Source organism: Streptomyces sp. DSM 116795, from assembly GCF_055792905.1.
In genome coordinates this window covers 4,867,672-4,980,335 of sequence record NZ_CM147707.1, presented here as the reverse complement: position 1 = coordinate 4,980,335, position 112,664 = coordinate 4,867,672, and the positions used below count along the sequence as shown (strand labels likewise).

Sequence of the window (112,664 nt, the reverse complement as noted above, 5' to 3'; positions counted from 1 at the left end):
CTGCCCAGTCCGTCGATCTCCAGCTCCACCACATCACCGGCACGCAGATACGGCTTCGGCTCCGGGAAGCCCATGGCGACACCCGCCGGCGTGCCCGTATTGATGACGTCGCCCGGGCGGAGGGTCATGAACTGGCTGAGATACCGCACCACTTCGGCGACCGGGAAGATCTGCTCGGCCGTCGTGCCGTCCTGCCTCAGCTCGCCGTTCACCCACAGCCGCAGCCCCAGAGCCTGCGGATCACCGGCCTCGTCCGCCGTCACCAGCCACGGGCCCAGCGGGTTGAACGTCTCGCAGTTCTTCCCCTTGTCCCACTGGCCACCGCGCTCCAGCTGGAAGGCGCGCTCGGAGACGTCGTTGGAGACCGCGTACCCGGCGACCGCCGCGAGAGCCTCCTCGTCCGAGGAGAGATAGCGGGCCGTACGGCCGATCACCACCGCCAGCTCCACCTCCCAGTCCGTCTTCTCACTGCCCCGCGGCACCAGCACCGTGTCGTACGGACCGACCACCGTGTCCGGAGCCTTCATGAAGAGGATCGGCTCCCCGGGAATCGCACCGCCCGTCTCCCGCGCGTGATCGTGGTAGTTGAGCCCGATGCAGACCACCTTGCCGATGCCGGCCAGAGGCGGACCGGTACGCAGCCCGTCCGCCTCCAGCGCAGGCAGCTCCCCCGGCGTGGACGCGGCGTCACGTACGCGACCCAGCGCCGCGTCGTCGGCGAGCAGCGCACCGTCCACGTCCGGCACCACACCCGCCAGGTCCCGCAGGACACCGGAATCGTCCAGCAAAGCCGGGCGCTCCGCCCCGACCGGTCCGACGCGCAGCAACTTCACGGCCTACTCCACTCCCGAGGTCCGGCTCGGCGGGACCCGGCCCAGCGGACCGGCCACCGAAATGTCTCAAACGGAATGGCCGATCCTCCAAGAGGGCGTTCAGATCCACAACCCTGTGTTCACGTAGTGGACCGCCGCCGCGACCTGGCCGAAGGAGCCGCCGAAGGAGCCGCCGAAGCGGCCGGCACAGCCGACGCCGGCACCGCCTCCGGGTGCCCCGCACGCAGCGCCGCACGCTCCACCGCCGTCCACGTCGTACTCGTCACCACATACAGCGCGGCAGCAAGCGGCATCACCGCCACCGTCACCAGCGTCCCGAACGACAACAGTGGCAGCATCCGCGCCATCGCCGCACCCCCGGGCGCCCCCGCGGCAGACACCGGAGCGGCCGCCATGAGCCTGCGCGTACGCAGATACGTCCACGTCGCCACCGCACCGACCAGCACGAACAACCCGCCATACACCAGACTGGGCCCACCGAGGACGCCGCCGTCCGCCAGCGCGCCGAACCAGCGCCCGCCCAGCGGCGCACCCAGCAACGTGTGCCCGAGCAGCGCCTCGTCGGTTGTGAACAGGTGGTACATCGCGAAGAACACCGGCAGTTGCAGCAGCATCGGCAGACACCCGGCCGCGGGCGAAGCACCCTCACGCGTCTGCAGCTTCCCCAACTCCCGCCGCAGCCGCGCCGGATCGGACCGGTGCTTACGCTGCAGCTCCGCGACGCCCGGAGCCATCCGGGCCCGTACGCGCTCACCCCGTACGGCGGCACGCGCCATCGGATGCAGCGCCAGACGCACGCCCAACGTGAACAAGACGATCGCCGCGGCCGTGGCCGAAGCACCGAAGAGCGGATCGAGAGCATCGGACAGCCGCGCCACAAAGGCGGCGAAAAAAGACATGGTTGAGCCCTCCACGGGTCTCGTCGTGCCGGATCGGAACACCGGAGGCATGCGCCCCGGTGCGGAGAGAAATCGGCGTGACGAGCCGCGCAGGCCCAGCTACAAGAAAGGAACGGAGTGGATCAGAGCGAGCGCTGCGCGGCCGTCGCAAACCCGCGGCCAGGCGCTCGCGGACGCGGACGCCCCGCGGCGTCCGGATCACGCTGCGGAAGAAAAGCCGTACGCAGCTCACGGTCCCGGAGCGCCGTACGGATACGGCCCCGCGGCACCTGCGGCACGGCCGCAGCGACGGCGGCGTCCACAGCCGCATGGCACACCAGCACCACCGCGGCGGACGCGGCGGCGGCAGTCAGCGCAGTGGTCAGGCCCGCCCCCGTGAGGAGCACGCCCGCGAAGGAGAGCAGGGGGAACAGGGGGAACAGCAACGCGGAGAGACGCACGCGGCAAGCTTCACCCGTACCGGAATCGATCACGCGCTCTGCCACCTCCCCGCTGTCCAGTCCGCCCGCGACCAGGGCCGGAAACCCTCCCCCGGCCGGTCGTTCCCTGCCTGTCGTTCCGTGCCCATGCGCGGCCGCAACTCGGCCCGCCCGTACGAGAATACCCCCGCCAACCACCGCCACCCCGTCGGGGACGAAGCAGCCGGTGGATAATCGGGCCCCATGAGCAGCAGCGCCCCCTCCCAGCCCAGCCACCTGGTCCTCGCCACACGCAACGCGCACAAGGTCACCGAGCTCCAGGCCATCCTCACCGACGCCGGCCTCGGCCTCGAACTCGTCGGCGCGGACGCCTACCCCGACATCCCCGATGTCGCAGAGACCGGCGTGACCTTCGCCGAGAACGCGCTCCTCAAGGCCCGCACACTCGCACAGGCCACCGGCCTGCCCGCCGTGGCCGACGACTCCGGCCTCTGCGTCGACGTCCTCGGCGGCGCCCCCGGCATCTTCTCCGCCCGCTGGGCCGGACAGCACGGCGACGACAAGGCCAACCTCGACCTGCTGCTCGCCCAGCTCGCCGACATCGACACCCCGCACCGTGCCGCCCACTTCGCCTGCGCGGCCGCGCTCGCCCTCCCCGACGGCACCGAACGCGTCGCCGAGGGGCAGCTGCGCGGGACCCTCCGGCACGCACCTTCCGGCACGGGCGGCTTCGGCTACGACCCGGTGCTCCAGCCGGACGGCGAATCCCGTACGTGCGCGGAACTCACGCCGGAGGAGAAGAACGCGATCAGCCACCGCGGCCGCGCGTTCCGCGCGCTGGCCGTGGAGGTCCGCGAACTGCTGGGGTGAAAAGGCCAGTCGGGAGGTCTGGCACAGCGTGGGCCCGGTGGGATTCGAACCCACGACACACCGGACCTAAACCGGCGCCCTCTCGCCGCTGGGGTACGGGCCCAACAGGGACACTCTACTGGTCGCCGCCTCCCCGATCAGATCGACTGGTGGCTCTCCTGGGAGACCGGGCGTACGTCGCCGTCTGGCTGTGGCAGGACGGACACAGATAGCGCAGATTGCCGAGGCGGTTGTCCCTGGGATCGCCGCTGACATGGTCGATCTCCAGAACGAGTCGCTGCCCCCGCCACACCGGCCCTGTGCCGCAGAGTCCACACTCATAGGCCACGCCCTTTTCTCCAAGAGCCCTGTGCAGCTGGTCCCGCTTGGTACGTGGCGCACCTTCGGGCAGGCGCCGGAGAATCTCATCGGCCGTCTTGCGGTGCGCCGACGCCCGTCCCCGACTGTGCCCCTGTCCGGTGAAATGGGCTGTCGATATCCCCTGATCCTTGATCAGCTGCTTCACGCGGGCCTGTGCGTAGCCCGAAGAGGAAAGGCCGAGCGCGCGGACAGCCCCGGCGATACTCTTGGATTCGGCAACGGCCCGCTTCAGCTCTGGTCGGTCCGCCACCGTGCGGAAGTGCGAGGTATCGATGCCGAAGTGCGTCAGCCGGCTCGCGAGATGACGGTAGGCGCTGCCGTACGGCACGACTCCCAGGTAGTCCATGATCTCCCTGAGAGAGCGCGAACGAGCTGCCGCCTCCTCAAGCGCCTCGCGTGGATAGCGCCTCCTCGGCCGCTTGGGCAACGTCTCATCCACAAAGTGACGCGTGTCAATGCCGTAGTGCGCAAGGCGCCGGCGCAGATAGTTGAGAGGCCCGCCGGCCAGCGGCTGACCCAGCCGCCCCAGCATGTCGACCAAGCCTGTTGATTCCGCGGCTGTTGATTCGAGGCGCTGCCGTGTGTAGCCGGGTCCTGTCACTGCCCGACACCCCTCACGTGGCCGACCGGCGCTTGCGGCCCCGGTAAGTGTCGGTGATGGCATGACAGTTCGGGCACAGCAGCCGGAGGTTGTCCTTGCGATTGTCCCACCAGCAGCCGTTGACGTGATCCACTTCGAGCCGCAACGGCTTGCCTTGCCACACCGGGCCCGTCCAGCACTCCGCGCAGCGCTCCGACACACCCACCCGGAACAGCGCGCGGCGCAAACGCTCCCCGGAAATCCGTCCATGCTCCGCTCTGCCCAGAGACAGCAACGGGGTGCTGGAACGAACGTTTCCAGGTTCGTTCCTTGAAGTGAAGTGCGAGGTTTCGACGCCCAGTTCGACGAGTCGTCGGCCGATGTGCGCCTGATTGCCGCCCACGGGGTTGAGCCCCAGGCGGCGTACCACATCAGCGACGCTCCGGGAGACGGCCGCGGCTTCGCGCAGCCTCTGTTCTGTATGGCGCACACCCGCGGACCGCAGGTGGTCGCTGTCGATGTTCCACCGCTTGAGGAGCTTCCGCAGGTACCCCCGCCTCCCCTTGGTTGGCTCCCTGCCGAGCCTGCGCATGACTTCCGGAAAGGTCTCCGAAGCCATGACGGCCTCCGCCAGCTGCTCTCTCGTGTACTTCTCCCCCACCGTGCCCTGCCCCCGTGTCGCCGTACCCCGCCCGTTCCCCGCCGAGCTCCGCCCGGACATCCGTTGCGGGCTCGTACAGATCAACGAACGGAACCGGCGGGGGTTACGCCGACCGGGCAGGGCCCGGGGCAGCGGCCGGGGCCGGGGTCGGTCAGGACTCCTGGGGCAGATCGAGGTCCTTGATCAGCTTGGCCACGTGGCCCGTGGCCTTGACGTTGTACAGGGCGTGCTCGACCTTGCCGTCGGCGCCGACGATCACGGTGGAGCGGATCACGCCGGTGACGGTCTTCCCGTACAGCTTCTTCTCGCCGAAGGCGCCGTACGTCTGCATGACCTCCTTGGACGGATCGCCGACGAGCGTCACCCGGAGGTTCTCCTTGTCGCGGAACTTGGCGAGCTTCTCCGGCTTGTCGGGCGAGACGCCGACGACGTCGTAGCCGGCGGCGGCGAGGAGATCGAGGTTGTCGGTGAAGTCGCAGGCCTGCTTGGTGCAGCCGGGCGTCATCGCTGCGGGGTAGAAGTACACGATGACCTTGCGGCCGTTGTAGCCGGCGAGCGAGACCTGCTTGCCGTCCGCGTCCGGAAGGGAGAAGTCGGGGGCGGTGTCGCCGGGCTGCAGTCGCTCACTCATCTGTGCTCGCTCCTCGGTGTCGCTGTCGTCCGTCCGAGAGTAGCCGCAGGGGTCCGCACCGGGGGTGCCGCGGGGGCGGCGGCCGGAGGGAGCTGACAGACTGTACGGCGGGCTGCCGCCTGGTTGCTGCATGCTTGCAGCGCCCGGGCGGTCCGCCGGTGCCGGTCCGTGCGGGGCGAGTTCGGCCTTGCCGGTTCGGGGAACGCGGAAGGACACGCGTGAGCGTGCCTCCCTCCCGGGCCGTCAGGTCCAGAGAGAGGCCGGCCGGAGCGGGCCGGGCCGTGCTCGGCCGGGGCGCCGGGTGAAAGACGCAGAGCGGCGTGTGACCTATCACGGCGTGACGTGACACGGCGTGTGACGTGACACGGCGTGTGACGTAACGACGTATGAGCGACGGATCGATCGACGGAGGCGGCGCGGTGCCGGAAGCCAGGACTCCCGCGGACATCGAGGCGGACATCATCAGCAGGCGGCGCGAACTCGCCGCGACGCTCGATGAGATCGCGGTGCGTGTGCACCCCAGGACGATGGCGGGGGACGCGAAGGCGAAAGCGGCCGCGGCCGTCGACCGGACCGTGGGCCGCGCGTACGTAGCGGCCAACCGCGCCGTGGCGGATGTGCGCTCGCAGTTCGTCGACGAGAAGGGCTCGCCCCGCCTGGAGCGGGTGATCCCGGTTGCCGTCGTCGCCGTGGCCGTCGTGGGCGGGCTGTTCGCGCTCTCGGCGCGGCGTCATCGCCGCTGATGCGCTGATATACGGTCTAGCCGTGAGTTCCGAAACCTCTACCGGTCGTGCGGCCCCCGGCGCGGAAGCCGGCGCGGGCTCGGGCATGGCGCACCATGACAAGCTGCCGATCCGGATGCTGCACGACCGTGTGCTGGTCCGTACGGACATCGAGGAGGGCGAGCGGCGTTCCTCGGGCGGGATCGTGATTCCCGCGACGGCGGCGGTGGGGCGCAGGCTGGCGTGGGCGGAGGTGGTGGCCGTCGGGCAGAACGTCCGTACGGTCGAGCCGGGTGACCGTGTGCTCTTCGATCCGGAGGACCGGGCGGAGGTCGAGGTGCGGGGCGTGGCGTACGTGCTGATGCGGGAGCGCGATCTGCACGCGGTGGCCTCGGAGCGGCTGCAGGGTTCGGACGACTCGACGGGGCTCTATCTGTGACTTCGGGCCTCTGAGAGACGGTCCGCCCAGTCGTCAACGCGCTTCACCTGTACGTCGGTTGACCGCGCCGCGCGGTATGCACGTCAGCCGCCGGTATCCACTTCGCGCTGTCCCGTCATGCGGGCGGCGGAGGCCGGCTGGCCGGTCGTGTTGCCGCCCGACCACCCATTGTTGCCTTCGACGTCGCCGCCCGACTCCCCGCCGGGGCCGCCGGGTCCGCCCGTGTCGCCGCCGATCTCGCCTCCCGTCGGCGGCGTCCCCGGGTCCGTGGGCGGCCCGGTGGGCGGAATGCTGGGTGTGCCGGGGTCGGTGGGCGGTGTCGTCGGCCCGGTGGTCGGGGGTTCCGAGGTGCCGGTGTCGCCGTCGGTGGGCGGTGCGCTGGGGGTGTCGCTGCCCGGCGGCCGGGTGCCGGGGATTTCGGCGTCGCCGTCGGTCTCCAGGTCGAAGTCGCGTACGGGCTCTCCTTCGAGCGCTGCCTTCGTGTAGTCGCCCCAGATCTCGGCGGGGAAGCCGCCGCCGTTGACGCGTTCCACTCCGGCGGCTCCGTAGAGGGGCTTCTGCACGCCGGTCTCCGAGTTCTGCCCCATCACGCTGATGACAGTGGCGAGTTCGGGGGTGTATCCGGCGAACCAGGCTGCCTTGTCCTCCTCCGCGGTGCCGGTCTTGCCCGCGGCGGGCCGCCCGGCGCTCTGTGCCGCGGTGCCGGTGCCGCCTTGAACGACCTTGCGCAGTACGGCTGTTGTGGAGTCGGCGGCGCTGCGTTCGACCTCTTCGGAGACGTCGCGGTCGGGCAGTTCGATGACTTCGCCGCCGTGTGTGGCCTTCTCTACGAGGCTGTAGTGGCCGCGTTTGCCGTGGTTGGCGAGTGTGGCGTAGGCCTCGGCCATGTCGGTGGTGGAGGCGGTGGCGACGCCGAGGGCGATGGAGCCGTCCTCGGGCATGTTGGGGGTCTTCTCGGGGAGGCCGAGGTCGATGGCGGTCTGCTTGACCTTCTTTGGGCCGACGTCGACGCCCATCTGCGCGAAGACGGAGTTGACGGACTTGTTCATGGCCTGGGAGACGGGGATCTGGCCGTAGGACTTCTTGTCCTCGTTCTCCGGGGCGTAGTCGGTGCCGTTGCCGTCGCTGACGACTTCCCGCTTGTTGGTGCCGTCGTAGACGGTGCTCGCGGTGATGCTGCGGCCGTCCTGCGTCTTGGCGTCGTTCGTGAGTGCGGAGGTGAAGATGAACGGCTTGAAGGTGGAGCCGACCTGGTAGTCGCGGCGGGTGGCGTTGTTCACGTACTGCTTGGTGTAGTCGATGCCGCCGTACATGGCGACGATCTTCCCGGTCTTCGGGTCGACCGAAGTGCCGCCCGCGCGCACGTACTTGTCGACTTTGCGGTCCTTGTCGAGCTTGGACATCAGCCGGTCGTCGACGGCTTCGCGCATGGCCTTCTGCCGCTTCGGTTCGAGCGTCGTGGTGATGCGGAAGCCTCCGGCGGCCAGCCGGCGCTCGTCGATGATCTCGTTGCTGATCAGGTAGTTCTTGACGGCTTCGACGAGGTAGCCGCGCTGGCCGGACATTCCGGTGGCGGGCTTGGCGCGGTCCGGCTCGGGGAACTTCATGCCGTCGCGCTCGGAGCGGGCGATCCAGCCCTTCTTGACCATTCCGTCGAGTACGTAGTGCCAGCGCGCCACAGCGCGTTGGCGGTTCTCGGGGTGTGCCTCGGTGTCGTAGGCGTTGGGCGAGTTGACGAGGGCGGCGAGGTAGGCGCCCTCGGAGGGGCTGATCTCGTCGACGTCCTTGCCGTAGTAGGCCTGGGCGGCGGCCTGTATGCCGTAGGCGTTGCGGCCGAAGTAGCTGGTGTTGAGGTATCCCTCGAGGATGTCGCTCTTGCTGACCTCGTTGTCCAGCTTCAGCGCGATGAAGAATTCCTTGGCCTTGCGGGTGAGGGTCTGGTCCTGGCTGAGGTAATAGTTCTTCACGTACTGCTGCGTGATCGTGGAGCCGGACTGTTTCCCGCCGCCGGTGACCATGTTCCAGCCGGCGCGGAGCATCGCCTTGGGGTCGATGGCCGATTCCTGGTAGAACTCGCGGTCCTCCGCCGCCAGTACGGCCTCCTGCACGCTCTTGGGGACCTGGGCGAGGGTGATGTTCTCCCTGTTGACCTCGCCGTCGCGGGCGATCTGGGAGCCGTCGGAGTAGAGGTAGACGTTGGTCTGGGCGGCGGCGGACGCGTTCGCCGGGGGGATGCTCACGAGGAGATAGCCGGCGACGAGTACGCCGCAGCCGAGGACGAGCACGATCATCGATCCGCCCAGCACCCACCGCCAGGTGGGGATCAGCCGGCGGAGCCCGGTCCTGCTCCCGCCGGCCTTCCCCGTGGCTTTCGGCTCGTCGCTCATCTCTCCTGGGACCCCTCGTCCGAATCCGGGCGACACGGTCATAACGCCCAACAATCGTCAGCGCGCCTGGCTCGATCGTCCTGCTCACCGGGGTCGGTCGTACGCGAGCGCGGCCCCGTCACTGTACGTGCCACGGACCTGTGGCCGTGCACGCGAATAATCGTTGGCTGCCCGCTTCCCCGGTGGGCTAGGCTCCCTCGTTTCCCAATCGTGAGAAAGCTACAAAGAAGCGCTACTGGGATAGACGGAGAAAGGCTTCAAAAGGATGCCCCTGCGAGGCGTCTATTTCGCCGTGGCGGCGGGCAGCTTCCGCCGCTACGCCACGTACCGTGTCGCCACCGCCGCGGGAGTGTTCACCAACACGGTCTTCGGCTTCATCCTCGCCTGCACCTTCACGGCGCTGTGGAGCGAGCGGCCGCATCTGGGCGGTTACGACGAGTCACAGGCGCTGACCTTCGTGTGGACGGGCCAGGCGATGCTCGCGGCCGCAGCGCTGATCGGCGGCGGCTTCCAGGAGGAGCTGCAGGAGCGGATACGTACGGGTGACGTGGCCGTCGATCTCTACCGGCCCGCCGATCTTCAACTGTGGTGGCTGGCGGCGGATCTTGGCCGCGCCGCCTTCCATCTGCTGGGCCGCGGGATCGCTCCGGTGGCCTTCGGCGCATTCTTCTTCGAACTCGCCCTGCCCGTCTCACCGTTGGCGTGGGCGGCGTTCCTGATCTCGGTCACGCTCGGCATCGTCACGGGCTTCGCGCTGCGCTATCTGTTCGCGCTGAGTGCGTTCTGGCTGCTGGACGGCAACGGGCTGAACATGCTGAGCACCCTGCTGAGCATGTTCTTCTCGGGGATGCTGCTCCCGCTGACCGTCTTCCCGGGCGCCTTCGGCGAGGTGGTGCGTCTGCTGCCGTGGGCGGCGACCATGCAGGTCCCGGCGGACGTGCTGCTCGGGGAGTACGAGGGGGCGGGGGTGCTGGCGGCCTTCGGCTTCCAGGCGGTGTGGGCGGTGGTGCTGCTGGCGGCGGGCAGGGCGCTTCAGTCGCTGGCGACGCGGAAGGTGGTGGTCCAGGGTGGGTGAGGCGACCGCTGCCGAGGGGCCGCTGGCCCGGCTGTCATGGGGAGTACGCGCGTACTGCTTCATCGCGGCGATGTGGGTGCGCTCGACCATGGTCTACAGGGCGTCGTTCGCGATGATGGTCATTGGCAGCTTCGCGACGTCGGCGCTCGACTTCGTCGCCATCATGATCATGTTCTCCCACGTGGACGTCCTCGCCGGGTTCTCGTTCCACGAGGTGGCCTTGCTCTACGGCCTGTCCGCGACGTCCCTGGGCATCGCCGACCTGCTGCTGGGCTCCTTCGACCGGATCGGCACCCGCGTACGCGACGGGACGATGGACACCATGCTGGTGCGGCCGGTCCCGGCCCTGGCGCAGGTCGCCGCGGACCGCTTCGCTCTGCGGCGCCTGGGGCGGATCGGGCAGAGCGTGCTGGTGCTGGGCTGGGCGCTGAGCGGTGTCCGGCTGGAGGGCGGGCCGTGGACGCCGCTGCTGCTGGTGATGACGCTGCTGAGCGGTGCGGCGATCTTCGGCGCGGTCTTCGTACTGGGCGGCGCGTTCCAGTTCGTGGCGCAGGACGCCGCCGAGGTGCAGAACTCCTTCACCTACGGGGGCGCGACGCTGCTCGAGTTCCCGCCGACGGTGTTCGCGAAGGACCTGGTGCGGGGGGTGACGTTCGTGGTCCCGCTCGCTTTCGTCAACTGGCTGCCCGCGCTGCGGCTGCTGGGCCGGGACGATCCGCTGCGGCTGCCGGGCTGGGTCGACTTCGCGGGCCCGGCGGTGGCCGCGGCGTGCTGTGCGCTGGCCGGTCTGGCGTGGCGGTCGGGGCTGCGGGCGTACCGGAGCACAGGCAGCTGAACGACGGCCGCGGGACGTGGCGCGGGCTGGCGGGCAGGGGGGGGGTGCGGCGCGCGTGACAGCGGGCGGAACGTGCGCGGCGCGCGTGACGTGAAGGGCAGGACGCGACGGGCAGGACGGACGATCCGGAGGGGAACGGCGGGAGATGACCGACGACTTCATCGTGCTGGAGAGCCTGGAGAAGGTCTTCCAAGTGCGCCGCAAGACGGGAAGGCTGCGGCGCGAGCGCCGGGAGGTGCGTGCCGTGGACGGGATCTCCTTCACGGTCCCGCGCGGCGAGATGGTCGGCTACATCGGCCCGAACGGCGCGGGCAAGTCGACCACGATCAAGATGCTCACCGGCATCCTGACGCCCAGCGGCGGACGGCTGCGCGTCGCCGGTATCGATCCGTCCCGTGAACGCACCAGACTGGCGCGCCGCATCGGCGTCGTCTTCGGCCAGCGCACGACGCTGTGGTGGGACCTGCCGCTGCGCGACTCCTACGCCCTCGTACGCCGCATGTACCGCATCCCCGAAGCACGCTTCCGCGCGAACCTGGAACGCTGCGTGGAGCTGCTGGACCTCGGTGACCTGCTCGAAGTCCCCGTGCGGCAGCTGTCGTTGGGGCAGCGGATGCGCGGCGACATCACCGCGGCACTGCTGCACGACCCGGACGTGCTGTATCTGGACGAGCCGACGATCGGCCTGGACGTCATCAGCAAGGCGACGGTGCGCGACTTCCTGAGCGGTCTCAACTCGGACGAAGGCACGACCGTGCTGCTGACGACGCACGATCTCACCGACATCGAGCAGCTGTGCAAGCGGGTGATGGTCATCGACCACGGGCGGCTGATGTACGACGGGGCGCTCGCGGGGCTGCACGAGGTGGGCGAGAGCGAGCGGACGCTGGTGGTGGATCTCGAACGCGAACTCCCCCCGATCGAGGGGATCGCGGGGGCGCGCACCGTCCGCACGGAGGGCCCGCGCCAGTGGCTGGCGTTCCCGGCGACCGCGAGCGCCGCCCCGCTCGTCTCGCAGATCGCGGACGGCTACCCGCTGGTGGACCTGTCCGTGCGGGAACCCGACATCGAGGACGTGGTGGCCCGCATGTACGGCGCGAGTTGACCGAAGGGGGCGCTTCGCACCCCCGTGCCTCCCGCCGCTCCGGTGCGGGCGCAGCGCCCGGGCTCCCCACGCGGCGCGTCTGCGCCGCGCGCCCCGCCGCCGGCCCGGCGGCCCGGCGGCCCGGCGGCCCGGTGGCCCGGTGGCCCGGTGGCCCGGTGGCCCGGACAGGCAACCAGAACGGGTGGGCGGGTGGGAGACGACCGCCGCGAAGCGGCGGCCGCAGCACCCTCGCCGGTGCCCGGCGTACCCGCGACCCGCGACCCGCGACCCGCGACCCGCGACCCGCGGTGAACGACCGCGACGGCAACGGCAACGGCAACGGCACAACCCGCGCCCGGCCGGCAAGGCCACCGCCCGGCCGGCAAGGCCTACGTATTGGCCGGCGAAGACCCCTTCAGCACCTTCAGATCGAGCGCTTCGGCCATCGCGCGGTAGCCGTTGTCGCTGGGGTGCAGGTGGTCGCCGGAGTCGTACGCGGGCCGCAGCCGGTTGGGGTCGGCAGGGTCGCGCAGCGCGGCGTCGAAATCGACGACCTCGTCGAAGACCTTGCCCGCACGGATCTCCTCGTTGACCTGCTGGCGGACCGCGTCCAGCCGCCGCTCGTAGCCGCGGTGTCCGCCGAACGGTGTGAGCGTGCCGCCGATGACTCGCAGACCGCGCGCGTGCGCGTAATCCACGAGCTGCCGCAGACCTTCGACGATTCTGCCGGGGTCGCGCTGTCGGGGTGACTTGATGATGTCGTTGAGGCCCATCTCGATGACGACGGCCTTCACACCGGAGCGGGAGAGCACGTCGCGCTGCATGCGAGTGAGGCCGCTGGGGCCGTTGTTGGGCGAGTAGCGGGGGCCGTCGACCAGGACGCGGTTACCGCTGATGCCGCCGTTGAGCACGCTGTAGCGGGGCGCGCTGCGTTCGGTGCGCAGACGTTCGGCGAGGAAGTCGGTCCAGCGCCGATTGGCGCCGGGGCTGGAGGAGATGCCGTCGGTGATGGAGTCGCCGAGTACGGCGACGGCGCCTTGCGTCTGGTTGCTCCACACGTCCACTGCGGTCAGGTAGCGCCAGTACGGGCTCTGTTGCGTGAAGGCAGTGCCCGAGGTCTCGTCCGCCTTGTCGCCCTCCGCCACGTAACTGGTCTGACGCGCGTAGGGGTGGTACGTCACGGGCCCGGACGGCTTCGGGGAGTAGGTGGTGACGAGGAGGTCCGCGGCGTGCGGGACGTTGAGCCGCACGGAGTCGCTGGTGGCCTTGCGTCCCGGGGGAATGGTCACCGTACGGGAGTTGCCGAAGGTCAGCCGGCGCATGGTGCCGGTCGCGGCGGTCGGGTTGCTGGGCGCCGCCGCGAGGGCAAGGGTCGCGTGCGAGATGGTGAGGGGCTTGGTGCCGTAGAGGTTGGAGAGGGTGATACGGGCTCCGGATCCGCCCACGGAGGTGTGGACGATGTTCCGTATCGACATCTTCGGGTAGCCGTCGCGGGTGTTGGGCTCGGCGGCCACGGCCGGTGCCGACCAGGTGCCGACCCAGTTGCCCGAGGAGGCGGGCGCCGCGTTGTCACGGGTCCCCTGCGTGATGCCGTCCAGACCGCCGTCGTCGCTGCCGACGCCGATGAAGACGGCTGTCGACACAAGCACGACGATCGCCGCCAGACCGGCCAGCAAGGCATAACCCATGTTTCTGGTCACGCTCGGTGTATCTCCTCGGGCAAGGCGGAGCCCGAGGCTCCGAGTGTTCGCGGTGAAATGATCCCACGATCGCGGCGAGGCCTTGTTCCGGGGCGGCCAGGCCGGGGGCGGCCCTCTGGCCGCCCGCAATGACAGACGCCGAATGTGCGGGCTTCGTTCCACCCGTCAGGCACCTTGGGACACTGTAGGGGGGACTGGCCGAACGGTGGAGTGGATGGATCAGGGAAAAGCGGGCGAGGTCGCTGCCGGAAAGCCCGGCGGAGTGAGAGCAATCACAGACGGCAAGGCGGCGGCACGGTCCGAGCCCCAGGGCCCGAACGGCCGTACCGGCACCGGGACTTCAGGCAAGAGCACACGCGAAGGCACGAGCGCGGGCGCCGGTGCGAGAGCGCGCACCGGCAGGCACGCGGACACCGGTACGGACGCGGACACCGGTACGGACGCTGGCAGCGCCCCTGGGGCTCCCGCCGCGGGCACCGGCACCGGCGGGGCCGGCGGCCGCCGGCGGCCCCCCAACCCCGGCCCCCTCGGCACCTTCACCGCCGCCGACGAGGAACGCAGCCGCGGCGTCCGCCGGATGAAGACCATCGCGACGGGCGCCCTGCTGCTGATGGCGACGGTCTTCGTACTGGCCAAGTGGGCGCAGCACGAGGGCGCGGGCACATGGAGCGGCTACGTCGCGGCCGCCGCCGAGGCCGGAATGGTGGGCGCGCTGGCGGACTGGTTCGCGGTGACGGCGCTGTTCCGGCATCCGCTGCGGCTGCCCATCCCGCATACCGCCATCATTCCCACCAAGAAGGACCAACTCGGGCATACTCTGGGGGAGTTCGTCGGCGAGAACTTCCTCTCCAGTGCGGTCGTACGCTCCCGGCTGCAGGCCGTGGGCATCGCCGGCCGCCTCGGTGCGTGGCTGGCGGAGCCGGAGCACGCGGACCGCGTCACCTCGGAACTGTCCACGGCGCTGCGGGGCGCGCTCGCCGTACTGCGCGACTCCGATGTGCAGGCCGTGGTGGGCGAGGCCATCACGCGCCGCGCGGACGCGCAGGAGATCGCGCCCGGTCTCGGTTCGATGCTGGAGCGGGTCGTCGCGGACCAGGGCCACCGGCGCGTGGTGGATCTGGTGTGCGCGCGGGCGGCGCAGTGGCTGGAGGCGCACAGCGACTCGGTGATGGAGGCCGTCACCGGCGGTGCGCCCGGGTGGACGCCCCGCTTCGTCGACCGTCGCGTCGGCGACCGCGTCTACCGGGAGTTGCTGCGCTTCGTGACGGAGATGCGGGACATGCCGGAGCACCCGGCGCGCGGCGCGATCGACCGTTTCCTGACGGACTTCGCGGCGGACCTGCGGTCGGATCCGCAGACGCGGGCGCGCGTGGAGCGGCTCAAGAGCGATGTGCTCGGCCGCGGTGAGGTGCAGGACCTGATCTCCTCGTCCTGGAACTCGGTGCGTTCGATGATCGTCGCCGCGGCGGAGGACGAGCGCAGCGAACTGCGCGTACGGGCAAGGGCGTCGCTGCTGTCGCTGGGGCAGCGGATGGCGTCGGACGGGCGGCTGCGGGGCAAGATCGACGGCTGGATCGAGGATGCCGCCGTCTACGTCGTCACCACGTACCGGGACGAGATCACGTCGCTCATCACGGAGACCGTCGCGGGCTGGGACGCCGAGCACACGTCGAAGAAGATCGAGGCGCACATCGGCCGGGACCTGCAGTTCATCCGCCTCAACGGCACAGTCGTCGGCTCACTGGCGGGACTTGTGATCTATGCGCTGGTGAACCTGGTCGCCGGCTGAGCGGCCCCCGGCAGCCGAACGGGCGGGGCCGGCAGCCCCGCCCGTTCCGGAAAGCCGGAAGACGTACGGACGACGGACGACGTCCCGAGGGCGTCAGCCCGTGCAGACCTTGGAGAGTTCGTCCGCCGCCTTGCCCACGGGACGGACATCCGGCTCGCGGCCCTCGTCGACGGCCTTGCTCGCGTCGTCGACGGCGGTGTTCATGTGGTCCACGGCCTTGTCGACGTCGGAGTCGCCCGTGCTCTCGTCTATCTTCTTCAGGTTCTTCTCGATGCGGTCTATCGACTCCTGCGCCTGCGCCGGGTCCTCGGAGGCGCCGGAGACGGCCTTCTGAAGATCGTCGGCCGCTTCGGCGACGGTCACGGCGGTGCTGGCGCAGCTGACCGCCTTGTCCACCGCGCTGCAGCCCGTCAGTACGGTACCTGCGAGTGCGGTGGTGCCGAGGACGGCGAGCACGAGGGAACGACGCACGGGAACCTCTTCTTCTTTCCTTGTGTCGGTGGACGGGCCGCACGGTATGACCCGCGCGGCCCGTACCTCTATTGACGCGTAAAGCGCACGCAAAGTTCCACGGCTCCAACTGCCCGCGGTGCGCTGCACGTTCACCCCCGTGCCTGGGCACTGCGCGTTCCGCTGTGCGCGGGCCCGCGCGTCCGCGCTCCGCTCAGCCGCCGAGCGCCTGCCGCTGCGCGCCGTCGAGCTGCGCGCAGCCCGCCACCGACAGGTCCAGGAGCTCGTCGAGCTTCTCCCGCGAGAACGGCTCGCCCTCGGCGGTGCCCTGGACCTCGACGAAGCGCCCGGTGCCGGTACAGACCACGTTCATGTCGGTCTCGGCCCGCACGTCCTCCTCGTAACACAGGTCCAGCAGCGGCACGTCGCCGACGATGCCGACGCTGACCGCCGCGACCGTGCCGGTCAGCGGCTGCGCCTTGCTCTTGATGAGCTTCTTCTCCTGCGCCCAGCCGACGGCGTCGGCCAGCGCGACGTATGCGCCCGTGATCGCCGCGGTGCGGGTGCCGCCGTCGGCCTGGAGGACGTCGCAGTCGAGCACGACCGTGTTCTCCCCGAGCGCCTTGTAGTCCACAACGGCCCGCAGGGAGCGCCCGATCAGGCGGGAGATCTCGTGTGTACGGCCGCCGATCCTGCCCCGTACCGACTCGCGGTCGCCGCGGGTGTTGGTGGACCGCGGCAGCATCGCGTACTCGGCGGTGACCCAGCCTTCGCCGCTTCCCTTGCGCCAGCGCGGCACCCCTTCGGTGACGCTGGCGGTGCACAGCACCCGGGTGTCGCCGAAGCAGATCAGAACGGATCCCTCGGCGTGCTTGCTCCAGCCGCGGTCGATGGTGATGGGACGCAACTGGTCAGCCGTACGGCCGTCGATACGAGTCATGGTGCGAGCCTAGTGCCTGAAGGGTGAACGCCCTTTCAGCGCAAGGGCCGTTCACGCCTCCGGGGACGCCTTGCGGGCGTCACATCATGTCCTCGATCTCCCCCGCGATCGGGTCGGCGTCGGTGCCGATGACGATCTGTATGGCCGACCCCATCTTCACGACGCCGTGCGCGCCCGCGGCACGCAGAGCGGCCTCGTCGACGAGGGCGGGATCCGCGACCTCGGTGCGGAGCCGGGTGATGCAGCCTTCGATCTCGGAGATGTTGTCGAGCCCGCCGAGCCCCGCGACGATCTTTTCTGCCTTGCTGTCCATGTCTCACTCCTGATCTCCCGCGCCGCCTCACCTGCCGCGCACCGACGCACTCGGCGGGACGAGGTCTACACCAGTATGGGTCAACCGGCGGCCCTCGCCTCCCCGGACCGGGCCGTGGGGGACTCCCGTCGCCGTGGTGGGCCCGCCCGGCGCAGACAGATGGAGAGACTCCCCATGCCGCCGGGTACATATGCGCCCTTACCGGAGCAAGCTGCGCTTTCCGCGCTGCTGCACTCGTGCTACAAGAGGTCTACACCATTAACGGGGTCTGCTCCGTACGGTCCGACCTCCCGCAGACCACTGGAGGAAGTTGATGACCACGGCTACCGAGGCCCGGAAAACGGGCCGGGGCTCGGGTGCGATGGCTGTCGCCCAGCGCATCGGCCGCAGCCTCATGCTCCCGATCGCCACCCTTCCCGCCGCGGCACTGATGGTCCGGCTCGGCCAGCCCGACATGCTCGGCCGGCCGGGCTTCCCGGACTCCCTCAACCGCATCGCCGAGTTCCTCGCCAAGGGCGGCGGCGCGCTCATCGACAACATGCCGCTGCTGTTCGCCGTCGGCATCGCAGTGGGATTCGCCCGCAAGTCGGACGGATCGACGGCTCTGGCGGCCGTCGTCGGCTATCTGGTCTTCAAGAACGTGCTCGGCGCCTTCAAGGACGGGAACCTGCCCCCGGTCGAGAAGGTGATCGACGGCAAGGTCGGCACGGCCGCCCCGCCGGTGGACGCCGGTGTGCTCGGCGGCGTCGTCATCGGCATCGTCGTCGCCCTGCTCTACCAGCGTTACTACCGCAAGAAGCTGCCCGACTGGCTGGGCTTCTTCGGCGGACGCCGCCTCGTGCCGATCCTCTCGGCCTTCGCCGGGCTGATCATCGGCGTGATCTTCGGCTACATCTGGCCCGTTCTGGGCACCGGGCTGCACGACTTCGGCGCGTGGCTCGTCGGGTCCGGAGCGGCGGGCGCGGGTGTCTACGGTGTCGCCAACCGGGCGCTGATCCCGATCGGCATGCACCACCTGCTCAACTCCTTCCCGTGGTTCCAGGCCGGCTCGTACAAGGGGCAGCACGGCGACATCGCACGCTTCCTGGCGGGCGACCCCAGCGCGGGGCAGTTCATGACCGGCTTCTTCCCGATCATGATGTTCGCGCTGCCCGCGGCCTGTCTCGCGATGTATCACTGCGCACGGCCCGAGCGGCGCAAGGTCGTCGGCGGGCTGATGATCTCCCTCGCGCTCACCGCCTTCATCACGGGCGTGACGGAGCCCATCGAGTTCACCTTCATGTTCATCGCGCCCGTTCTGTACGCGATCCACGCCGTGCTGACGGGCGTCTCGATGGCCCTGGTGTGGGCCCTGGGCATGAAGGACGGCTTCGGCTTCTCGGCCGGGGCGATCGACTTCGTGCTGAACCTTGGCATCGCCACGAACCCGTGGGGACTGATGCTCGTCGGCCTCGTCTTCGCCGTGATCTACTACACGGTCTTCCGCTTCGCGATCATCAAATTCGACCTGCCCACACCGGGCCGTGAGGCCCCGGAGCAGGACGAGGAGGAGCGGGAGCGGGAGCGGCCGGTGAACCAGGGCCAGATCGGCGACGGTGTCCCCGTCGTCGGTGTCGCCGTCGCGGACACCGTCAGCGACAAGGCCATGGACAAGCAGGAACGGCCCGACTCCGTGGAGAAGGCCGCGCGGAACACCCACAGCCCCGAGCCGACCGGTGCACGGCCGGGGAGCAGCCCGCAGCCGGCGGGCAGCCCCGGGAACGGCAGGGACGACGGAGACGACGGAGACGACGGGGACGACGACCAGGACAGGAGACGAGCCCGGCTCTGAACCCCGACGGCCCCGCCCCGCACACGGCTACCAGGGGCCGGCAACCGGCAACGAAGGCCTGCCGGCCCGAAGACCACAGCGTCCGCTGCCCGCCGGCTGCGGGCGCTGTGCCGTGCGGAGAAGGTGAGGCGATGCCGGGGGCCCTGCCCGCTCCGGCTTCGCAGCTCCGGGCCGCTAGAGCTCGTAGACGGCGCCCGGCCTGGCCAGCTCCACCGGGCCCTCGAAGACGTCCTTCGCGTCCCGCAGATTGACCTTCGCGTCGGTCCACGGCGGTACGTGCGTGAGGACCAGCCGCTCCACGCCCGCGTCCTGGGCGCACTCCCCCGCCTCGCGGCCGTTGAGATGCAGGCCGGGGATGTCTTCCTTGCCGTCCGTGAAGGACGCCTCACACAGGAAGAGGCCTGCGCCGCGGGCGAGCTCGGCGAGCGCTCCGCACGTCCCCGTGTCACCCGAGTAGACGAGAGCCTTGCCGCTTTCGCGGTGCGTCACCCGGAACGCATAGGACTCCACGGGATGCGAGACCTCTTCCGTACGGACGCTGAAGGGGCCCAGCTCGAAGGCGCCGCCCGCGGTGAGGGCGCGGAAGTCGAAGACCTCGCTCATGGCCGAGTCGGACGGGGTGTCCCCGTACGCGACGGTGAGCCGCCGCTCGGTGCCGCGCGGACCGTAGACGGGGATCGGCTCGCAGCGTCCGCCCTCGTGACGGTAGTAACGCGCCACGAAGTAACCGCACATGTCGATGCAGTGATCGGGGTGGAGGTGGCTGAGCGCGACCGCGTCCAGGTCGTAGAGGCCGCTGTAGCGCTGGAGCTCGCCGAGTGCGCCATTGCCCATGTCGAGGAGCAGCCGGTATCCGTCGGCCTCGACCAGATAGCTCGAACAGGCCGACTCCGCCGATGGGAACGACCCGGAGCAGCCGACGACGGTGAGCTTCATGAAGGGGGAACCTCCGTTGGCGGCTGTGGGGTTTTTCGAGCGTAAGCCGCTGGGTGCCGCGTTTGGACTCAAGAGCGTGCTGGTGTGGGCGGAATCACCAGCGCGGGGGGTACGGTCGGCAATCTGTGCGGTGCTGCCGCGCGCAGCCGTACGGAGGTCCGGGAGGCGAAGCGGACGTGGACACTTGGTGGTGGCTGGCGCTGGGTGCCGTCGTGGCGCTGTCACTTGTGGCGGCGCTTGTCGACGGGGGTGCGCGGCTGGGCCGACCCTTCTTCCGGCTCCGCGGCGGTGACCGGCGGAATGTACCGCTGCCCGACAGGGGCCCGCGCCCCGGGGAGATCTGGTGGACGCGTGAGCCGCTGATGGTCCTCGTGCTCGCGGTACGCATCGACAGTGCCCGCGTCGCACGGATCAGCGCGGAACGTCCGTACCGCGAGGGCGAGTACCGCCTGCCGGAGTCGTCCGGGGCGAAGCTGGCGCTGCCCCCGGGGACGGTCGCGGACGCACCGGGCCGCGTGACCGCGCTCTGTACGGACGAGGCGTGGGACGTGGCCCTGAGCGAATTCCGCAAGCGGGCCGGCGAGGTGGACCAGGACACCTGGGTGCAGGTGCGTCATCTCTCCGGCGACGAGTGACGCCGCACACACCGGCACTGTGCCCGTATCGGCCCTGTGCGGTTCCGGGTTGAGGTACGTCCGGCTCTGACTCTGCGGTCTCAGGACCTTGGGCCCTCAGTCCCTCAGGCCCAGAGCTGGCCCTGGAGGGCCTCGACCGCGGCCTCGGTGGACTCCGCCGTGTAGATGCCGGTGGAGAGGTACTTCCAGCCGCCGTCGGCGACGACGAAGACGATGTCGGCGCTCTCGTCCGCCCGTTGGGCCTTGCGTGCGACCCCGGCCGCGGCGTGCAGCGCCGCGCCCGACGAGACGCCCGCGAAGATGCCCTCCTCGGCGAGGAGTTCGCGGGTGCGGCGCACGGCGTCCTCGGAGCCGACGGAGAAGCGGCTAGTGAGAACGGACTCGTCGTACAGCTCGGGCACGAAGCCCTCGTCCAGGTTGCGCAGACCGTAGACCAGGTCGTCGTAGCGCGGTTCGGCGGCGATGATCTGGACGCCGGGGCGCTGTTCGCGCAGGAAGCGCCCGGCGCCCATCAGCGTGCCGGTGGTGCCCAGGCCCGCCACGAAGTGGGTCACGGACGGCAGGTCGGCGAGGATCTCGGGGCCGGTGGAGGCGTAGTGCGCGGCGGAGTTGGCGGGATTGCCGTACTGGTAGAGCATCACCCAGTCCGGGTTCTGCCCGGAGAGCTCCTTGGCGACGCGTACGGCTGTGTTCGAACCGCCGGCCGCCGGTGAGGAGATGATCTCGGCCCCCCACATGGCGAGCAACTGGCGCCGTTCCTCACTGGTGTTCTCCGGCATGACGCACACGATGCGGTAGCCCTTGAGCCGTGCCGCCATGGCGAGCGAGATGCCGGTGTTGCCGGAGGTCGGCTCCAGGATGGTGCAGCCGGGGGTCAACCGGCCTTCCTTCTCGGCCTGTTCGATCATGTACAGGGCCGGGCGGTCCTTGACGGAGCCCGTCGGGTTGCGGTCCTCCAGCTTCGCCCAGATGCGCACGTCCTCGGACGGCGAGAGGCGCGGGAGCCGTACCAGCGGGGTGTCGCCGACCGCGGTGAGCGGGGAGTCGTAGCGCATCAGCGCGTGCCCGCGCGTGCGTGGGTGCCGGCGCCGCCCGCGACGGCCGGGAGGATCGTGACGCTGTCGCCGTCGCTGAGCTTCGTGCTGATGCCGTCGAGGAAGCGGACGTCCTCGTCGTTGAGGTAGACGTTCACGAAGCGGCGCAGCTCACCGCCGTCGACGAGGCGGTCCTGGATGCCGGCGTGGCGGCTCTCCAGGTCGTCGAAGAGCTCCTTGAGCGTGCCGCCCTCCCCCGAGACGGCCTTCTCGCCGCCGGTGTAGGTGCGGAGGATGGTCGGGATGCGGACCTCGATGGCCATGGAAGCTCCTGTGGTCGGAGACGGGCAGGACGGTGTGTGCGGGCGGGGGCGAGGGCGCCTTCTCCTCGCGCGTACGGGCGGACGAGGGGCCGGCCCGGCGGCTGCGTCAGGCGCGGGCGTACGCGCGGCGCTCAGGGGCGCCCAGCGCGCTGGCGAGACGGCACAGATCGACGTGCAGGCGGCCGACGAGCAGCGCGCCCCGGGACTTCGGAGAAGCACTCACGTCGTGGACAACCATGGGCTCATCGTAACGATTCCCGGTGCGGTGACCGGACGGGAGTCCCAGGATGTGGACCGTACCGTCTCATATGCCATCGCACCCGGCCCGGCCTGTGGGAATGCGTCACCGTCGGGCGCCGGGGCTGCGAACCGTCCTGGGGGAATCAGGCGGACCCGTCCTGGTCCACGATCTCGACGTCCTCCTCGGTGACCTCGCCGTCCACGATGCGGAACGACCGGAAGGAGAAGGGACCTTCGTCGTTGCCGCACTCGGCGGTGGAGACGAGCACGTAGTGCGCGCCGGGTTCGTTGGCGTAGCTGATGTCGGTGCGCGAGGGATACGCCTCGGTCGCGGTGTGCGAGTGGTAGATGACGACCGGCTCCTCGTCCCTGTCGTCCATCTCACGGTAGAGACGCAGCAGATCGGCCGACTCGAACTCGTAGAACGTCGGCGAACGCGCCGCGTTCAGCATCGGGATGAAGCGCTCCGGGCGGCCCTGACCAGCGGGGCCGGCGATGACGCCGCACGCCTCGTCCGGGTGGTCCTTGCGGGCGTGGGCGACGATCTTGTCGTGCAGCTCCTGGGTGATGGTCAGCATGACGGGAAGGATATGCGGGCGGCCCCGGCCCTCCCCCTGGGCCCTCCGGGCCCGGGAGGTACCCCCACGGGGGCGTCGGACCAGGGCCCTTCCCGTGGGTCACAGCCCGCCGGTCACCGGCCGCCGGTCTCCTCCGTGGCCCCGGCCCCGCCGCGGTCGCGCCGGAAGGTGTCGGGATGGCGCGCCTTGAGCACGAAGTAGGCCACGGCGAGGCCGGCCGCCCAGGCCGGCGCCCCGTAGAGCGATACGCGGGAGTCGGTGTCGAAGCCCATCAGCACGACCACCGCGCCGATGAACGCCAGCGAGACCCAGCTCGCGTACGGGGCCAGCGGCGCCGGGAACGACGACTTCGGCAGCCGCCCGCGGTCGGCGGCACGGCGGTAGCGGATGTGCGCCGCCAGGATCATGACCCAGGCCCACATGCCCGAGATGGTGGCGAAGGAGACGACGTAGTCGAACGCCTTCGACGGCCACTCGTAGTTGATCCAGACGCCCACCGTCATGAACGCGGCCGAGACGCTCGTACCCAGCAGCGGAAGGCCGTTGCCCGTGAGCCTGGTGAACGGCTTCGGCCCCTGCCTGTTCAGCGCCAGGTCGCGCAGCATCCGGCCCGTGGAGTACATGCCGGAGTTGCAGGACGAGAGGGCGGCGGTGAGCACGACGAAGTTGACGATCGCCGCTCCCGCCGGCAGGCCGATCTTCCCGAAGGCAGCCACGAACGGGCTCGTGCCGGGCTCGAACGCCGTCCAGGACACCACGGAGAGGATCACGGTGAGGGCGCCGATGTAGAACAGCGCGATGCGCCACGGGACGGTGTTGACGGCGCGCGGCAGCGTCTTCCTCGGGTTCACCGACTCCCCCGCGGTCACGCCGACGAGTTCGACGGCGAGGAAGGAGAACATCACGATCTGCAGCGTCATCAGCGTCCCGCCGACTCCCTCGGGGAAGAAGCCGCCGTCCGCCCAGAGCAGGCTCACGGACGCGGTGGCGCCGGCGTCGGAGAAGCCGAGCGTGATCACGCCGACGCCGATGAGGATCATGCCGATGATCGCGGTGACCTTGATCATCGAGAACCAGAACTCCAGCTCGCCGAAGATCTTCACCGAGATCAGGTTCGCGCAGTAGAGGACGAGCGTGAAGACGAGCGCGGAGACCCACTGCGGGACGGCGGGCCACCAGTACTGCACGTACGTGGCTGCCGCGGTGACCTCGGTGATGCCGGTGACGACCCAGAAGAGCCAGTACGTCCAGCCGGTGGCGAAGCCGAAGAACGGCCCGAGGAACTCGCGCGCGTACTCGGAGAAGGAGCCGGAGACCGGGCGGTACATGAGCAGTTCGCCCAGCGCCCGCATGATGAAGTAGATGACGACGCCCGCCACGGCGTAGGCGAGGATCAGGCTCGGCCCGGCCTTGGTGATGGCCTTGCCCGCGCCGAGGAAGAGGCCGGTGCCGATCGCACCGCCGATGGCGATCATCTGGATCTGGCGGCTGCCGAGGCCGCGCCGGTAGCCCTCCTCGGGAGGGGCCACGGGGGCGCCGGGCGGTGTTTCCGTGATGCCGCCGCGCGGAGCGCCGCGGTCGTCGACCTGCTCGGAGGCCATGGGTGCGCCTTTCTCCGTGCCGGCGCGAGCGATTGGTATGCGCACCGGGACATGACGGATGTTCAGAACGTCATGGACGTTCAGCCTGTTTCAGGGCAGAGCAGTCATCATGTCGGCGCGGATGCGGCGGCCGGGGCACGGAAGTGCCGGGCGGGCGGATGCCATCCGTTCAGGGGACGGCGGGACGGCAGGACAGCGCCCGCGTACGGGCGGTGCGCAGGGACCGGAACGGCGGCCGGGGCGCACCGGCAGCACAGGGGGGCGCACCCGGTAAGGAACGACGGGTCGCCGCCGGTCGCCCCCTACGGAAGCAGCGTCTCGACGAGGGTCTCCTGCAGCCCGCCCAGCCAGAGATAGGCCATCACCATGGGCTTGCGCGGATCCTCGTCGGGCAGGGAGTACAGCTCGCTGCTGTCGTCGTCGTCCGTGACCTCGAGGCGCGTGCCGATGGCCAGCCGCAGGTCGTTCAGCGCACCGAGCCACTGCTTGGACTCCTCGGGCTTGAGCGTGAGCACCGCGCCCGCTGTGCCGTCGCCGCCGTTCGAAGGGTCGGGGGTCAGGGAGTCCAGCGCGCGGACGATCGCGAGCCCGTCCTCGCGCTTGCGGGCGCGCAGTTCGTTCTCCGTGAAGCGCCGGAACTCGGCGGAGGCGCGGCGCTCCGCCGCGTCCTCCTCGTCGGGCGGAGTGTCCGGACCGCTGCCGTAGGCGTCGGGGAACAGCCGCGCCAGGGCAGGATCGTCGGGCGGCTCGCTCGGGCCGTCGGTGAGGATGGCGGTCAGCGGGTCCTCCCCGTCGGCCGGCTCGTCGCCCGGGCCGATGAGCTCCAGCAGCTGGACGCTGAGGCTCCGCAGGATCGAGATCTCGACCTCGTCCAGGGCGATGGCCGCGCCTCCGTCGCCGGTGGCTTCGAAGTGGCCGGCCATCAGCGGTCCTGCTGCAGGGTGGCCCAGAGTCCGTAGCCGTGCATCGCCTGCACGTCGCGCTCCATCTCTTCGCGGCTGCCGGTGGACACGACAGCCCGGCCCTTGTGGTGGACGTCCATCATCAGCTTCTTCGCCTTGTCCTTCGGATAGCCGAAGTAGCTCTGGAAGACGTAGGTCACATAGCTCATGAGGTTGACCGGGTCGTTGTGCACGATCGTCGCCCACGGCACGTCGGGTTCGGGCACCTCGACGGGCGCCTCGGCGGATTCGGGGCGTTCGATCTCGGTCGGGGCAACACTCACGGGTCCCATGCTGCCACTCAGAGGTGTCGGGTGGCCAAACGGCCACAGCCGATATCGTCACACTGACGAAATCTGTTGTACCCTCGGACCCGCACCGCCCCTGCTCAACGGGGCTCGCCGAAGCAAGGAGTTCAAGTGACCGTGGCCGACAGGGGACTGCCGGTGGCCGTGCCGTCGACGGCGCTCTTCACCGATCAGTACGAACTCACCATGCTCCAGGCCGCGCTGCGCGCCGGTACCGCCGAACGCCGGTGCGCCTTCGAGGTGTTCGCGCGGCGGCTGCCCGAGGGCCGGCGCTACGGGGTCGTCGGCGGCACCGGCCGCGTACTGGACGCGGTGGAGAACTTCCGCTTCGACGACCAGGTGCTTCAGTACCTGCGCGAGCAGCACATAGTCGACGAGCCCACCCTCGAATGGCTCTCCGGCTACCGCTTCGGCGGCGACATCCTCGGCTATCCCGAGGGCGAGGTCTACTTCCCCGGCTCGCCCGTGATGCGCGTGGAAGGCAGCTTCGCGGAGTGCGTACTGCTGGAGACCGTCATCCTCTCGATCCTCAACCACGACTCGGCAGTCGCCGCGGCCGCCTCCCGCATGGCCGTCGCCGCGGGCGGGCGTCCCCTGATGGAGATGGGCGCCCGGCGCACCCACGAACTGTCCGCCGTGGCGGCGTCGCGCGCCGCCTACCTCGGGGGTTTCGCCTCCACCTCGGATCTCGCGGCCGGCTTCCGCTACGACATCCCCACCGTCGGGACCAGCGCGCACTCCTTCACGCTGCTGCACGACAGCGAGCGCGACGCCTTCACCGCCCAGGTGGACTCACTCGGAAGCGGTACGACCCTGCTCGTCGACACCTATGACGTCGCCGAGGCCGTGCGGAGCGCGGTCGAGATCGCCGGGCCCGAACTGGGCGCGGTGCGCATCGACTCCGGCGATCTGCTGCTGCTCGCCCACCGGGTCCGCCACCAGCTGGACGAACTGGGCGCGACCGGCACGCGGATCGTCGTCACGAGCGACCTCGACGAGTACGCCATCGCATCGCTCGCGGCGGCACCGGTCGACGCGTACGGGGTCGGCACCCAGCTCGTCACCGGCAGCGGCCACCCCACCTGCGCGATGGTCTACAAGCTCGTCGCGCGCGCCTCCTCCGCCGGAGCGGAGGCACCGCTGCACGCCGTGGCGAAGAAGTCGATGGGCGGCAAGTCCTCGGCCGGCGGCGCGAAATGGGCGGCGCGCCGCCCCGACGAGGACGGCGTCGCGGCGGCCGAGGTCGTCGGCACCGGAACGGTGCCCGCTGAGCTGCGGGAGCATCAGCTCCAGGTCCAGCTCGTACGCGGCGGCGAGACCGTCGCACGCGAGCCGCTGGACGCGGCACGGGACCGGCACAGGCGGGCGCTCGCCGAACTGCCGATGTCGGCGATGCAACTCTCACGCGGCGAACCGGTGTTGCCGACGGAGTACGTGTGACAGCTGTGCGTGGGACCTCCCACGACGGCGGCTGATTCCCTAGGGTCGTGCCGACCGCCCTTCACCGTCATCCCCCCACCCCCCCCGAAAGGCATTCGAATGCACCGGGCACTGATCGTCGTAGACGTGCAGAACGACTTCTGTGAAGGGGGAAGCCTCGGGGTCAAGGGGGGGTCGGACGTGGCCGCCGCCATCACCGATCTCATCGGCGACGCCTCCGCCGGATACAACCACGTCGTGGCCACGCGCGACCACCACATCGAGCCGGGCGACCACTTCGCCGAGAACCCCGACTTCGACCACTCCTGGCCGCCCCACTGCGTCGCCGGCACCGAAGGCATCGGCTTCCACCCGAACTTCGCGCCGGCGGTCGCCGCCGGTTCGATCGACGCGGTGTTCAGCAAAGGCTCGTACTCGGCGGCGTACAGCGGCTTCGAGGGCACGGACGAGAACGGCACTCCGCTCACGGACTGGCTGCGGCAGCGGGACGTGGGCGAGGTCGACGTCGTCGGCATCGCCACCGACCACTGCGTACGTGCGACCGCGCTCGACGCGGCCACGGAGGGTTTCCGCACGCAGGTCCTGCTGAACCTCACGGCGGGCGTCGCGCCCGTCACCACGCAGCACGCGCTCGACGAGATGCGCGACGCGGGCGTACGGCTGTCGGGCACGCCGGTCCTGCGGGAGGCGTAGCCGCGGGTCCGCTCGCCGCGGGGGCATGAGCCGACGGGCCTGCGGGGCTTCGGGGCTCGCCGCGGACGGGCTCGGCGCCGCGCGGCACGGCCGGGCGCGGCCCGGCACGGCTCGGCTCGGCGGTCCGCGGTCGCCGCACGCAGTCGGCCATGCTGCCTGACCCTTGTGCAGGGTGGTTCCGCGCCGCTGCGGCAGCTTTCAGCGCCGACTCACCTCCGCGCGGCGAAGACGCCCCCGCGCTCCGCGCCGGAAGTCACCGACCGCGGCCGGAGCCGATCCGCGGTGGCCGCGCGCAGTCCACCATGCTGCCGGACCCTCGCAGAGGGTGGTTCCGCGCCGTTGCGGCAGCTTTGGGCGGCAGGCTCAGGCCTTGCCCCAGAACCTCCGGCCTGGGAGGTGCCCAGCACCAGCGGGCCAGCACGCCCGCCGCCGACACGGCCGCCGATCCGCAGTCGCCGCACGCAGACGACCATGCTGCCGGACCCTCGCAGGGGGTGGTTCCGCGACGCTGCGGCAGCTTTCAGCGGCGACTCGCCGCCGCGCGGCGAAGACTCCTCCGCGCTCCGCGCCGGAGGTCACCGACCGCGGCCGGAGCCGATGCGCCATCGCCGCACGCAGCCGGCCATGCTGCCGGACCCTCACGGAGGGGGTCCGCACCGTTGCGGCAGCTTTGGGCGGCGGGCTCTGGTCCTGCCCCAGGTCCTCACGCCTGGGAACCCGGGCGGGGCCGCCTCCGGCGGATGGGTCTCCCCGCCGCAGGCAGGACCGGCCCCGCAGCAGGAAGACGGCCGCGGTCGGCGCGGCCGGGCGCGGGCGGCGGAGGCGCTAGCCCGTGCGGACGCGGTCCGAGGGGTGCAGGAGGGACTCGATCGGGTGCCACGACTCGCGGTCGTCGCCCGGAGTCGTCCGCCACACCAGCCCGTCGGGGTGGTGCAGCACGGCCGTGATCTCGTCGGCGGACGGCGGCTCCGCGTTGCCCCGCAGATAGACCGCCCGCATGCCCAGGTTCCGCAGCCGGGTCAGGGCGCGGGCCCGGTTGAGCGAGTGGACCAGCACGCGTACACGCGGCTCGTCGCCCTGCCACCTGGCACTGACGGCACGCACCGTGTGCGCCTCGTCCGCATGGGCGGACCAGGGCCGCCGCTCCGGCATGAGGCCGTCGTGCGGGCCGCCCCTGCGGCCCTGCCGTACGGGGCCCGGCTGCCGGCCTCCTGTGGCCGGCTCCGGGCCCGCGTCCGTGGTCGCCCCCGTATCCGGATCCGGGTGCCTGGCTGCACGCCGGTCCGGGACCGGAAGGGTGAGCGCGACGATAACGCTCCCGTCCGGCAGCTGGACGAATCCGCCTCCAGCCATGATCAACAACACCCCCGCGAGACTGTTCCGGTGGACCTCCGAGGAGGCCCGTCACAGGCATCTAAACGCGATCGGCCGCTGCCCGCCAGGGGGTCAACGGCCGATCATGTTTTGACCTGCAACGATGCAAATTAATTTGTGGAAGGTCTCACCTGGAGGGTGATCGTCTTACCCGAGCGGGGCTGCTTCACGATCTTGATCTGGGTGTTGGTGTCCGGAACCTTCACGCTCTGCGTCGGGTTCGACTCATACCAGTACGTCCCCTTGTGATCGTCGAAGACAGAAACGCCCTTCTTCGCCTTGATCTTGACCGCTTCGCCGTCGTTGTGAAGCTCGATCCCGTTCGTGGCGTATTTGCCGAAGGTGGAGTCGTAGGCCTGCATGCGGTTGCGCAGCGGCTTGCCGTCCGACCACTTCTCCGGTTTCGCGTGCGAGTCCACCGGCAGGATCAGGCCCCGGCCCGGGTGCGCCGAGACGTTGTTGTCCAGCTGAGAGGTGTCCCAGAGCCAGACGAGCAGTCCCTTCTCGTACGCGTAACGCTCGACCCAGTCGGGCTTCGTGGAGACCCAACCGAAGTTGTACGGGCCGTACTTCAGGGCCTTGTCGTACGAGACGTGGTTGCGGTTCTCGGCGATGTAGAACTGCGGATAGGGCTTTGTGAAGGACTCCCCGATGCGCGAGAAACCCTTCTTCCCCCAGCCGTTGTCGTCCTCGCCCTCGGCGCCGTCCTCGAAGACCTTCTCGCCGTCCGCGGTGATGCTCATCGCGTCCGCGGCGAAGCCCTTCTGGGCGACCCCACCATCCGTCAGATAACGGAAGCGAACATCAATCTTCTTCCCCGCGAACTCGTCGAGGGGGAAGGAGAGATCGCGGTAGGACTTCGACACCCCGGTGAGCCCCGGCTGGTCGCTGCCGTCGCGCGGGATGGGCTTGCCGTCGGCCGTGCCGTCGACCGGCCGCCAGTTCTCGCCGCCGTCCTCGGAGACCTCGGTGTAGAGGAAGTCGTAGTTCTCCTCGATGTCCCACCAGCCCTGAAGGTCCAGCGACGCCTTGGACTTGCCCGTCAGATCCACGCTGCGGGAGAGGGTGTTGCGCAGATCGTCGCCGCTTCCGCTCCACCACTGCTTCTCGCCCTCGGCGGGCTTGGTGATGGTGGTGGTGACGTCCTTCTCGGGCAACTCGACGATCAGGGCCTGCTTGTTCTTCGTCTGGTACGAGTGCGTGCCCAGCTTGTGCTGCGACTTGGTGGCCGCCTCGGCCTTGTCGTAGTCCAGCCAGCCGAGTTGGAGCTTGTCCCACGCGCTCATGTCTCCGGCGGAGTCGCCGATGGCGTCCTTGCCCTTGTTGAGCCAGGAGCCCACGGACATGATCGACCAGAAGCCGACGGAGTTCTCGCCCTCGCCGGTGGTGTCGTAGTGGTCGGGCAGACCCAGGTCGTGTCCGTACTCGTGGACGAAGACGCCCAGTCCGCCGTTCTCCGGCTGCGCCGTGTAGTCGCCGACCCAGATGCCGCTGTCGCCGATCTCGGTGCCGCCGGCCTTGTTCTCCTCGGGGCCGGTCCGGCCGGCGTCGCTGCCGTACGCGTACCAGCGGTGCGCCCAGATGGCGTCCTCGCCCTGGGCCCCGCCGCCGGCGGACTCGTCCTCACCGGCGTGCACGAACTGGAAGTGGTCGATGTAGCCGTCCGACTCGTTGAAGTCGCCGTCCTCGTCGAAGTCGTAGCGGTCCCACTTGTCGTACTCGGCTACCGCGGCGGCGATCTCCTCTTCGGTCTTTCCGGCGGCCTTCTGCTCCTCGACCCACTTCTCGACGCCGTCGCGGATCGCGTCCCACACGGTCGGGCAGTTGGAGTCGCCGCAGTAGTTGGAGCCGTAACGGGCCTCGTTGTAGTCGACCTTGACCCAGTCGGAGACGGCGCCGTCGACGGAGTAGCGGCCGGAGGACTGCTTCTCGTAGTAGCTCTTGACCGAGTCCTCGGTCCTGTCCGAGAAGTAGAGCTTCTGGAAGTGCTCCCTGTTGAAGTCCTTCTTCCAGAACGTGGAGTTGTCCTTCTTGCGGTCCGGCTCGGGGATCTTGTTGTGTACGGGGCCGGGGTCGCCGCCGTACTCCTCGTCGACCTTGTCGCCGAACTCGACGAGGATGGTGAAGATCTTGTCCGTCTTCTCCCGCGCCAGTTCGACGTACTTGCCGTTGTCGAGCTTGACGACCTCGGAGCCCTTGCGCTGGACCTTCTTGGCGTCACCCTGTGCCAACTGCTGCAGGGCCGCCTGGCGCTGCTTGTCCCGCTCCTTGTCGAACGGGCCCTGGAGGTTGTCCTCGCTGTGCCCCTGAGCGCCGCCGGGGGCGCCCGGCTGTGCCGTCGCGGACTGCGGTGCGGGGTGTGCCGACTTGGCCGCGGAAGCCTGTGCCTGCTGTGCCTGTGCCGCACTCGCGGGTATGAGTGCGGTCGCGCCGAGCGCAGCGACGGCTATCGTCAGCGCTCCTGCCCTCGATCTTTTGGATCTCCGTCTGCCGTTCACCTCTGAGGTGCCCCTCCCCTGTGGAGTGTGTGGACAGAGGTATTTGACAGCAGCGAAGTGAGAAAAGACAGACCCTGATACGCAGATTCGTGCTGCATACGCAACCGGCCGGGTGCGTCCCCCAGTTGGAACGATCAGCCGCTGTGCGTCCGTGCGCCCCCTGTGCGACTTCGACGTGTCCCGGCTCACGCTTACCGTGGTGTCCGTCCGGGAATCCCGGACCGTAGAGTCGTTCGACGGGCACTCCGTGCCTTCGAGCCGGCTCGACCGACGGCCCCACCCCCGACACGTCTCCCGAGGACGGATCACGCCATGCCGCGTCCGACCCCCGCACAGCTTGCCTACGGTTCGGCCACCGTCGTCTGCTCGACCCTCGCGATGCTGCTGCTCTCCCGTGTCCAGTCAGGGCCGGGAGTCGCGCTGATCGCCGTGGGCGCCCTCGCGGTCGGTGTGCTGGTGGCACTCACGGCTCCCGGAGTGCAGACGGCCCGTCGCGTACGTGACGACTCGCGTGCACGCGCGGGGTCGGTGCGGGCACGGACCGCCTCGCCCTCCCGCATCCACGCGCGGCACGACGGCGCCGCGGCGCGGGCCACGAGGCGCGTGGCGGAGCCCTCGCTGCGCTCCTGACCAGCGGCGCGTGGCGGTTCTGGCACTGGCACGGGGCGGTTCGCCTGCGAACCGGCACTCGGCGGTTCGTCCGCGGACCTGCACCTAGCGGTTCGTCCGCGCGCTCCGCTCCCGATTCCCTTCGCCGCGCGGCCCGTTCGTGCTCTGCCCGGTCAGTCGGCGGCGACGACCACGGTCTTGACCGCCTTGTCGTGCAGGCACTGCCGGTACGGCTTGTCCCAGGTGCAGAACAGCACGTTCGCGAGCCAGAAGATGAAGCCCACGCAGGGCACCAGCGGCGGCAAGTGGTAGACGAGCGAGCGGATCCAGGCCGGCGCTCCCCGCGGCACCGTGCCGTCGGCGAGCACGGCGACCCTGATCCGCATCACCTTCTTGCCCACCGTCTGCCCGGAGTTGCTGAGCATCAGCGCCTCGTAGACGAGATAGACGAGCGTGTAGACGGCCTGCTGGCCGTAGGTACGTCCACTGTCGTCCGTCGCCCAACTCCCTTGCGCGAACCCCATGATGAGACCGATGGGGATTCCGATCAGCAGCGCGTCGATGATCCGCGCCAGCAGCCGCTTGCCGCGGGAGGCGAGCGGCGCCATGCCGGCGAACGGGTCGGCGGCGCCGGCCATGTCTCCGTACGGGTTCGAGGCGTACGGACCGCTGCCGTAAGGGCCTCCCGCGCCGCCTGACGGGCCGCCTGACGGGCCGCCGCCGTACGGGTCCTCGCCCTGGCCGCCGGGCGGCGGGGGTGGAGTGCCGTACGGACCGGCGGAGTCGCCGTAGGAGGGCGGCTCCTTCCCCTCCCCGGACGGGCCCTGCTTGCGGAACGGGTCGTTGTTGGGCTGATCCGTACTCATGGGCCGAGTGGAACGCGGCCCGCGTCACCTCGCACCCGGCGGGCGTCATCGGGGTGACGACCGCCGGGCGGGTGCCCGTGCGTGGGCGGGTGCCCGTGCCTGCCGGAGGCAGTGGCTCCTCAGAGGCGGATCTGGCCCGAGTCCCTGGAGACGAAGGTGCCCGCCAGCTTGTCGTGCCAGCACTGGCGCCAGGGCCGGTCGAAGACGCACCACAGGACGTTGACCACGCCGATCACCAGGGCTGAGAGCACGCCGTAGGTCAGCCAGCGCAGCAGGGCGCTGCCGAAGCCCGGCTTGTCCTGCTGCTCCATGGTCAGCACCCGCAGCCCGAACAGCTTCTTGCCGAGCGTGCGGCCCCACCGTCCGGTCGGCAGCACCTCGTACAGCAGGCCGAAGAGGAGCAGGGCGCCGAGGACGATGGCGAGGTAGCCGCCGGTCGTGCCGTCGATCAGCCAGACCGTCTTGGTCTCCCCCGCGTCCCGGACGGCGTCGATCTTCGCCTGCACATGGTCGGCGGCCTTGCCCGCGAACGGGAAGGCGACGGCGACGGCCACTGCAGCGGTGAGCGCGCCGTCGACCAGACGGGCGCCGAACCGCTTGCCCAGGGCCGCGGGCCGCGCCTCCTGGGCCGCCTGGGAGAAGGGATCCGCGCCCGGCGGCGGGCGCCAGGGCATCACCGCGTCCGGGCCGGGAGCGCCGTGCGCGTCCTGGCTGCCTCCGGGGGCGCTTCCGCCGGCCAGGTCGTGGACCTGCTGCGCCCACGAGGGCTGCGCGGCCCCCGGGGCGGGCGCCGCGCCCTGCGGAGCGGCGGGCTGCTGCTGTGCCGGGGCACCCTGCTGCGGTACGGCGGGCGGTGCCTGGGGGAACGCATGTGCGGCGCCCCCGTCGGAGGCGCCCTGCGCGGGAGCCTGCGGCTGGGCCGGAGCCTGCGGCTGCGCGGGGCGGCCCTGGCCGGGCACCGCGGGGGCCGAGGGCCCCGAGGCGGACTGCGCCGACGCAGGCTGTCCGCCCGCGTCCGGCGGTGCCACGTCCGAGCGGCGCAGGCCGACGGTGTGCTCGGGCTGCTGCGCCCCGGGGGCGGTGCCGCCCGCGCCGCCCGCCTGCTGGGCGGCCTGCCTGAGCGCCTCGGGGCTCATCGCGCGCATCTGGAACGTGCCCTCATGGGGCGGTGAGCCGGGTGAACCCGCCGAGCCCGGTGAACCCGCGGCGGCAGCGGCCGCGCCGGCGTCCGCGCCCCCCTGAGCGCGCTCCTCCTCCGCCGGCCGTCCCCAGCCGCCGCGCGGGTCGGCCCCCGCCCCCGGGGCGGCAGCAGGGCCCTCCTGGCCCGTCTCGCCGCCGCTCTCGCCGCGGCCCCACGAGATCCGCTCCTCGCTCTGTCCGGCGAAGCCCGTCTGCCGTGAGGCGTCGGCCTGCCAGGCCGAGGCGGGTTCGGGGCTCTGCCCGTACAGCCTGCTCGGATCGTCCCAGTCGATGGGCCCGGCGGGAGCGACCTCGCCCCGCGGACGCACCTCGGGAAGCGAAGGGTCACCGCTGCGTGCGGCGGGGACCTGGGCCTCGGGGCCGGGTCCGCTCGCCACCTCCTCGTCGAGGAAGACCGGCCCGGTCTCCTCTGCCGGAGCGGGCTCTTCCCGGGTGGGCGGCGTGACCGCCGAGGACGCCGCGGCTGCGGACGGCGGCGTGGGCATCTCCTCGCCCTCTGCCGGCTCGGGGCGGCTGGTGCCGGGCACCCACGAGGAACCGTTCCAGTAGCGGATGTAGCCGGGGATGGACGGGTCCGGATAGAAGCCAGGGGCAGGGCTGCCGCCGGAGGATCCTGAGAGGGGCGCGCTCATAGTGTCCAGGTCCCGTATCTGTTCGACCGTTGTGTCGTCTTGTGGCTTACGTGCTCCACGGCACCGTACGGGCCCGCACGGCCGGCGGTGCACTCCCTCTGGGGAGCATCCGTGAATCGTAGTGTCCACATCTACCAGACAGGGCCGACAACTTGCCCACCCCACCGGCGCCCGCGGTTACTTCGGGGACGAAGAATGACGTGAAGACGCCCGCACCGCGTACCGGCCGGCGGCACGGACCGGCGGAGAGCGCGGCACGGACGGGTGGAATAGCGTGGAAAGCCCCTGTCCGCCGGGCGTCTTGGGCGAGCCCGGAACCGCGGATGCCGGGTGCCCGTCGCACCTCGCGTACGCCTCCCGTTCCGACTCCCGCTGAGCTACTCGGCAGTTGACCGGCGCGGTGCAACCGTGAGGCGTAGTGTCCACTTCTACCGGGCGGGACGCACGACTCACCCCCGGCCGGACTGGACGCACATCCCCTCTCCGGAGGGAGAATGACGCAATACGCGTAACCGGCCACGGCCTGGGCCCTCTTCAGTGCACGCCACCACAGGCTGCGCGACTGATCACGGGATCACGAAAGGGCGGTCCGATGAACCTCCTCGTCGAATGCGAGCTAGAGATCCGGCTTGTGCTCTCGCCCGAGCACAGCCTTCCCGTACAGGCCTGTCTCAATTACCGCGCAGACGATCCCTACGCCGTTCACATCGCTTTCCACGTCGGCCCGGGTGCGCCCGTCACCTGGACCTTCGCGCGTGAACTACTCGTCGAGGGCGTCTTCCGCCCGTGCGGCGAAGGGGACGTGCGGGTGTGGCCGGCGAAGGTGAGGGACCGCGACGTGATCTGCGTCGCGCTCTCGTCCCCGGACGGCGACGCCCTGCTGGAGACTCCGTCGGGTGCCGTCTCCGGCTGGCTGGAACGTACGCTGCGGGCCGTGCCCGCCGGTGCGGAGGGCGAAGTGCTGGGCATGGACGAGGCGTTGGCGGACCTGCTGAGCGCCGGCCGCGGCGAAGGGGGCGTCTGCCTCAGCGATCCCTCACACCCGGAAGAGGCGGGCGACGCCGAGGCGTCAGGCTGATTTTCCCTCCGCCTTTCACCCGATCCGGCGAATCTGCGTTGAGCGTGAACTTCCCCCGCACCGCGCCGAGTTGCGCGGCCGCCGCAGGTTCGCGGGCCACCGCGAGCCGCCACGGGCGGCGTACGGGGCTCCTCAGAAGAGCTTGCCCGGGTTCAACAGGCCCAGCGGATCGAAGACTTCCTTGATGCTGCGCTGCAACTCCAGCCCGACCGGACCGAGTTCGCGGGCCAGCCACTCCTTCTTGAGGACGCCCACACCGTGTTCGCCGGTGATGGTGCCGCCCAGTTCGAGGCCCAGCGCCATGATGGCGTCGAAGGCCTCACGGGCGCGGCGCGTCTCGTCCTCGTCGTCCGGGTCGAAGCAGACGGTGGGGTGGGTGTTGCCGTCGCCTGCGTGCGCGCAGACACCGATCGTCAGCCCGTACTTCTCGCTGATGGCCGCGGTGCCCTCCAGCATGTCGGCCAGTCTCGTGCGCGGCACGCACACGTCGTCGATCATCGTCGTGCCCGGCAGGGCCTCGAGGGCCCAGTGGACGCTGCGCCGGGCCTGGAGCAGCAGCTCCGACTCGGCCTTCGTCTCCGCCGGTACGACCTGGCTCGCACCGGCGGCCTCGCACAGCGCGCCCACGGCGGCGAGGTCGGCGCCGGGGTCGTCGGTGTCGAAGGCGGCGAGCAGCAGCGCCTCGGTGGACTCGGGCAGTCCCATGTCGTTGAGCGCGTTGACCGCGCGCAGCGTGGTGCGGTCCATCAGCTCCAGCAGGGACGGTACGTGGCCGCTCTCCATGATCCGGCTGACGGCGTCGCCGGCCGCGGCCGCTGAGGGGAACTCGGCGGCCAGGGCGAGCTGTTGCGGCGGCTGCGGCTTGAGCGCCAGCACGGCCCGTACGACGATGCCGAGGCTGCCCTCGGAGCCGGTGAACAGCCGCGTCAGGTCGTAACCCGCCACGCCCTTCGCCGTGCGGCGGCCGGTGGACATCAGCCGGCCGTCGGCCAGCACGACGTCGAGGCCGAGTACGTACTCGGCGGTGACCCCGTACTTCACGCAGCACAGACCGCCCGCCGCCGTGCCGATGTTGCCGCCGATCGTGCACTGCTCCCAGCTGCTGGGGTCGGGCGGGTAGTGCAGCCCGTACTCGTTCACGGCGCGGGAGAGCGTGGCGTTGACGACGCCCGGCTCGACGACGGCGATGCGGTCGGCGGGACTGATCTCGAGGATCTCGTCCATGCGGATCAGCGAGAGCACGATGCAGCCGTCGGAGGCGTTCGCGGCGCCCGACAGCCCGGTGCGGGCGCCCTGCGGCACGACGGGGACGCGCAGGGCGGTCGCCGTGCGCATCACGTGCTGCACCTCTTCCACGGTGCGCGGCAGCACGACGACGGCGGGGGTGCCGGCTTCGCAGAAATCGGCCATGTCGCGGGCGTAGGAGCCGGTCACGTCGGGGTCGGTGAGTACGGCGTTCCCGGGCAGACCGTCCCTGAGCCGCTGGATCAACTCGCTCATGAGCAAAGCGTCGCACCTGCCCGCACGGCCGGGAAGGCCGGGCGGATGCGAGGGCCGGCTGCCGCCGGAGGGTGAGACGCGCGCCGCCCTGCCGGCGGCGACGGCACCCAGCGCCGCGCCGGCCCCTCAAGGCGCGGCCCGCACCGAGGAGGTGTCCGCAAAGGAGCGGCCGCGTCCCCCTGGCGGAGGGCCGGCTGCCGCCGGAGGGCAAGTCCCCTGCCGCGGCCAGCGGGCGGTGAGCGGCGGGCGGCGCGGAACGCCGCCGCGCATCCGCCGCGGCGGGCTGCCGCCGGCGACGGCACCCAGCGCCGCGCCGAGCCCTCGGGGCGCGGCCCGCACCGAAGGGGTGTCCGCAAAAGGAGCGGCATCCCCCCTGGGCCGTCGGCCCAGGGGGGGATGCCGGGCGGCGCGGGTCAGAGGTTGCCGCGCTTGTCCTGCTCGCGCTCGATCGCCTCGAAGAGCGCCTTGAAGTTGCCCTTGCCGAAGCCCATGGAGCCGTGCCGCTCGATCATCTCGAAGAAGACGGTCGGACGGTCCTGGACCGGCTTGGTGAAGATCTGCAGCAGATAGCCGTCCTCGTCACGGTCGACGAGGATCTTCAGCTCGCGCAGCGTCTCCACGGGCACCCGCGTCTCACCGGCCCACTCGCCGAGGGTGTCGTAGTACGAGTCCGGGGTCTGGAGGAACTGCACGCCGGCGGCGCGCATCTCCCGTACCGTCGCGACGATGTCGTTCGTGGCGAGCGCGATGTGCTGGACGCCCGCGCCGCCGTAGAACTCCAGATACTCGTCGATCTGCGACTTCTTCTTGGCGATGGCGGGCTCGTTGATCGGGAACTTCACCTTCCGGTGGCCGTCGGCGACGACCTTCGACATCAGCGCGCTGTACTCCGTCGCGATGTCGTCGCCCACGAACTCCTTCATGTTCGTGAAGCCCATGACCTTGTTGTAGAAGGCCACCCACTCGTTCATCTTGCCGAGTTCGACGTTGCCCACGCAGTGGTCGATGGCCTGGAACCTGCGCCTGCCCGGCTCGACCATCGGCTCCGCCGCCACGTAACCGGGCAGGTACGCGCCCTTGTAGCCGGAGCGCTCGACGAGGGTGTGCCGGGTCTTGCCGTACGTGCCGATGGACGCCAGTACGACGGTGCCGTTCTCGTCCTTCTTCTCGTGCGGCTCGACGAGGCCGGTGGCGCCCTGCGCGACGGCGTACTCGTACGCGGCGCGCGCGTCCGGGACCTCGATGGACAGGTCGACGACTCCGTCGCCGTGAGCCGCGACGTGATCCGCCAGGAAGCGGCCCCAGTCGGTGGAGGGCCTGATGACGGAGGTGAGGACGAAGCGGGCACCGCCCGATTCGAGGACGTAACTCGCGGTCTCGCGGCTGCCGTTCTCCGGTCCGGAGTAGGCGACGAGCCTCATGCCGAACGCCGTGGAGTAGTAGTGGGCCGCCTGCTTGGCGTTGCCGACGGCGAAGACGACCGCGTCCATCCCCTTGACCGGGAAGGGGTCGGCTTCCCGGGCATCCTCGTGAGATGTCGCGCTGGGGGCTGCGTGGGTGGTCTCAGTCATGCTTCAAGACTCCCCCCGGTTCACAAGGTGCGCAATACTTTGCGTATTCGCTGGTCACCTTGCACAGTGAGATCGACGTTACGCCGGACGATCTGTACAAGGTGACCAGAAAATCGGTGGCTGAAAGGGAACCTGTGGGTATCGACCGGCTCGACGGACGACTGCTCGAACTGCTCGCGGACGAGCCGAGGATCGGCGTGCTGGAGGCGTCCCGCCGGCTCGGCGTCGCCCGCGGCACCGTCCAGGCCCGGCTGGAGCGGCTGAGGACGGCGGGAGTGATCCGCGGCTTCGGCCCCGATGTGGATCCGGCCGCGATCGGATATCCGGTCACGGCCTTCGCCACCCTGGAGATCAAACAGGGGCAAGGGGCGGACGTACGGGCCCACTTGGACTCCGTACCGGAGGTGCTGGAGCTGCATACGACGACGGGCCACGGGGATATGCTCTGCCGCCTCGTCGCACGGTCCAACGCGGATCTGCAGCGTGTGATCGACCGCGTGGTGGGCTTCGAGGGCATCGTGCGGGCCTCGACGGCCATCGTCATGGAGAACCCGGTGCCGCTGAGGATCGTCCCGCTGGTCCGGCAGGCCGCGGAAGCGGAGACGGAGGCGTCCGGCGGCGCTCCGCTGTTGTGAACTCGTGACGCGTCATTCCGCCGCCGGCGGGCACAAGAGCACGCGGCGCGGGTGAACGCGGGTGGCCCGTCGGGTCGTTGCCCGCGCGGCGAGGACGAGAAGGAACGGACGGGAGGGGCTTCGATGACGCGAGGGGTACCGGAGTGAGCTTCTGGGAGTATCTGGGCAACCGCCATACCCAGCTGCTGGCGGATTCCCTCCAGCATGCGAGCGCGGTGTTCCAGTGCATGGTGGCCGCGACCGTCATCGGCGTCGCTGTCGCCGTGCTGACCTACCGCAGCGAATGGGCCGGCGACCTTGCCACGACTGCCGGGGCGACGATCCTGACCGTGCCGTCGCTGGCGCTGATCGGTCTGCTGATCCCGCTCGTCGGCCTCGGAGTGGCGCCCACCGTCGTCGCGCTGACGCTGTACGGGCTGCTGCCCATCGTCCGCAACGCGATCGTCGGGCTGCGGGGCGTCGATCCGGCGCTTGTCGACGCCGCACGCGGCATCGGCATGTCACGCGGCAGGCGGCTGCTGAAGGTCGAACTGCCGCTGGCCTGGCCACCGATCCTCACCGGGATCCGGGTGTCGACACAGATGCTGATGGGCATCGCCGCGATCGCAGCGTTCGCCTCCGGGCCCGGCCTCGGCAACTCCATCTTCCGCGGCGTGGCCTCGCTCGGCAGCGCCAACGCCCTCAACCAAGTGCTCGCCGGGACTCTCGGCATCGTCGTGCTCGCTCTGCTCTTCGACGGCGCATACGTGGTCGTCGGACGCCTGACCACCCCGAGGGGGATACGTGCCTGAGACATCCGCAGCATCCGGCTCCGGGGCCACGCGGCCGACGGCGGAGGGGAGTTCCGGGACGCCCGCCCGGCAGCCCGGCGGTTCGACGGACGCGGACGCACCGGCCACCGCCGCAGGCGCGACCGGTTCGACGGACGCGACCGGTTCGGCGGGCGCGACCGGCGCCACCATCCGCCTTGAGGGCCTGACGAAGCGCTACTCCGGCTCCTCCGCAGCCGCCGTGGACGACGTCAGCCTGGAGATCAAGGCGGGCGAGACCGTCGTCCTCGTCGGCCCGTCCGGGTGCGGCAAGTCCACCCTGCTGAAGATGATCAACCGGCTCATCGAGCCCACCTCGGGCCGTATCCGCATCGACGACGAGGACGTCACCGGCATCGACGCGGTGAAGCTGCGCCGCAAGATCGGTTACGCGATCCAGTCGTCCGGGCTCTTCCCGCACATGACGGTCGCGCAGAACATCGCCCAGGTGCCGAAGATGCTCGGCTGGCCGAAGCCGAGGATCAAGTCGCGCGTCGAGGAGATGCTCGACCTCGTCGGCCTCGACCCCGCCGAGTTCCAGGGCCGCTACCCGCGCCGGCTCTCCGGCGGGCAGCAGCAACGCGTAGGCGTGGCACGGGCGTTGGCGGCCGATCCGCCGGTGCTGCTGATGGACGAGCCGTTCGGCGCCGTCGACCCCATCACGCGCGACCATCTGCAGGACGAACTGATCCGGCTGCAGCACGAGTTGCGCAAGACGATCGTCTTCGTCACGCACGACTTCGACGAGGCCATCAAGCTGGGCGACCGCATCGCCGTGCTGCGCGAGCAGTCGCACATCGCCCAGTTCGACACCCCGGAGGCCATTCTCACCAACCCCGCGGACGACTTCGTCTCGGGCTTCGTCGGCGCGGGCGCCGCGCTCAAGAGGCTCAACCTCACCCGCGTACGGGACGTGGAGATCGTCGGCGTCCCCACCGCCACCGTCGACGAACCGCTGGAGACGATCTCGGAGATGCTCGGCACCGGCACCACGAACGAGGTGCTGCTGCTCGACCCGAAGCAGCGCCCGTACAAGTGGCTGCGGCGCGGCGATCTCACGCACGCCAAGGGCTCGCTGGCCCGCGCGGGCACCCTCGTGCACGACACCGTCACGCGCGACGCGACGCTGCGCGACGCGCTGGAGGCAGTGCTCACCGACAGCGGAGGGCGCGTCGCGGTGACCGGCAGGCGCGGCGAGTACATCGGCGTCGTGGATCTGGAGACGCTGATGAACTGCGTGCACGAACTCCTCGACGCCGACCGGCTGGAGGCCATCGAGCACCGGCACAGCCTGGGCGAGTCGCAGGCCAGGCGCACGTACGCGGCGCAGGAGGGCCTCACATCGTGAGCGGGACGACCGACGGCACGACCAACGGCCCGGCCGACGCGCCGGCCGGGGACCCGTCCGGGGACACGGCCGGGACCGCCACCCTGGCGGAGGGGGACGGGCAGCGGCAGCATCCGGCGCCGCGGACAGGAACCGGGGCCGGGACCGAGACCGGGACCGGGACCGGGACCGGCGAGCAGGGGGCCACCGCCGCCCACGCCGGCGAACGGCTCCGCGACCGGCTCACCTGGCAGAAACTGACGATCCTGCCGGGCGTGCTCACGCTCCTACTGCTCGGCACCTGGCTGTGGTTCCAGGGCGCCGAACTCGACACGATCGCCCGCAATTCGCTCGCGGGCGGCAACGTCGCGCTGCGCGTGCGCCAGCACATCGAGATGACCGTGATCTCCACGTTCTTCGTGCTGATCATCGCGATACCGCTTGGCATCGCCCTCACCCGTCCGAAGCTGCGCAAGGCGACCCCGATCGCCATGGCGGCCGCGAACCTGGGGCAGGCGGTCCCCTCCCTCGGGCTGCTGGTGCTGCTGGTGTTCTGGCTGAACATCGGTCAGACCACCGCGATCGTGGGCATGGTCGTCTACGCGGTGCTGCCCGTGCTCGCCAACACCATCACCGGGCTGCGCAACATCGATCCCGGTCTGACGGAGGCCGCCAAGGGCATCGGGATGTCGTCACCCGGAGTGCTGGCGAAGGTCGAACTGCCGCTGGCCGTGCCGCTGATCCTCGCGGGCATCCGCAATGCCCTCGTCCTCAACGTGGGCACCGCCACGCTCGCCACCTTCATCGGAGGCGGCGGCCTCGGCGACCTGATCTCCTCCGGCATCACCAACCAGCGGATGCCGGTGCTGATGCTCGGCTCGATACTCACCGTCGCGCTGGCCCTGCTGGTCGACTGGCTCGCCTCACTCGTCGAACTGCTGCTGCGCCCGCGCGGCTTGGAGGGATCGTCCTGATGCGTGTGTTCGGGCGTACGTACGCACGAGGGCCTGTCCGGGCGTTGGCCGCCGGCACGACGGCCCTGGCGCTCACCGGCACGCTCAGCGGCTGCGGTCTGGTCAGCGGCAGCCCTCTGAGCGACAAGGTGAGCCCGGGAAAGGTGGGCGCCGGACAGCCCCTCAAGGGTGCCCAACTGACCGTCACCTCCAAGGAGTTCACCGAACAGATCATCCTTGGAAAGATCATGGGGCTGGTCTTCCGCGCGGCCGGCGCCGATGTCGTCGACCGCACCGCCGTCCAGGGCTCCATCGGCGCTCGCTCGGCCGTCGAGTCCGGCACGGCCGACGGCATGTACGAGTACACAGGCACCTCGTGGATCACCTACCTCGGCCACACCAAGCCCGTGACCGACCCCGTCGAGCAGTGGAAGGCCGTACGCAAGGAGGACCGGGCGAACGGCGTCGAGTGGCTGGCGCCCTCCGAACTCGACAACACCTACGCGCTCGTCATCAGCGACAAGCTGCAGAAGCGGTACGGCATCGAGACGCTCTCCGACGTCGCCGAACTGTCCCGCGAGAAGCCGAACGCGGCGAGCATCTGCGTCGAGAACGAGTTCGCCTCGCGGCAGGACGGGCTGAAGGGCATGGCGAAGAAGTACGGCATGCGCTTCCCCGAGGGGCAGGTGCACAAGATGGCCGGCGGCGTCGTGTACACCCAGACGGCCAAGGGCAAGCCGTGCGTTTTCGGCGCCATCGCCGCGACCGACGGCCGCATCCCCGCGCTGAAGCTGAAGATCCTCGAAGACGACAGGAAGTTCTTCCCGAACTACAACGTCGCTCCCGAGATGAACGGCGAGACGATGAAGGAGCACCCGGAGATCGCCGGACTGCTCGCACCCGTCACCAAGGCGCTGAACAACAAGATGGCGCAGAAGCTCAACGCCAAGGTCGACGTGGACGGACAGGACCCGCACGACGTCGCCAAGGACTGGCTGGTGCGGGAGGGCTTCATCAAGACGGGCTGAACGAACGGGCCGCGGCGGCACCTTCGGCCGGCGCGGCCCTTCAGAACCCCGCACCCTTCAGAACCCCGCACCCTTCAGAAGCCGGCAGCCTTCAGAGACCGGCGCCCATCAGCAACTCGGCACGCGGCCGCCGTCCTTGAGGGTCTTCAGCGCCTTCACTGCGCCCCCGAGCGTGTCGACCGGTACCAGGCGCAGGCCCTTCGGCCGCTCGGCCTGCGCGTCGGCGCACTCGGCGCGCGGCACGAGGAAGACGCTCGCACCGTCCCGCTTCGCCGCCTTCGTCTTCAGCGGCACACCGCCTACGGGACCCACGGTGCCGTCCGCCTTGATCGTGCCCGTACCCGCGATGACCCGGCCGCCTGTGAGGCCGCCGCCCCCCACGGTACCGGCACCGTCGCCGTCGCCACCGCCGTCGAGCTTGTCGATGATGCCGAGCGAGAAGAACAGGCCCGCGCTGGGGCCGCCCACATCGGCGAGGCGCAGCGAGACCTCCACGTCATCCGGTGACTTGTGCAGCTGCCGCAGGGCCGCCTCGACCGCCGCGTTCTGCGACTTCCGCATCTCGCCCTTGTTGTGCTTCTCGATCTCGCGGAGGGTGTCGCCCACCGGGTAGACGGCCTCGACCGGCATCGCCGCCCGGTCCGTACGGAACCAGCTCTCCACGACGTCCGGAAGGCGCACCGTCGCGCCCGGCGCCGTCGCGGCGATCGTCGTCATCAGCAGCTTGCCGTCGTCGCTGCCCGGCGCCCGCGCCTTCTCACCCGAGATCGTGATGACCGGCTTGTTCTTGCTGTCGCCGATCACGTTCGCCGTGAGGCCGGGCTGCGCGAGCGCGAACGGCAGCGGCGCGAGGGCGGCGACGGCGAACAGCGCGGCCACCGGCAGCGCGCACAGGAGAAGCGTGCGCTGCCGCGCGGAGAGCCGGCGCCGCGACGGGCGGAGCCTGGAGAGCAGCGAGGACCGGGGTGTGTTCACCCCGGCAACCTAACAATTCGCGCCTCAGCGCAGCGCGTCGGCCACTTCCTGAGCCGCACGCACCACGCGTTCCCCCACCTGCGGCGGAACCGAGTCCGTCAGCATCACCACACCCACACTGCCCTCGATGCCCGTGACGCCGAGGACGGGAGCCGCGGCGCCGCCCGCGCCCGCCTCCAACTCGCCGTGCGTGAGCACGAATCCGGGGCCCAGCTCGTGGTCGGGCCCGCGTCCCGCGAGGATGGCGCGGCCGGCGGCGCCCTTGTCGAGGGGGTGCCGGAAGCCGGTGCGGTACGCGACGTGGTAGTCCGTCCAGCTCGGCTCGACGACCGCCACGGCGAGCGCCTCCGTACCGTCGACGAGCGTCAGGTGCGCCGTCGCCCCGACCTCCTCGGCCAGCGAGCGCAGCGAGGGCAGCGCCGCCTCCCGTACGAGCGGATGCACCTGCCTGCCCAGCCGCAGCACCCCCAGCCCGACGCGGGCGCGGCCGCCCAAGTCCCGCCGTACGAGGGCGTGCTGCTCCAGCGTGGCGAGCAGCCGGTAGACGACGGTGCGGTTGACGCCGAGCTTGTTGGACAGCTCCGTCACGGTCAGGCCGTGATCGGTGTCGGCGAGCAGCTTGAGGACGCGCAGTCCACGGTCGAGCGTCTGAGAGGTCTCCGCAGTCACGACGCTCCTCTCCTCGGGTCAGTGGGGGGCGGCACCGGGTGGGGGCGTAGCGGTGGGGGGCGTAGCCGTGGCCGGGATCGCGTTGTGACCTTGCAATTTAGCGACCGGCTCCGCTGACCGGAAGAGTCTGTCCAGAATCCGGTCACGGGGAACGCTTCGCGTTCGGTTCGGCGGGATGCGCCTCCGGGCGTGCGTGGTGCCGGGGGCGTGCCGCTCCGGCGCCCCACCACACTCCGGCAAGGCCCACCGGATTGACGCCGTCCCCCCGGGTAGCCGGCCCGCGTCCCCTACAGCGCGCGACAAGGGAGCCACAGCCGTGTTCGTCGACACCCTGGAAGTGCGGGGCGTGGGCAATCACAGCCATCTGGCAGGCGGCCGTCAGACCGCGGTGGCCGTCGATCCGCCGCGCGACATCGACCGGGTGATCGCCGCCGCGGCCCGTCGCGGCGTACGCATCGCGTACGTGGCGGAGACCCATGTGCACAACGACTACGTCACCGGCGGCCTGGAGCTCGCACGCCTCACCGGCGCCCGCTACCTCGTGCCCGCCGGGGCTGGGGTCTTCTTCTCAGAACTACTTCCCCCAGTCGGTCCTGTCCGTGGCGTGGATGCAGTAGCGGTCCCAGTTCTCCGACCGGTCACGCTTGATCGTGGGCACTGCACAGACCTCTACGGAGAAGGGACGGCCGACCACGACCATCTTGGTGTACTGGTCGTGGTGGACTGTGATCAACCCTTCGCTCGCTCCCCCTCCCCGCGCCCGGATCGTGACCTTGTCCCCTACCTCACCGTCGAGGATGCGTCCCCACGCGGCCCCGCACCGCGGGCTGTATCTGACCTGGAGACCGGCCGCATTCTTCCGTTCGGGCTCGTAGGTGCGCGCGTCGACTGCGCAACCGTTCGCCTTCGGGCTCTTGCGTTCGCAACCGGCCCCAGGGCACGGCGCGGGCTCATCCTCAAACATTTCTGCGGCGGCGGGGGTCATCAGTGCCGTCAACAACGCCGCCACGACCGCCGGAATGAGCCCCAGCCAGAGGGGGTTCACGCTGATTTGCCGTAGCCGGCCCGCCGGACGCTCGCGTCTGTTCCGCGAAGTCGGCTGTGATCCGGCATCGGCCGCGGATTCGGGTGTGGGGCCGTCTGGTGTGTCATCAGCATCCATGGCATCTCCTGCCATCCCATCTTGCGATACGGACCCCACTGTAACTCCCCGCCACAGGACGGTTACCCAGGGGGGTCGCCGCCCCTCATGAGGTCATCATTTTCAACAGGCCCCATCCGGGGGGCCGTTGAAGAATGGGCAGGTCACCGGACATTCTCCGTCCGTATGCGCGCCTCGCACAGCGCCTGGCCTGACAGGGGTAGCTGTGGGACTTACCGCATTCGCGTCGCCCACTCCCGCACCTTCGCGATGCGCTGTTCGATCTGCCCCGCCGTCGCCTCCGCGCTCGGCGGCCCTCCGCACACCCGCCGCAGCTCGGTGTGGATCACCCCGTGCGGCTTTCCGCTCTGATGGACGTACGCCCCCACGAGTCCGTTCAACTGCTTGCGCAGCTCCAGCAGTTCCTTGTGGGTGACGACGGGACGCCGGTCCGCGGGCAGTTCCAGCAGGTCCGCCTCGGAGTCCGGCTTCTTCCTGCTGTGCGCGATCTGCCGCGCCTGCCGCTTCTGGAGGAGCGTCTGCACCTGGTCCGGCTCCAGCAGCCCCGGGATGCCGAGGTAGTCCTGCTCCTCGTCGCTGCCGGGGTGGGCCTGCATGCCGAACTCGGCGCCGTCGTACATGACCCGGTCGAAGACCGCGTCCGACTCCAGGGCCTCGAAGGGCAGTTCGTCCTGTTCGCCGGTGTCCTCGTCCTGCTCGCGTTCGGCCTCTTCGAGCAGATCGGCCTCTTCCGCGTACGGGTCGTCCTCGCCGTCCTTCTTCGGCTTGTCGAGGACGTGGTCGCGTTCGAGCTCCATCTCGTGCGCGAAGGTCATCAGCATCGGGATGGTCGGCAGGAAGACCGACGCCGTCTCACCGCGCCGCCGCGACCGTACGAAGCGGCCGACGGCCTGCGCGAAGAAGAGCGGTGTGGAGATCGTCGTGGCGTAGACGCCGACCGCGAGGCGCGGGACGTCCACGCCCTCGGAGACCATGCGGACTGCGACCATCCATCTCGCCTGCGAGCTGCGGAAGTCCTCGATGCGCTGCGAGGCGCCGGTGTCGTCGGACAGTACGAGCGTGGCTTCCGCCCCCGTGACCTCGCGGAGGAGCTTCGCGTACGCGCGTGCCGAGTCCTGGTCGCTGGCGATCACCAGGCCGCCCGCGTCCGGCACGGCCTTGCGCACCTCGCTCAGCCGCCGGTCGGCGGCGCCCAGCACGGACGGCATCCACTCGCCGTGCGGGTCGAGGGCCGTGCGCCACGCCTGGGAGACGGCGTCCTTGGTCATGGGCTCGCCGAGGCGGGCCTCGATCTCGTCGCCCGATTTGGTGCGCCAGCGCATGTTGCCGCTGTAGGTGAGGAATATGACGGGCCGCACGACGCCGTCGCCCAGCGCGTTGCCGTACCCGTAGGTGTAGTCGGCGACGGAACGGCGCACGCCGTCCGTGCTCCCGGGCGCTTCGGCGTATTCGACGAACGGGATGGGGTTGGTGTCGGAGCGGAACGGCGTGCCGGTGAGGGCGAGCCGCCGTGTGGCCGGTTCGAACGCCTCCTGGCAGGCCTCGCCCCAGGAGCGGCTGTCGCCGGCGTGGTGGATCTCGTCGAGGATGACGAGCGTCTTGCGCTGCTCGACGCGGTTGCGGTGCAGCATCGGCCGGACGCCGACGCCCGCGTACGTCACCGCGACACCGTGGTACTCCTTGCTGAGCGGGCCCGCGCTGTAGTCCGGGTCGAGCTTGATGCCGATCCGCGCCGCGGCCTCCGCCCACTGCTTCTTGAGGTGTTCGGTCGGCGCGACGACCGTCACCTGCTGCACGACGTGGTGGTGCAGGAGCCAGGAGGCGAGGGTGAGCGCGAAGGTCGTCTTGCCGGCGCCGGGGGTGGCGACGGCGAGGAAGTCCCGTGGCTGCCGCTGGAGATACGCGTCCATCGCCGCCTGCTGCCACGCGCGCAGCTTGCCGGCCGTGCCCCAGGGGGCGCGGCCGGGAAAGGCGGGCGACAGGTGGTGGCTGGTGGAGGAAGTGCTGGTAGTCACGGTCTCCGGAGGGGTCGGTGGCGTGGTCGTCCGCGTCGGCTGGAAGGGCTGCTTCAGCCTACCGGCGGGCGGTGACAAGCCTCTTGGGGAGTCCGGTTCCGGTGGATTCCCCCGGTGCGCGCGGAGAGCGGGTACGGGGCTTCGCTCGCGTACGTGGTCAAGTCGACGCCCAGGGTTGCGCACACCGGTCGCGCCCGAGGCCACCGCCCCGAGACTGCCGCCCCGAGGCCGCCGGCCGGGTCACGCCGTCAGCAGCACGCCCCCGTACGACACCCCGGCGATCACGATCCACGAGCACAGCCCGAGGGCGGCGACTCTGCTTCCCGTACGGGCGAGCGTCGGGAGGTGCACGGCGCTGCAGAGGCCGAAGAGGGCTGCCGCGAGGAGCAGTTCCTGCACGGTGGCCGCGAATCCCAGGGCCCCGGCCGGAATCCATCCGGTCGTGCGGACGGCGACCATGAGAAGGAAGCCGGCGACGAACAGCGGGACGAGGGGCGGGCGTCGGTCCCGCGCACCGGCGGTCGCCGCCGAGGCGGCTCCCCCATCGGGCGCACCGGCCGCGCGCCGCCCGCTCCGTGCCCGTACGGACAGCACAACGGCCGCCACCAGCGGCGCGAGCAGCGCGATACGCATCAGCTTCACGAGCACCGCCTGGCCCAGCGCGTGCTCCCCTGCGGTCTGCGCGGTGGCGACGACCTGGCCGACGTCGTGCACGCCCGCGCCGACCCACCGTCCGAACTGACCCGCGTCCAGGCCCAACGGCTGCTGCAGCAGCGGAAGTACGGCGATGGCGAGCGTGCCGCACAGCGTGACGAGGGCGACGGACGTGGCGACGTCGCGCTCCTCGCTCTCCCGCACCTCACTGACGGCGCAGATCGCGGAGGCTCCGCAGATCGAGTAGCCGGTGGCGACGAGGAGCGGCTGATCACCGGGGAGGCCCAGCCTCCTGCCGAGCCACACCGTCCCGGTGAAGGTCGCCGCGACGACCACGAACACCATGGCGACGGTCGTCCAGCCGAGCCCGATGATGTCGCCGGCGCTCAACTTCAGCCCGAGCAGCACCACTCCGAGGCGCATGAGCCGCTTGCCCGCGAAGGAGAGGCCCGGGCGGGCCAGGCCGCCCACGAGCGTTCGCGAGCCCGGGAGATGCGCGGCGAGGACGCCGAGGACGACGGCGGCCGTCAGCATCGGCACGGCGGGCAGTGCCAGATGTACGGCACCGGCCGCGACGACGCCCAGCGCGGCGAGCGCGAGCCCGGGCACCTTGCCGGTCGGAGGCGCCGGGCGGGCGGCGGCATGGGCGGACTTCGCGGGGGCCGCGGGGGTCGGGGGGATCGCGGGGGCCGCGGGGGTCGCGGGGGTCGCGCGGAGGCCTGGCGAGGTTCCGGCGGACGCCGGTGAGGCGGACGAGGACGAGACGGACGAAGGCAGGGCGGACGAAGGCACGGCGGACGCCGACGAAGCGGACGAAGACGAGGCCGCGGACGGCGGGCGCTCCCCCAGCAGCGCCATCAGCGGTCCGCCGGCAGCTCGTACACCCGCCGCACGCTGCTGCCCAGACGGGAGACGTCCGCGCCGTAGACGTGCAGCGAAACGGCCTTCTCCCGGCAGCCGTTCCACACCATGTGAATGTCGCCGGGGGGCGCGAAACCGCAGACCGCGCCGACGGGATTGATCACGTCCTCCGTCGCCACGAGCCGCGCGCTACCGCCCGCCTCCTCCGCGGGCAGCAGCCGGTAGCGGCGCTCGTGTTCCTCGCCCTGGTGCACTCCGGTGACGCACCAGGAGACGTGGTCGTGCACCGGCGTGCACTGGCCGGGCAGCCACACCAGCGCGACGAGGGAGAAGCTGCCGTCGGACTCGGCGTGCAGCAGATGCTGGCGGTAGCGCTCGGGGTCGCCTTCGTACTGCTCGGGTGTGAGGAGACCGTCCGCGCCGCCGGTGCCGCCACCCGCACCGAGGTGCGGCGCCAGCTTCTCTCCGACGAGGTAGGCCGTGACGTCCGGCGCCATCCCGCGCCTCACCACTTCGCGTATCTCCCCGACGAGGGCGTCGAGTTGCGCAGTCGTACGGGGCGTGCTGCGCTCGGCGGTCTCCGCGGTGGGGTGCTTCGTCGAAGTGGCCATGTACGCAGAGTGGGGCCGCGGATCCATCACGTCCAACGACGGTTGCTTGGCCGCACTCCAAGCTCCTCTTATGGAACGGGACTTCGGGAGCGGCTCCGCGGGCAGCGGGCCCTGCTAACACCCCACGCGGTTCGCGGCGGCCGTCCTCAACTCGTCCAGCACGAGCGCGGTCGCCGGGATGTCGAGATGCTCGCGCAGCACGTACGCGGAGACCTGGCGGCGCGATGCCGGGTCCAGGGCCCGCCCGGTGACCTTCCGGTGCACGAGGAAGGAGAGCACCAGTCCCGGCATCATCGCTATGCCGAGCCCTTCGGCGACGAGGCTCTGCACGACGAGGATGTCGTCGGTGGTGAAGGCGACGTCCGGAGCGAAGCCCAACTCGGCGCATTCGTGCAGGAAGTTGGCACGGCATCGCAGGCATCCGGCGATCCACCGCTCGTCCGAGAGCTCCGCGAGTCTGACCGCGCGGCGCCGTGCCATCGGATGCCCCGTGGGCAGCAGCACGGTCAACTGGTCCTCCATGAGCGGGATCTCGACCAGCTCTTCCGGGACCTGCTCATGCAGGCCGGGATAGGTGAAGGCGAGGGTGACGTCGCACTCGCCGTCGGCGACGCGCCGCATCGAGTCCGGCGGCTCGGCCTCCTGCAACTCGACCCGTATGCCCGGGTGACCGTCGGCCAGCCGCGCCAGCGCCTCCGGCACGATCGTGGCGCCGGCACTGGGGAACGCGCACATGCGCACCCGCCCGGCGCGCAGCCCGGTGATCGCCGACATCTGCTGCTGCGCCGCGGAGATCCGCTCGAGGATCACACCTGCGTGCCGCTCCAGCGCCTCCCCTGCCTCGGTGAGCCGCATCCGCCGCCCGACGCGTACGAACAAGGGCGTGCCGACGGACCGTTCGAGCGCCTTCATCTGCTGGGTGATCGCGGGCTGGGTGTAGCCGAGCGTCCGCGCGGCCGCCGAGTACGAACCGGCGCGCACCACTTCGTGGAACGTCCGTATGTGCCGCGAGTCGAACATGCCCGAACCATAAGCGGAATTTGGGCCCGGACAACATCCCGGCATCTGCGCTTAAGCATCGGCTCCGTTCACGGACGCCCCCGCAGCCGCCCCGCCACCCCCACGCCCGCCGCGCAGACCAGCGCCGCCACCGCGTAGACCGCGACGAACGCCAGGGGGCGGCCCTCGGCGGCCGCCGAGGCGTGGCCCCCGGCGCCGCCGCCCGCTCCCACGCTGACCGAGCCGCCGCCGCACAGCGCGAACGCCGTACCCGTCGCGGCCAGCAGCACCACGTTGGAGAGGCTGTCGGACATCTGCAGCGCGGCCGAGTTCTTCCCCGCCTCCTCCGGCGCGGAGAGCTGGAGCAGCAGCACGCTCGTGGACGAGATGACCAGGCCCATGCCGTAGCAGCCGACCGCCATCGCGACGGCCAGCGTCCACACCGGGACGCTCTGCACCAGCGCGACCGGCGAGTACGCGACCCCGCCCGTCACCAGCACCATTCCGCCCCGCGCCAGCCGTTCGCGGTACGGCGCGAGCCGGGCCCGCGACTGCGTGAAGGAGCCGAGCGCCCATGTCGCCCCGCCGGCCGCCAGGGCCAGTCCGGCCATCGTGACGGACAGCCCTCGCTGGCTGACCAGCATCAGCGGCACGAAGCTCTCGGCGACGACGAATCCGCCGGCCGCGATGCCGCGCAGCAGCACCACCGCGGGCAGGCCGCGCGCCGCACGGTACGTGCCGCGCGGCAGCAGCCGCAGCGCCGCCGGTACGAGCAGCGCCGCGCCCGCGGCGGCCGGGAGCGCCGCGAGGAGGTCCGGCTTCTGCCCGGCGTACTGCAGCAGCCCCGCGCCCGTCGCGAGCGCCAGCGCGTACTTCAGCCGCTTGCGGTCCACAGGCCCTTGCCCGGTGCCCGCCTTGCCCGGCGGCGGCCCCGACGCGGCGCGCCGCAACGCCGGCAGCATCACCACGAGCGGCACCACGACCAGCAGCGGAACGCCGAGGAACACCCAGCGCCAGCCCAGGTGCTGGGTGACCGAACCCGCGATCAGCGGCCCGACCACCGCCGGCACCACCCAGGCCGCGGCGAAGCACGCGAGAACCGTGGGCCGCAGCACCTCCGGATAGGCGCGGCTGACCGTGACGTACAGCGCGACGATGAGGAGCCCGACGCCGATGCCCTGCACCGCCCGGCCCAGTACGAAGATCCCCATCGTGGCGGCCGTGCCGGACAGCACCAGCCCCGCTCCGAACGATCCGATGCCCCACGCCAGCGGCGGCAGCGGCCCACGCCGGTCGGACCACTGGCCGGACACGACCATGCCCAGCAGGGAGGTGGTGAAGAGGGCGGAGAACGCGAAGGCGTAGACGGACACGCCGTCGAGTTCGTCGGCGGCAACGGGCATGGCCGTACCGACGGCGGTCGCCTCGAAGGCCACGAGGAAGACGACGGAGACGATGCCGAGCGTCAGCGCCCGGTATCCACGGCTGAGAACCGTCTCCTCCCGGGGACGGGGCAGCGGCGCCCCACCGTGCGCGGGCACCGTTACGGATTCCGGCACGGACTCCGTACCGGACTCCGGCGCAGGCACCGGAACCGGCGCGGGCGACGGCACCGGGGAGGCCGAACCACCCCTGCCCCGCCCGGGTTTGACCGCACCTCGCGGCGCGCCGCGCGAATCCCCCGTCCCGCCCGGCCCGTCCCCAGATGCAGTCATACGCGCACGCTATGGCCCCCGGCCTGCCACGGCACCCGACTTTCGACGCCCGCGGCGTCGGCCTTTCGACCTAAGGACCCCTGATAAGAGTGGTGGACATGACCCGTTCAGAGGTCGGTGCCGCGCACGAGGCCGCCGAGTAGGGGGACGCGGTCAGCCGCGTAATCGCACGCGATAAACCGGGCGACGTCGGCGATCAGCCCCGGGATACTCGTCGCCCATGGATGAGGTCGAAGTCGTCGTCGCCCATTCCGAGCGCGCGACTCTGCGCGTCGGCGACGTGTTCCTGAAGGTGGACGCCGATCAGGCGCGCATCGACGTCGAGGTCGAGGCGATGTCTCTCGCGCCGGTGCCGACCCCAAAGGTCCTGTGGCGCAAGCCGCCCGCGCTCGCGATCGCCGCACTCCCGGGGACGGTGCTCGGCCGTCTCGGTGAGCCGTCGACCGGGGCGTCGGCGGCGTGGGCCGCGGCGGGCGCCGCCATCCGGAAGCTGCACGAAGCGCCGTTGCCGCCCTGGGCCGGCCGGCGCCGCCGGAGTCCCGACGAGTTGGTGGCGGAACTCGACGGCGAGTGCGAGTTGCTCGTGACGAACGGCGTCCTGCCCGCCGACCTGGTCACCCGCAACCGCCAGGTCGCCGAAGCCGCGCTCCGGCCGTGGACTCCGGCGTTCACGCACGGCGACCTGCAGATCGATCACGTCTTCGTCGACGGCGACGAGGTCACGGGCATCATCGACTGGTCCGAGGCGGGCCGGGGTGATGCCCTGTTCGACCTCGCCACCTTGACGCTCGGACACGAGGAGCACCTCGACGACGTCATCGCCGGTTATGGCACCGACGTCGACCTCGACGTGATCCACGCGTGGTGGTCGTTGCGAAGCCTGCTGGGGGTTCGCTGGCTGGTCGAGCACGGCTTCGACCCGTTCGCGCCGGGCTGTGAGGTCGACGTGCTGAGATCCCGGATGTGAGACCGCGGGCCCGAGTGGCCACGTATGCGTTCTGACGCTTCGAGCAGTCCATCCCCTGGGGGCGCATCGCCTGGGAGGCCGATGCCCCCGCGGCCGGACCGGTCAGCGGGCGGTGAGCCCGGGGAGCAGGAGGGCGAGCCAGCGGGCACGGGCGGCGGGCGGCTGGTCGGCGGGGAAGGTGGAGAGCATCAAGTACAGGTCGTCGACGGTGTAGTCGGAGCGCAGGTCGCCCTGTGCTTGTGCGGTGTGGATGAGCTGGCCGAGGGCCCGGGTCGCGCGGGTCTCTACGTCCTGCATGGCGGAGTGGGCGGTGTGACCGGCGTTGAGGGCCCGAGCGGCCGTCTTGACGGCGTGGTTGTGCGCGACGACATCCATCAGGCGGGTGAGGAAACCGGTGAGCTCCACCATGGCGGGTGAGCCCTGCCCGGCCCGCTGCGCAAGGGAGCGGACCTGCTCCTCCCCCTGCTCACCCAGCCGGCCGCCATGGGCGCGCTGCCGACCCTGCTCGCGGCCACCGATCCCACTGCGGTCGGCGGCCAGTACTACGGCCCCGGCGGCATGGGAGATACCCGGGGACACCCCCGCGTGGCCGCCTCCAGCGACAAGTCCCACAACGTGGCCGTTCAGCAGCGTCTGTGGGCAGTGTCCGAACAGCTCACCAGCGTCACGTTCCCCATCTGACCCTCAGCGACCGGGCGGAGCAGCCAGCACTTCTAAGGCACCCTCAGTCCGGCGCGTCAGTCCGGCGCGACGGTGACGGCTGCGCGCCCCTCCTTGGGGCACGCTGAGGGGTATGCCGCACTTCTCCTCGTACGACGGCGCCAGGCTCGGCTACCGCCTCCTGGGCGCCTCTCCCCCCGGCCGGGAACGGCCGCCCGTGGTGTGTCTCGCCGGCGGTCCGGCCCGCGACGCGGCCTACCTGGGCGACCTCGGCGGTCTCGGCGCGTACCGGCAGCTCGTCGTGCCCGATGCCCGCGGCACCGGCCATTCACCGGCCGCGGCCGACCCGGACGAGTACGCCTTCCCGCGCCTCGCGGAGGATGTCGAGGCGCTCCGCCGCCACCTCGGCCTCGACCGTTTCGCGCTCCTCGCACACGACGCCGCGGCGGCAACGGCACAGACGTACGCGGCCGCGCACCCGGGCCGCCTCACGCACCTGGTGCTGCTCAACCCCGGCTCCCGCCTCCAGGGCGAACTCCCCGACGACGCACGGGACATCTTCAACTCCCGTGCGGAGGAGGGCGAATGGTGGGCGGAGGCGCACACCGCCGTCCAACTCCTGGAGCAGGCAACCGACTTCGACGAGATCCGCACACTGCTCCACCGCGCCGCTCGCATGGCCTACGCGCGCTGGGAGGCGCCGCAGCGCGCCCACGCGGCCGCCGAGGGCGACCAGCTCAACCCCGTCCCGCGGGCGGGCTTCTGGCAGGGCGTCGACGAAGCGTCACGCCGCTCCGTACTGGACGCGCTCCACCGCGTCGAAGCCCCCGTCCTCGTCGTCACCGGCGACCTCGACGCGGTCACGGGCATGCGCGCCGGCGAGGCGGTCGCCGAGTCCTTCCCGAACGCCCGCCTCCACACCCTCAAGGGCACGGGCCACTACCCCTGGGTCGACTCCCCGGGCTCCCTCACGCGCCTACTCCAGGACTTCCTCCGGGAGGAGACGTAGGGCCGCTCGTTTGGAACTTGCTGGGCTCGCGTGCCCCGGCACCGCGCCTCGCGGCGTTGTCGTCGGTCGCCGCCGGTCACGCTGCCGGCCTCATCTCTCCTCCGCGTCCAGCGGGAGCACGGTGAGCAGATCGCCGGGGGTGCATTCCAGCACGTCGCAGATGGCCGTCAGCGTGGAGAACCGGACCGCCTTGGCGCGTCCGTTCTTGAGCACCGACAGATTGACCAGGGTCACTCCCACCCGCTCTGCCAGCTCGGTGAGCGTCATGCTTCGCTCAGCGAGCAGCTTGTCGAGGTCGCAGGCGACGCGATGCTGATCCGCGGGGACCGCCATGTCAGACCAACCCGTCTGCGTCCCGGGCCAGTTCGGTGCCCCTGCGGAACGCCTCCGCCAGGGCGAGGAGCAGCAAGGCGATCAGCGTGGAACCCGCAGGGGTCGTGAAGGTGGTCGTCAACGGGCTGCCGGCGCCGTCCAGTCCGAGCCGTTCGAGTACGAGCCCGGCCGCGAGAGAGGGGGTCACAGCCGCACTGTACGACCCGACCGCGGTCAGTGCCGCGATGCCCGCGACCCTGGTGGCGTTGCCGCTACGGAACGGCTCGCCCTCCGCGATGGACAGCAACAGCCTGCGCAGCAGCAAGGCCCCCGCGCCGAGGCTGAGACCGAGCAGAGCGACGTCCGCCCGGCTCAGCAGCTGCTCGGCGACGGTGGACCCCCACGAACGCAGCTTCAGGGAACCCGCGTCCGCCTCAAGCCAGTTGCCCCGCTCGGTGCCCGGGACGTCCAGCCGGATCCCGTCCTCGCCGGGGCTGTCCGCGAGCGGGACCTGCGATGCGCCGCGCCCCGGGGCCGGCACCGTCAAACCGTCCGTGGTGCGCGCCTCGACCCGGACGGTCACCTGCGCCTGCGCCTGAGTTGCCCCGTTCACGGCGTACGCCACACCGCCTCCCGCCGAGAACACGCCCAGGAACAGCACCACACCGGCCAGCAGACGGATGACGCCGGTGCTTGCGAAACGACGCGGCTTCCTGATGCCCATTCTGTCGGCTATGCCCATGGCGGGGTCCTCGGCTCGGGCCGCGACGGCGAACGCGCGCAGCTTGGTCGGTCGGCGGGGGCGGCGCCGGCGGAGCAGCGGCGCAGGCTCGGCAACTTATCGTTTGTCGATGTTATCGGCAAGCGATAACCCGAGAACCGTGCGACCGTACCGGTCGGCTGACCGCCCCGTACACGGATGTTGCGTCGCCGGCCTCGCTCGTACCAGCGCCGCACCCTCACGGAAGGCACCCGGTAGCAAACACCCCGCAGTAGGGCACCCGTAGAAACACCTCGCAGTACGCACCCTTTGGCGGCACCGCCGAATGGCACCGCCGGACGGCACCCCCGGACGCCACCGCTCAAGAACGCAACCACAGGAAAGGAACTGTCCGTTGAAGCTCGCATCGGTCCGCACCGCCGACCGCCGCACCGAAGCCGTACGCGTCGCAGACGACGGCACCTGCACCGGGCTCGGATTCGCCGACGTCGGTGAACTCCTCGCAGAGGAGGGCTGGCTGGACACCGCGGCCACCGCCGCACCGCCCTCCGGCGCCGCGGCCAGTACCGGCGCCGCCGCGCACCCTCTCGGCACCGCCGACCTCGCCCCCGTGGTGCGCCGCCCCGGCAAGGTGATCTGCATCGGCCTCAACCACCGCAGCCACATCCTCGAAACGGGCCGCGAACTGCCCGGACACCCCACCCTGTTCGCCAAGTACGCGGACGCGCTCATAGGTCCCCGCGACCGCGTCGAACTCGCCGAGGAGTCCGAACAGACCGACTGGGAAGCCGAGTTGGCCGTCGTCATCGGAGCCGCGGTGCGACGGGCCGACGCCGTGGAGGCCGAGCGCGCGATCGCGGGATTCACCGTCCTCAACGACGTCACCATGCGCGACTGGCAGTACCGCACCGAGCAGTGGCTGCAAGGCAAGACCTTCGAGAACACCACACCCCTCGGACCTGTTCTGGTGACGCCGGACGAGCTGCCGGGCGGCACCGCGCCCGCGCTGACGATGACCTGCTCGGTGGACGACGAGACGATGCAGAAGGCCGACACGTCCGATCTGGTCTTCAGCCCGGTCGAGTTGGTCCGCTACATCTCGACCGTCCTCACCCTCCGCCCCGGCGACGTCATCGCCACGGGCACACCCGGCGGCGTCGGCCACGCGCAGAAGCCGCCGCGCTATCTCACCGAGGGCTCGCGCCTCGTCACCGAGATCAGCGGCATCGGCCGGCTGGACAACATCGCACGGCGGGCCGCCCCTTGACCCCGCCGGATGGGTCGTCGGCTGCGCTCGCCGCGGACCGTGTGCGCCGCTGGGCCACGGACCTCGCCCCGGAGACGCGGCGACGGCGAGTGCGCAGGGTGCGGCGACGGAAGGACGTCCAGGAGGTATGCGACGAGTGGCTCGGGAGGACGAGTGGCTCCGGAGGGGGGGAAGGATCGGCCGGCCCCGGCCGGTGACGCGACCCCGTCCGGCTCCCAGGATCAGATCCCGGGGTCGAAGTCGCTCACGAGCGCCCTCGCGCGCTCCGCCACCTCGTCCGGGAGCGGGCAGGAGCGCCGCGCCTCCGTGTCGAAGTGGACTCCCGTCAGCACCGTGATCGCCGCCACCTCGCCCGTCGCCGCGTTCTCCATCCGGTGGCAGAAGCGGATCACCTTCTCCCGCACCTCCAGCAGCGCGGAGCGCACCACAACGATGTCCCCGGCCAGCAACTCCCGCTGATAGGAGATCCGTTGGTCGACGGCGACCAGGCCGCGGCCGCTGTTGCGCAGATAGCCGGGGGTGACGCCGAAGCTCGCGAAGAGCTGCCAGGTGGCCTCGTCGAACTTCCCGACGTACCACATCACGTTCATGTGGCCCATCTGGTCGCAGTGCCAGGGATAGACCGTCCCGCGGTACATCACGTCCCAGCCGGCGGCGTCGGCGGTCTCAACGGTGTCGGCGGTCTCAACGGCGTCGGCGGCCATGTGTGTCGTCTCCCTCGCTCGGCTCTCCGTACCGGGCTCAGCACGTTAGTCAACGTTAACCGGCGCGAGCACGACAGACGCGAGGACTTCAGGGACCTTGTGGAGGGACTGGGCGGGCAGCGGGCCGCTCCTGGAGCCGGCGCTGCCGGTGCCTGATGCCGCAGGAATTGTCATCGGCGTGACCAGAGCGCTGGACACCACCGCCGACGGACGTATGTTGACCGCATGCAGCCTGTCAGTGGGACATACCGGGTCGGCTCGGGAACAGGGCACTTGAGGTTCAAGACGACCCGCACGGGGCTGGGTCGCAAGGCCGGTCACGACCTGACGATCGAAGTCACCCGATGGTCCGGGGACATCGAGGTCGACGCCGCCGATCCCGGACGGTCGTCGGTGGCCGTCACCGCCGAGGTCGATTCCCTGGAGGTCCTGGAGGGAGTCGGCGGGCTGAAGGCGCTCACGGACGCCGACCGGGCGGACATCAAGCAGACGATACGGAACAAGATCCTTCGCCCCGCCGAATACCCCACCATCACCTTCACATCGACAGGGGTCGCCGGCAGCCCGGAGTCCTTCACCGTGACCGGGGATCTCACGATCATGGGAACGACTCGTCCCATCACCGTCGAGGCACGCCGGGACGCCGACGGTCGCGTGCACGGCGCCGCGACGGTCGTACAGAGCACGTGGGGCATCAAGCCGTACTCGGCGCTCGCCGGCGCCCTGCGGCTGGCGGACGAGGTCCACGTTGAGTTCGACCTCGGCACCCTCGCCTGAGACCGCCGGAGCCCGGTCCTCCACACGCACCGCTGGGCGTCCCGCCGAACCGGTGGACGGCCTTCATCCGCTACGCCGCCGCCCTCCACCGGCCCGTGCCTGAAAACCCCTGGCAGGCCCCAACCCGCCGCGGCTAACGTCCCAGCTGCGACGTACGCGGCCCGGGAGGTTCCAGGTTGTTCAGGCACGACCGTCAGGCGCTCGTCTTCGACGCCGACGACACCCTGTGGGAGAACAACGTCCTCTTCGAGCGCGTCATCGAGGACTTCCTCGACTGGCTGGCGCATCCCACCCTCGACAGACTCCAACTCCGCGCCGTACTCGACGACATCGAGGCGGCGAACACCGTCACGCACGGCTACGGCACCCAGTCGCTCCTGCGCAGCCTCGCCGACTGCGTGGAGCGGCTGCGCCGCAGGCCCGCCACGGCCCAGGAGCACGACGAGATCAAGGAGCTGGCCGCGGCGCTCATCGACCAGCAGGTGGAGCTGATCCCGGGAGTGGCCGACACGCTCACCGCGCTCGGCGACCGCCACGACCTTCTGCTGCTCACCAAGGGCGACCCGGACGAGCAGCAGCGCAAGATCGACATGTCTCAACTGGCCCATCATTTCCGGGAGATCGGCATCGTCCCGGAGAAGAACCACGCCACGTACCGCCGGTTCACCGAGATGCACGGCCTCACGCCCGCCACGAGCTGGATGATCGGCAACTCCCCCAAGTCGGACATCCTCCCCGCACGCCAGGCCGGCATGAACGCCGTCTTCATACCCAACCCGCACACCTGGGTCCTGGAACACAGCGAACTCGACCACGCCGACGCCCAGGTCCTGCATCTGCAGAGCTTCCGCGAGCTGACGAACCACTTCTGAGCGGCAGACCGAGGGTCCGAGGGCGAGCGAGCGAGTCAGCGAAGGGAAACGACGACGATGAACGCTGCACCGCCACCCGCGTCTCCCCGTGACCGTGCGCTGACGGCGCCGACCGTCTCCTGCGTCTTCGTCTGCCACGATGGCGCGGGCCGCATTCTGCTGGCTCGTCGCAGCGCGGGCGCGCGGGACGAGCCGGGTACGTGGGACACCGGCGCGGGCGCCCTCGAACACGGCGAGACCTTCGAGGAGGCCGTCACCCGCGAGGTCCGCGAGGAGTACGGGGCGACTCCGCTCACGATCGAGACCCTCGGCGTACGGAACATCCTGCGCGGCCGGCCCGTCTCACACTGGGTCGCGCTCGTCTTCGCCGTCCAAGTCGACCCCGCCCGGGCCGAGATCGGCGAGCCGCACAAGTTCGACGCCCTCGACTGGTTCCCACCGGACGACCTGCCCCGCCCCCACCACTCCCAACTCCCGCAGACGCTGGCGCTGTTCGGCGCACGTACGGGCGCCGACTCACACTGACCGACCGTGGAGGAGCGGGACGAATGTACGCAGTATCCCTGGGCGACGACGGCGCCGAACTGCGCCCGCTCGAACCGTGGCAGGCGGAGGAGTTCCTGGCGCACATGGACCGGGGCCGGGAGTTCATCGGGCAGCACATCGGACTGGCGGACGCCGTCACCGATTTGGAGTCGAGCCGTTCGTTCCTGCAGTCGTACGCGGACAAGGCCGCGGCCGACGCCGGAAGGATCCACGGCATCTGGACGGCGGACGGCACGCTGGTCGGCGGAGTGTTGTTCCGGACGATGGACGTCCCCAACGGCACCGCCGAGGCGGGCTGTTGGCTGGAACCGGCGGCAGTGGGCAAGGGCCTGGTCACCAGGGCCTCGTGCGTGATCATCGACTGGGCGGTCGAAGAGCGCGGCATCCATCGCGTCGAATGGATGGTCTCGGCGGAGAACGCACCCAGCATCGCCGTGGCCCGCCGCCTCGGCATGACGAAGGAGGGCGTGCTGCGCGAAAGCTTCCCGCACAGGGGCAAGCGGGTCGACAGGGAGATCTGGTCGGTCCTCGCGCCGGAGTGGCGACGACGGCACAGGGGGCAGGCAAGCGACCCCGGGTGACGGCACCCCCGACCCGGCCCGGCGCCCGACGACCTAGCCTGTCGTCCATGGACGAGCCGCAGCAGACCCCACTCACCCGCGAGGAAATGCAGCGACACTGGCAATCGGCCTCCCCGAAGGAGCGCCGCGCCATGCTGCGTCGCGTCCTGGCCTCCGAGCGAGACACCCCGGAGGGTGCGGCAAGGGACCGACGACGGAAGACGATCGTCTACTCCGTCGTGGGGCTCGTCGTCCTCTGCGGGTTCGTCTATCAGCTGCTCACACGATAGGGAGAGCTCCGGAAGCTCTCCGCTTGCGACCTAGACCCTTAGGTCGGATTGCCGCCAGCAGGCCGCAAGCGCAGCGGCCCAAGCTGGCCCCATGACTGCATACACACCCCTTCCCATCCCTGCCTCCGCTCTCAAGGAACTCCGGCACACGGACGACGCAGGGCACCCCATGCGCCCGTACACAGCGCCGGAGGACGGCATGCCGCTCAACTGCGTGGGCAGTCCGCTGCGTTGCTGCCTGCGCGCCATCGAGCCCGGTGAGCGCGTCGCGCTCGTGTCGTACGCGCCTCTGCGGCGCTGGGCGGCGGCGACCGGCGCCGAGCCCGGTGCCTACGACGAGTCGGGCCCGGTGTTCGTGCACGCCGAGGAATGCCAAGGCCCTCCGGACGACGCCCCGGGCTATCCCTTCGCCCGGCCGGGGGCTCTGCGCACCATCCGCCGCTACAACGCCGCCTGCCACATCGTCGGCGGCAGCCTCTTCGAGATCCCCCAGGACGCCGAGCCCGGATTCGACCAAGCCTTGGGGGCGGCGTTCGCCTTGCCGGAAGTGGCCCTGGTGCACGTACGAGCCCTGGAGTACGGCTGCTTCCAGTTCGAGGTACGGAGGCCGTAGGGCAAGGGCACGCCTAGAGTGCCGCCGGCGGACCCGGTCGCACTACGCGTCGGCGGCGGACGGATGGCCGGCCGCCGCTGCGGATTCCTCCTTGCTCAGGGGGCCCTTGTCCCACGGTTCGCCCATGATCCCGTCGTGGCTGCAGTGCAGTGCCGTGAGCGCGGCGAGCATCCGCGGGTCCCAGTCCCCCGTCTTCGCGGTCAGATGGAAGTGGTCGTCCAGACCGCTCCCGTAGTCCAGCACCCGGGCCCCGCCGCTGCGGTAGCCGATCCGCCGGGGCATCCGGAACACGTCACCGCCTCCGATGATGCTCCCCACCGCGATCACGCACTGCACCGGGAAGATCAACCACCACACGCACCACCAGAACCACCGGCCCTTGTAACCCACGGCGGTAGGCCCGCCCGCCTCCTCCGCGGTCCAGCGGGTGCGGATGTGCCCGCCGGTGAAACTCCGCTCACGGGTCGCGCTTCCGACGAACTCCCCCGTCCCGCCGTACACCTCGTAGCGCATGGGCTCCCCCTCGCCTGCGGAGGCCGTGACGACACGAGCCCACAGGTGCCGCCGGTACGGGTCCGTCCAGATCGCGAAGGAGCGCACGCCACGCTTGCGGGCCGCCTTGTACTCCTCGCCTCCGCCGGGCGGCAGTTCGCGGTCGAGGTGGACCCGGTGGCCCTCGGCCTCCAGGGGCGCCCCCACGATCTCGTACCGGGCCCGGCCATCTTCGGCCGGCGCCGACTTCCGGCCCGCAGCGGCCTTGTTCCCCGACTTCCCTTCCTCGGCTGGAACTTCGGCGCGTCGCAGCGCGACGTTTCCACTCATGATCCGGTCCCCCAATGCCGTGCGCATCATCGACGAACGGCAACGTAACAGCGGCCGCGGCCTGTTCATGCAGAGGGGAGGCGGCGCCCGACACAGCGGGTCTCCGACTTCCGGCCCTAACGTCAGTGGCCCAGGCGCCAAGGGCCCTTGACCCTCTTCAAACTCCTTCATGTAGCGTCACGAGCAAGCCTCGACCACACCGACGGCAACAACGGGCAGAGCAAATGGTGAGTGGAGAGTTCCGGATAAACATCCCGCGCGTCGAAAAAAAGGTGGACAAACTCGGCGAGTCTACCGAGCGGATGCAGCAGGCGCGGACCCGTCTGAAGAAGGTCGGCCCCAAGACACTCGGCACCGACGGCCTTGACGAGGCATGCGACACCTTCCAGTCCGAGTGGGAGGACGGCATCACGCGCATCGAGGGCAGCGCCAAGGACATCAAGGACCACCTCCAGACGACCGTCGACGCCTACAAGGCGGGCGAGGAAAAGAACTCCAAGAGCTGGACAACCTGATCAAGTCGGTGGGCGAACGAGGAGGCGTCTGGGAGGGCGAAGCCGCGGAGAGATTCACCAAGAAGCTCGGGGAACTTCCCAAGTACCTTAAGCAGGGCACCGATTCCATGCACGACTGCGCCAAGGCGCTGCGCACGTGGCATGGGAAGCTGCAGGAATTTCAGCAGCGCGCTGAGCGCACGGAGTCGGACGCCGTGGAAGCGCGCAAGCAAGCCGAACGGGAAGACGCCGAATACTACGCCCTGTCGCAGAAGTACGCGGGCAAGGTGATGCCGGTCGAACAGGCCAAGCAGGTCAACGCTCAGATGGACAGCGCCCGGCAGGCTGCCGACCGGGCAAACGACCGTCTCGAGCAGCTCATTCGCGAGGGCGAGAAGATCCTCGCGAACTGGAAGAACCGGGCCGGTGAGGCCGAACGGGCCATCCTGAAGGCCTCCGAGAACCATCCACCGGACAAGCAGCGCAGGTCAACTACTCGGCGCGGTTCAGCCGCTCCAAGACTGGCGTGACGACATTTCTCGCGCTAACCGGCCATGCACCCCGGGTCGTGTATGTGCAGCGCCAGCGGGGCAGTCAGTTCAAGTGGTGAGACACCACGGCGCTGGGCTGGTCCTGCCCACTGTCCCAACTCATCTCGCTGCGCGAGCACCCCCTGCTGGGTCGAGGAGACTTCGAGTTCGGCTTTCCGGACGGCTCCTGGGCCACTCTCTCCATGCATCCCAGGGAATCCTTCCGGGAGCACTTCGCTAACCTGCTCGCTGCGGACGCCTGAACGCCACCAAGGGCAAGGCCACTCCCCAGCGAGCGCAGGGGCAGAACCTCGCAAACACGCTCCGCTGAGCCCTGAACGTCGACGACTTTGGCCATACCGCCGCAGCGGGGCAGGAAGCCCGATCAGTTGTACGGCGGCTGCTGAGGCGGCGCCGTCGGCTGCGGGGCGTACGGCCCCTGTTGCTGCGGGGGCTGCCCGTAGCCAGGAGCCTGGGCGGGCGGGTAGCCACCCGGGGCTCCTGGGCCGCCGGGGCCGTTGTTGCGGTTCCTCTTGCGGCGCCGCACGAGGACGATCGTGAGGACGATGCCGCCGACGAAGAGAAGCCCAATCACGCCTGTGATGATCCACAGGATGACGAATTCCTGGTCAGCCTGCTCCTGCAGGGCCTTCGACTCCTGCTCCTTCTCTGCGACCTTCTCTGCGACCCTCTCGTCCTGCTTGAGGGACTGCGGGACGGAGAGCGGCCCGTACTTGGAGCCCTTGGGGATGTCCTCCTGAAGCGCCGCCAGCGGGCGGATGGAGCCATAGCCGTACTTCTCGTCCGGCAGCTTTGCGCCCTTTTCGGAAGCGGGCATCTGGGCAGTCTTGGTCAAGCGATTGACGATCTGACCCGGGGTCAGATCGGGGTACTTCGCTTTGAGGAGCGCGGCAGCGGCAGAGACATACGCTGCGGAGTCAGAAGTTCCACTTCCTTGGCCGTAGCCATTCTGGCTACTTGATCCGCCAGCGCTGACGATCTCGACACCGGGAGCACTGAGCATGGTTCGGGGTCCATGGCTGGACTTGGGCCACAAAGTACCGCTTTCCCCAACAGCAGTTACAGCCACGGCCCCCGGATAGGCTGCCGGATACTCGACGGGACCCGCCGAGTTTCCCGGTGCCGCCACAACCAGGACATTCTTCTTGAGCGCGTACGCGACGGCTTCTGCTTCCGCCTTGGACGAGGCGGCCCTTCCCTGGGAGATATTGATGACCGACGCGCCTCGGTCAACGGCGTAACGGATGGATGAGGCACCGCCGTTGGACCCATCGTCCCGGATGGGGAGGATCTTGGCTTCAGGCGCAAGGCCCATGACACCGTTGGCATTGCCAGGGCCGTGGCCATGGCCCGCAATCATTGAGGCCATGGACGTTCCGTGGATGTCACCCGGCTCGGGGACTGCGGAGCCACCGTCCATGAAGTCTTTACCTTTGAGGACGTTGCCCTTGATGTCGGGGTGGTTTGCATTCACGCCGTCGTCGATGACTGCGACCGTTTGACCCTCGCCCTTGGTGATCTTCCAGATGGACTCGGCTTTAAGGGACTTCAGCACCCATTGATCGTCTCTGACCTGATCGGCTGCGGCGTTCGGTGCTGACGTAATGACCAGCGCCCCAGTTAGCACTGCGCCACTGATGAGGCGCAAGGTCCGCGTGATGCCCATCTGTCGAGTCCTCTTTTTTTCCGGCGGAGGGGTGCGGCCAAGGCCGCACCCCTGAGCTTGCTGCACCTCGTAGTGTGCCGGTACTCCGTCAGCCGATCGTGGGCGGGGCCACGTCCCGCCGCTTGGGCATCCAGGTCTCCTCGTCCTCGACAAGGTAGTCCGGACGCTCTCCCTGGCTGTTCTCATTCTGATTGCGTCGGCCGTTGTTGCCCGCGACGCCGCCACCCATGACGCCGTTGGCGCCGCGGCCGCGTTCGCCGGCCATGCTGCCGCCACGGCTGGAGTGCAGCCCCTGACCGCCCTGCCGGGCAGCGCCCTTGCCCTGCTGAGGGGTATCGAGAGTGCCGCCCCTCTGGCGTGCAAGCGGCCCACGCCCGGCAGCGGCTCCTACACCCTTGCCTCCGGCGCCGCCCGCTCCGCCTGCACCGGCACCTGCGCCGAGGCCGCCGGGAACTCGCCCGCCCACGCCCCTGCCCGCACCGGCTCCCGTGCCAGCGACGCCGCGGTTGCCAGATGCCTGGCCGACATAGCCCGGGCCGCCAGGAACACCGCCCGCACCGCCGCCTGCACCTGCAGCGGGCCCGCCGCCGGTAACACCGCCCGTGGGCACTCCCTGCGAACCGCCAGGGCGAGGACCTGTCGCAGTGCCCCCCGAAATGCCGTCCACCTTCGTTGCTGCGGCTGGTGTGCCTGCTGCGCCTGGCGAGGTCGACTTCGGGGCGCTCTTCCCGACCGGGCTACCAGCCCGGGACGCGCCAGGGCCTGCTGCCCCCGGCCCGCCCCCATCGGGAGTCACCGCCAGGGGTACGGGCGCCACTCCGCCGGGCTCGCCAGGATAGTCCCCACGATCCTCGTGCCTATTCCAGGGCGGCGGCTTCCTGTTCCAGGACCCCATCGTCTGCGCCTGCGACGTGTATGTGAGCGCCAGGGTTTCCATCAGCGCGGCGGTCTTGAGTTGCTCTTCCTTGCCCGCCGAGAGGTCGCCGCCGTGGCTGTCCAGGGCCTTCTGTGCACCCTGGTTGCCGCTGATCTCGCCCCTCCACTTGTTGTCGTCGCGAGAGAAGCCGTCACCGATCTTGTCCATGGCGCTGCCCACAGTGCCCGGCTTCTCGATCGCGTCGACCTTGGGCTTGATGTCGCTCAACTGCTGGCCGACGTTACGCATCACAGTGGACATGCGGCTGGCGTACGTGGAGCAGTCGGTGATCGACTTGCTGACCTTCCTCGCCTCCTTGGCGAACTCGTCAGCCGACTCGCCTTCCCAGTGCTGCAGCACGTGATCGACGGCCTTGTCGAAGTCGCTCTTGATGCTGCCGCCACCACTCACCAGGTGATCGTGGACGGCCATCCACCCATCGGCAACGTCGAGGACCTGATCCGGCCTGGCCCCGGCGAGCATGGCCTTCATCGAGTCGATGTCTTCGGCTGTTGCGAACGCGGTCTTGACCTCGCCCGGAAAGCACATGTTGCTGTCGGTGAAAGTGCTGAGCCCAGCCTCGTCACCCATGTCGTCCTCGCCCCCTGACCGTTAGTTCCCGGACCCTGAACGGCCGCCGTCCATGCCGTACTTCGCGTCATGCTCGGCGTTCTGGTACTTGCCGTGCGCCTTCTTGGTATTGGACCCGAAGTCCTCGATGACTCCGTTCAAGTACGTGACGATGTCCTCGATGTGGGACTTCATCTTCTCCTGCGCACCGTGGAGGTCGGTCTGCTCGGCGAAGCCTGCGCCGAGCGCCCCGCCGGGAAGGAACGTGTTGTACTTACTCTTCGTCACCGAGTCGCCCATGGCGCTCATCACGCGATTGAGCTTGCGTACGGTCTCCTCGAGTTCACTGAGGTCAACTCGCATCTCACCCACGGCTGCGCCCTCCCCGTTCCTTCTCCGTCATGCGTCTCCGCGTCCGCCCGTGGACGCCGAACGCGTACCTACAGCAGTCCCGGTCTGCCCGGCACCAGGGCAGTCGTCACCATGATGCCGCACGTGCGTTTCAGGTACACCCTAGTAACAGCTACTGACAGCCGATCACCACCCCGGTAACTCCAGCCACACCGGCGGGCGCGGAATCCGGCCCTGCGGACAGTTCTGCCTGCACACTGCGCGTACCAGCGCCGGGGCACGGAAGCGGACTCCGGGCCCGAGGGAGCAAAAGGGGTAAGTTTCGCACATCGAAGGTGAGTTGGGAATGGTCAGCGATACGAGATCGTGATGCGGTCGCACATGCGCCTCTCTCCTCGGTGCCGGGTGACGACGCATCTCCAGCCCAACAACTTGGCACTACCGCTACCGAAGAAGAACCTGTTCAGGACACGAACCTGGACGGCGCCGTCACCCTCGCTGTCCCCACACCACCTGCCGCTTGCCTTCCTGTGCCGGACCGTATAGTCGAGCACGCACGTACGGGGGGCGTGCCGCGGCATGGCCCCGCCGCCACGCGCCCGCCACCGGCGGGCCGTTGAGGACCGAGGAGCCGACGGACACATGTCCTATCCGCCGCCGGGAGCACCGGGAGGCAGCAGCGCCCCGCCACCCACGCCCCAAGTACCCCCGCAGCAGGCGCCGTGGGGACCACCTCCCCAACAAGCGCCGTGGGGGACGCCCACGCAGCAAGCCCCGTGGGGGACACCCCCGCAGCCAGGCGGAGACCACACCGACCGGCGGCTGCTGGGCTGGATCGGCACCGGCGTATGCATCTTCGGCTCCCTGATCCTCATCGCGGGCGTGGCCCTCGGCTTCTACGTCTACGCGGGAACGAGCGAGCAGACCGACAACAGCCAGGCGTACGGGCGGGTGCTGTGGCGCAACGAGCCGGCTGACAAGGTCTTCCCCAGGACGCTCGCGGCCTCCAAGAGCTACATCCACTCGGACGGCGAGGCCTCCGGCCCGCCGAGCGACCCCAAGCGCGGGCAGTGGCAGCGCCTGGGTATCGCGCCGGGCACCGGCTGTACCGAGGCGCTCGGCAGCGCCACCGCGCAAGCTGCCCAACGGGCGGGCTGCAAGGCAGCGCCCCGCGCTACCTACGCGGATCCCAGCGGCAACGTCCTTGCGACGGTGGCGCTGATCGTCAGCACCGACGAGGGCTCCGACAAACTGGCCGAATTCCTAGAAGGTTTGGACAGCCCCCGCGGCTTCAAGCCGGGGGTGCACGCCTATCCGGTGCGCGGCACGATCGCTGCCGAGTGGAGCGACCGGCAGCGCAACGGCATGGGCGGGCAAGAGGTCGGCGGCTCCATGCCCTACGGCGTGGCCGTGACAACTGGTGCCGCCGACGGACATCTGGCAGGGCGTCTGCCTGCCCCGTGGTCCGAGAGATACAACGCTCGCTTCGACCGCCAGCCGTGGTCGGCGGCCGCCGCCAATCTGGCCACCGCCCTCAGCGACCACCTAAATAAGAGCCTGGGAGATACCTGATGTCCCGACTCCTGCGCACGACCGTGGGCACGGCGCTCGGCTGTGTGTTGACCCTGTCCGCCGCGTTCCCGGCCCAGGCCGCAACACCCAGTGGCTGGGAGGCCAGGGCGATGAGCCTGGACGCCGCCCGGTCCGCCAGCCAGGGTCAGGGCGCCGGGATCACCGTTGCCGTCCTGGACAGCGGTGTCAGATCTGACCACCCCGCGCTCAAGGGCCGGGTGGCCGCCGGCCCCGACTACATGAAGGACGGCCACCGCCCGGGCGACCCGCTATGGGGAGAGCACGGGACCGCCATGGCCTCCGACGTCCTCAAGGTCGCCCCCCGCGCCAAGATCCTCTCCGTGCGGGTAACCAGCGACGACGAAAGCAACGATGACCTTTCGGACCGCGGAGCGAAAGCGAAACGCACCTGGGTCGCCAAGGGCATCGATTACGCCCTCAAGCACGGCGCTGACGTGATCTCCATGTCCCTCGGCGGGGAAGGAGAAGCCCTCAGCCACTACGAACCCTCGGAAGCCGACGCGCTGGGCCGCGCCGCGCAGCAGGGCGTGCCCGTCCTCGCAGCGGCCGGCAACGGGGGCAACGAGGACAACGACGCGGAGTATCCCGGCGGTTACCCGTCGGTGATGGCCATCGCCGCCACAGACAAGACCGGCTCACGGGCTCCGTTCTCCACCGTTCACAGCTACGTCGCGCTGGCTGCGCCCGGCGTAAGCATCCCCAGCGCGAAGAACACCGGCGGCTACTACAAGGTCTCCGGCACCTCCCCCGCCACCGCCCTCGCCTCCGGAGTGGTGGCGCTGATGCTCTCCGCCAACGGGGACCTCACCCCTGCCCAGGTACGCACGACCCTCACCCAAACCGCCCGGCATCCTTCCGGCGGCCGCAACGACCTTGTCGGCCACGGCCCGGTCAACGCCGCCGCCGCAGTCAAGGCCGCCGCCAGCCCGCCCAAGGCGCAAGCCGGGCCTCTCGACCACGAGGGGAAGGAACACCTGGCGGCCCCCGACGGCACCACCCCCACCAAGGACGTGCCCGCCCACACCGAGGACATCGTCGCCACTGCCGTCGCCGTTCTTCTGGGCGCCGGCGTACTGACGACCGGCATCCTCATCATCCGCCGCTCCCGCCGTCGCGCGCTTCCCGGCGGATAGGCGCGGCCTGGAGGCCGCGGAGGAAGAACTCAACGGATGGGACGCTCAGTTGCGGCTGTCGATCTCCAATATGCTGCAACTTTCTACGTCAACGAGGGCCGCTAGCTCAGCGCCTTGGCGTACCAGTGCTCCGCCGCGCCCTTTCCGTTGTACGGCGCGGTCTCTTCGTAGCCCTGTGCTGTGTACATGGTGCGGGCCTCTGTGAGCGCGGTGTTGGTCTCAAGGACGATCCGGTGGGCGCCCAACTCCCGTGCCGACGTCTCGGCGGCCGACAGCAGCGCCAGGCCGAGGCCGGTGCGGCGTCCCGCCGGGAGCACATACATCCGCTTCAGCTCTGCCGTCGCATCGCGTCCGCTCAGGAGCCGCACGCCTGCGTATCCCAGCAGCTCGCCCTCATCGCTGCGAGCGACCAGGAACACGCCGTGCGGTGGGCCGAGTTCGTCGTGCGGATCTGTCTGAAGGGCCTTGCGCAGCTCCGCCTCCGTGGGCGGCCGGCCCAGCACCCGTTCACCGATCTCGGCGAAGTACGCCGTGATCGCTTCGTCGATGCCCGCACCACTCACGGGTTCGGGCTTGATGACCCAGTCCATGGGGACTCCTCCCCTCCCGGCCCGATCCCCTATTTCAGGAGAGCAAGCGTCACCATGCAGGCCGCGAAGGACACCGCAACCCCCACAACCCCTCGGTTGACAAGCCGCCGACTGTCCCGCCGCCAACCGAGCACGACAGCGCACAGCCCCGCATAGCTGCACAGGAGATACGGCAGCGTGAGCCAGATACGCAGCCCGGTCATGATCGAAATGGAGACGAGGAGCAACGGCACAAGGACGGCGAGACCGAACAGAATGATGCGGAACAGGCCGGCCTGCTGCTCGGCCAGTTCCTGCGCCGGAGTGCCCGACTGCCGCTCCAGGTCGGGAAGTTCCGGGTTCGTTCCCCCCACCGACCCCTCAACCCCCCACAGCCGTCTGCGGCCTGATCGGGAGCCGGTTGACCGGCATGCCCGTCGCCGCGCGCACCGCCGCCGCGACCGCCGCCGGGGAGGTGACCACCGGAACCGCCGAGGCTGCCTTGGCGCCGAAGGGGGCCACCACGTCCTGTTCCTCGATGAGTTGGACGATGCGGATGTCCGGGGCGTCCAGTGCGGTCGGCAGCGCGTAACCCGTGAAGTCCGGCTGGCGCACGACGCCGCGGTTGATGCGGAGGTGCTCGGTGAGGGCCGCGCCGACGCCCTGGGTGATGCCCGCCTCGATACGGGCGTTGAGCTGCCGCGGGTTCAGCACGCGCCCCACGTCCTGGGCGATGGCCATCTCCACCACCCGGATCGAGCCGAGTTCGACGTCGACGTCCACCACGGAGCGTACGGCGGCGAAGGCCAGCCCCACGAAGGCGTCGCCCTGCCCGGTCTCGTCCAGCGCCTCCGTCGGGTGCGGACGGCACTGGGCGGTGGCCCACAACTCCTTGTCCTCCAGCGCCTCGACGACGGTCGTCGAGAGCACCCCGTCGTAGGAGGTGATCTTCCCGTCGGCGATGGTCAGCAGCTCGGTCGACATCCCGAACTTTGCAGCCAGGGGCTGCAGCAGCTGCGTACGCACCATCTTCGCCGCCCGCTCGACCGCGCCGCCCGACACCCAGGTGTGTCTGCTGTGCGAGCCGGCACCCGCCGCCGGCTGGTCGGTGTCGACGGGTGCGACGTACACCTCGTCGATGCCCAGCGTCTCCTGCACGATCTGGCGGGCGAGCGTCGTGAAGCCCTGCCCCGTCTCGACGGCGGCGCACATCACCGTCGCCACCGGCCCGTTGACCTTCACCGTGGCCGTGGAGACCTCGTCGGTGCCCTCCGCGCCGAGCATGTGCACCATGCCGAGCGCGTAGCCGACGCCGCGCCGCACCGCGCCCGGTTCGCCCGCGCCCTCGGGCCCGCCGGGCAGCAGCCAGTCGCGCTCGGGGCTGTCCTTCGGCAACGCGGGCAGTGGCGCTTCCCGTACGGCGCTCAGCAGTTCGGCCACGGGCGCCGGGCAGGTGACGGTCTGGCCGGTGGGCAGCAGATCACCGGTCGCCATGACGTTGCGCATGCGCAGGTCGGCGGGGTCCATGCGCAACTGCGCGGCCAGCTTGTCCATTTGGCCTTCGTACGCCGCGCACACCTGCATCGCGCCCTCGCCGCGCACATGGCCGGACGGCGGGTTGTTCGTACGTACGGCCCAGCCGTCGATCGTCGCGTGCGGCACCACGTACGGGCCCGCGGCGAAGGAGACCGCGGCGGCGAGCGCGTCGGCGGTGGTGTCCGCGTAGGCGCCCGCGTCGAGGAGGATCTGCGCCTCGACCTTGACCAACCGGCCCTCGCTGTCCGCGTGATGGCGGTAGCGCAGCAGAGTGGGGTGGCGGTGGGCGTGTCCGAGGAAGGACTCCTCGCGGGTGGCGGCGATCTTCACGGGGCTGCCCGTCTTCATCGCCAGCAGCCCCAACGGCACCTGCAGACCGGTGTCTTCGCGGTCGCCCATCGCGCCCGGCACACCCGTGACGACGACCTTGACCTGCTCGGGCGGCAAGCCGAAGCAGGCGGCGGCCAGGTCGCGGTCGGTGTGCGGGTCGGTGGAGGCGGTGTAGATCTCCACACCGCCGTCGGGGCGGGGCACTGCGAGCCCGGCCTCGGCGCCGATGGGTGCGGGGTCCTGGCGGCCGATGCGGTACAGGCCGTCGACGACGACGTCGCCCGTGATGTCCTGGTCGCCGAAGCGCAGCGGGATGTGACGGATCAAGTTGCCGTCGGGATGCAGCGGTTCGGCCTCGAAGGACTTCTCCGGGTCGGTGACGGCGTCCAGCGGCTCGTACTCGACGTTGATCGCCGCGGCCGCCAGCCGCGCCGTGTCGGGGTGGTCGGCGGCGACGGCGGCGACCGGCTCGCCGTAGTAGCGCACGACGTCGCGGGCGAAGGCGGGCTGGTCGGCGACCTTGCGTCCGTGGCCGGCGTCGCCGGGCACATCCTCGTGGGTGACGACGGCGTGCACCCCGGTCAGCGCGGCCGCCGCCGCGGTGTCGATGGAGACGATGCGGGCGTGCGGGTGCGGCGCGCGCAGGACCGCCGCCCACAGCAGGCCCTCGGCCCACAGGTCGGCCGCGTAGGGAAAGGTGCCTTCGGCTTTGGCGGGTGCGTCGGTCGAGGGAAGCGACGCGCCGATCCCGTGCGTGACGGGGCCGCCGTCGGCGGAGTCGGGCGGGAGCGGTGTGCCCTGGGCGGGGGTCGCTGTGACGGCGCCGGGGCCGTCGGCCGTGCTGGTCATGCCGCTGCTGCCTTTCCGCGTCGTCCCTGCACGCGGTGCTCCTGTACGCCTCGCCCTTGTACGCCGTGTCGCTGTGCGCGGTGTCGCTGTACGCCGTCTCGCTGCACGCCGTCTCGCTGCACGCCGTCTCGCCGTGCGCCCTGTCCTGGTGCTGCCCCGCGATGCCGCACGCCCGCCTCCGGTACGCCGGGTCGCCGAACGCCGGGACGCCGTACGCAGCCCTGCCCGCTCCGCTCCCCCCGTACGCGGCGACCGTGAGGCCGGGCCGCCGGGGAATCCCCGAGCCTCATACGCCGCCTCCTCCCGGGAAGTGCGCGCCGCCCGCGCCCGGACCCGCCTGGTGGGGGATGCGCGCCGAGGCGTCGGCCAACTCCTGCTCGTACGCCTCCGCTTCGGCCTCTGCCTCCGCCTCCTCACGCGCGGCCTGCTCGGCACGTTCGGCGACGACGTCACGGACGGCGTCGAGCACACCGCGGTAGCCGGAGCAGCGGCACAGGTTGCCGCTGATGGCCTTGCGGGCCTCCAGTTCACTGGGCGCGTGGTTGCCCTCCAGCAGGTCGTGCACCGTCATCGCGAGGCCGGGCACGCAGAAGCCGCACTGCACGGCTCCCGACTCGGTGAGCGCACGCTGCACGTCGGAGGGCACACCGTCGGCGGCCAGGCCCTCGACCGTACGGATCTCGCTGCCCGCCGCCGTCGCCGCGGGGACGAGGCAGGAGGCGACGAGCCGGCCGTCGACCTGCACGGAACAGGCGCCGCACTCGCCCTGCGAGCAGCCGTCCTTGGCCCCGGCGAGCCCGAGGCGCTCCCGGAGGACGTAGAGGAGGGATTCGCCGATCCAGGCGTCGGTGACGGGCCGGTCGATGCCGTTGACGTGGAGGACGTAGGAGACGTGCGGGTGTTCGCCGCCGAGTTCGGGGGCGAGTTCGACCGGCCGTTCCTCGGAGACCTCGTCGTCGGTGGCCGGTTCCCCGGTCGCCGTCTGCCGGGCGGTGGAGGGCGCGGGCGCGCGAGTGGATTCGGGTGCCGGTGCCTGTGAGGCCGCGGGCGCGTGCCCGGGCGCGGCCTCGGGCTCGGGCTCCGCCGGTGCCGGCGGCTGGGCCCAACCGCCGCCCGCAGCGGGCGAGTTCGGATCCGCGCCCGGGCCCACGTCCGGGCCCTGGTCGCGCTGCCCGTCAACCCCGGCCGGGGCGTCCGTGCCGGCGGCGTTCGTCACGATGCCGGTGCCGGACGAAGGCGTGAACGGGAGTCCCGAGCGCACCGTCCCCATCGCGGGCCGTGCCTCGGTGCCGTCCGGATCGTCCGGGTCGTCCGTGCCGCCGCCCGAGCGCGTGTCGTCCGAAGTGCCGCGGGAGTGAGCCGCTTCGCTCCCCTGCTGCGGCTGCGATGCGTACGCGGTCGCCGTATCCCCCGGAGCGGTTCCCGTCGCCTCCCCCGGTACGGTCCCCGCCTCGGCGGCGGAGCCGGGAACGGCCTCACGACCGTCGAAGTGACCGTCGAAGGGCACCTGCCGGCGCGCGTGCGCCTCGGCGAAGTGCTCACCCCCTGCGATGTCCTGCTGATGCTGTACGGAGCCCGCGGAGCCCTGCTGCGGCGCCGCGGGACCGGTGAACTGCGAGCCGGGTCCTATCGGTTCCGCTTCGTCCGGCGTGACGCCGCCGCCCGTGCCGAGGGGCCGCCGCTGCGTACGCGCCTCGTGCGAGCCGGCGAGCGCCGCGGCGGCACCCTGACCGGCTCCTCCGGGGTCGCCGAACGCCGGGGCCGCGCCGGGCTGTTGGTCCTGCTGCGGTGCGAACTGCTGCTCGTACTGCTGACCGTGCAAGGACGGGTCGTGTGAGAGCGGGCCACCGGCCCCGGTCCCCTCGCCGAACGGCATCGCCCACTGCCCGGCGGATTCCGGACCGCCCGCGGCTGGGGGCGCCGCGGGCTGCCCGGACGCCTGCTGCCCGGCGACCTCCGCCGGGTCCAGCGGCGGCGGCGTGTAGCCGCCCTGACCCGTGCCGGGTGCGGCCAGCGGGCCCCAGGCCTCGACTCCCGCACCGGGAGGCGGCAGCGGACCGGCGGGCAGCTGGACGAAGGCGGTGGCGTCCTGGTCGGACTCGCCGCCCCAGCCTTCCTGCGGGTACGAGCCGTCCTGCGGATACGACGGGTACGGCTGCGGCGGCCCCGGCTGCTGCTGCGGGTGCTGCGCCTGCTGTCCGTAGTCGCCGTACTCGCCGTACTCGCCGTACTCGGTGCCGTAACCGCCCTCGGTGCCGTAACCGCCCTCGTCGCCGTACTCGGCGTACTCGGAGCCGTAGCCGCCGTAACCGTCCGCGTACGCCTGTCCGTGGTGCCCCTGCCCGTGTCCGTACCCCTCGCCCGGCGCGTTGGGGTCGTGCGGGCTGCCGTTGCTCATGCGAGCGCCCTCCCGAGTCCTCGGCGGGCCAGTGTTGCCACCGTACGCCGCAAGTGGAAGGCCGCGGGCGGAAGTGCGGGAGCCTCACCGCCCTCCTCTGCCGGAGCGGGGTCGGGGATGCACGCCATGGCGACGTAGTCGCCGAAGGCGGCGAGGGCCTCGGGGGCGAGACCGCGCTGTCCGTCCCAGTCGATCAGCGACGCGATCCAGCGCTCCGCCTCCAGCGGACGCAGCGGCATCGGCGCGACCGCACCGACCGCGCAGCGCACTCCGCGCCGCACCGGGTCGAGCACGACGGCGACCGAGGCCATGGCGCGGCCGGGGCCGGTACGCCCCGTGGCCTTCAGGAAGGTCTGCGGCGCGTGCAGAAGCGGAACCCGCACGTGCCCGACGACCTCGCTGGGCCGCAGCATGTCGACGCTCGCGAGGAGATGGCTCACCGGGATCTCGCGCCGTGCGCCCTCGGGGCCCGCGACGACGAGCGTGGCCTCCAGGGCCGCCAGCACCGGCAGGGTGTCGCCGGTCGGGTGGGCGCTGACGACGTTGCCACCGAGCGTGCCGGCGTTACGGATCTGGGGCGGTCCGGCGGCGCGGGCGCCTGCCGCGAGCGCCGGGATGAGGGCGGAGAAGTCGGGACGTCCCATGCGGGCGTGGGTGAGGCCGGCGCCGAGGAGCGCCTCCCCGTCCAGGTACTGCCAGCCGCGGATCTCGCTGATCCGCCCGAGTCCGACGAGCGCGGCGGGGCGGAGATGACCGGCGTTCACGCCCGCCATCAGGTCGGTGCCGCCGGCCACGGGCACCGCCGCGGGCACGGCGGAGAGCGCGGCCACGGCCTCGTCGAGTGTGGTGGGCAGCATGACCGACGGCACAGCCTGTGGCGCATGTTGTTCATGCTGTGCTTGCGTGCTCAATCCAGCCGCCCCTTCCCCGGTCGACCCGGCTGCCGTGCCCGTACGGTACGTGCTCACGGGCCGGACGAGGCAACTCTGGCACATCTCGGCGGGCAGTCGGACCGGGGGCCCGGTATGGGCTGTTCCGTCAGCTGTCATCACCCTCGTCCCCTGTCCGGAACGCGGGCCCGTAATCCCCAGCTCACACGGGCAAGCGACGAATTGCCACTCTCGGTGACTCTTGTGCCGATCAACGAACCCGTGCGGACTTTCGTGCTACGGAGCACGCCGGTCCCCTGCGGTTACGCGGATACCGCCGCCGCGGCGGCCGGCCATGGCTAGCCGCCGGGCCCGGCCACAGCGCTGTCCGGCGGGCCGGCTTCCGGCCCGTCCGCGGGCCCCGTCGCCTGCCTCTCCCCGAACCCCTCGGACGCCGCCCGCCGCACGTCGGACGGCTCCTCCGCCGGACCGTCGAGCGGCCGTCCCAGGATGCCCGGGCGACGCTGCCACGGACGCGGGCCGCCGGGCGGCCGGAAGGCCACACCCATCGCCTCCAGACGTGCGTAGTGCGCGTCCGTCATGCGGCGTTCGAAGTCCGCGAAGTCCCTCCGCACGGGGGCGGGCAGCGGCGACCAGACGGCCTCGGCGAAGGCGGCGAGACGCGGGAAGGTCTGGTAGTCGACGCGCTGCTGGTTCTCGGTGCACTCGGTCCACATGTTGGCCTGGGCGCCCAGTACATGCCGCTCCTGCGGCGTTCCCGCCAACTCCCCCGGAACGGGCTCGAAACGGTGGACGTCACGCAGGGTGCGTACGTATCCGAGCGGCACCGGTTCCATCGCCCCGCCGTCCTGCCGGTGGTCCAGATACACCTGCTGCTCCGGGCACATCACCACGTCGTGTCCGGCGCGTGCGGCGGCGACGCCTCCGGGCCGGCCGCGCCAGGAGGACACCGCCGCGCCCGCGGTGAGGCTCGGGCCCCCCTCCAGGATCTCGTCCCAGCCGATGAGGCGTCGGCCGCGAGCCGCGAGCCAGCGGTCGAAGTGCTGGGCGAACCACGCCTGCAGCCCCGACTCGTCGGTCAGGCCCAGTTCACGCATGCGCGCCTGCGCCGACGCCGAGGCGCGCCACTGGTCCTTGGGGCACTCGTCGCCGCCGAGGTGGATGAAGCGGGAGGGGAAGATCTCCAGGAGCTCCTCCAGTACGCCCTCGTAGAAGCGCAGCACGTGCTCGCACGGCGCCAGGACGTTGGGGCTTACGCCCCAGTCGGTCCACACCTCCAGCGCGGCGGTGTCGACGGCGTCGGTGTTGCCGAGTTCCGGGTACGCGGCGATCGCGGCCTGCGAATGGCCGGGGACGTCGATCTCGGGGACGACGGTGATGTGCCGGTCGGCGGCGTACGCGACGATCTCCCGCAGGTCGTCCTGGCTGTACCAGCCGCCGTGCGCCCGCTCGTCCCACAGCGGCGCCGTCCCCGGCCGGCGGCCTCCGTGCCCGACGCGGGTGCGTGCGCGGGTGCCGCCCACCTCGGTCAGCCGGGGCCGGTGTCGGATCTCGACGCGCCAGCCCTGGTCGTCGGTGAGGTGCAGATGGAGGACGTTGAGCTTGTGCGCGGCGAGCAGGTCGAGGGTGCGCAGCACGCCGTCCTTGGGGGTGAAGTGCCGTGCGACGTCGAGCAGATGGCCGCGCCAGGCGAAGCGCGGACCGTCCTCGATGTGTACGGCGGGGACACGCCTGCTCCCGCCGTCCCGTGCCGTGTCCGCCCGCCGGAAGGCGGTGGGCCCGAGCAGCTGCCGCAGCGTCTGCGCGCCCCAGAAGACCCCGGCGGGTGCACCTCCGGTGATACGCAGGGTCCCGGCGGACGCCCGCAGTACGTAGCCCTCCGGGCCGAGCCGGGCGGCGACGTCCGCGTCCGTTCGAAGCACGAGCGCACCGCCGTCGGCAGTGTCTTGAGCGCTTCCGCCCGGACCGCCCGGCGGCAGCGCCAGCCCCGTGGCGGGGCTGATCGTGCCGCGCAGCCAGCGTGCGGTGTCCTCCGTACCGGGGCCCGCGACGAGCACGCTGGCCGGGCCGAGGACGAAGTCCCGCCCGTCACCGCCCTGTTCGGGGGTCACGGAACGGGGCGCGGGGACGAGATTCCGGTACGGCACGCGCGACACCTCTCCTCGGGTCTCCTCGGGGTCAGTCCTTCACCGCGCCCCCGAGCCCGGAGACCAGACGCCGGTGCACGAGGACGAAGAAGACCAGAACGGGCAGTGTCATCACCGTCGAAGCGGCCATCACCCCGCCCCAGTCGGGGGTTTCGGTGTCGAAGAAGACCAACAGGGCCATGGGGAGTGTGGAGTTCTCGGTCGCGGAGATGATGAAGGACTTGGCGAAGAGGAAGTCGTTCCACGTCGAGATGAACGAGAAGACGCTCGTCGCCACAAGTCCCGGAAAGACCAAGGGGAAGAGGATCTGCCACAGGAACCGTGTGCGGCTCGCCCCGTCGATCACGGCCTGTTCCTCCAGCGCGTCCGGCACCGCCTTCACGAAACCGCGCAGCATCCACACGGCGAACGGAAGTGAGAAGGCGAGGTGCGGAAGCATCAGCGACAGAAGGGAGTTGAGCGCGCCGACGTCCCGCATGAGGAAGAACATGGGGATGGTCAGCGCCTCGACCGGCACCATCTGCGCCACGAGGAAGAGAATGAGCAGCGTCGTACGGAACCGGAAGCGGAAGCGCGTCACCGCCGTCGCCGCGAGAAACGCGATAAGGGCGGAGGCGACGACGACAGTCCCGGCCACGAGCAGGCTGTTGAGGAAGTAGCGCCCGAACTCCTGCTGCCCGAACACCCGCCGGAAGGCGTCCAAAGAGGGATTCAGCGTCCATGGCACGGGATGCGCCGAGCGCACCTCGCCGGCGGGTTTGAAGGCCGAAAGCACCATCCAGTAAAGGGGAAAGGCCACGACGAGTGCGACGGCGACCGCGGCCGACTCGGCCGCCAGCCGCCACGGCCTGATCCTGGACACCGTCCTGGACATCGTCTTGGACACAGCTCCGCACAGCCCCGTCCCGACTGGCCCCGTCACAGCTCCTCGCCCTTCCGCCGCAGCAGCCGCAGATACACCAGGGTGACCCCGAGAAGCAGCAGCAGCATGACGACGCCGATGGCCGAACCGAGGCTGTACTGCGAGGAGGCGAACGCCTTCTGATATGCGTACACGTTCAGCACGAGGTTCTGTCCCGCGATCCCGCCGCCGCCCGTCATCACATAGATCTGCGTGAAGACCTTGAAGTCCCAGATCACCGACTGGATCGTCACGACGAGCAGAATCGGCCGCAGCATCGGTGCCGTCACGCTGCGCCAGGTCCGCCACTGCGAAGCGCCGTCGAGCGACGCCGCCTCCAGCACCTCGGCCGGCACGGCCCTGATTCCCGCGTAGACGGTCACCATCACCAGTGGGAACGAGCACCACACCACTTCGAGGAAGACCAGCGCGAAGGCGCTCATCCGTCCGTACGTCCACGAGAAGTCGCCCAGTCCCAGCACCCTGTTGACGGGCCCGAAGTCGGCGTCGAAGAGGAACACCCAGACCGTGGAGCCGGTGATGGCCGGGGTCGCCCATGCGCCCAGCGCGGACAGCATCACCAGCAGCCGCGGCAGCGCCCGTACGCGCGTGAGGAGCACGGCGAGCGCGCAGCCGGCCGTGAGGGTGCCGAAGACGCACGCGGCGGCGAAGAGCACGGTCGCCAGCAGTACGTGCCAGAACTGGCTGTCGGCGAAGAGTTCGGCGTAGTTGTCCAGGCCCTGGAAGGACGTCGGCTCGCCGCCGCTGACCTGGGCCTGGGTGTATTCGAGTAGGGAGATCAGGCCCAACTGGTAGACGGGATAGGCCAGCAGCCCGGCGAGCACCACGAGCGCGGGCGCCAGATACAGCCACGGCGTCCAGCGTCCTTGCCGTACGGGCCGGTCCGGCGCCCCGCGGCTTCCCGGCGGGCGGCACGCGGGAGCGGCCGAGGCGTCCGGCGTGCCCGGCGCTGCCGTCCGCGGCGCCGGCGCGACGGCGCTCACTCGGCGAACGCCTCGTCCATCTTCCCCGCGGCCTCCCCCGCCGCCTCGTCCACGCCGCTCTTCTTCCCCGCGATCTGCTGGAACATCGACGGCAGCACGAGCCCGGCGTCTATCTCCGCCCACGCGGGCGACGCCGGCACGAACTCCGTGCCCGCGTCGAGGGTTTCGACGAACGGCTCGACGAACGGCTCCTTCTTCGCCGCCTCTTCGCGTGTGTCGGTGAAGGTCGGCAGAAAGCCCATGGCGTCGAAGAGCTCCCGCTGGGTCTCCTTTCCGGCCAGCTCCCGCAGCAGCGCGACGGCGAGCGTGCGGTGCGAACTGCTCTTCAGCACACCGATGTTGTTGCCCCCCGCGAAGGCGGGCGCGATGCTGCCGCGTTCGGTCCCGGGAAGCGGCACCACGTCGTAGTCGCCCTTGACCTTTCCGTCCTCCATCGCCTGACGGTTGAAGTCACCGGCGACGACCATTCCGGCCTTGCCCGCCGCGAAGGCCTCGACGTTCTCGTTGCCGCCCATCTCCGCGCACTTCACGGCAGGACAGTTGTCGTCGCCGAACAGATCGGTGTAGGCGGAGATTCCGCGCTTCGCCCGTGAACTGTCGACGGCCGCGGTGAAGGTGCCGCCCTGCTTCCTCCGGGCCAGTTCGCCGCCGTGCGCCCAGATGAACGGCATGGCCCCGTACGTGTACGCGCCTCCGACGGCGAGCCCGTACATGCCGGGCCGCTCAGCGCGTATCTTCCGCGCGGACGAGGCGACTTCACCGAGGGTGCGCGGCACTTCGATGCCGAGCTCGCGGAAGACGTCGGTGCGGTAGTACAGCGCCCGCACGCCGACGAAGAACGGCGCCCCGTAGACCTTGCCGCCGACGGTCACCGACTTCTTCGCCGTGGGGTCCACGTCCCGCGCCTGCGACCAGTCGGCGAACTCCCCGCTCACATCGGCCAGTCCGCCGTTCTCGACGTAGCCGGCCGTGTCGGTGTTGCCGTACTCGATCACATCGGGCGCGGACGAGGGGTCGTTGAAGGCGCCCTTGATCTTCTCGGCGCGGCTGTCGACGGGGATGTACTGCACGTCGACGCTCACGCCCTCGTGCCGCTTCTCGAACTTCCGGATGACGCCGTCGACCACGCGTTCCTTCGGCTCGTTGCCGACCTCGCGGAAGAGCCACACCCGCAGGGTGCCGCTCTTCTCGTCCTTCTGCGGCCCGCCGCCGGACGTGGAGGGCGCGCAGCCCGCCAGCAGCGTTCCTGTCAGTGCGAGTGCGAGCGCAAGACCTGTCGGCAGCGCAGCAGTTCGTCCGGTCGACTTCACGGCGATCCCCCAACCCTCATAGGGCGTTGCAGAGTTCGCAACGCGAGTTCCGCGTCGCACAACCGCACAGGAGATTACGAGCCCCTACCCGCCCGGGCAATAGGTCTCGACCAATCCGTTGCCGCGGCCGCGGCAGGACGTACGGTCGCGGCCGCGGCAGGAAGCACGTCGGGAAGCGCGCGAAGCGACGTCCGCCCCTCAACAGACCAGCGCGCCCCGTCCGTCCCGGAGAGGGACGGACGGGGCGCGCTGTGAGCCTTGCACGGAGAGCTGCGGGCGAGCCGCCTGCTGGGACGGCCGGGACGACGGCGTGGCCAAGCGAGGCCGGGGAGGCCGGAAGCGGGCCGACGGTGCGACCGCCGCTCAGGCGGGGTGCGGCCGCCGGCCGCCCGGGCTGCTACTTGCCGCCGCCCTTGCCGTCCTTGCCGCCGCCCTTGTCGCCGCCGGGCGAGCTCATCGTCTCGTAGATCTCCTTGCACATGGGACAGACCGGGTACTTCTTCGGGTCACGCCCGGGCACCCAGACCTTCCCGCAGAGCGCGACGACGGGTGTACCGTCCATGGCGCTCGCCATGATCTTGTCCTTCTGGACGTAATGGGCGAACCGTTCGTGATCGCCGTCTCCGTGCGAAGTCTGCGGTGTCGGCTCGACGAGGGTGCCGGTGCCCGTACCGCGCTCAGGCTCAAGAGTGCTCATGCGGACCAAGCCTAATTCAGGGAGGCATCGTCCGGGTATGTGGCCACCATCGCCAGCTCACTGCGCTGCCGCCGCAGCACGGACCGCCACAGACGCTCCGGCGACGGCGACGAGACGTCGCCCGGTTCGGACTCCACGACATACCACGCGCCCTCGGACAGCTCCTTCTCCAGTTGCCCCGGCCCCCAGCCCGCGTACCCGGCGAAGATGCGCAGCGAGCCCAGCTCGGCGGCGAGCAGCTCCGGCGGCGCCTCCAGGTCGACCAGGCCGATCGCGCCGTGCACGCGGCGCCAGCCCAGCGGCCCGTCGCGCACCTCCTCGTCGCTCCCGGCCGCGGCTCCGCCGTCGCCCCCGTCCGGCCCTGCCGTCCCTGCCGTCCCCCGCTCTCCCGGATCCGCCGGTTCCGCCGGCTCTCCCGGCTGCGCCGGCTCCTCCGCGGCGTCCCTGCTGCCCTGCGAGGCGGGCACCACGGCCACACCCAGCGCGGCGTCCAGCGAGACGGGCCCTCCCTGGAAGACGACCCCGGGCTCACCGGCGAGCGCCGCCCAGGGCTCCAGGATGTCGACGACGTCTACGGGCGTGGGGCGGTTGAGCACCACGCCGAGCGACCCCTCCACGTCGTGGTCGAGCAGCAGGACCACGGCCCGGTCGAAGTTCGGGTCGGCCAGCACCGGAGTGGCGACGAGCAGCCGCCCGGTGAGCGAGGACACCTCGGTCATGCGGCAATGATCCCGCACGTGAGCCTTCCGTGGGAGCCAACGGCCGGATCGGGCACCCCGGATCCGGCGTACGCCCTGCTCACGGCATGTGCACCGGATCTACGCAGATCCCGCGCACAGCATCCCTGACACCCCCGCACAATCCACCCCGGACGCGCAACTCCGATCACGTCACGGACACTTCACCCTCACACAACGTGACCGTTCCCCGACCGAGCTGCCCCGACCGCCTCTCTTACGCGGGGGTGCGCCGGGACCATTACGATTGTTCTTCGTCTCGCCCCAGAACTTCTCCAGGGGCCGGCGAGGCCTGACCGGCCTCAAATCATCTGCCCCGAACCGTCTTCAGGAACGCGGAGATCCATGACCGACGACATCCTGCTCGTACACGGCGGCACCCCGCTCGATGGCGAGATCCGTGTCCGTGGCGCGAAGAACCTCGTTCCGAAGGCGATGGTCGCCGCGCTGCTGGGAAGCGAGCCCAGCCGGCTCCGCAACGTCCCCGACATCCGCGACGTCCGGGTCGTACGCGGTCTTCTGCAGCTGCACGGCACGACCGTGACCACCGGAGACGAGACGGACGAGCTGGTGCTCGACCCGTCCCACGTCGAGAGCGCCAACGTCGCCGACATCGACGCGCACGCCGGCTCCTCCCGCATCCCGATCCTCTTCTGCGGCCCGCTGCTGCACCGCCTGGGGCACGCCTTCATCCCGGGCCTGGGCGGCTGCGACATCGGCGGCCGCCCCGTCGACTTCCACTTCGACGTGCTGCGCCAGTTCGGCGCGACGATCGAGAAGCGCGCCGACGGCCAGTACCTGGAGGCACCGCAGCGGCTGCGCGGCACCAAGATCCGCCTGCCCTACCCGTCCGTCGGCTCCACCGAGCAGGTGCTGCTCACCGCGGTCCTCGCGGAGGGTTCCACCGAGCTGAGCAACGCCGCCGTCGAGCCCGAGATCGAGGACCTCATCTGCGTGCTGCAGAAGATGGGCGCGATCATCTCGATGGACACGGACCGCACGATCCGCATCACCGGGGTGGACAAGCTCGGCGGCTACACGCACCGCGCCCTCCCCGACCGCCTGGAGGCCGCCTCGTGGGCGAGCGCGGCCCTCGCGACGGAGGGCCAGGTCTTCGTACGCGGCGCCAGCCAGCGCGCGATGATGACCTTCCTCAACACCTTCCGCAAGGTCGGCGGCGCATTCGAGGTCCTCGACGAGGGCATCCGCTTCTGGCACCCGGGCGGTCCGCTGAAGTCGATCGCGCTGGAGACGGATGTGCACCCCGGCTTCCAGACCGACTGGCAGCAGCCGCTCGTCGTCGCCCTCACCCAGGCCACGGGCCTGTCGATCGTCCACGAGACGGTCTACGAGTCCCGCCTCGGCTTCACCTCCGCGCTGAACCAGATGGGCGCCCACATCCAGCTCTACCGCGAGTGCCTCGGCGGTTCGGCCTGCCGCTTCGGGCAGCGCAACTTCCTGCACTCCGCGGTGGTTTCGGGCCCGACGAAACTGCAGGGCTCGGATCTGATCATTCCCGATCTGCGCGGCGGCTTCTCGTATCTGATCGCGGCGCTCGCCGCCCAGGGCACCTCCCGCGTCCACGGCATCGATCTGATCAACCGCGGCTACGAGAACTTCATGAACAAGCTCGGGGAACTCGGCGCCAAGGCGGAACGCCCGTAGCGGGCGGGTTCTGAACGCGGCGGCCCCACCCGTAAGGACGTAAGTCCAAGGCGTCCAAGGCGTCAAGGGAGCTCCCCCGGCAGATCCGGTGCACCGCCGGACGGAGTCCGGAGTGACTTTCACAACACGCACTGCCGCGGCGGCTCGGAACGCACAACGAGGGCGGTCACCCGGTCCGGGTGACCGCCCTCGTCGCGTGCGTGGCCGGGAGCGGCAGGCAGCCGCTCCCGGCCCGCGGGGCCCTTACTTGCCCTTGGCGGATTCCTTGAGCTTCGAGCCGGCCGACACCTTCACGCTGTACCCGGCCGGAATCTCGATCGGGTCGCCGGTCTGCGGATTCCGCGCGGTGCGGGCCGCACGGTGGGTGCGCTCGAAGGTGAGGAAACCGGGGATGGTGACCTTCTCGTCGCCCTTGGAGACGACCTCGCCGACGGTCTCGGCGAGGGCGGCCAGAACGGCGTCGGCGTCCTTACGGGTCACCTCGGCGCGCTCGGAGAGAGCGGCCACCAGCTCACTGCGGTTCATAACTCGTTACTCCCGTGTTCTTCTTGCCGATGAGGCGTGAGATCGAAGCCGATGCTGCCAGGGCCCTCGGACAGTCCCCTGACCAGGGTCTGCTTTTGAGACCCTCCCGCCCCGTGGGGAATCCCCAGGACGAAGTCCCCTGGGGACGAATCCTGCCCCTACGTACGGCGGGAAAGCCAATCCGGATCGTCCTGACAGCTGCGGAGTCACACGAGCGGCGGCGATGGCCGCGCCGTGCTGACGCCCCACAGGCTTGTGTCTGCCGCAACCCTAGAGGGGGCGTCGTGACCCTGCACCTCGCGACGCGCCGTACCACCATGCGGTGGACGGCCGGGATCCCGGGCCGCTCCCGGCGTGAGCTCACCGGGGCGTGAGTACCCCTGGGCGCCCGCGCAAACCGCTTCGTGCCGCAGGTGTGCGCGCTCCGGCCGCCGTGCCCGAACCCGCCGTGCCCGTGCCCGGCGTGCTCAGACCGCGGGCCCGTCCGCCGTGGTGGCGGCGGCCGTCGTCGGTGCCGGCGCGACGGCGGTCTCTCCGGCGGCGCGTGCCGCGTCCCGTACGGCGCCTGCTACGGCGCCGGAGACCTTCTCGTTGAAGACGCTGGGAATGATGTAGTTCGGGTTGAGCTCGTCCTCGAGCACCACGTCGGCGAGCGCACGCGCGGCGGCCAGCATCATCTCGTCGTTGACGGACCGCGACTGCGCGTCCAGCAGGCCGCGGAAGACGCCGGGGAAGACCAGCACGTTGTTGATCTGGTTCGGGAAGTCGGAACGGCCCGTGGCGACGACGGCGGCCGTCTCGCGCGCCACCGCCGGGTCGACCTCCGGGTCGGGATTGGCGAGCGCGAACACGATGGCGCCTTCCGCCATGCGTGCCACGTCCCTGCCGCCGAGCACGTTCGGAGCGGAGACGCCGATGAAGACGTCGGTGCCGACGACGGCGTCCTTCAACGTCCCGGTCATCCGCTCGGAGTTGGTGTTCTCCGCGATCCAGCGCAGCGGCGAACCCTCGGCCTCGCCGACGAGGTCCTCGCGCCCGTCGTGCACCACACCGTGGATGTCGGCGACGACTGCGTGTTTGACGCCCGCCTCCAGCAGCAGCTTCAGGATCGCCGTCCCGGCGGCTCCCGCACCGGACATCACCACGCGGATGTCCTCGATGCGCTTGTCCACGACGCGCAGCGCGTTGTAGAGCGCGGCGAGGACGACGATGGCCGTGCCGTGCTGGTCGTCGTGGAACACGGGGATGTCGACGAGCTCGCGCAGCCGCGCCTCGATCTCGAAGCAGCGCGGGGCGGAGATGTCCTCCAGATTGATCCCGGCGAAGCCCGGCGCCAGCGCCCGTACGATCTCCACGATCGTGTCCGTGTCCTGGGTGTCCAGGCAGATCGGCCAGGCGTCGATCCCCGCGAAGCGCTTGAAGAGGGCCGCCTTGCCCTCCATGACGGGCAGCGCGGCCTGCGGGCCGATGTTGCCCAGGCCCAGCACCGCGGAGCCGTCGGTGACCACGGCGACGCTGTTCCGCTTGATCGTCAGCCGCCGCGCGTCCTCGGGGTGTTCGGCGATCTGCGTGCACACGCGGGCGACGCCCGGCGTGTAGACCATGGAGAGATCGTCGCGATTGCGAATGGGATGCTTCGACGACATCTCGATCTTGCCGCCGAGGTGCATCAGGAACGTACGGTCCGAGACCTTGCCGAGCACGACGCCCTCGATGTCGCGCAGCTCCGCCACGATCTCGTCGGCGTGCGCGGTGGACGAGGCGGCGATCGTGACGTCGATACGGAGCCGCTCGTGCCCCGAGGCGGTGACATCGAGGCCGGTGACCGAACCGCCCGACGACTCCACGACCGTGGTGATCTGGCTGACCGCGGTCCCTCCGGCGGGGACCTCCAAACGGACCGTCATCGAGTAGGAGACGCTGGGCGCGCTCATTGCCGACTTCCCTCTGCTTTCCCTTGACGCGTTGTGCCGCACCTGTCCGGGGCGCCGAAGTATCGACGCCGGGGGGTGGGGCGCGTCAACAGATCGTCGCACCTACCCTCCGGTACGGGGTAACCCGCGGACCGGACCGGGCCTAGGCGCGGAAAGAGCCTTCCACAGTACGAGATGGCGGTGATCGGGGGTCCTCCGGCCCCCGTTTTCGACCCCGGCGCGAAAGTCTGTGTCTACGCCCCAAATCACTTCAAAGCGCCCCATCTCAGCCTAGGATCGGCCCGCAAACCCCATATGCATACAGGGAGACCAGGAATGGCTCAGGGCACCGTCAAGTGGTTCAACGCCGAGAAGGGCTACGGCTTCATCGCCCAGGAGGACGGCGGACCGGACGTATTCGTCCACTACAGCTCGATCCACGGAGAGGGCTACCGCAGTCTGCAGGACACCCAGCGCGTGGAATTCGAGATCGCGGAGGGCCGCAAAGGCCCGCAGGCGGAAGGGGTCCGCATCATCGGCTGAAGGCCGACGGCACGAACCCCTGAAGAGAGCTTCACCGAAGCGGAAGCTCGAGAAGTCTTTGGTGACACCGACCCGCCAGCTCGCCTCGCGGCAAGTGGTCGCTCGAAGCGACAATGGTTGGGCCCGGGGGCATGGATCGGGCCGGTGCCACATCCAGGCTAACAAACAGCCTCAGGGAGCGATTCCCTTCCCTGGGGGCGATTTCCGTCAGTCTCTGAGCAGCTCCGGAACACCGTCGGCGTCCGGCAGATCCTGCTCCCCGGACAGCACCGTGAGCCGCTGTGTCGCCCGCGTCAGGGCCACGTACAGCACCCGCAGACCGGCACCCGTGCCGGCGCCGGCACCGCCCTCGCCGCCCGCTTCGTTCGAGCCGTTCGCGTTCACGTCGTACTCGGCACGGGCGGTGCCGGCGATCTCGGCGGGCGAGACCACGAGTGTCGCGTCGTACTCAAGTCCCTTGGCCTCGAGGCTTCCCAGCGTCACGACGCGGTCGTCGAACCCGGCCAGCCATTCGCGTGCCTCGTCCCTGCGGTGCATGGGGACGACGACGCCGACGGTGCCGTCCACCTCCGCCAGTGCGCGCTCGGTCTCCTCGCGCACGGCCGCGCTCAACTCGCCCCGTACGGCTGCGAACCGGGGCCGCAGCCCCGTCGAGCGCACCGCCTTCGGGGGTGCCATGCCCGGCATCGCCAGCGCCAGCACGCGGTCCGCGAGCTCCGCGATCTCGGCGGGATTGCGGTAGTTGACGGTCAGTTCGAAGCGGCGGCGCGGCCGCGCGCCCAGTGCCTCCGTGCGTGCCTCGGCGGCCTCGTGGGTGTCGGGCCAGGAGCTCTGGGCCGGGTCGCCGACGACCGTCCAGGTGGCGTGCCGGCCGCGGCGGCCGACCATCCGCCACTGCATGGGCGTCAGATCCTGTGCCTCGTCGACGATGACGTGCGCGTAGTCGGTGCGCTCCTCCGCCTGCCGGTCCGCGCCGTCGCGGCGTGCGGAGGGGTCGCGGTCGGCCGCGGTCGTCAACTCGTCCAGCCCGGTGAGCTGTTGGAGGACCTCCTCGGGAGAGGGGTCGGTCTCGCGCCGGTGCGGCTTCGGGGGCACACCGAGCAGCACGCGGAGCTCGTCCAGAAGTGCGATGTCGTGGACGGAGAGCGGGCCGTGGCCTTGCGCGTCGAGACGGCGCAGCGAGGCGGCGACGGCGGTCACCTCGCCGGGTTCCAGCACCCGGCGCCCGCGGCTGCGGCTTCCCCTGGCGCGTGCGGACCGGCTCTGCCCGGACCGGGCGGCCCTCACGGGTACGCCCGCGATGCGCGCCAGGTTCTCCCCGTCGGCGAGCGAGGCCAGCACCCGGCGCGGCGTCAGCTCCGGCCACCACGCGTCGAGGAACGCGAGGAACTCGTCCTCGGACGAGATGTCCTCGTCGAACGCCTCGCGGGCCTCCGCCGCCAGTTCCGGGTCGGTGTAGCGGCGGCCGGCGCCCGACTTCTCCCACAGCGCGTCCAGCAGGAACCTGCGGGCGCGGGGGCGCATCAGGTTGACCGGAGCGGTGCCGCCGAGCACCTGCCGCCGTACGTGGCGCAGTTCGGCGGCGTCCAGTTCGACACGGTTGCGGAAGGCCACGACCCGCAGCGTCTGCGGCACCTCGCCGGCGTCCAGTGCGGCGCGTGCCGCCCGGTGCAGCACCTTCGCCATGCGCGCCGATCCCTTGACGCGGGCAACGCCGGGAGTGTCGTACGTCTCCGCCTCGGCGCCCTCGACGAGCGACCCGAGCGCGCGGACGGCGACCTGCCCCTCCTCGCCGAGGGAGGGCAGCACGCCTTCGGTGTACGAGACGAGCAGCGGTGTCGGGCTGACGACGAGGATGCCGCCCGCGTAGCGCCGTCTGTCCTGGTAGAGGAGGTACGCGGCGCGGTGCAGGGCCACGGCCGTCTTGCCCGTGCCCGGCCCGCCCTCGACCTCCGTGACGGACGCGGCGGGTGCACGGATGACCATGTCCTGCTCAGCCTGGATGGACGAGACGATGTCCCGCATCGCGTGCCCGCGGGCACGCCCGAGCGCGGCCATCAGCGCCCCGTCGCCGACGACGGACAGCTCCCGGCCGCCGAGGCTGGCGCTGACCTCAGGGCGCAGCAGGTCGTCCTCGACGCCGAGGACCTGGCGGCCCTTGCTGCGGATGACCCGGCGGCGTACGACCCGTCCGGGCGCGACCGGCGTCGCACGGTAGAAGGGCGCGGCGGCCGGTGCCCGCCAGTCGATGACGAGCGGGGTGTAGTCGGCGTCGAGCACGCCCATGCGCCCGACGTGGAGGGTCTCGGCGATGTCGGCGGAGCCGTCGGGGCGCACGGCGCCCTCGGCGGGCTCGATGGAGGTGTACGCGCCGTCGGCGCCCCTCTCGGCGTCCGCGCCGGGGAGCAGGTCGATGCGTCCGAAGAGGAAGTCCTCGAACTCCCGGTTCAGCCTGTTGAGGTGCACGCCGGCGCGGAAGACCTGCGCGTCCCGCTCGGCGAGCGCCCCCGGAGTGCCGACCTGTGCCCGCTTCGAGGCGTCGTCCATCAAGAACTCGGCTTCGTGGATCTTCTCCTCGAGCCGGCGGTACACCTCGTCCAGGTGCTGCTGCTCCTCGCGGATCTCCCGCTCCCGGGCGGAGTCGTGCTGCGCTGCCAACGCGGCGGCCCCCCTTCTGCGGGTTGTGCGGGTCCTGCGGGATCTGCTGGTACGGGCGCCCTTGCCGGCACTGGACGTTCGGACGGATTCCGCGGCTGCCGCAGCCGTCCACCGCGTCCGCCGTGCGTCTTCTCGGGCTCGCCCAAGGGCAGCCGTCAACCGTACGCGAACGACCATGCCCTGCGCATCTGCGGCGGGCGTCCCGGAATGAGTATCGGGGCCGGAGCGGGGCAGGAAGCCGACTACCCGGGAAGCCGAGCACGCCGGAGGACGCGCCATGAGTTCACCTCAGAGCTGGGGAGCCGCACATCAGGGTCCAGGTCCGGGCGGAGGCCCCTGGCCGGGCGGCGATCCGGGGAAGTGGGAGCCGGCACGGCCGCCGCGCAACGGGCTCGGCGTCGCGGCGCTCACGCTCGGGCTGGTGGGCGCGCTGCTGTTCTGGACGGTGCTGGGCGGCGTCGTACTCGGCCTGCTCGCACTGATCTTCGGCATCGTCGGCTTCCGCCGCGGCAAGCGGGGCGAGGCGACGAACGGCACGCTCGCCCTCGTCGGCGCGGTCATCGGGACCTTCGCCCTCGTCGGTTCGTCGGTCGTGCTGGTCTTCGTGGTCTCCGTGCTGAGCTCCGGGGACTACGAGGAACTGGAGAGCTGCATGCGCGGGGCGGCCACGGCGGCCCAGCAGGAGCAGTGCGAGCGGGACTTCGTGGACAGCATCAGCCCGTAGAGCGGCGGGCGGCGTCCTTGCCGGCGTCGCCGCTCTCCTGTTCGCCGTCGTACTTGCCGCTTTCGGCGGCCGCGTCGAGAGCCAGCCGGTAGCCCCGTTTGACGACGGTCTGGATCAGTTCCGGGGCGCCCAGCGACACCCGAAGCCGCGCCATGGCGGTCTCCACGGCGTGCTCGTCGGTTCCCGATCCGGGCAGTGCGCGCAGCAGTCCGGCCCGCGAGACCACCCAGCCCGGACGGCGGGCGAGTGCCCGCAGCAGCGCCATCCCCGCGGGCTGCACGGAGCGCAGCTCCCCGTCGACGACGACCGCACGCCCCCTGATCTCGACCCGGTGCCCGGCGACCGGCAGCGCCCGCACCCGGCCGGGCAGGCCGGTGCAGAGCAGCTGTACGAGGGGGCCGAGGCGGAAGCGTTCCGGCTGCACCGTCGGCACGTCGTTGTTCTCCAGCGGCATCGCCGTCACGGGGCCGACGCACGCGGCGAGCACGTCCGTGCGCATCGCCTCCAGCAGTGCCTCCCGTACGCCGAGACGTCCGGCGCGTTCCAGCAGCGACGCGGCGGCGGGCGCGCTCGTGAAGGTCAGCGCGTCGACGCCCCGGGCGAGCGTCGCGTCGATCAGACGGTCCACGGGAGCGATGTCCTCCGGCGGCATCCAGCGGTAGACCGGCACGCCTACGACCTCGGCGCCCGCCGCCCGCAGCGACTCCACGAAGCCGGGCAGCGGCTCGCCGTGCAGCTGCAGCGCGATGCGCCGCCCGTCCACGCCCTGTGCGAGCAGCCGGTCGAGCACCTCGGCCATCGACTCCGACTCCGGTGACCATGCCTCCTTCAACCCGGCCGCGCGGATCGCACCGCGCACCTTGGGGCCGCGGGCGAGCACCTCCACCTCGCCCAGACGCTCCAGCAGGTCCGGGCCGAAGCCCCAGCCCTCGGCGGCCTCGACCCAGCCGCGGAAGCCGATCGCCGTCGTCGCGATCACGGTGTCGGGGGCGTGCTCGACGAGGGCCTTGGTGGCGTCGAGGAGTTCGCTGTCGTCGGCGAGCGGGACGATACGCAGCGCGGGTGCGTGCAGCACCTCGGCGCCGCGGCGTTCCAGCAGCGCACCCAGCTCCTCCGCGCGGCGGGCGGCGGTGACGCCGACGGTGAAACCGGCGAGCGGCTTCACCTGCTGCCGCGCGCCCTGGGTGTGCCCTGGGTCCTGGGTGTACCCCGGGTCCTGCTCGGGGCGCGTGCGCCGTGATGTGCCCCGCGCGCCTCGTTCCGCCTGTTCGTGCATGTCGTTCTCGCTCCGCCCCTGCTCGTACCGAGTACCGAGCCTGTCAACAGCGGATGACGGGCTCGGTACTCCGGGGTTTCCCGGTTGTTACGCCGGGGGGCTCACACCCCTCACACCTCGGCGTATGCGGCAGGCTTCCGCTGCTGCCCCGGCGCCGCCGGTCCGCTGTCCGCCGTGCCCTCCGGCCCGCCCCTCGGCGCTGCCGGACGCCGCAGATACACGGCCCAGGTGACCGCGCAGCACACTCCGTAGAAGGCCAGGAAGGTGAGGTATGCCGCCGTTCCTGTCCCCACCGTCTCAAACGACTGCCGGAAGGCGAGGTTGATCCCCAGCCCGCCCAGCGCTCCGATCGCGCCGATCAGGCCCATCGCCGCGCCCGAGCGCCGCCGTCCGCTCGCCGCCGCGTCCTCGCCGGTGCGGCCGGCCGCCAGCGCCTTGGCGTGGAAGATCGCCGGGATCATCTTGTACGTCGAGCCGTTGCCGATGCCGCTCATCACGAACAGCGCGGTGAAGCCCGCCAGGAAGAACGGCAGCGACTCGCGCAGCGACGCCACCACGACGACGAGCGTCGCCCCGCCCATGGCCGCGAAGTTCCACAGCGTGATCCGCGCCCCGCCGAAGCGGTCGGCGAGCTGCCCGCCCAGCGGCCGTACGAGCGAACCCAGCAGCGGCCCGAGGAAGGTGAGCGACGCGGCCTGCAGCGGCGTGCGGGCGAACTGCGTCTGGAGCACCAGCCCGAAGGCGAAGCTGTAGCCGATGAACGAGCCGAAGGTGCCGATGTAGAGGAAGGACATGATCCAGGTGTGCGCGTCCCGCATCGCCTCCCGGGCGGCGCCGGTGTCGTTGCGTACGGGCCCGAGGTTGTCCATCCAGCGTGCGGAGCAGACTACGGCGAGCACGATCAGCGGGATGTAGACGCTCAGCAGGACGCGCGGATGGCCGGCGCCGGCGGTGGCGATCACGGCGAGCCCCGCGAGCTGCACGACGGGCACGCCGATGTTGCCGCCGCCCGCATTGACGCCGAGGGCCCAGCCCTTGCGGCGCAGCGGGAAGAAGGAGTTGATGTTGGTCATGGACGAGGCGAAGTTGCCGCCGCCGACGCCGGTGAGCAGTGCCACCGCCATGAAGGTCGAGTAGGACGTGCCGGGTTCCATCACCAGCCACGCCGCCGCCGTCGGGAGCAGCAGCATGCCCGCGCTGATCACCGTCCAGTTGCGGCCGCCGAAGCGGGCGACGGCGAAGGTGTACGGCACGCGGCACACCGCGCCGACCAGCGTCGCCATGGCGACCAGCAGGAACTTGCCCGACGGGTCGACGCCGTACTCGGGGCCCATGAACAGCACCAGGACCGACCACAGTGTCCAGACGGAGAAGCCGATGTGCTCGGAGAAGACGGAGAGCAGGAGGTTGCGGTGGGCGACGCGTTCGCCGCTCTCCCGCCAGAACGTCTCGTCCTCGGGCTCCCAGCGCTCGATCCAGCGGCCCTTCCGGGGTGTGTCCGGTGTGCTGCCGGTCTCGTGTGTGCTGCCGGGCGCAGCGGTCGCACGGGTCGCGGGTGTCATGGCGCCTCCACAGTTCTCCGGGTGTCGCACCCGAAGCTAGGGATGCCGCGTTTCGGTGCCGTGCTGCGAGGTGTCGCGCAGGAAACCTTGCGCTCACCTGCCGCTGTCGGCGCCGGTGAGAGACGGTGCGGGTACGCCGCCCGCCTCGGGGGCGGCCGCCGGGGGCGTCTTCGTACGGGGCCACAGCCGCGCCCGTCGGCGCGCGGCCACGTCCTCCGCCCATCCGAACGCCGCGATCAGCAGCGCCACCAGCGGCCAGACGGCCAGGAACATCAGCACGCCGTACGAGCTCTCCAGCGCTCCCGACAGCCCTTGCGAATCCGCTACAGCCGGAACGCGCCACAGCAGGTCCAGCAGCGGCACCGTCGCGATCAGCGCCGGCTGGTGCCACAGATAGAGGGTGACGGCACGGGAGTTGGCCAGCGTGACGGGACGCTCCAGCCGGCCGAGCGGCCCCGGCAGCCGGTTCCAGGACGGGCTGATCCGGAGCAGCAGCAGACAGAAGCCGAACGACCAGAGGGCCTGGCCGAGCGGGATGTCGTTGAGGTCCCAGCCGTCCTCGCCGGGGTGGCCGCCGGCCCACCACAGGCCGGCCGCCATCGCCAAGGGGGCGGCGAGCGCGACGGCGTACGCGGGGACGCGCCGCAGCAGTCCGTCGTGGTGCGCGAAGCCGAGCAGCCAGCAGGAGCCGTACACCGCGAAGTCGGTGACGGCCTCGCCCGTCTCGCCGGGGACGCGCACCAGCCCGGTACCGAGGACGGCGGTGAGCGCGAGCGGCGTGAGCAGCGTCACCCACGGCAGCCGCCGGAAGGCGCGCAGCAGCAGCGGCGAGGCCAGCACGAACCACAGGTAGGCGCGCAGATACCACAGCGGCCCGGCCGCCTCCATCGCCCAACTGACGTCCAGCAGGCCGCCGTCGGCGCCGATCTGCTCCGGGTACGGCGGGCTGCCGAGCGGCACGATCCAGCAGAGGAGGCGCAGCCAGCCGCCCGCACCGCCTTGGCCCGGCCGCCATCCCTGCACGAAGAGCACCGTCAGCAGCACGGCACCGTACAGCCACAGCGGCAGCAGCAGCCTCCGTGCCCTGCCGCGTACGACTCCGAGGGCGGTTCCGGCGGGCCGTCCCAGTGACCGCGCCATAAGGGAACCGGCGAGCGCGAACATCACGCCCATGGACGGGAAGAGGAACGTCAGCCACGCCCAGCTGAAGGTGTGGTACACGACGACGCGCACCAGGGCGACGGCCCGCAGCAGGTCCAGATAGCGGTCGCGTACGGGCGCGGAGGCGGCGGTGGTGACGGAGCCGGCGGACGGGGGCGCGTGCACGGGCGCGGGCCCGGACGGCGGGGCGCCCGGTGGCGCACCGGACGTCCGCCGGTGCGCGGCGCGGTGGTTGCTCATCCGACGGAGCTCTTCTCCCGCGTTCCCCGCTCCCCCACCGCCTGCGCCGGGGCCGCCACGGGCGCCGCGGGCGCCACGGCCGACGCCGTGGCCGGTGCGCCCGCCGCCACGGGCGCCGCGCTCATCAGCCCCGTACGGCGCAGCTTCTGCCACCGCAGCCGTCCGCCGGTCAGCGCAGTGATCCACGACTGCATCAGCACCACGTACATCAACTGCCTGTACAGCAGCTGTTGCAGCGGCAGTGTCAGCAGCGGCGCCAGACGCTCGCGGTCCAGCCGGAACGCGTACGCCGCGCACAGCCCTTGCACCACCAGCACTGCCAGCCATGCGCCCGCAGTCTTCAGCGTCGGCCCGAAGACCAGCCCGTAGACGAGGAAGACGTCGATCAGCGGCGCCAGCAGCGGCGCCAGCACCGTGAACATCGAGACCAGCGGCAGTCCCACCCGTCCGAAGCGCCCCGACGGGCCGCGCTCCAGCACCGCGCGCCGGTGCTTCCAGATCGCCTGCATGGTGCCGTAGCTCCAGCGGTAACGCTGCGACCACAGCTGCTTGACCGTCCCGGGCGCCTCCGTCCAGGCGCGCGCCCGCTCCTCGTACACCACGCGCCAGCCGTCGCGATGGAGCGCCATCGTTACGTCGGTGTCCTCGGCGAGCGTGTCGTCGCTCATGCCGCCGACGCGCTCAAGTGCCGTACGCCGGAAGGCTCCGACGGCGCCGGGGATGGTGGGCATGCAGCGCAGCACGTCGTACATGCGGCGGTCGAGGTTGAAGCCCATCACGTACTCGATGTGCTGCCACGCGCCGATCAGCCTGCGGCGGTTGCCCACCTTGGCGTTGCCTGCGACGGCGCCCACGCGCGGATCGGCGAAGGGCTGGACGAGCTCGCGCACCGTCGAGGGTTCGAAGACGGTGTCGCCGTCCATCATCACGATCAGGTCGTACGAGGCGTGCCGCAGGCCGTTGTTGAGGGCGGAGGGCTTGCCCGAGTTCGCCTGGCGCAGCACGCGCACGCCCGGCAGGCCGAGCGCCTCGACGATGCCGGCGGTGCCGTCCGTCGAGCCGTCGTCGACGACGATCACTTCGAGCGGGTGGTCGCTGGCGGCGAGTGAGAGCACGGTGTCCGCGATGCACTCGCGCTCGTTGTACGCGGGCACCAGCACGGTGACGGGCTTCGTGGCGGGATCCGCGGCGGGATCCGTGACCGCCCGCGGTTCACCGCCGGGCGGTCCGCGCCGCCGTACGCGCCGCACATGCACCGTCGACAGCACGAGCATCAGCACGAACCGCGCGACGACCAGGACGCCGACCGCGATCAGCGCCACCACGAGCACACCCATCGCGTTGTCGGACACTCCGACCGCCGCGACGAAGGCGCGGCCCTTCCACAAGTCCGGCCCGTGCTGCGCCGAGTGCGGGCTCGGAGCCCCCAACGCCTCGGTCAGCCGCGGGAATTCGTAACCCTGCGCCTGCAGATCCGGCAGCATCCGGTCCAGCGCCGCCACCGTCTGCGAACGGTCGCCCCCGGCGTCGTGCATCAGCACGACCGCGCCCTTGCCGGGCTGTTGAGGCGTGGCGCGCCGCACGATCTCGTCCACGCCGGGACGCGCCCAGTCCTTGCTGTCGGTGTCGATGAACGCGGTGATGTAGCCCTGGCTCGCGACCTCACGGATGACCGGCCACGACTTGTCGTCGAGCGCATCGGCGGTGGAGGAGTAAGGCGGCCGGAACAACGAAGTGTGCACGCCCGCCGCGCCCGCCAACGCGAGCTGGCTCTGGGCGAGTTCACGCTGGACGCGGGAGGAGGACTGGTAGGAGAGATCGGGGTGGTTGAAGGTGTGCAGCCCGACCTCGTGGCCCTCCTCCACCATCCGCCGGACCAGTTCCGGGTAGCGGGCGGTCATGGTCCCGGTGACGAAGAAGACGGCGTGCGCGTCGTGTTCGGCGAGCTCGTCGAGGACCTTCGGCGTCCACTCCGGGTCGGGGCCGTCGTCGAAGGTGAGCACGATCTTGTGGTCCGGCACCCGGTGGCTGACCGGCCGCTCGCCGCGTGCGTCGAGCACGGGCCCTCCGGAGAGGACCTTCTCCGGTACGTCGCCGGTGGGGGCAGGGGGCCGTACGCGGTGGTCGGCGAGGAATTCGCTGTGCACGTAGCCGCGCAGCAGCAGCATCACCACGACGACGACGAGCAGCACCGAGGGGAGCAGGTAACGCAGCGGCAGCCGCCGCCTCTTGGTCGGGGCGGCGGCTGCGTTCCGGTGCCTCACTCGGCACCTGCCGCCGTGGCACTGCTCGTACGGCTGCCGCCGCCGAGCCCGTCGAGGATCTGGTCCAGGATGCCGCCCTGCGGCGAGGGGTCCGGGGACCCTGAGGATTCCGAGGGGCTCGGTTCGGGTTCGGTGGGTGCGCCGCCGCCGGTGGAGCCTGCGGAACCAGAACCGGAGCCCGAGCCCCCGCCGTTCGCGGGCTCGGCGGGCGGTTTCGCGCTGGACGTGCCGCCCTGGCCATCGTTCTTTCCGTCCGTGCCATCGCTCTTGGGGGCGCCTTGTGCCGGCGCCTTCTTCGCGGACGAACGGGCAGCGGGTGAGCTCTCCGACGAACTCCCCGGCGTACGCGCCCCGTTGGCGCCGGGTGCGCCCGGCGTTGCGGACCCGCCGGGACTCGGCTCGCCGGAGCGGCTCGCCACCGCCCCCGGGAGCTGCCTGTGCGCGTCGTCGCCCCGCTCCGGAACGACGCGGGCAGCGCCGCGCCTGTCGTTGCCGTCGCCCGGGATCAGCACCCCCCAAGGTGCCTCGGAGTTCCCCCCGATCACACTCACCGCCACGACCAGTGCGTAGCCGCCGCCGAGCGTCCCCAAGGCCAGGCCGAGCCGACGCCAAGTGCGGCGCCGCCCACCGCTGTTGTCCACGAAGACGGGTACTGCGCCGTCGTCCGGCTGTCCCTCTGATTCAGTTGCCATGTCACCTCCGCGCGCTCCCCCAAAATCGGGTGAGCACGCCCCCTCCTAGTTGAAGGAGAAAATGTAGCGCAGATGTGAAGGCAGAAATGTGATTAGTCGGGTTTTTTGCCTACTCATTGGACAACTCGGTGACAAGCCTGTTACAGGCCGAACTCGATCCACACGATCTTGCCCGGGTCCCGCCGCTCGACGCCGCACTTGTCCGCCGGCTCCGCGACGAGCCTCAGCCCGCGCCCGCCCGCCTCCAACTCGTCCTCCCCGTCCGGGATTTGCGGCCACCCCGGCCCGCTGTCGTGCACCTCGACCCGGCACAGCCCGCCGGCGACCCGGAACCTGCGCATGCTGGAGCACAACGGCCTCGTCGAGCGGAAGGCAAGCTCCACCCGTACCCGACCAGAACGCCGAGCGCGGAGCCCGGAAATGACGTCGCCCTCGTGCGGGTACGGCAATAGCCTTCGCTGCTGTGAGCACTGTGCAGCGGATTCATGACGTCCTTGTCCTGATGTGCGCCCGCGAGGGCGAGACCATCGGCAGCGAAGGCGACGTGCTGGATTGCATCGGAGATGCGTGGTACCAGGGTGCTCATTGGGTCGTCATTCCGGCCGAGCGGCTGGACGAAGCGTTCTTCAGTCTGCGCACGCGGATCGCCGGGGAGATCATCCAGAAGTTCGCCAACTATCGCCTCGGTGTCGCGATTCTCGGCGACATCTCCCGTCACACGGAGGCCAGCCCGGCTCTGCGGGACTTCGTGCGGGAGTGCAATCAGGGCCGCCAGACGTGGTTCCTGAGCGACATCCAGGCGCTGCGGAGGCGCCTGAGCACCTGAGGCCGCCTCATCGAGGGAACCGGGCCCGAAGCGTTCACTGGGCATCCGTACGATCGGGGACTGCGAAGGCGCACATCAGCTTGACGGAGGAGAGCATCCGGCATGGCCATCATCCACCACACCACCGTCAAGCCGACCAAGCTCGAACTGCTCGCCTCGTGGCTTCCCTCCCGTGCGTGGTACCGCGGCGGCACGGGCGAACCGGAGTTGGCCAAGGCGGGCGGCTTCCGGTTGGACGATCCGGAGGGTGAGGTGGGGATCGAGTTCATGGTGGTCACCGACACCTCCGGCGCCACGCCGGTCACGTATCTGGTGCCGCTCACCTATCGCGGCGCCCCGCTCGACGGGGCGGACCACGCCCTCATCGGCACCATGGAGCACGGAGTGCTCGGGCCGCGCTGGGCCTACGACGGTTGCCACGACCCGGTGCTGGTCGGCCAGTTGGTCGCCCTGATCGAGGGCCGGGCCGAGGCGCAGGCCCAGAGCATCACCGACACCCCGGACCGGGAGATCACCCGCTTCAGCACAGGTGACGGGACGCATGCGGACTTCACCGCCGCCCCCGCGGCAACCGACGATCAAGAGGGCACCGAGCTGGACCTCCTCCCGCACGGCAGCACCCTCCGTCTGCACCGGGTGCTGCAGCCCGCACCGGACGACCCGCCGCAGCTTCGGCAAGGAGCGCGCGGCCACGTCGCGGGTCCCTGGCAGATGCCGGACGGCAGCCGCGCACGCGCACTGTTCGCCGTACTGCGCTCAAGGCCTGACGCCCGGTGAGTCGGCACCGGCACGCATACGCGCACTTAGGCACGGTCGGCACCCAGGGCACGATCGGCCGGTTGTGAGCCGGCGAGGCTGAATTCGAGCCAGGCGCATAGACGCCGAAGCAGGGCGCGGACGGACGAAGTCGAAGGTCTGGAGCTGCGCAGACATCACGATCCGGATCCGATCAGGACGTGCGGCCTCGGATTCCCTCGCCAGTACGCGCCGCGCCTTCCTAGGCTCCAGCAGCCCCACCCTGAGCTTCAGCTTCTCCAACCCGAAATGTGGCCACGTACGCGGCATGAGCCGGCGTCGCTTGCGGTCGCTTCCCAGCACAGGGAGTAAGAAATGTTCGCCCTGACCGTCCCAACCATGCTCACCTTCGGAGTCTTTCTGATCGCGATGGTCATGGTCGGCGTGATGACGCACGGAGAAACGGCCACGTTCGACGACTTCACCGTCGGCAGCCGTCAACTCAGCGCCCCGGCAGCGGCCCTGTCCGCCGGAGCAGCCGACATGTCCGGCTGGCTGTTTCTGGGCCTGCCCGGCGCCGTGTACGCGGCCGGGATCGGTGCCACGTGGATCGCCGTCGGCCTGATCATCGGCACCTATCTCAACTGGCGTCTTGTCGCACCCCGTTTGCGCGTCTACACCGAGCGGGTCGGTGCCGTGACCCTGCCGTCGTACCTGGAGAAACGTTTCGAAGACCGGAGCAGGGTGATACGGCTCCTCTCGGCCACCGTCACCGTCGTGTTCTTCACCGTCTACGTCGCCAGCGGGCTGGTCGCCTGCGGTCTCCTGGCCGACGAGATATTCGGCGCCGGCTTCGAGTTGGGACTCACCGTCTTCGCCGTGGTGATCGTCATCTACACAATCCTCGGCGGCTTCCGGGCCCTGAGCATCAGCCACTCCATACAGGGCACGCTGATGTTCCTCACGGCGGTCACTCTCCCCACGATCGCCGTCTGGAAGCTCGGCGGTTTCGACGCCCTGCAGAGTCAACTCACCGCCGCGGCCCCTGCACTGCTCGACCCTGGGACCAAGGCGTCCTTCGCCGACAAGACGTGGACGGCGGGCGAGCCGCTCGGGGCCGTCGGATTGATCTCACTGCTCGCCTGGGGGCTCGGCTACTTCGGCCAGCCCCACATCCTGACCCGCTTCATGAGTATCCGCAGCACACGGGAGATACCGCTGGCCCGCCGTCTGGGCGTGGGCTGGGTGACCGCCGTCCTGGTGGGCGCGTCCCTCATCGGGCTTGCCGGGATCGCCGCGCTCGACAAGCCGCTGGGCAACCCGGAGACGGTCGTCATCAAGCTCTCCGCGGACCTGACCTCGCCCTGGATCGCGGCGCTCCTGCTGGTGGCCGTGCTGGCCGCGATCAAGTCCACGGCGGACAGCCAGCTGCTGGTCTCGGCCACGTCCCTCACGGAGGACCTCTGCCGTGCGTTCCTCAAGCGGCAGCCCTCCGACGGGTTTCTGCTGATGATCGGGCGTCTGAGCGTGCTGGCCGTGGCGCTGGTGGCCTATGTGATCGCGCTGAGCGGCGGCGCAGTGCTCGACATCGTCGCGTACGCATGGGCGGGATTCGGCGCGGCCTTCGGTCCGGTGATCCTCCTGTCGCTGTTCTGGCCGCGGATGACGGCGGCCGGAGCGAAGGCCGGAATGCTCACCGGTGCCCTCACCGTGCTCCTGTGGAAGGAGATCGACCCGCTCCTCGGGCCGCTGGAAACGGGCGTCTACGCGATGGTGCCCGGCGTCCTCACCGCCACCGCGGCCGCACTGATCTTCGGCAAGTTCGCCGGGCGTCGCCCGACGCGCGACTGGACCAGCACGGCACAGGACGACACTCCCCAGGCCGCGCCGGAAACCCGGGACCGGTCGTCCTCGTACCCCTCGTACCCCTCGTCGCCCATGGGCGGCACAGGGAGGTGACTCGGGCCGCTCAAGTGGCAGCACTGACGGCCGGGCAAGTGCGAGGCCCCGTCGGTCGGTTCCGACGGGGCCTCCCGCACGCCGTAGGCCTACCGCGCCGGGACGGCACGCGCAGGCGTCCGCAGCGAAAAACCGCTGGCCGGATTCCGGGCCGGGCGCCAGGCTGGCGCAATGCCCGACTCCGCCGCACCCAGCGACCACCGGCATGACGGCAGTTCGCCCGGGGACGGCGGACCTCTCCTCGGGCTGACGGGTCACACGCTGATCGCACACCCGACGACCGAGGCCGGCTCCCCCAGGCCCGCGCGCCGCCGGCCGCAGCGGGCGATCCCGCGCCGACTCACCCCGTACGCACGGCTGTTCGCGGTGCCGGGGGCCCGCGCCTTCACGGCGGGCAACATGCTCGCCCGGCTGCCCATGGGGATGTTCACCGTCTCCGCGGTCATCATGATCGCGACCACCCGGGGCTCGTACGCGCTGGCTGGAGTCGTGAGCGCGACCGGGCTCGCCGCGACCGCCGTCGTGGGGCCGCTGACCGCGCGGCTGATCGACCGGCACGGGCAGGCGCGTATCGCTCTGCCCGCCGCGCTGATCGCAGCCACTGGAGCGGTGTCGCTGGCAGCGTGCGTACGGTTCGGGGCGCCGGACTGGACGCTGTTCACCTCGTACGCCGCGACCGCCACGACGCCCAACACCGGCGGCATGTCCCGGGCCCGCTGGGCGCACATCTTCCGTACCGACCCCGCTGCCCGGCACACGGCCAACTCCTTCGAACAGGCCGCCGACGAGCTGTGTTTCGTGGGCGGTCCGCCCCTTGCCGCCCTCATGTGCACCGTGCTCTTCCCGGAAGCGGGGACGCTGGCCGGAGCCGTGCTGCTTCTGGCGGGCATGCTGATCTTCACCCGGCAACGGGGCACCGAGCCGCCGGTGGCACGGAGGACCACTGCCGATCCGGCTCCGCCGCCACTCCAACTGCCCGCGCTGCTCCCGCTGTTGGCCACGTTCCTGTGCGTCGGTGTCGTGTTCGGCTCGATGGAGGTCGCGACGATCGCCTTCGCCGACGGGCGGGGGCAACAAGGGGCGGCGGGCGTCGTGCTCGCCCTCCATGCCTTGGGCTCCGCGGTGACGGGTCTCCTCATCGGCACGGCCCGGCCGCCGGCGGGCCCGATCGCGCGGCGGTTCGCGCTGTGCGTCTGCCTGATGGCCTTCCTGGCGCTCGTGTCATTCGCCGCGGCGAGCACCGGGAGCCTTCTGCTGCTCGGGGCGGCCCTGCTCGTCGCCGGCATGGCGGCGGCGCCCGCGATGGTGACGGGCATGACCCTCATCCAGGAGACCGTCCCCGCGGCGCGGCTGAACGAGGGCATGACCTGGGCCGTCACCGCCCTGCTGAGCGGCATCGCGGCGGGATCGGCGGCCGCGGGCTGGGTGGCCGAACATCTGCCGGTGCCCACAGCGTTCACGGTTCCGCCGACGGCGGCGCTCCTCGCGGCGGCCGCGGCTTCCTCCGCGCTCGTGCGGGCCCGGCCGGGGTGGGTCAAGTGGCGTGCAGAGCAGGCGAGTCGGTGACCTGTACGGCGCCCACGTGCCGTCCTCAGAGCGAGACGCGGCGGCGCGCGTCGATCCCTGAGCCGTACTTCGGGTCCCGGCCGGGGATGTGCACCTCGTGGCCGTTCGCACGGGCGAGGCAGAGCCGCAGTACGGCGTCGCCGCTGAGCTCGTGCGGCTGGAACCCCTTGGCGCCCGGAGGCAGGAACGGCCCACCCGGCGCCGCCGCGATAGTTACTCGAGCGTAACGTACCGATGGGTTACCGGTGGTACGCGCTTGCCCTTAGCGTTCCCCTCACTCCGCGAAGGAGCAGAGCGAAGGGAGCCGGCAATGCGCCAGGCGTTCAGGAATCTCCGCGCCCGTACGGTGTCCGGCCGCACCCGGCCGGCGACGGTCGCCGTCGCCGCTCTCGCCTGTCTGGCACTGCAAGCGGTACCAGCCGGGACGGCCACCGGGTCCGAGCGGCCCGACCCGCAGGACTCACGGGTCCCGGCCTTCTACGACCCGCCCGCTCAACTGCCCGACGCCGACGGTGAGTTGATCCGGACCGAGCCGCTCCCGCTCGGCCTGAGCCTGCCGGGCCCGAACGGTCCGCTGCCCGGCGAGGCGACCCGTCTGATGTACAAGTCCACTGACTCGAACGGCGATCCGGTGGCGGTGACCGGCGCCTACATCGAGCCGTCGGCCGAGTGGAAAGGCGACGGCCCGCGCCCCCTCGTAGCCCTGGCACCGGGCACGATGGGGCAGGGCGACCAGTGTGCCGCCTCGCTCGCTCTGGAGCACCCGACCAGCTTCAACGGCCGGTCCGTCTCCGTCGGTTACGAGGACGTGGCGGTCTACCGGCTACTGGCCCAAGGCGCCGCCGTGGTCGTCACCGACTACGCGGGCCTCGGTGCGACGGACCGGCTGCACACCTACGTCAACCGCCTCGACGAGGCACACGCCCTGCTGGACTCCGCCCGTGCGGCCCGCAAGCTGGACGCGGCGTCGGTCACCTCCGGCTCGCGCGTCGGCCTGTACGGCTACAGCCAGGGCGGCGGCGCGACCGCCGCAGCCGCCGAACTGCAGCCCTCGTACGCACCGGACGTGAAGCTCGCCGGCACCTATTCAGGCGCACCGCCCGCCGATCTGACCGAGGTGATGAAGGGCATCGACGGCAGTGCGCTGGCCGGTGCGCTGGGCTGGTCGATCAACGGCTTCGTCCAGTCGGACCCCTCCCTGGAGGAGATCGCGGACGAGAACATCAACACCGAAGGGAAAGCGGCCCTGCAGGATCTGTCGGCCATGTGCGTGGGCGACTCGATCTTCAGGTACGGCTTCAAGCGGAGTGAGGAGTGGACGACCAGCGGCAAGTCCATCGCCGACATCATCGCCCAGGAGCCCAAGCTTCAGGCCACGTTGGACGCCCAGCGGATCGGCTCGCGGAAACCGGCGAGCCCGGTGCGGGTGGCGACCGGCACCCAGGACGACATCGTGGGGCACGAGCAGGCACGCCGCCTCGCCGTGGAATGGTGCGGCAAGGGCGCGGACGTCACCTACAAGCCCGTCGAACTGCCCAACCTCGGCGACGGGTTGCTCACCAACCACCTCACACCGCTGATCGTCGACCAGGGCGATGCGATCTCGTGGCTCACCGACCGCCTTTCCGGCAAGTCCGCCACGTCCGACTGCGGGACCGGGTCTCAACTCAGGTCGGACATGTCGAGCACGAACCGGTAGTGGACATCGCCTCGGCGGAGGCGGGCGAGGGCGTCGTTCACCTGTGTTGAGGGGAGCAGTTCGATCTCGGCAGTGATGCCCTTGCCGGCGCAGAAGTCCAGCATGGCTGCGGTCGCGGGACGGCCCCCGCTGCCTGCGGAGCTGAGTCTCTTGCGTCCCACGAGCAGGTCCATGGTCTCCACGGTGACCGGTCCGAGGTGCCCGAGGTGGCTGAGGGTGCCGTCCATGGCGACCAGTCGCAGATACGGACCGAGGTCGTGCGGGGCGGCGATGGTGTCGATGACGACGTCGAACCGGTCCCGCGCCTCGGCCATTTGCTCCGGTTCCGTGGACACGATGAGCCCGTGGGCGCCGAGACGACGTGCGTCATCGGCCTTGTCGGGCGAACGGCTGATGACCGACGTCGTGGCGCCGAGCGCCACGGCCATCTTGACCGCGAGATGCCCCAGGCCCCCCAGCCCCGCCACGCCGACGCGGCTGCCGGGCCCGACCCCCAGAGTCTGCAGCGGTTCCCAGACGGTGACACCGGCGCAGAGCAAAGGAGCGGCGGCGGCCGGGTCCAGGCCGGCAGGAAGCGGGTAGGCGAACCAGTCGCGGACGACGTACTCGCGGGAGTACCCGCCCAGGGTGGTCGATCCGTCCAGCCGGTCGGTGCCGCCGTAGGTCAGGGTCGGGAAGGCGTGACAGAAGTTCTCCTGACCGGCCCAGCACATGGGGCACTCGCCGCACGAATCGACGATGTTGCCGATCGCGACGCGGTCACCGACGCGGAAGCGGGTGACCGCGGGCCCGGTCTCGGTGACCACGCCCGTGAACTCGTGCCCTGGCACCAGGAGATGGCCCGTTTCGCCGTCATGGTCGCGGACGGCGTGCAAGTCGGTGTGGCAGACGCCGCAGTAGTCGATCTGGACCGCGAGATCGTCGGGGCGCAGGTCGCGACGCTCCAGCGGTGTGCGCCGCAGCGTTGCCGTGGGGCCGTCCGCCTGCCAGCCGGTCGTTGTCCGCACAGCGCATCTCCTTAAACAGACTGTTCGGTCTATTAGCGTAGGCGCGGTCCACCCGCTAGGCAAACCAACCGTTCTGTCTGTTAGTGTCGCGGGCATGGCGGATCAGCCCCTGACCTCGCGCGGAGCCGCGACTTACCAGCGCATCCTTGATGTGGCCACCCGGGAATTCGCCGAGCACGGCATCGCCGGAGCGCGTATCGAGCGCATCGTGTCCGCCGCGCGCACCAACAAGGCCCAGCTCTATGCCTACTTCGGCAACAAGGACAAGCTCTTCGACGCGATCTTCTTCGGCTCGCTGGAGCGGATCACGAACGTCGTCCCCATCGACGCCGCCGACCTCGCGGACTGGGCCGTACGCCTCTACGACGAATACCTCCGCCGCCCCGACCTCATCAGGCTGGCCACCTGGGCGCGTCTGGAGCGCCGGCCGGGCGGCCACCTCGTGGAGGACCACGACCGCTGGGACGATCGCAAACTGCGGGCCATCGCCGAAGCCCAAGCCGCCGGCCGGGTGCGCCCAGGAGACCCGTTCGACGTGATGGCCATGGTCATCGCCATGTCCATGGCCTGGTCACCGGTCAGCAACGTCTATGCGGCGACCGACCAGGAACCCCCCGACGTGCACGAACAGCGCCGTTCCCTGCTCCGCGAAAGCGTCCGGCGCACTGTCGCGGCCGATTGACTGCGTCGTTCAAGCCACCGAGGCGGCGGCGCCCTGCGGGGCGGATGCCACGGCGTCCCGAGATGCATAACGGCTCGACGGGCGGGCCAGTCCGTAGTGTTCGCGCAGCGTGCGGCCGGTGTAGGCGGTGCGAAAGAGGCCGCGTTCGCGCAGGATCGGCACGACGTGCGCGGCGAACAGGTCGAAGCCCCCGGGCAGCCAGGGCGGCATGACGTTGAAGCCGTCGGCGGCCCCCTGCTCGTACCACTGCTGCAGCTGGCCGGCGACCTGCTCGGGCGTGCCGGCGATGACGCGGTGGCCCCGTGCACCCGCCAGACGGTGCAACAGCTGCCGCACGGTGGGCTGTTCGCGCTCGACGATGTCGAGGACGAGCCGGAAGCGGCTGCCGTTGCCGCGTTCGCCCTCCGTCTCGATCAGCTCCCGCGGTACGGGGCCGTCCAGCTCCTCCTGCGTCAGGCTGATGCCGAGGAGCCGGTGCAGCAGCTCCAGCGAATACTCCGGCTGTGTCAGCTCGTTGAACTCCTCGTGCAGCCGCCGCGCCGCCGCCTCCGTGGAGGCGATGAACGGGCTGATGCCGGGCAGCACCAGCAACTGCCGTGGATCACGCCCGAGTCGGGCGGCCCGATTCTTGATGTCGGCGTAGAACTCCTGGCCGCTCCGCAGCGTCTGGTGAGCGGTGAAGACCGCTTCCGCATAGCGGGCGGCGAAGGCCCGTCCGTCCTCCGAGGAACCCGCCTGTACGTAGACGGGCCTGCCCTGCGGCGGGCGGGGGATGTTGAGCGGGCCGCGCACCTTCAGCAGCGGGCCGTCGTGGTCGACGGTGTGGATGCGGTCGGTGTCCGCGAAGAGGCCACTGCGCTGGTCGGCGACGAGTGCGTCGTCCTCCCAGCTGTCCCAGAGCTTGCCGGCGGCCTCCAGGAAGTCGCGGGCGCGCTCGTACCGTTCGGCGTGTACGGGGTGAGCGTCGAGGCCGAAGTTCTGCGCGGCCTGCGGCGCCGAGGTGGTGACGATGTTCCAGCCCGCTCTGCCCTGGCTGATGTGGTCGAGCGAGGCGAAGAGCCGCGCCAGGTTGTACGGCTCGGAGTAGGTCGTGGACGCGGTGGCGATCAGGCCGATCCGCTCGGTCACTGCGGCGATGGCCGACAGCCACGTGAAGGGTTCTAGCCGGAAGCGGCTCGCGTAGCGGACGTTGTCTGCCAGGGCCGGGCCGTCGGCGAAGAAGACGCCGTCGAAGGCGACTTCCTCCGCACTGCGGGCGAGATCCTGGTAGAAGCGGACGTCCAGCAGCCGGTCCGGGTCCGAAGTGCTGTGCCGCCAGGCGGCCTCGTGATGGCCGCCCGGATAGACGAACAGATTGAGGTGCAGCTCCCGCGGCTCCTCGCCGCCGTTCACCGTCATGCGGAGACCTCCGCCCTGCTGCCGGCCGCCACGCGCTCCCGGGAGGCGGGAGCCCCGCCTGCGGACCGCCCCGCCGCGTCCACTTCCGCGCCCACTTCCCCGTCCACTTCGCCGTCCACTTCGCCGCCCACTTCTCCGCCCGTCTCGACGTCCACGCCCAGCCGCGTCAGCAGCGACTCGCGCAACGCCGCGTACTGAGCCGTGCCGTGGCTGCGCGGGCCGTCCAGCTCGACGCGGACGTCCGCCGTGATGCGGCCGTCCTCCAGCACCGCGACGCGGTCGGCCAGTTCGATCGCCTCGTCCACGTCGTGCGTCACCAGCAGCACAGCCGGACGGTGCGCCTCGCACAGCTTCCGCAGCAGCTCGTGCATGCGGATGCGGGTGAGCGCGTCCAGTGCCCCGAACGGTTCGTCCGCGAGCAGGAGTTGGGGCTCCCGTACGAGGGAGCGGGCCAGCGAGACCCGCTGCTGCTCACCGCCGGACAGCTCCACGGGCCAGGCCGACTCCCGGTCGGCGAGACCGACTTCGGCGAGCGCCGCACGCCCGCGCTCGCGCGCCCCGTCACCGGTGAGGCCGAGCAGCACGTTGTCCAGGACCCGCTTCCACGGCAGCAGCCGTGCGTCCTGGAAGACGACGGAGACGTCGGCGGGCGCGCTCAGCAGGCCCTTGCCCCGCACGTTGTGGTCGAGGCCTGCCAGCGCCCGCAGCAGCGTCGACTTGCCGGATCCGCTGCGTCCGAGCAGCGCCACGAACTCGCCTGCCCTGATGTCGAGTTCGAGCCCGTCCAGGATCTTCCGATCCCCGAAGGAACGTTCCAGACCGTGGATGCGTACCGCCGTGCGTCCTTGCGCCGCTGCGCTCAGCTCGCGAGTGTCCGCCGCCATGACAGCACCTTCCTCTCCGCGTATCGCACCAGCCCGTCGGAGAGGAGGCCCAGCAGCCCGTACACGACCAGCCCGACGATGATGACCTCGGTCTGTCCGTACGTGCGTGCCAGCTCCATCATGTAGCCGAGTCCGCTGGTGGCGTTGACCTGTTCGACGACGACCAGGGCCAGCCAGGCCGCCGTCACTGCGAAGCGCATGCCGAGCAGGAAGCCGGGCAGTGCGCCGGGCAGCACGACATGGCGTATGAACTGGCTCCGCTTCAGCCGCACCGTCTCCGACAGCTCCACATAGCGGCTGTCGATGGTGCGCAGCCCGTTGTGGGTGTGGATGTAGACGGGGACGAAGACGGCGAGCGCCACGGTGATGACCTTCATCGACTCGCCGATGCCGAACCACAGCACCAGCAGCGGCACCAGCGCCAGCGAGGGCAGCGCCCGTTTCATCTGCACCGGGCCGTCGATCAGGCCCTCGCCGACGCGGCTCAGCCCGGCTGCGACCGCGAAGAACAGCCCGCCCACGGTGCCGAACAGCAGGCCCAGCAAGGCACGTTGGGCCGAGCTGGCCAGATGGCCCTGGAGCCTGCCGTCCGCGATGAGATCGCCGGCAGTGCTCACGACCGTCCACGGTGCCGACAGCAGACGGGGCTCTATGAGCCCGGCCGCGGAGCCCGCCGACCACACGGCGACGAGCAGCAGCGGGCCGAGCGCCTTGCCGAACCTGAGGGGACGGCCCGGCGCGAGGCGCGGGCCCCCTAGTGCGGGCTGCCGCCGCCACCGCACGGCGCCCGTCAGGCGCCCGAGTGTCTGTGTGCTCACGCTCACGGCTTCTCCTCCCCTGACTTGCCACCCGACTTGAGGGCGTCCGCGGCGACCGGTTCGAAGCGCCGGTCGAAGAGCGTCGCCGCGTCGAACTTCTCCTGGCCGGTCTCCCTGGCGATCAGGTCGACGGTCTTCTGATGGCGGCGGATCACCGCGTCCCAGTCGGCGGGTACGGCCGGTTCGCCGTTGTGCTTGTGCAGGTAGGCGCCGTCCGCACGGCTCAGGCCCTGGTCCTTGACCGCGTAGCCGTCGACCCACTCCTCCGGGTGCTCGTACGCCCAGAACTGCGCCCGCGCCAGAACTTGACGAACTCCCTGATGGCGGCGGCCTTCTGCGGATCGGCCACGGACTCGGTCGGCGCCCACAGATGGGAGGCGTCGTCGCGGAGCCCGTGCGGGATGGTCTTGCCGCCGTCCTTGCCGTACTTGGCCGGGTAGCGCTTGAGGTTGACCGCGCCGAGCGGTGCCGCGTCGACCTGGCGCTCGCCGAGTGCGGTCGAGTAGACGTCGCCGGTGCTGGGCATCTCGACGAGCTTCACGTCGTCCTTCTCCAGCCCCGCCTTGGCCAGGATGCGCAGTACGAGGGCGCCCTGCGCCTGCCCGGGGCTGAATGCGATCTTCTTCCCGCGCAGATCCTTCAGCGAGTCGATGCCGGCACCGGGCGCGATTCCCAGCCGGTAGATCGGATTCCGCGCGGGGTCCTTGCGTACCTCCGCCGCGACGAGTTTCGTGTCAAGGCCCGTCCAGTGCGCGTGAATCGACGGCACTTCCGCAGACGCGCACAGATCCAGCGAATGCGCGCGGAATGCCTCGGAGCACTGCGGACCGCCGCTGATATTCGCCCACTTCACCTTGAACGGCAGTTTCTTCGCGGCTCCTGAGAGCTTCAGTATCACGCGGTCCTCGGGCGCACCGATCGTGAGCGTCGTCTTCGGGGAGACCTTGGGGATCTCCGTCTTCGCGAGCTTCGCGTCGCTGGTGCCGCCCGTGTCCTGCTGCGCGCAACTCACCAGCAGCGCAGGAGCGGTGAGGGCGAGGAGAAGCGCGGAAGTCCTGGTCGGGAGCCATCGGCGGGCGTACGTACGGTGGCGGGTCCGGTGCTGGTCAGGGGCGTGCCTGGGCATGTTCGTGTCCCGGTTCGTTCAAGGGCGGGGGTTGTACGGGCATGCGCCACCGGACCGCCCTGCGGGAATCGCAACGGGGCGGCCGAACGGCGCAGATAAAGAAGTGAGAACGGGAATGGGGGGCGCGGGACGGCGTTTGCCGCGTTTGCGCGCCGGGGGAGAGAACTCAGCTACACAGGGCGGATGCGACGCGCCGGAAATCCACGGAGCGGCGCTGAGTGAAGCCGGGGAAGTTGAGCATGCCGACGAAGCTAACGACACCCCGTACCGGGGTCAACAGCCCGCAGCCGCAAGGCAGAAAGTGCAATACGGGCTTCGCGTCCCTGCCATTGCGGTGTTACACGGGGAAACACCCACGGAAGTCGGGGGCGCGGGTGGCGCGGGTGGCTTGGGGAGCCGTTGGGCAGCCGGCCGCGCCGGAACTTCGCCTTCGAGGACGTACCGCCGGCATCTACGGGGTGTACCGGCTCCCCGTCACCTGGGAAGCGAGCTGCTGAAGGCGTCCGATGCCTCACCGACGGCTGTCGTGAACCGGCGGCGGCACATAGTGCTTGGGCGAGTTCCGCTCCTCCGGCAGCGGCGAGTTCCGTACCGGCGACTCCACTTGGGGGGCGCCGGCCGGCCGCAGCCCGGCAGCGCGCTGCCATCCGGCCCGCGCCCGCGGGTGGTAGCGGTACCTGAACGGCACCAG

The 112,664-nt window shown here is 70.7% G+C and carries 107 protein-coding genes, 1 tRNA gene and 3 pseudogenes (2 of these 111 only partly in view); 42 read left to right on the top strand and 69 right to left on the bottom strand.

From position 1 onward, the window contains the following. The 3 genes from ACSMXX_RS21490 to ACSMXX_RS21480 form a co-directional block, all read right to left on the bottom strand. Positions 1-833, bottom strand: the 5' portion of a protein-coding gene (locus ACSMXX_RS21490; protein ID WP_473180325.1) for a fumarylacetoacetate hydrolase family protein. The gene continues 28 nt to the left of window position 1, outside the view; 833 of the gene's 861 nt are visible here — the first part of the coding sequence; its start codon is at positions 831-833; its stop codon lies off the left edge, out of view. Positions 834-952: 119 nt separating this feature from the next. Beyond that, the gene (locus tag ACSMXX_RS21485) at positions 953-1,732 is read right to left on the bottom strand and encodes a YidC/Oxa1 family membrane protein insertase (RefSeq protein ID WP_473180324.1); all 780 of its coding nucleotides are present in this window, start codon (positions 1,730-1,732) and stop codon (positions 953-955) included. A 122-nt stretch (positions 1,733-1,854) separates the two neighbouring features. Then, complete coding sequence (locus ACSMXX_RS21480) at positions 1,855-2,172, bottom strand: DUF6412 domain-containing protein (protein WP_473180323.1); 318 nt, start codon at positions 2,170-2,172, stop codon at positions 1,855-1,857. Between the two features lie 222 nt (positions 2,173-2,394). On the opposite strand from ACSMXX_RS21480, the gene rdgB reads away from it, so the two are divergent. After that, entirely contained in the window at positions 2,395-3,021 is a 627-nt protein-coding gene (gene rdgB / locus ACSMXX_RS21475) for an RdgB/HAM1 family non-canonical purine NTP pyrophosphatase (RefSeq protein ID WP_473180322.1), read from the top strand. Positions 3,022-3,050: 29 nt separating this feature from the next. Here the strand turns inward: rdgB and ACSMXX_RS21470 are convergent. The 4 genes from ACSMXX_RS21470 to bcp form a co-directional block, all read right to left on the bottom strand. Then, positions 3,051-3,124 (bottom strand) — tRNA-Leu (locus ACSMXX_RS21470). A gap of 12 nt (positions 3,125-3,136) precedes the next feature. After that, positions 3,137-3,913, bottom strand: a complete 777-nt coding sequence (locus tag ACSMXX_RS21465; protein ID WP_473184899.1) for an HNH endonuclease — start codon at positions 3,911-3,913, stop codon at positions 3,137-3,139. An 82-nt stretch (positions 3,914-3,995) separates the two neighbouring features. After that, entirely contained in the window at positions 3,996-4,580 is a 585-nt protein-coding gene (locus ACSMXX_RS21460; RefSeq protein WP_473180321.1) for an HNH endonuclease, read from the bottom strand. A gap of 193 nt (positions 4,581-4,773) precedes the next feature. Further along, positions 4,774-5,253, bottom strand: coding sequence for a thioredoxin-dependent thiol peroxidase (bcp, locus tag ACSMXX_RS21455; RefSeq protein WP_473180320.1), 480 nt, complete (start codon positions 5,251-5,253; stop codon positions 4,774-4,776). A 419-nt stretch (positions 5,254-5,672) separates the two neighbouring features. Between bcp and ACSMXX_RS21450 the strand changes: the two genes are divergently transcribed. Both ACSMXX_RS21450 and ACSMXX_RS21445 read left to right on the top strand, forming a co-directional pair. Continuing rightward, the gene (locus ACSMXX_RS21450; protein WP_473184898.1) at positions 5,673-5,996 is read left to right on the top strand and encodes a DUF3618 domain-containing protein; all 324 of its coding nucleotides are present in this window, start codon (positions 5,673-5,675) and stop codon (positions 5,994-5,996) included. Between the two features lie 85 nt (positions 5,997-6,081). Then, entirely contained in the window at positions 6,082-6,414 is a 333-nt protein-coding gene (locus tag ACSMXX_RS21445; protein ID WP_473184897.1) for a GroES family chaperonin, read from the top strand. 83 nt (positions 6,415-6,497) lie between these two features. On the opposite strand, the gene ACSMXX_RS21440 is transcribed toward ACSMXX_RS21445, so the two are convergent. Further along, on the bottom strand, positions 6,498-8,843 hold the full coding sequence (locus tag ACSMXX_RS21440; protein ID WP_473180319.1) for a transglycosylase domain-containing protein: 2,346 nt from the start codon (positions 8,841-8,843) through the stop codon (positions 6,498-6,500). A gap of 223 nt (positions 8,844-9,066) precedes the next feature. On the opposite strand from ACSMXX_RS21440, the gene ACSMXX_RS21435 reads away from it, so the two are divergent. The 3 genes from ACSMXX_RS21435 (at position 9,067) to ACSMXX_RS21425 (ending at position 11,816) form a co-directional block, all read left to right on the top strand. After that, positions 9,067-9,876, top strand: a complete 810-nt coding sequence (locus ACSMXX_RS21435) for an ABC transporter permease (protein WP_473180318.1) — start codon at positions 9,067-9,069, stop codon at positions 9,874-9,876. A gap of 70 nt (positions 9,877-9,946) precedes the next feature. Further along, positions 9,947-10,711, top strand: a complete 765-nt coding sequence (locus ACSMXX_RS21430; protein ID WP_473184896.1) for an ABC transporter permease — start codon at positions 9,947-9,949, stop codon at positions 10,709-10,711. Positions 10,712-10,856: 145 nt separating this feature from the next. Continuing rightward, positions 10,857-11,816 (top strand): ABC transporter ATP-binding protein, encoded by a 960-nt coding sequence (locus tag ACSMXX_RS21425; protein ID WP_473180317.1) that lies wholly within the window; start codon positions 10,857-10,859, stop codon positions 11,814-11,816. Positions 11,817-12,184: 368 nt separating this feature from the next. On the opposite strand, the gene ACSMXX_RS21420 is transcribed toward ACSMXX_RS21425, so the two are convergent. Continuing rightward, positions 12,185-13,483, bottom strand: coding sequence for an SGNH/GDSL hydrolase family protein (locus ACSMXX_RS21420; RefSeq protein ID WP_473184895.1), 1,299 nt, complete (start codon positions 13,481-13,483; stop codon positions 12,185-12,187). A 226-nt stretch (positions 13,484-13,709) separates the two neighbouring features. On the opposite strand from ACSMXX_RS21420, the gene ACSMXX_RS21415 reads away from it, so the two are divergent. After that, positions 13,710-15,284, top strand: a complete 1,575-nt coding sequence (locus tag ACSMXX_RS21415) for a DUF445 domain-containing protein (protein WP_473180316.1) — start codon at positions 13,710-13,712, stop codon at positions 15,282-15,284. 93 nt (positions 15,285-15,377) lie between these two features. Here the strand turns inward: ACSMXX_RS21415 and ACSMXX_RS21410 are convergent, their stop codons facing one another. The 3 genes from ACSMXX_RS21410 to ACSMXX_RS21400 all read right to left on the bottom strand — a co-directional run bounded on the left by ACSMXX_RS21410 (position 15,378) and on the right by ACSMXX_RS21400 (position 16,987). Next, a complete protein-coding gene (locus tag ACSMXX_RS21410) occupies positions 15,378-15,755 on the bottom strand; it encodes a hypothetical protein (RefSeq protein WP_473180315.1) in 378 nt (125 codons plus the stop codon). A gap of 193 nt (positions 15,756-15,948) precedes the next feature. Next, positions 15,949-16,674: a ribonuclease PH gene (rph, locus tag ACSMXX_RS21405; RefSeq protein ID WP_473180314.1), complete on the bottom strand. Its 726-nt coding sequence runs from the start codon at positions 16,672-16,674 to the stop codon at positions 15,949-15,951. Positions 16,675-16,753: 79 nt separating this feature from the next. After that, positions 16,754-16,987 carry a PTS sugar transporter subunit IIB gene (locus tag ACSMXX_RS21400; protein WP_070013603.1) on the bottom strand — a complete coding sequence of 78 codons (234 nt, stop codon included), beginning with the start codon at positions 16,985-16,987 and terminating at the stop codon, positions 16,754-16,756. 313 nt (positions 16,988-17,300) lie between these two features. Here ACSMXX_RS21400 and ACSMXX_RS21395 point away from each other — a divergent pair. After that, positions 17,301-18,551 (top strand): annotated as a pseudogene (locus ACSMXX_RS21395) (PTS transporter subunit EIIC); the annotation flags it as partial. Between the two features lie 441 nt (positions 18,552-18,992). Here the strand turns inward: ACSMXX_RS21395 and ACSMXX_RS21390 are convergent. After that, complete coding sequence (locus ACSMXX_RS21390) at positions 18,993-19,754, bottom strand: MBL fold metallo-hydrolase (RefSeq protein WP_473180313.1); 762 nt, start codon at positions 19,752-19,754, stop codon at positions 18,993-18,995. A gap of 176 nt (positions 19,755-19,930) precedes the next feature. On the opposite strand from ACSMXX_RS21390, the gene ACSMXX_RS21385 reads away from it, so the two are divergent. Continuing rightward, on the top strand, positions 19,931-20,389 hold the full coding sequence (locus ACSMXX_RS21385) for a type II toxin-antitoxin system PemK/MazF family toxin (RefSeq protein ID WP_473180312.1): 459 nt from the start codon (positions 19,931-19,933) through the stop codon (positions 20,387-20,389). Positions 20,390-20,493: 104 nt separating this feature from the next. On the opposite strand, the gene ACSMXX_RS21380 is transcribed toward ACSMXX_RS21385, so the two are convergent. The 7 genes from ACSMXX_RS21380 to clpS form a co-directional block, all read right to left on the bottom strand. Further along, the gene (locus tag ACSMXX_RS21380) at positions 20,494-21,444 is read right to left on the bottom strand and encodes a PLP-dependent cysteine synthase family protein (protein WP_473180311.1); all 951 of its coding nucleotides are present in this window, start codon (positions 21,442-21,444) and stop codon (positions 20,494-20,496) included. Continuing rightward, a complete protein-coding gene (locus tag ACSMXX_RS21375; protein WP_473180310.1) occupies positions 21,444-21,746 on the bottom strand; it encodes a MoaD/ThiS family protein in 303 nt (100 codons plus the stop codon). Before ACSMXX_RS21375 ends, ACSMXX_RS21380 begins: the two co-directional genes overlap by 1 nt. Before the next feature lie 106 nt (positions 21,747-21,852). Further along, positions 21,853-21,984 carry a putative leader peptide gene (locus ACSMXX_RS21370; RefSeq protein ID WP_473180309.1) on the bottom strand — a complete coding sequence of 44 codons (132 nt, stop codon included), beginning with the start codon at positions 21,982-21,984 and terminating at the stop codon, positions 21,853-21,855. 145 nt (positions 21,985-22,129) lie between these two features. Further along, a complete protein-coding gene (locus ACSMXX_RS21365; RefSeq protein WP_473180308.1) occupies positions 22,130-22,564 on the bottom strand; it encodes a M67 family metallopeptidase in 435 nt (144 codons plus the stop codon). Positions 22,565-22,677: 113 nt separating this feature from the next. After that, on the bottom strand, positions 22,678-24,165 hold the full coding sequence (locus ACSMXX_RS21360) for an amino acid permease (protein WP_473180307.1): 1,488 nt from the start codon (positions 24,163-24,165) through the stop codon (positions 22,678-22,680). 302 nt (positions 24,166-24,467) lie between these two features. Continuing rightward, complete coding sequence (locus ACSMXX_RS21355) at positions 24,468-25,088, bottom strand: DUF2017 domain-containing protein (protein WP_473180306.1); 621 nt, start codon at positions 25,086-25,088, stop codon at positions 24,468-24,470. After that, a complete protein-coding gene (gene clpS, locus ACSMXX_RS21350) occupies positions 25,088-25,399 on the bottom strand; it encodes an ATP-dependent Clp protease adapter ClpS (protein WP_070031194.1) in 312 nt (103 codons plus the stop codon). Before clpS ends, ACSMXX_RS21355 begins: the two co-directional genes overlap by 1 nt. Positions 25,400-25,525: 126 nt before the next feature. Here clpS and ACSMXX_RS21345 point away from each other — a divergent pair, with 126 nt between their 5' ends. Next, the gene (locus ACSMXX_RS21345; RefSeq protein WP_473180305.1) at positions 25,526-26,854 is read left to right on the top strand and encodes a nicotinate phosphoribosyltransferase; all 1,329 of its coding nucleotides are present in this window, start codon (positions 25,526-25,528) and stop codon (positions 26,852-26,854) included. Positions 26,855-26,953: 99 nt separating this feature from the next. Beyond that, complete coding sequence (locus ACSMXX_RS21340; RefSeq protein WP_473180304.1) at positions 26,954-27,547, top strand: isochorismatase family protein; 594 nt, start codon at positions 26,954-26,956, stop codon at positions 27,545-27,547. Between the two features lie 825 nt (positions 27,548-28,372). Here the strand turns inward: ACSMXX_RS21340 and ACSMXX_RS21335 are convergent. Next, positions 28,373-28,699, bottom strand: coding sequence for a hypothetical protein (locus ACSMXX_RS21335; RefSeq protein ID WP_473184894.1), 327 nt, complete (start codon positions 28,697-28,699; stop codon positions 28,373-28,375). A 332-nt stretch (positions 28,700-29,031) separates the two neighbouring features. Beyond that, positions 29,032-31,419, bottom strand: coding sequence for an immune inhibitor A domain-containing protein (locus ACSMXX_RS21330; RefSeq protein WP_473180303.1), 2,388 nt, complete (start codon positions 31,417-31,419; stop codon positions 29,032-29,034). Positions 31,420-31,731: 312 nt separating this feature from the next. On the opposite strand from ACSMXX_RS21330, the gene ACSMXX_RS21325 reads away from it, so the two are divergent. Beyond that, positions 31,732-32,049 (top strand): hypothetical protein, encoded by a 318-nt coding sequence (locus ACSMXX_RS21325; protein WP_473180302.1) that lies wholly within the window; start codon positions 31,732-31,734, stop codon positions 32,047-32,049. Positions 32,050-32,201: 152 nt separating this feature from the next. Here the strand turns inward: ACSMXX_RS21325 and ACSMXX_RS21320 are convergent, their stop codons facing one another. Next, positions 32,202-32,894, bottom strand: coding sequence for an RDD family protein (locus ACSMXX_RS21320; protein ID WP_473180301.1), 693 nt, complete (start codon positions 32,892-32,894; stop codon positions 32,202-32,204). Positions 32,895-33,013: 119 nt separating this feature from the next. After that, positions 33,014-34,726 carry an RDD family protein gene (locus ACSMXX_RS21315; protein ID WP_473180300.1) on the bottom strand — a complete coding sequence of 571 codons (1,713 nt, stop codon included), beginning with the start codon at positions 34,724-34,726 and terminating at the stop codon, positions 33,014-33,016. 592 nt (positions 34,727-35,318) lie between these two features. On the opposite strand from ACSMXX_RS21315, the gene ACSMXX_RS21310 reads away from it, so the two are divergent. Next, positions 35,319-35,804, top strand: a complete 486-nt coding sequence (locus ACSMXX_RS21310; protein WP_473180299.1) for an SsgA family sporulation/cell division regulator — start codon at positions 35,319-35,321, stop codon at positions 35,802-35,804. A gap of 132 nt (positions 35,805-35,936) precedes the next feature. Here the strand turns inward: ACSMXX_RS21310 and ACSMXX_RS21305 are convergent, their stop codons facing one another. Both ACSMXX_RS21305 and hppD read right to left on the bottom strand, forming a co-directional pair. Further along, positions 35,937-37,304, bottom strand: coding sequence for an FAD-binding oxidoreductase (locus ACSMXX_RS21305; RefSeq protein ID WP_473180298.1), 1,368 nt, complete (start codon positions 37,302-37,304; stop codon positions 35,937-35,939). Positions 37,305-37,717: 413 nt separating this feature from the next. Continuing rightward, positions 37,718-38,875, bottom strand: a complete 1,158-nt coding sequence (gene hppD, locus ACSMXX_RS21300; RefSeq protein WP_473180297.1) for a 4-hydroxyphenylpyruvate dioxygenase — start codon at positions 38,873-38,875, stop codon at positions 37,718-37,720. 134 nt (positions 38,876-39,009) lie between these two features. Between hppD and ACSMXX_RS21295 the strand changes: the two genes are divergently transcribed. The 5 genes from ACSMXX_RS21295 (at position 39,010) to ACSMXX_RS21275 (ending at position 43,627) form a co-directional block, all read left to right on the top strand. Beyond that, entirely contained in the window at positions 39,010-39,510 is a 501-nt protein-coding gene (locus ACSMXX_RS21295) for an Lrp/AsnC family transcriptional regulator (protein WP_473180296.1), read from the top strand. Positions 39,511-39,653: 143 nt separating this feature from the next. Beyond that, positions 39,654-40,301 (top strand): ABC transporter permease, encoded by a 648-nt coding sequence (locus tag ACSMXX_RS21290; RefSeq protein WP_473180295.1) that lies wholly within the window; start codon positions 39,654-39,656, stop codon positions 40,299-40,301. Between the two features lie 169 nt (positions 40,302-40,470). Continuing rightward, positions 40,471-41,667: a betaine/proline/choline family ABC transporter ATP-binding protein gene (locus ACSMXX_RS21285; protein WP_473184893.1), complete on the top strand. Its 1,197-nt coding sequence runs from the start codon at positions 40,471-40,473 to the stop codon at positions 41,665-41,667. An 83-nt stretch (positions 41,668-41,750) separates the two neighbouring features. Then, entirely contained in the window at positions 41,751-42,620 is an 870-nt protein-coding gene (locus ACSMXX_RS21280; protein ID WP_473184892.1) for an ABC transporter permease, read from the top strand. Then, a complete protein-coding gene (locus ACSMXX_RS21275; protein WP_473180294.1) occupies positions 42,620-43,627 on the top strand; it encodes a glycine betaine ABC transporter substrate-binding protein in 1,008 nt (335 codons plus the stop codon). Before ACSMXX_RS21280 ends, ACSMXX_RS21275 begins: the two co-directional genes overlap by 1 nt. A gap of 108 nt (positions 43,628-43,735) precedes the next feature. On the opposite strand, the gene ACSMXX_RS21270 is transcribed toward ACSMXX_RS21275, so the two are convergent. After that, positions 43,736-44,581: a hypothetical protein gene (locus tag ACSMXX_RS21270; protein ID WP_473184891.1), complete on the bottom strand. Its 846-nt coding sequence runs from the start codon at positions 44,579-44,581 to the stop codon at positions 43,736-43,738. 45 nt (positions 44,582-44,626) lie between these two features. Then, complete coding sequence (locus ACSMXX_RS21265; protein WP_473180293.1) at positions 44,627-45,271, bottom strand: IclR family transcriptional regulator; 645 nt, start codon at positions 45,269-45,271, stop codon at positions 44,627-44,629. Positions 45,272-45,587: 316 nt separating this feature from the next. Between ACSMXX_RS21265 and ACSMXX_RS21260 the strand changes: the two are divergent. Then, positions 45,588-45,893 (top strand): annotated as a pseudogene (locus ACSMXX_RS21260) (MBL fold metallo-hydrolase); the annotation flags it as partial. Here ACSMXX_RS21260 and ACSMXX_RS21255 read toward each other — a convergent pair. From ACSMXX_RS21255 to ACSMXX_RS21230, 6 genes are all read right to left on the bottom strand, one after another. Beyond that, positions 45,846-46,235 carry a DUF2690 domain-containing protein gene (locus ACSMXX_RS21255; RefSeq protein WP_473184890.1) on the bottom strand — a complete coding sequence of 130 codons (390 nt, stop codon included), beginning with the start codon at positions 46,233-46,235 and terminating at the stop codon, positions 45,846-45,848. The pseudogene ACSMXX_RS21260 and the gene ACSMXX_RS21255 overlap by 48 nt on opposite strands. Before the next feature lie 410 nt (positions 46,236-46,645). Further along, entirely contained in the window at positions 46,646-48,448 is a 1,803-nt protein-coding gene (locus ACSMXX_RS21250; protein ID WP_473180292.1) for a DEAD/DEAH box helicase, read from the bottom strand. Between the two features lie 240 nt (positions 48,449-48,688). Then, positions 48,689-49,783 carry a YeiH family protein gene (locus tag ACSMXX_RS21245; RefSeq protein ID WP_473184889.1) on the bottom strand — a complete coding sequence of 365 codons (1,095 nt, stop codon included), beginning with the start codon at positions 49,781-49,783 and terminating at the stop codon, positions 48,689-48,691. Between the two features lie 176 nt (positions 49,784-49,959). Beyond that, positions 49,960-50,574 carry a cysteine dioxygenase family protein gene (locus ACSMXX_RS21240; RefSeq protein WP_473180291.1) on the bottom strand — a complete coding sequence of 205 codons (615 nt, stop codon included), beginning with the start codon at positions 50,572-50,574 and terminating at the stop codon, positions 49,960-49,962. A 114-nt stretch (positions 50,575-50,688) separates the two neighbouring features. Further along, entirely contained in the window at positions 50,689-51,594 is a 906-nt protein-coding gene (locus ACSMXX_RS21235) for a LysR family transcriptional regulator (protein WP_473180290.1), read from the bottom strand. A gap of 68 nt (positions 51,595-51,662) precedes the next feature. Then, positions 51,663-53,288, bottom strand: coding sequence for an MFS transporter (locus ACSMXX_RS21230; RefSeq protein WP_473180289.1), 1,626 nt, complete (start codon positions 53,286-53,288; stop codon positions 51,663-51,665). A gap of 220 nt (positions 53,289-53,508) precedes the next feature. On the opposite strand from ACSMXX_RS21230, the gene ACSMXX_RS21225 reads away from it, so the two are divergent. After that, on the top strand, positions 53,509-54,255 hold the full coding sequence (locus ACSMXX_RS21225) for a phosphotransferase family protein (RefSeq protein ID WP_473180288.1): 747 nt from the start codon (positions 53,509-53,511) through the stop codon (positions 54,253-54,255). Positions 54,256-54,357: 102 nt separating this feature from the next. Here the strand turns inward: ACSMXX_RS21225 and ACSMXX_RS21220 are convergent, their stop codons facing one another. Beyond that, complete coding sequence (locus tag ACSMXX_RS21220; protein ID WP_473180287.1) at positions 54,358-54,663, bottom strand: SbtR family transcriptional regulator; 306 nt, start codon at positions 54,661-54,663, stop codon at positions 54,358-54,360. A 15-nt stretch (positions 54,664-54,678) separates the two neighbouring features. Here ACSMXX_RS21220 and ACSMXX_RS21215 point away from each other — a divergent pair. Further along, positions 54,679-54,936, top strand: a pseudogene (locus ACSMXX_RS21215) (short-chain dehydrogenase); the annotation flags it as partial. A 112-nt stretch (positions 54,937-55,048) separates the two neighbouring features. Beyond that, positions 55,049-55,924 (top strand): alpha/beta fold hydrolase, encoded by an 876-nt coding sequence (locus ACSMXX_RS21210; RefSeq protein ID WP_473180286.1) that lies wholly within the window; start codon positions 55,049-55,051, stop codon positions 55,922-55,924. A 90-nt stretch (positions 55,925-56,014) separates the two neighbouring features. Here the strand turns inward: ACSMXX_RS21210 and ACSMXX_RS21205 are convergent, their stop codons facing one another. Further along, positions 56,015-56,257 carry a helix-turn-helix domain-containing protein gene (locus ACSMXX_RS21205; RefSeq protein ID WP_473180285.1) on the bottom strand — a complete coding sequence of 81 codons (243 nt, stop codon included), beginning with the start codon at positions 56,255-56,257 and terminating at the stop codon, positions 56,015-56,017. A 1-nt stretch (position 56,258) separates the two neighbouring features. Then, positions 56,259-56,978 carry a DUF2975 domain-containing protein gene (locus ACSMXX_RS21200; protein ID WP_473180284.1) on the bottom strand — a complete coding sequence of 240 codons (720 nt, stop codon included), beginning with the start codon at positions 56,976-56,978 and terminating at the stop codon, positions 56,259-56,261. 373 nt (positions 56,979-57,351) lie between these two features. Here ACSMXX_RS21200 and ACSMXX_RS21195 point away from each other — a divergent pair, with 373 nt between their 5' ends. Further along, a complete protein-coding gene (locus ACSMXX_RS21195) occupies positions 57,352-58,224 on the top strand; it encodes a fumarylacetoacetate hydrolase family protein (protein ID WP_473180283.1) in 873 nt (290 codons plus the stop codon). A 221-nt stretch (positions 58,225-58,445) separates the two neighbouring features. Here ACSMXX_RS21195 and ACSMXX_RS21190 read toward each other — a convergent pair whose 3' ends face one another. Beyond that, positions 58,446-58,928, bottom strand: a complete 483-nt coding sequence (locus ACSMXX_RS21190; protein ID WP_473180282.1) for an acyl-CoA thioesterase — start codon at positions 58,926-58,928, stop codon at positions 58,446-58,448. A gap of 225 nt (positions 58,929-59,153) precedes the next feature. Between ACSMXX_RS21190 and ACSMXX_RS21185 the strand changes: the two genes are divergently transcribed. The 6 genes from ACSMXX_RS21185 (at position 59,154) to ACSMXX_RS21160 (ending at position 62,586) form a co-directional block, all read left to right on the top strand. Continuing rightward, positions 59,154-59,705: a YceI family protein gene (locus ACSMXX_RS21185; protein WP_473180281.1), complete on the top strand. Its 552-nt coding sequence runs from the start codon at positions 59,154-59,156 to the stop codon at positions 59,703-59,705. Positions 59,706-59,881: 176 nt separating this feature from the next. Next, the gene (locus ACSMXX_RS21180) at positions 59,882-60,577 is read left to right on the top strand and encodes an HAD family hydrolase (RefSeq protein ID WP_473180280.1); all 696 of its coding nucleotides are present in this window, start codon (positions 59,882-59,884) and stop codon (positions 60,575-60,577) included. Positions 60,578-60,634: 57 nt separating this feature from the next. Next, on the top strand, positions 60,635-61,102 hold the full coding sequence (locus ACSMXX_RS21175) for an NUDIX hydrolase (protein WP_473180279.1): 468 nt from the start codon (positions 60,635-60,637) through the stop codon (positions 61,100-61,102). Positions 61,103-61,125: 23 nt separating this feature from the next. After that, on the top strand, positions 61,126-61,704 hold the full coding sequence (locus tag ACSMXX_RS21170; protein ID WP_473180278.1) for a GNAT family N-acetyltransferase: 579 nt from the start codon (positions 61,126-61,128) through the stop codon (positions 61,702-61,704). A 131-nt stretch (positions 61,705-61,835) separates the two neighbouring features. Then, positions 61,836-61,973, top strand: coding sequence for a hypothetical protein (locus ACSMXX_RS21165; protein ID WP_473180277.1), 138 nt, complete (start codon positions 61,836-61,838; stop codon positions 61,971-61,973). Positions 61,974-62,064: 91 nt separating this feature from the next. Next, on the top strand, positions 62,065-62,586 hold the full coding sequence (locus ACSMXX_RS21160) for a DUF1203 domain-containing protein (protein WP_473180276.1): 522 nt from the start codon (positions 62,065-62,067) through the stop codon (positions 62,584-62,586). A 42-nt stretch (positions 62,587-62,628) separates the two neighbouring features. On the opposite strand, the gene ACSMXX_RS21155 is transcribed toward ACSMXX_RS21160, so the two are convergent. Then, positions 62,629-63,408 carry a hypothetical protein gene (locus tag ACSMXX_RS21155; protein ID WP_473180275.1) on the bottom strand — a complete coding sequence of 260 codons (780 nt, stop codon included), beginning with the start codon at positions 63,406-63,408 and terminating at the stop codon, positions 62,629-62,631. 302 nt (positions 63,409-63,710) lie between these two features. Here ACSMXX_RS21155 and ACSMXX_RS21150 point away from each other — a divergent pair, with 302 nt between their 5' ends. Beyond that, positions 63,711-63,923, top strand: coding sequence for a hypothetical protein (locus ACSMXX_RS21150; protein WP_473180274.1), 213 nt, complete (start codon positions 63,711-63,713; stop codon positions 63,921-63,923). A gap of 8 nt (positions 63,924-63,931) precedes the next feature. Next, positions 63,932-64,432, top strand: coding sequence for a putative T7SS-secreted protein (locus ACSMXX_RS21145; RefSeq protein WP_473180273.1), 501 nt, complete (start codon positions 63,932-63,934; stop codon positions 64,430-64,432). A 385-nt stretch (positions 64,433-64,817) separates the two neighbouring features. Here the strand turns inward: ACSMXX_RS21145 and ACSMXX_RS21140 are convergent, their stop codons facing one another. From ACSMXX_RS21140 to ACSMXX_RS21130, 3 genes are all read right to left on the bottom strand, one after another. Beyond that, on the bottom strand, positions 64,818-66,119 hold the full coding sequence (locus ACSMXX_RS21140; RefSeq protein ID WP_473180272.1) for a S8 family serine peptidase: 1,302 nt from the start codon (positions 66,117-66,119) through the stop codon (positions 64,818-64,820). 88 nt (positions 66,120-66,207) lie between these two features. Then, complete coding sequence (locus ACSMXX_RS21135) at positions 66,208-67,626, bottom strand: hypothetical protein (protein ID WP_473180271.1); 1,419 nt, start codon at positions 67,624-67,626, stop codon at positions 66,208-66,210. Between the two features lie 21 nt (positions 67,627-67,647). Further along, complete coding sequence (locus tag ACSMXX_RS21130) at positions 67,648-67,968, bottom strand: hypothetical protein (RefSeq protein WP_473184888.1); 321 nt, start codon at positions 67,966-67,968, stop codon at positions 67,648-67,650. 630 nt (positions 67,969-68,598) lie between these two features. On the opposite strand from ACSMXX_RS21130, the gene ACSMXX_RS21125 reads away from it, so the two are divergent. Together ACSMXX_RS21125 and ACSMXX_RS21120 are read left to right on the top strand one after the other, a co-directional pair. Beyond that, positions 68,599-69,528, top strand: coding sequence for a hypothetical protein (locus ACSMXX_RS21125; RefSeq protein ID WP_473180270.1), 930 nt, complete (start codon positions 68,599-68,601; stop codon positions 69,526-69,528). Beyond that, complete coding sequence (locus ACSMXX_RS21120; protein ID WP_473180269.1) at positions 69,528-70,682, top strand: S8 family peptidase; 1,155 nt, start codon at positions 69,528-69,530, stop codon at positions 70,680-70,682. Before ACSMXX_RS21125 ends, ACSMXX_RS21120 begins: the two co-directional genes overlap by 1 nt. A 101-nt stretch (positions 70,683-70,783) precedes the next feature. Here ACSMXX_RS21120 and ACSMXX_RS21115 read toward each other — a convergent pair whose 3' ends face one another. From ACSMXX_RS21115 to ACSMXX_RS21065, 11 genes are all read right to left on the bottom strand, one after another. Continuing rightward, a complete protein-coding gene (locus tag ACSMXX_RS21115) occupies positions 70,784-71,272 on the bottom strand; it encodes a GNAT family N-acetyltransferase (RefSeq protein ID WP_473180268.1) in 489 nt (162 codons plus the stop codon). A 29-nt stretch (positions 71,273-71,301) separates the two neighbouring features. Beyond that, the gene (locus ACSMXX_RS21110) at positions 71,302-71,625 is read right to left on the bottom strand and encodes a hypothetical protein (protein ID WP_473180267.1); all 324 of its coding nucleotides are present in this window, start codon (positions 71,623-71,625) and stop codon (positions 71,302-71,304) included. Between the two features lie 7 nt (positions 71,626-71,632). Then, positions 71,633-73,966 carry a xanthine dehydrogenase family protein molybdopterin-binding subunit gene (locus tag ACSMXX_RS21105; protein ID WP_473180266.1) on the bottom strand — a complete coding sequence of 778 codons (2,334 nt, stop codon included), beginning with the start codon at positions 73,964-73,966 and terminating at the stop codon, positions 71,633-71,635. A gap of 286 nt (positions 73,967-74,252) precedes the next feature. Continuing rightward, positions 74,253-76,364, bottom strand: coding sequence for a (2Fe-2S)-binding protein (locus ACSMXX_RS21100; RefSeq protein WP_473180265.1), 2,112 nt, complete (start codon positions 76,362-76,364; stop codon positions 74,253-74,255). Continuing rightward, positions 76,361-77,221: an FAD binding domain-containing protein gene (locus ACSMXX_RS21095; protein WP_473180264.1), complete on the bottom strand. Its 861-nt coding sequence runs from the start codon at positions 77,219-77,221 to the stop codon at positions 76,361-76,363. The genes ACSMXX_RS21100 and ACSMXX_RS21095 overlap by 4 nt, the downstream gene beginning before the upstream one ends. A 371-nt stretch (positions 77,222-77,592) precedes the next feature. Beyond that, the gene (locus ACSMXX_RS21090) at positions 77,593-79,401 is read right to left on the bottom strand and encodes a beta-N-acetylhexosaminidase (protein ID WP_473180263.1); all 1,809 of its coding nucleotides are present in this window, start codon (positions 79,399-79,401) and stop codon (positions 77,593-77,595) included. Between the two features lie 31 nt (positions 79,402-79,432). Then, entirely contained in the window at positions 79,433-80,275 is an 843-nt protein-coding gene (locus ACSMXX_RS21085; protein ID WP_473184887.1) for a carbohydrate ABC transporter permease, read from the bottom strand. 44 nt (positions 80,276-80,319) lie between these two features. Then, a complete protein-coding gene (locus ACSMXX_RS21080; RefSeq protein ID WP_473180262.1) occupies positions 80,320-81,306 on the bottom strand; it encodes a carbohydrate ABC transporter permease in 987 nt (328 codons plus the stop codon). Continuing rightward, a complete protein-coding gene (locus ACSMXX_RS21075; RefSeq protein WP_473180261.1) occupies positions 81,303-82,616 on the bottom strand; it encodes an extracellular solute-binding protein in 1,314 nt (437 codons plus the stop codon). Before ACSMXX_RS21075 ends, ACSMXX_RS21080 begins: the two co-directional genes overlap by 4 nt. A gap of 397 nt (positions 82,617-83,013) precedes the next feature. After that, positions 83,014-83,313, bottom strand: coding sequence for a DUF3039 domain-containing protein (locus tag ACSMXX_RS21070; RefSeq protein ID WP_473180260.1), 300 nt, complete (start codon positions 83,311-83,313; stop codon positions 83,014-83,016). 11 nt (positions 83,314-83,324) lie between these two features. After that, positions 83,325-84,032, bottom strand: a complete 708-nt coding sequence (locus ACSMXX_RS21065) for a YqgE/AlgH family protein (RefSeq protein ID WP_473180259.1) — start codon at positions 84,030-84,032, stop codon at positions 83,325-83,327. A 363-nt stretch (positions 84,033-84,395) separates the two neighbouring features. Between ACSMXX_RS21065 and murA the strand changes: the two genes are divergently transcribed. Beyond that, positions 84,396-85,715, top strand: a complete 1,320-nt coding sequence (gene murA / locus ACSMXX_RS21060) for a UDP-N-acetylglucosamine 1-carboxyvinyltransferase (RefSeq protein WP_473180258.1) — start codon at positions 84,396-84,398, stop codon at positions 85,713-85,715. Between the two features lie 243 nt (positions 85,716-85,958). Here murA and ACSMXX_RS21055 read toward each other — a convergent pair whose 3' ends face one another. Then, entirely contained in the window at positions 85,959-86,240 is a 282-nt protein-coding gene (locus ACSMXX_RS21055; RefSeq protein ID WP_028433116.1) for an HU family DNA-binding protein, read from the bottom strand. 467 nt (positions 86,241-86,707) lie between these two features. Then, the gene (locus ACSMXX_RS21050) at positions 86,708-88,174 is read right to left on the bottom strand and encodes an NAD-dependent malic enzyme (RefSeq protein WP_473180257.1); all 1,467 of its coding nucleotides are present in this window, start codon (positions 88,172-88,174) and stop codon (positions 86,708-86,710) included. A gap of 315 nt (positions 88,175-88,489) precedes the next feature. Between ACSMXX_RS21050 and ACSMXX_RS21045 the strand changes: the two genes are divergently transcribed. Beyond that, the gene (locus ACSMXX_RS21045) at positions 88,490-88,696 is read left to right on the top strand and encodes a cold-shock protein (RefSeq protein ID WP_028433118.1); all 207 of its coding nucleotides are present in this window, start codon (positions 88,490-88,492) and stop codon (positions 88,694-88,696) included. Between the two features lie 207 nt (positions 88,697-88,903). Here the strand turns inward: ACSMXX_RS21045 and ACSMXX_RS21040 are convergent, their stop codons facing one another. Further along, positions 88,904-91,354 (bottom strand): HelD family protein, encoded by a 2,451-nt coding sequence (locus ACSMXX_RS21040; RefSeq protein ID WP_473180256.1) that lies wholly within the window; start codon positions 91,352-91,354, stop codon positions 88,904-88,906. 277 nt (positions 91,355-91,631) lie between these two features. Between ACSMXX_RS21040 and ACSMXX_RS21035 the strand changes: the two genes are divergently transcribed. Then, positions 91,632-92,078: a DUF4190 domain-containing protein gene (locus ACSMXX_RS21035; protein WP_473180255.1), complete on the top strand. Its 447-nt coding sequence runs from the start codon at positions 91,632-91,634 to the stop codon at positions 92,076-92,078. Here the strand turns inward: ACSMXX_RS21035 and ACSMXX_RS21030 are convergent. The 6 genes from ACSMXX_RS21030 to ACSMXX_RS21005 form a co-directional block, all read right to left on the bottom strand. Next, positions 92,068-93,354 carry a uroporphyrinogen-III synthase gene (locus ACSMXX_RS21030; protein ID WP_473180254.1) on the bottom strand — a complete coding sequence of 429 codons (1,287 nt, stop codon included), beginning with the start codon at positions 93,352-93,354 and terminating at the stop codon, positions 92,068-92,070. The two genes, ACSMXX_RS21035 and ACSMXX_RS21030, sit on opposite strands and share 11 nt — an antisense overlap. A 110-nt stretch (positions 93,355-93,464) precedes the next feature. Next, on the bottom strand, positions 93,465-94,916 hold the full coding sequence (locus ACSMXX_RS21025; protein ID WP_473180253.1) for an MFS transporter: 1,452 nt from the start codon (positions 94,914-94,916) through the stop codon (positions 93,465-93,467). 93 nt (positions 94,917-95,009) lie between these two features. Further along, on the bottom strand, positions 95,010-96,317 hold the full coding sequence (locus ACSMXX_RS21020) for an acyltransferase family protein (RefSeq protein WP_473180252.1): 1,308 nt from the start codon (positions 96,315-96,317) through the stop codon (positions 95,010-95,012). Beyond that, the gene (locus ACSMXX_RS21015) at positions 96,314-98,485 is read right to left on the bottom strand and encodes a bifunctional polysaccharide deacetylase/glycosyltransferase family 2 protein (RefSeq protein ID WP_473184886.1); all 2,172 of its coding nucleotides are present in this window, start codon (positions 98,483-98,485) and stop codon (positions 96,314-96,316) included. Before ACSMXX_RS21015 ends, ACSMXX_RS21020 begins: the two co-directional genes overlap by 4 nt. Before the next feature lie 92 nt (positions 98,486-98,577). Beyond that, a complete protein-coding gene (locus ACSMXX_RS21010; RefSeq protein WP_473180251.1) occupies positions 98,578-99,273 on the bottom strand; it encodes a hypothetical protein in 696 nt (231 codons plus the stop codon). 140 nt (positions 99,274-99,413) lie between these two features. Beyond that, complete coding sequence (locus tag ACSMXX_RS21005; protein ID WP_473180250.1) at positions 99,414-99,722, bottom strand: ATP-binding protein; 309 nt, start codon at positions 99,720-99,722, stop codon at positions 99,414-99,416. 14 nt (positions 99,723-99,736) lie between these two features. Here ACSMXX_RS21005 and ACSMXX_RS21000 point away from each other — a divergent pair, with 14 nt between their 5' ends. From ACSMXX_RS21000 to ACSMXX_RS20980, 5 genes are all read left to right on the top strand, one after another. Further along, entirely contained in the window at positions 99,737-100,099 is a 363-nt protein-coding gene (locus ACSMXX_RS21000) for a DUF4180 domain-containing protein (protein WP_473180249.1), read from the top strand. Between the two features lie 102 nt (positions 100,100-100,201). After that, entirely contained in the window at positions 100,202-100,876 is a 675-nt protein-coding gene (locus ACSMXX_RS20995) for a maltokinase N-terminal cap-like domain-containing protein (protein WP_473180248.1), read from the top strand. A 333-nt stretch (positions 100,877-101,209) separates the two neighbouring features. Beyond that, positions 101,210-102,793, top strand: coding sequence for a sodium/proline symporter PutP (gene putP / locus ACSMXX_RS20990; protein WP_473180247.1), 1,584 nt, complete (start codon positions 101,210-101,212; stop codon positions 102,791-102,793). A gap of 171 nt (positions 102,794-102,964) precedes the next feature. Further along, positions 102,965-104,359 carry an MFS transporter gene (locus ACSMXX_RS20985; protein ID WP_473180246.1) on the top strand — a complete coding sequence of 465 codons (1,395 nt, stop codon included), beginning with the start codon at positions 102,965-102,967 and terminating at the stop codon, positions 104,357-104,359. Between the two features lie 310 nt (positions 104,360-104,669). Next, positions 104,670-106,058, top strand: a complete 1,389-nt coding sequence (locus tag ACSMXX_RS20980) for a lipase family protein (RefSeq protein WP_473180245.1) — start codon at positions 104,670-104,672, stop codon at positions 106,056-106,058. Here ACSMXX_RS20980 and ACSMXX_RS20975 read toward each other — a convergent pair. Then, on the bottom strand, positions 106,022-107,065 hold the full coding sequence (locus ACSMXX_RS20975; protein WP_473180244.1) for an NAD(P)-dependent alcohol dehydrogenase: 1,044 nt from the start codon (positions 107,063-107,065) through the stop codon (positions 106,022-106,024). The genes ACSMXX_RS20980 and ACSMXX_RS20975 overlap by 37 nt on opposite strands. Positions 107,066-107,159: 94 nt before the next feature. On the opposite strand from ACSMXX_RS20975, the gene ACSMXX_RS20970 reads away from it, so the two are divergent. Beyond that, entirely contained in the window at positions 107,160-107,747 is a 588-nt protein-coding gene (locus tag ACSMXX_RS20970) for a TetR/AcrR family transcriptional regulator (protein ID WP_473180243.1), read from the top strand. Between the two features lie 9 nt (positions 107,748-107,756). On the opposite strand, the gene ACSMXX_RS20965 is transcribed toward ACSMXX_RS20970, so the two are convergent. The 6 genes from ACSMXX_RS20965 to ACSMXX_RS20940 all read right to left on the bottom strand — a co-directional run. Next, complete coding sequence (locus tag ACSMXX_RS20965; RefSeq protein WP_473180242.1) at positions 107,757-109,145, bottom strand: LLM class flavin-dependent oxidoreductase; 1,389 nt, start codon at positions 109,143-109,145, stop codon at positions 107,757-107,759. After that, positions 109,142-110,029 (bottom strand): ABC transporter ATP-binding protein, encoded by an 888-nt coding sequence (locus tag ACSMXX_RS20960; protein ID WP_473180241.1) that lies wholly within the window; start codon positions 110,027-110,029, stop codon positions 109,142-109,144. The genes ACSMXX_RS20965 and ACSMXX_RS20960 overlap by 4 nt, the downstream gene beginning before the upstream one ends. Next, the gene (locus ACSMXX_RS20955; RefSeq protein WP_473184885.1) at positions 110,005-110,823 is read right to left on the bottom strand and encodes an ABC transporter permease; all 819 of its coding nucleotides are present in this window, start codon (positions 110,821-110,823) and stop codon (positions 110,005-110,007) included. The genes ACSMXX_RS20960 and ACSMXX_RS20955 overlap by 25 nt, the downstream gene beginning before the upstream one ends. Positions 110,824-110,849: 26 nt before the next feature. Then, positions 110,850-111,002, bottom strand: coding sequence for a hypothetical protein (locus ACSMXX_RS20950; RefSeq protein WP_473180240.1), 153 nt, complete (start codon positions 111,000-111,002; stop codon positions 110,850-110,852). A gap of 68 nt (positions 111,003-111,070) precedes the next feature. Continuing rightward, positions 111,071-111,973 (bottom strand): ABC transporter substrate-binding protein, encoded by a 903-nt coding sequence (locus ACSMXX_RS20945; RefSeq protein WP_473180239.1) that lies wholly within the window; start codon positions 111,971-111,973, stop codon positions 111,071-111,073. 511 nt (positions 111,974-112,484) lie between these two features. After that, positions 112,485-112,664: the end of an oxygenase MpaB family protein gene (locus ACSMXX_RS20940; RefSeq protein ID WP_473180238.1), read on the bottom strand. It continues 789 nt past the right edge of the window; only the last 180 of its 969 coding nucleotides appear in the window; its start codon lies beyond the right edge, outside the window — the gene reads right to left on this strand; it ends in the stop codon at positions 112,485-112,487.

Coding starts and splice junctions, on each gene's coding strand:
- ACSMXX_RS21485 (WP_473180324.1), bottom strand. CDS start 1,732: ATGTCTTTTTTCGCCGCCTTTGTGGCGCGGCTGTCCGATGCTCTCGAT.
- rdgB (WP_473180322.1), top strand. CDS start 2,395: ATGAGCAGCAGCGCCCCCTCCCAGCCCAGCCACCTGGTCCTCGCCACA.
- ACSMXX_RS21465 (WP_473184899.1), bottom strand. CDS start 3,913: ATGCTGGGGCGGCTGGGTCAGCCGCTGGCCGGCGGGCCTCTCAACTAT.
- ACSMXX_RS21460 (WP_473180321.1), bottom strand. CDS start 4,580: ATGGCTTCGGAGACCTTTCCGGAAGTCATGCGCAGGCTCGGCAGGGAG.
- bcp (WP_473180320.1), bottom strand. CDS start 5,253: ATGAGTGAGCGACTGCAGCCCGGCGACACCGCCCCCGACTTCTCCCTT.
- ACSMXX_RS21445 (WP_473184897.1), top strand. CDS start 6,082: ATGGCGCACCATGACAAGCTGCCGATCCGGATGCTGCACGACCGTGTG.
- ACSMXX_RS21440 (WP_473180319.1), bottom strand. CDS start 8,843: ATGACCGTGTCGCCCGGATTCGGACGAGGGGTCCCAGGAGAGATGAGC.
- ACSMXX_RS21435 (WP_473180318.1), top strand. CDS start 9,067: ATGCCCCTGCGAGGCGTCTATTTCGCCGTGGCGGCGGGCAGCTTCCGC.
- ACSMXX_RS21430 (WP_473184896.1), top strand. CDS start 9,947: ATGTGGGTGCGCTCGACCATGGTCTACAGGGCGTCGTTCGCGATGATG.
- ACSMXX_RS21425 (WP_473180317.1), top strand. CDS start 10,857: ATGACCGACGACTTCATCGTGCTGGAGAGCCTGGAGAAGGTCTTCCAA.
- ACSMXX_RS21420 (WP_473184895.1), bottom strand. CDS start 13,483: ATGGGTTATGCCTTGCTGGCCGGTCTGGCGGCGATCGTCGTGCTTGTG.
- ACSMXX_RS21415 (WP_473180316.1), top strand. CDS start 13,710: ATGGATCAGGGAAAAGCGGGCGAGGTCGCTGCCGGAAAGCCCGGCGGA.
- rph (WP_473180314.1), bottom strand. CDS start 16,674: ATGACTCGTATCGACGGCCGTACGGCTGACCAGTTGCGTCCCATCACC.
- ACSMXX_RS21400 (WP_070013603.1), bottom strand. CDS start 16,987: ATGGACAGCAAGGCAGAAAAGATCGTCGCGGGGCTCGGCGGGCTCGAC.
- ACSMXX_RS21390 (WP_473180313.1), bottom strand. CDS start 19,754: ATGAAGCTCACCGTCGTCGGCTGCTCCGGGTCGTTCCCATCGGCGGAG.
- ACSMXX_RS21380 (WP_473180311.1), bottom strand. CDS start 21,444: ATGCGCTACGACTCCCCGCTCACCGCGGTCGGCGACACCCCGCTGGTA.
- ACSMXX_RS21375 (WP_473180310.1), bottom strand. CDS start 21,746: ATGGCCATCGAGGTCCGCATCCCGACCATCCTCCGCACCTACACCGGC.
- ACSMXX_RS21370 (WP_473180309.1), bottom strand. CDS start 21,984: ATGGTTGTCCACGACGTGAGTGCTTCTCCGAAGTCCCGGGGCGCGCTG.
- ACSMXX_RS21365 (WP_473180308.1), bottom strand. CDS start 22,564: ATGCTGACCATCACCCAGGAGCTGCACGACAAGATCGTCGCCCACGCC.
- ACSMXX_RS21360 (WP_473180307.1), bottom strand. CDS start 24,165: ATGGCCTCCGAGCAGGTCGACGACCGCGGCGCTCCGCGCGGCGGCATC.
- ACSMXX_RS21355 (WP_473180306.1), bottom strand. CDS start 25,088: ATGGCCGGCCACTTCGAAGCCACCGGCGACGGAGGCGCGGCCATCGCC.
- clpS (WP_070031194.1), bottom strand. CDS start 25,399: ATGGGACCCGTGAGTGTTGCCCCGACCGAGATCGAACGCCCCGAATCC.
- ACSMXX_RS21340 (WP_473180304.1), top strand. CDS start 26,954: ATGCACCGGGCACTGATCGTCGTAGACGTGCAGAACGACTTCTGTGAA.
- ACSMXX_RS21335 (WP_473184894.1), bottom strand. CDS start 28,699: ATGCCGGAGCGGCGGCCCTGGTCCGCCCATGCGGACGAGGCGCACACG.
- ACSMXX_RS21325 (WP_473180302.1), top strand. CDS start 31,732: ATGCCGCGTCCGACCCCCGCACAGCTTGCCTACGGTTCGGCCACCGTC.
- ACSMXX_RS21320 (WP_473180301.1), bottom strand. CDS start 32,894: ATGAGTACGGATCAGCCCAACAACGACCCGTTCCGCAAGCAGGGCCCG.
- ACSMXX_RS21315 (WP_473180300.1), bottom strand. CDS start 34,726: ATGAGCGCGCCCCTCTCAGGATCCTCCGGCGGCAGCCCTGCCCCTGGC.
- ACSMXX_RS21310 (WP_473180299.1), top strand. CDS start 35,319: ATGAACCTCCTCGTCGAATGCGAGCTAGAGATCCGGCTTGTGCTCTCG.
- ACSMXX_RS21305 (WP_473180298.1), bottom strand. CDS start 37,304: ATGAGCGAGTTGATCCAGCGGCTCAGGGACGGTCTGCCCGGGAACGCC.
- hppD (WP_473180297.1), bottom strand. CDS start 38,875: ATGACTGAGACCACCCACGCAGCCCCCAGCGCGACATCTCACGAGGAT.
- ACSMXX_RS21275 (WP_473180294.1), top strand. CDS start 42,620: ATGCGTGTGTTCGGGCGTACGTACGCACGAGGGCCTGTCCGGGCGTTG.
- ACSMXX_RS21255 (WP_473184890.1), bottom strand. CDS start 46,235: ATGTTTGAGGATGAGCCCGCGCCGTGCCCTGGGGCCGGTTGCGAACGC.
- ACSMXX_RS21240 (WP_473180291.1), bottom strand. CDS start 50,574: ATGGCCACTTCGACGAAGCACCCCACCGCGGAGACCGCCGAGCGCAGC.
- ACSMXX_RS21235 (WP_473180290.1), bottom strand. CDS start 51,594: ATGTTCGACTCGCGGCACATACGGACGTTCCACGAAGTGGTGCGCGCC.
- ACSMXX_RS21230 (WP_473180289.1), bottom strand. CDS start 53,288: ATGACTGCATCTGGGGACGGGCCGGGCGGGACGGGGGATTCGCGCGGC.
- ACSMXX_RS21225 (WP_473180288.1), top strand. CDS start 53,509: ATGGATGAGGTCGAAGTCGTCGTCGCCCATTCCGAGCGCGCGACTCTG.
- ACSMXX_RS21220 (WP_473180287.1), bottom strand. CDS start 54,663: ATGGTGGAGCTCACCGGTTTCCTCACCCGCCTGATGGATGTCGTCGCG.
- ACSMXX_RS21210 (WP_473180286.1), top strand. CDS start 55,049: ATGCCGCACTTCTCCTCGTACGACGGCGCCAGGCTCGGCTACCGCCTC.
- ACSMXX_RS21205 (WP_473180285.1), bottom strand. CDS start 56,257: ATGGCGGTCCCCGCGGATCAGCATCGCGTCGCCTGCGACCTCGACAAG.
- ACSMXX_RS21200 (WP_473180284.1), bottom strand. CDS start 56,978: ATGGGCATAGCCGACAGAATGGGCATCAGGAAGCCGCGTCGTTTCGCA.
- ACSMXX_RS21190 (WP_473180282.1), bottom strand. CDS start 58,928: ATGGCCGCCGACGCCGTTGAGACCGCCGACACCGTTGAGACCGCCGAC.
- ACSMXX_RS21185 (WP_473180281.1), top strand. CDS start 59,154: ATGCAGCCTGTCAGTGGGACATACCGGGTCGGCTCGGGAACAGGGCAC.
- ACSMXX_RS21175 (WP_473180279.1), top strand. CDS start 60,635: ATGAACGCTGCACCGCCACCCGCGTCTCCCCGTGACCGTGCGCTGACG.
- ACSMXX_RS21170 (WP_473180278.1), top strand. CDS start 61,126: ATGTACGCAGTATCCCTGGGCGACGACGGCGCCGAACTGCGCCCGCTC.
- ACSMXX_RS21165 (WP_473180277.1), top strand. CDS start 61,836: ATGCTGCGTCGCGTCCTGGCCTCCGAGCGAGACACCCCGGAGGGTGCG.
- ACSMXX_RS21160 (WP_473180276.1), top strand. CDS start 62,065: ATGACTGCATACACACCCCTTCCCATCCCTGCCTCCGCTCTCAAGGAA.
- ACSMXX_RS21155 (WP_473180275.1), bottom strand. CDS start 63,408: ATGAGTGGAAACGTCGCGCTGCGACGCGCCGAAGTTCCAGCCGAGGAA.
- ACSMXX_RS21150 (WP_473180274.1), top strand. CDS start 63,711: ATGCAGCAGGCGCGGACCCGTCTGAAGAAGGTCGGCCCCAAGACACTC.
- ACSMXX_RS21140 (WP_473180272.1), bottom strand. CDS start 66,119: ATGGGCATCACGCGGACCTTGCGCCTCATCAGTGGCGCAGTGCTAACT.
- ACSMXX_RS21135 (WP_473180271.1), bottom strand. CDS start 67,626: ATGGGTGACGAGGCTGGGCTCAGCACTTTCACCGACAGCAACATGTGC.
- ACSMXX_RS21130 (WP_473184888.1), bottom strand. CDS start 67,968: ATGCGAGTTGACCTCAGTGAACTCGAGGAGACCGTACGCAAGCTCAAT.
- ACSMXX_RS21125 (WP_473180270.1), top strand. CDS start 68,599: ATGTCCTATCCGCCGCCGGGAGCACCGGGAGGCAGCAGCGCCCCGCCA.
- ACSMXX_RS21120 (WP_473180269.1), top strand. CDS start 69,528: ATGTCCCGACTCCTGCGCACGACCGTGGGCACGGCGCTCGGCTGTGTG.
- ACSMXX_RS21115 (WP_473180268.1), bottom strand. CDS start 71,272: ATGGACTGGGTCATCAAGCCCGAACCCGTGAGTGGTGCGGGCATCGAC.
- ACSMXX_RS21105 (WP_473180266.1), bottom strand. CDS start 73,966: ATGACCAGCACGGCCGACGGCCCCGGCGCCGTCACAGCGACCCCCGCC.
- ACSMXX_RS21100 (WP_473180265.1), bottom strand. CDS start 76,364: ATGAGCAACGGCAGCCCGCACGACCCCAACGCGCCGGGCGAGGGGTAC.
- ACSMXX_RS21095 (WP_473180264.1), bottom strand. CDS start 77,221: ATGCTGCCCACCACACTCGACGAGGCCGTGGCCGCGCTCTCCGCCGTG.
- ACSMXX_RS21085 (WP_473184887.1), bottom strand. CDS start 80,275: ATGTCCAGGACGGTGTCCAGGATCAGGCCGTGGCGGCTGGCGGCCGAG.
- ACSMXX_RS21070 (WP_473180260.1), bottom strand. CDS start 83,313: ATGAGCACTCTTGAGCCTGAGCGCGGTACGGGCACCGGCACCCTCGTC.
- ACSMXX_RS21065 (WP_473180259.1), bottom strand. CDS start 84,032: ATGACCGAGGTGTCCTCGCTCACCGGGCGGCTGCTCGTCGCCACTCCG.
- murA (WP_473180258.1), top strand. CDS start 84,396: ATGACCGACGACATCCTGCTCGTACACGGCGGCACCCCGCTCGATGGC.
- ACSMXX_RS21055 (WP_028433116.1), bottom strand. CDS start 86,240: ATGAACCGCAGTGAGCTGGTGGCCGCTCTCTCCGAGCGCGCCGAGGTG.
- ACSMXX_RS21050 (WP_473180257.1), bottom strand. CDS start 88,174: ATGAGCGCGCCCAGCGTCTCCTACTCGATGACGGTCCGTTTGGAGGTC.
- ACSMXX_RS21045 (WP_028433118.1), top strand. CDS start 88,490: ATGGCTCAGGGCACCGTCAAGTGGTTCAACGCCGAGAAGGGCTACGGC.
- ACSMXX_RS21035 (WP_473180255.1), top strand. CDS start 91,632: ATGAGTTCACCTCAGAGCTGGGGAGCCGCACATCAGGGTCCAGGTCCG.
- ACSMXX_RS21030 (WP_473180254.1), bottom strand. CDS start 93,354: ATGCACGAACAGGCGGAACGAGGCGCGCGGGGCACATCACGGCGCACG.
- ACSMXX_RS21025 (WP_473180253.1), bottom strand. CDS start 94,916: ATGACACCCGCGACCCGTGCGACCGCTGCGCCCGGCAGCACACACGAG.
- ACSMXX_RS21020 (WP_473180252.1), bottom strand. CDS start 96,317: ATGAGCAACCACCGCGCCGCGCACCGGCGGACGTCCGGTGCGCCACCG.
- ACSMXX_RS21015 (WP_473184886.1), bottom strand. CDS start 98,485: ATGCTGCTGCTGCGCGGCTACGTGCACAGCGAATTCCTCGCCGACCAC.
- ACSMXX_RS21010 (WP_473180251.1), bottom strand. CDS start 99,273: ATGGCAACTGAATCAGAGGGACAGCCGGACGACGGCGCAGTACCCGTC.
- ACSMXX_RS20995 (WP_473180248.1), top strand. CDS start 100,202: ATGGCCATCATCCACCACACCACCGTCAAGCCGACCAAGCTCGAACTG.
- putP (WP_473180247.1), top strand. CDS start 101,210: ATGTTCGCCCTGACCGTCCCAACCATGCTCACCTTCGGAGTCTTTCTG.
- ACSMXX_RS20985 (WP_473180246.1), top strand. CDS start 102,965: ATGCCCGACTCCGCCGCACCCAGCGACCACCGGCATGACGGCAGTTCG.
- ACSMXX_RS20980 (WP_473180245.1), top strand. CDS start 104,670: ATGCGCCAGGCGTTCAGGAATCTCCGCGCCCGTACGGTGTCCGGCCGC.
- ACSMXX_RS20970 (WP_473180243.1), top strand. CDS start 107,160: ATGGCGGATCAGCCCCTGACCTCGCGCGGAGCCGCGACTTACCAGCGC.
- ACSMXX_RS20965 (WP_473180242.1), bottom strand. CDS start 109,145: ATGACGGTGAACGGCGGCGAGGAGCCGCGGGAGCTGCACCTCAATCTG.
- ACSMXX_RS20960 (WP_473180241.1), bottom strand. CDS start 110,029: ATGGCGGCGGACACTCGCGAGCTGAGCGCAGCGGCGCAAGGACGCACG.
- ACSMXX_RS20945 (WP_473180239.1), bottom strand. CDS start 111,973: ATGCCCAGGCACGCCCCTGACCAGCACCGGACCCGCCACCGTACGTAC.